The 115,343-nt window shown below is 46.9% G+C and carries 94 protein-coding genes, 11 tRNA genes, 3 rRNA genes and 2 other annotated features (2 of these 110 running past the window's edge); of the genes, 8 read left to right on the top strand and 100 right to left on the bottom strand.

Translation table 11 applies throughout. The features are described from left to right. The 11 genes from ACETMN_RS26385 to ACETMN_RS26435 form a co-directional block, all read right to left on the bottom strand. A protein-coding gene (locus ACETMN_RS26385) for an ABC transporter ATP-binding protein (protein WP_411735349.1) crosses the window boundary here: on the bottom strand, positions 1 to 1,245 show its 5' portion. It extends 555 nt beyond the left edge of the window; the window shows 1,245 of its 1,800 coding nt (coding positions 1-1,245); it begins with the start codon at positions 1,243 to 1,245; the stop codon falls past the left edge of the window. A gap of 85 nt (positions 1,246 to 1,330) precedes the next feature. Then, complete coding sequence (locus ACETMN_RS26390) at positions 1,331 to 2,629, bottom strand: NCS2 family permease (protein ID WP_091020455.1); 1,299 nt, start codon at positions 2,627 to 2,629, stop codon at positions 1,331 to 1,333. 474 nt (positions 2,630 to 3,103) lie between these two features. Then, complete coding sequence (locus ACETMN_RS26395) at positions 3,104 to 3,862, bottom strand: ThiF family adenylyltransferase (RefSeq protein WP_091020457.1); 759 nt, start codon at positions 3,860 to 3,862, stop codon at positions 3,104 to 3,106. A gap of 18 nt (positions 3,863 to 3,880) precedes the next feature. Continuing rightward, the gene (gene aspS / locus ACETMN_RS26400) at positions 3,881 to 5,659 is read right to left on the bottom strand and encodes an aspartate--tRNA ligase (protein ID WP_036616911.1); all 1,779 of its coding nucleotides are present in this window, start codon (positions 5,657 to 5,659) and stop codon (positions 3,881 to 3,883) included. A gap of 213 nt (positions 5,660 to 5,872) precedes the next feature. Beyond that, positions 5,873 to 7,126 (bottom strand): histidine--tRNA ligase, encoded by a 1,254-nt coding sequence (gene hisS, locus ACETMN_RS26405; RefSeq protein ID WP_017686789.1) that lies wholly within the window; start codon positions 7,124 to 7,126, stop codon positions 5,873 to 5,875. 783 nt (positions 7,127 to 7,909) lie between these two features. Then, complete coding sequence (locus tag ACETMN_RS26410) at positions 7,910 to 9,178, bottom strand: SEC-C metal-binding domain-containing protein (protein ID WP_411735350.1); 1,269 nt, start codon at positions 9,176 to 9,178, stop codon at positions 7,910 to 7,912. Positions 9,179 to 9,810: 632 nt separating this feature from the next. Continuing rightward, on the bottom strand, positions 9,811 to 10,257 hold the full coding sequence (locus tag ACETMN_RS26415) for a hypothetical protein (protein ID WP_411735351.1): 447 nt from the start codon (positions 10,255 to 10,257) through the stop codon (positions 9,811 to 9,813). Positions 10,258 to 10,361: 104 nt separating this feature from the next. After that, complete coding sequence (locus ACETMN_RS26420) at positions 10,362 to 10,868, bottom strand: type 1 glutamine amidotransferase domain-containing protein (RefSeq protein ID WP_091020462.1); 507 nt, start codon at positions 10,866 to 10,868, stop codon at positions 10,362 to 10,364. A 265-nt stretch (positions 10,869 to 11,133) separates the two neighbouring features. Continuing rightward, positions 11,134 to 11,301 (bottom strand): hypothetical protein, encoded by a 168-nt coding sequence (locus ACETMN_RS26425; protein WP_017686784.1) that lies wholly within the window; start codon positions 11,299 to 11,301, stop codon positions 11,134 to 11,136. Positions 11,302 to 11,377: 76 nt separating this feature from the next. Continuing rightward, a complete protein-coding gene (gene dtd / locus ACETMN_RS26430; protein ID WP_192133249.1) occupies positions 11,378 to 11,839 on the bottom strand; it encodes a D-aminoacyl-tRNA deacylase in 462 nt (153 codons plus the stop codon). 12 nt (positions 11,840 to 11,851) lie between these two features. Next, positions 11,852 to 14,029, bottom strand: a complete 2,178-nt coding sequence (locus ACETMN_RS26435) for a RelA/SpoT family protein (protein WP_091020468.1) — start codon at positions 14,027 to 14,029, stop codon at positions 11,852 to 11,854. Between the two features lie 374 nt (positions 14,030 to 14,403). Here ACETMN_RS26435 and uraA point away from each other — a divergent pair, with 374 nt between their 5' ends. Further along, positions 14,404 to 15,720, top strand: coding sequence for a uracil permease (gene uraA, locus ACETMN_RS26440; RefSeq protein WP_411735352.1), 1,317 nt, complete (start codon positions 14,404 to 14,406; stop codon positions 15,718 to 15,720). A gap of 160 nt (positions 15,721 to 15,880) precedes the next feature. Here uraA and ACETMN_RS26445 read toward each other — a convergent pair whose 3' ends face one another. From ACETMN_RS26445 to ACETMN_RS26470, 6 genes are all read right to left on the bottom strand, one after another. Further along, on the bottom strand, positions 15,881 to 16,396 hold the full coding sequence (locus ACETMN_RS26445) for an adenine phosphoribosyltransferase (protein ID WP_192133247.1): 516 nt from the start codon (positions 16,394 to 16,396) through the stop codon (positions 15,881 to 15,883). A gap of 37 nt (positions 16,397 to 16,433) precedes the next feature. Then, the gene (recJ, locus tag ACETMN_RS26450) at positions 16,434 to 18,842 is read right to left on the bottom strand and encodes a single-stranded-DNA-specific exonuclease RecJ (RefSeq protein ID WP_105601832.1); all 2,409 of its coding nucleotides are present in this window, start codon (positions 18,840 to 18,842) and stop codon (positions 16,434 to 16,436) included. Between the two features lie 40 nt (positions 18,843 to 18,882). Beyond that, a complete protein-coding gene (locus ACETMN_RS26455; protein ID WP_091020475.1) occupies positions 18,883 to 19,842 on the bottom strand; it encodes a cation diffusion facilitator family transporter in 960 nt (319 codons plus the stop codon). Positions 19,843 to 19,915: 73 nt separating this feature from the next. Next, complete coding sequence (gene secF / locus ACETMN_RS26460) at positions 19,916 to 20,824, bottom strand: protein translocase subunit SecF (protein WP_091020476.1); 909 nt, start codon at positions 20,822 to 20,824, stop codon at positions 19,916 to 19,918. Continuing rightward, entirely contained in the window at positions 20,814 to 22,064 is a 1,251-nt protein-coding gene (gene secD / locus ACETMN_RS26465; protein ID WP_091020478.1) for a protein translocase subunit SecD, read from the bottom strand. Before secD ends, secF begins: the two co-directional genes overlap by 11 nt. A gap of 91 nt (positions 22,065 to 22,155) precedes the next feature. After that, the gene (locus ACETMN_RS26470) at positions 22,156 to 22,395 is read right to left on the bottom strand and encodes a post-transcriptional regulator (protein ID WP_036617497.1); all 240 of its coding nucleotides are present in this window, start codon (positions 22,393 to 22,395) and stop codon (positions 22,156 to 22,158) included. 227 nt (positions 22,396 to 22,622) lie between these two features. On the opposite strand from ACETMN_RS26470, the gene spoVB reads away from it, so the two are divergent. Further along, entirely contained in the window at positions 22,623 to 24,245 is a 1,623-nt protein-coding gene (gene spoVB, locus ACETMN_RS26475; protein ID WP_192133245.1) for a stage V sporulation protein B, read from the top strand. Between the two features lie 3 nt (positions 24,246 to 24,248). Here spoVB and ACETMN_RS26480 read toward each other — a convergent pair whose 3' ends face one another. Beyond that, positions 24,249 to 24,977 carry a DUF421 domain-containing protein gene (locus ACETMN_RS26480; protein WP_210109171.1) on the bottom strand — a complete coding sequence of 243 codons (729 nt, stop codon included), beginning with the start codon at positions 24,975 to 24,977 and terminating at the stop codon, positions 24,249 to 24,251. A gap of 228 nt (positions 24,978 to 25,205) precedes the next feature. On the opposite strand from ACETMN_RS26480, the gene ACETMN_RS26485 reads away from it, so the two are divergent. Next, the gene (locus ACETMN_RS26485) at positions 25,206 to 25,598 is read left to right on the top strand and encodes a TIGR04086 family membrane protein (protein ID WP_411735353.1); all 393 of its coding nucleotides are present in this window, start codon (positions 25,206 to 25,208) and stop codon (positions 25,596 to 25,598) included. Between the two features lie 124 nt (positions 25,599 to 25,722). Here the strand turns inward: ACETMN_RS26485 and yajC are convergent, their stop codons facing one another. The 66 genes from yajC to ACETMN_RS26815 all read right to left on the bottom strand — a co-directional run bounded on the left by yajC (position 25,723) and on the right by ACETMN_RS26815 (position 91,949). Beyond that, the gene (gene yajC, locus ACETMN_RS26490; protein ID WP_036616875.1) at positions 25,723 to 26,034 is read right to left on the bottom strand and encodes a preprotein translocase subunit YajC; all 312 of its coding nucleotides are present in this window, start codon (positions 26,032 to 26,034) and stop codon (positions 25,723 to 25,725) included. A gap of 68 nt (positions 26,035 to 26,102) precedes the next feature. Next, a complete protein-coding gene (gene tgt, locus ACETMN_RS26495; protein ID WP_036616872.1) occupies positions 26,103 to 27,239 on the bottom strand; it encodes a tRNA guanosine(34) transglycosylase Tgt in 1,137 nt (378 codons plus the stop codon). Between the two features lie 43 nt (positions 27,240 to 27,282). After that, positions 27,283 to 28,311 (bottom strand): tRNA preQ1(34) S-adenosylmethionine ribosyltransferase-isomerase QueA, encoded by a 1,029-nt coding sequence (gene queA, locus ACETMN_RS26500; RefSeq protein ID WP_091027605.1) that lies wholly within the window; start codon positions 28,309 to 28,311, stop codon positions 27,283 to 27,285. Between the two features lie 6 nt (positions 28,312 to 28,317). Further along, positions 28,318 to 30,405, bottom strand: a complete 2,088-nt coding sequence (locus ACETMN_RS26505) for a SpoIID/LytB domain-containing protein (protein WP_192133243.1) — start codon at positions 30,403 to 30,405, stop codon at positions 28,318 to 28,320. A gap of 122 nt (positions 30,406 to 30,527) precedes the next feature. Next, a complete protein-coding gene (ruvB, locus tag ACETMN_RS26510; protein ID WP_411735354.1) occupies positions 30,528 to 31,538 on the bottom strand; it encodes a Holliday junction branch migration DNA helicase RuvB in 1,011 nt (336 codons plus the stop codon). Positions 31,539 to 31,593: 55 nt separating this feature from the next. Then, the gene (gene ruvA / locus ACETMN_RS26515) at positions 31,594 to 32,208 is read right to left on the bottom strand and encodes a Holliday junction branch migration protein RuvA (protein WP_036616866.1); all 615 of its coding nucleotides are present in this window, start codon (positions 32,206 to 32,208) and stop codon (positions 31,594 to 31,596) included. Then, positions 32,205 to 32,708 (bottom strand): crossover junction endodeoxyribonuclease RuvC, encoded by a 504-nt coding sequence (gene ruvC / locus ACETMN_RS26520; protein WP_017686765.1) that lies wholly within the window; start codon positions 32,706 to 32,708, stop codon positions 32,205 to 32,207. The genes ruvA and ruvC overlap by 4 nt, the downstream gene beginning before the upstream one ends. Positions 32,709 to 33,024: 316 nt before the next feature. Beyond that, positions 33,025 to 33,717 (bottom strand): BofC C-terminal domain-containing protein, encoded by a 693-nt coding sequence (locus ACETMN_RS26525; RefSeq protein ID WP_210109136.1) that lies wholly within the window; start codon positions 33,715 to 33,717, stop codon positions 33,025 to 33,027. A 202-nt stretch (positions 33,718 to 33,919) separates the two neighbouring features. After that, a tRNA-Pro gene (locus tag ACETMN_RS26530) sits at positions 33,920 to 33,993 on the bottom strand. A 7-nt stretch (positions 33,994 to 34,000) separates the two neighbouring features. Beyond that, positions 34,001 to 34,079: transfer RNA gene (locus tag ACETMN_RS26535), tRNA-Leu, on the bottom strand. A gap of 16 nt (positions 34,080 to 34,095) precedes the next feature. After that, positions 34,096 to 34,172 (bottom strand) — tRNA-Arg (locus ACETMN_RS26540). Positions 34,173 to 34,178: 6 nt separating this feature from the next. Further along, positions 34,179 to 34,253: transfer RNA gene (locus tag ACETMN_RS26545), tRNA-Gly, on the bottom strand. Between the two features lie 24 nt (positions 34,254 to 34,277). Further along, positions 34,278 to 34,355, bottom strand: a tRNA-Asp gene (locus tag ACETMN_RS26550). Between the two features lie 27 nt (positions 34,356 to 34,382). Continuing rightward, positions 34,383 to 34,456, bottom strand: a tRNA-Met gene (locus ACETMN_RS26555). Positions 34,457 to 34,473: 17 nt separating this feature from the next. Then, positions 34,474 to 34,549, bottom strand: a tRNA-Val gene (locus ACETMN_RS26560). An 8-nt stretch (positions 34,550 to 34,557) separates the two neighbouring features. Then, positions 34,558 to 34,629, bottom strand: a tRNA-Glu gene (locus ACETMN_RS26565). A gap of 4 nt (positions 34,630 to 34,633) precedes the next feature. Further along, positions 34,634 to 34,709, bottom strand: a tRNA-Asn gene (locus ACETMN_RS26570). 83 nt (positions 34,710 to 34,792) lie between these two features. Further along, a 5S ribosomal RNA gene (rrf, locus tag ACETMN_RS26575) occupies positions 34,793 to 34,909 on the bottom strand. Positions 34,910 to 34,988: 79 nt separating this feature from the next. Next, positions 34,989 to 37,916: ribosomal RNA gene (locus ACETMN_RS26580) — 23S ribosomal RNA — on the bottom strand. Between the two features lie 371 nt (positions 37,917 to 38,287). Next, positions 38,288 to 39,840 (bottom strand): 16S ribosomal RNA (locus ACETMN_RS26585). Together the 16S, 23S and 5S rRNA genes with 9 tRNA genes alongside form the textbook arrangement of a ribosomal RNA operon. Before the next feature lie 545 nt (positions 39,841 to 40,385). After that, a complete protein-coding gene (locus tag ACETMN_RS26590) occupies positions 40,386 to 42,008 on the bottom strand; it encodes a LysM peptidoglycan-binding domain-containing protein (RefSeq protein ID WP_192136246.1) in 1,623 nt (540 codons plus the stop codon). Positions 42,009 to 42,203: 195 nt separating this feature from the next. Beyond that, positions 42,204 to 43,088: a branched-chain-amino-acid transaminase gene (gene ilvE, locus ACETMN_RS26595; RefSeq protein WP_017692630.1), complete on the bottom strand. Its 885-nt coding sequence runs from the start codon at positions 43,086 to 43,088 to the stop codon at positions 42,204 to 42,206. Positions 43,089 to 43,235: 147 nt separating this feature from the next. Then, positions 43,236 to 44,108 carry a prephenate dehydratase gene (gene pheA / locus ACETMN_RS26600; RefSeq protein ID WP_074096239.1) on the bottom strand — a complete coding sequence of 291 codons (873 nt, stop codon included), beginning with the start codon at positions 44,106 to 44,108 and terminating at the stop codon, positions 43,236 to 43,238. Then, a complete protein-coding gene (gene thrB / locus ACETMN_RS26605) occupies positions 44,105 to 45,073 on the bottom strand; it encodes a homoserine kinase (RefSeq protein ID WP_411735355.1) in 969 nt (322 codons plus the stop codon). Before thrB ends, pheA begins: the two co-directional genes overlap by 4 nt. After that, the gene (gene thrC / locus ACETMN_RS26610; RefSeq protein ID WP_091011905.1) at positions 45,070 to 46,140 is read right to left on the bottom strand and encodes a threonine synthase; all 1,071 of its coding nucleotides are present in this window, start codon (positions 46,138 to 46,140) and stop codon (positions 45,070 to 45,072) included. Before thrC ends, thrB begins: the two co-directional genes overlap by 4 nt. A gap of 115 nt (positions 46,141 to 46,255) precedes the next feature. Beyond that, entirely contained in the window at positions 46,256 to 47,542 is a 1,287-nt protein-coding gene (locus tag ACETMN_RS26615) for a homoserine dehydrogenase (RefSeq protein ID WP_017692626.1), read from the bottom strand. A 58-nt stretch (positions 47,543 to 47,600) separates the two neighbouring features. Further along, positions 47,601 to 48,038: an ACT domain-containing protein gene (locus ACETMN_RS26620; protein ID WP_017692625.1), complete on the bottom strand. Its 438-nt coding sequence runs from the start codon at positions 48,036 to 48,038 to the stop codon at positions 47,601 to 47,603. Positions 48,039 to 48,266: 228 nt separating this feature from the next. After that, positions 48,267 to 49,577: a GTPase ObgE gene (gene obgE / locus ACETMN_RS26625; protein ID WP_076216952.1), complete on the bottom strand. Its 1,311-nt coding sequence runs from the start codon at positions 49,575 to 49,577 to the stop codon at positions 48,267 to 48,269. Between the two features lie 17 nt (positions 49,578 to 49,594). Beyond that, positions 49,595 to 50,392, bottom strand: a complete 798-nt coding sequence (locus ACETMN_RS26630) for a Spo0B domain-containing protein (protein ID WP_223199765.1) — start codon at positions 50,390 to 50,392, stop codon at positions 49,595 to 49,597. A 90-nt stretch (positions 50,393 to 50,482) separates the two neighbouring features. Further along, on the bottom strand, positions 50,483 to 50,794 hold the full coding sequence (gene rpmA, locus ACETMN_RS26635; RefSeq protein ID WP_017692622.1) for a 50S ribosomal protein L27: 312 nt from the start codon (positions 50,792 to 50,794) through the stop codon (positions 50,483 to 50,485). 23 nt (positions 50,795 to 50,817) lie between these two features. Next, positions 50,818 to 51,147, bottom strand: a complete 330-nt coding sequence (locus ACETMN_RS26640; protein ID WP_036605912.1) for a ribosomal-processing cysteine protease Prp — start codon at positions 51,145 to 51,147, stop codon at positions 50,818 to 50,820. Positions 51,148 to 51,161: 14 nt separating this feature from the next. Then, complete coding sequence (gene rplU / locus ACETMN_RS26645; RefSeq protein ID WP_017692620.1) at positions 51,162 to 51,473, bottom strand: 50S ribosomal protein L21; 312 nt, start codon at positions 51,471 to 51,473, stop codon at positions 51,162 to 51,164. A gap of 14 nt (positions 51,474 to 51,487) precedes the next feature. Further along, positions 51,488 to 51,572: a sequence feature (ribosomal protein L21 leader region), on the bottom strand. 56 nt (positions 51,573 to 51,628) lie between these two features. Beyond that, the gene (locus tag ACETMN_RS26650; RefSeq protein WP_036605911.1) at positions 51,629 to 52,879 is read right to left on the bottom strand and encodes an Rne/Rng family ribonuclease; all 1,251 of its coding nucleotides are present in this window, start codon (positions 52,877 to 52,879) and stop codon (positions 51,629 to 51,631) included. 106 nt (positions 52,880 to 52,985) lie between these two features. Continuing rightward, positions 52,986 to 53,846, bottom strand: coding sequence for a M50 family metallopeptidase (locus ACETMN_RS26655; protein ID WP_411735356.1), 861 nt, complete (start codon positions 53,844 to 53,846; stop codon positions 52,986 to 52,988). Beyond that, entirely contained in the window at positions 53,839 to 54,687 is an 849-nt protein-coding gene (locus ACETMN_RS26660; protein WP_411735357.1) for a peptidoglycan DD-metalloendopeptidase family protein, read from the bottom strand. Before ACETMN_RS26660 ends, ACETMN_RS26655 begins: the two co-directional genes overlap by 8 nt. A 148-nt stretch (positions 54,688 to 54,835) precedes the next feature. Further along, positions 54,836 to 55,630, bottom strand: coding sequence for a septum site-determining protein MinD (minD, locus tag ACETMN_RS26665; RefSeq protein WP_053783092.1), 795 nt, complete (start codon positions 55,628 to 55,630; stop codon positions 54,836 to 54,838). 3 nt (positions 55,631 to 55,633) lie between these two features. Beyond that, positions 55,634 to 56,296 carry a septum site-determining protein MinC gene (minC, locus tag ACETMN_RS26670; protein ID WP_017692615.1) on the bottom strand — a complete coding sequence of 221 codons (663 nt, stop codon included), beginning with the start codon at positions 56,294 to 56,296 and terminating at the stop codon, positions 55,634 to 55,636. Positions 56,297 to 56,370: 74 nt separating this feature from the next. Continuing rightward, the gene (gene mreD, locus ACETMN_RS26675; protein WP_036605906.1) at positions 56,371 to 56,904 is read right to left on the bottom strand and encodes a rod shape-determining protein MreD; all 534 of its coding nucleotides are present in this window, start codon (positions 56,902 to 56,904) and stop codon (positions 56,371 to 56,373) included. Beyond that, positions 56,904 to 57,776, bottom strand: a complete 873-nt coding sequence (gene mreC / locus ACETMN_RS26680) for a rod shape-determining protein MreC (RefSeq protein ID WP_091011898.1) — start codon at positions 57,774 to 57,776, stop codon at positions 56,904 to 56,906. The genes mreD and mreC overlap by 1 nt, the downstream gene beginning before the upstream one ends. Positions 57,777 to 57,961: 185 nt before the next feature. After that, the gene (locus ACETMN_RS26685) at positions 57,962 to 58,996 is read right to left on the bottom strand and encodes a rod shape-determining protein (protein WP_017692612.1); all 1,035 of its coding nucleotides are present in this window, start codon (positions 58,994 to 58,996) and stop codon (positions 57,962 to 57,964) included. 183 nt (positions 58,997 to 59,179) lie between these two features. After that, on the bottom strand, positions 59,180 to 59,869 hold the full coding sequence (gene radC / locus ACETMN_RS26690; RefSeq protein WP_091011896.1) for a RadC family protein: 690 nt from the start codon (positions 59,867 to 59,869) through the stop codon (positions 59,180 to 59,182). A gap of 37 nt (positions 59,870 to 59,906) precedes the next feature. Continuing rightward, the gene (locus tag ACETMN_RS26695) at positions 59,907 to 60,518 is read right to left on the bottom strand and encodes a Maf family protein (RefSeq protein ID WP_036673538.1); all 612 of its coding nucleotides are present in this window, start codon (positions 60,516 to 60,518) and stop codon (positions 59,907 to 59,909) included. Positions 60,519 to 60,612: 94 nt separating this feature from the next. Next, complete coding sequence (locus ACETMN_RS26700) at positions 60,613 to 60,855, bottom strand: DUF4321 domain-containing protein (RefSeq protein WP_036605903.1); 243 nt, start codon at positions 60,853 to 60,855, stop codon at positions 60,613 to 60,615. Between the two features lie 145 nt (positions 60,856 to 61,000). Then, complete coding sequence (locus ACETMN_RS26705; RefSeq protein WP_179198363.1) at positions 61,001 to 62,230, bottom strand: SPOR domain-containing protein; 1,230 nt, start codon at positions 62,228 to 62,230, stop codon at positions 61,001 to 61,003. 118 nt (positions 62,231 to 62,348) lie between these two features. Continuing rightward, positions 62,349 to 63,668, bottom strand: coding sequence for a UDP-N-acetylmuramate--L-alanine ligase (gene murC / locus ACETMN_RS26710; protein WP_244661167.1), 1,320 nt, complete (start codon positions 63,666 to 63,668; stop codon positions 62,349 to 62,351). A gap of 56 nt (positions 63,669 to 63,724) precedes the next feature. After that, positions 63,725 to 65,101, bottom strand: a complete 1,377-nt coding sequence (locus ACETMN_RS26715) for a bifunctional folylpolyglutamate synthase/dihydrofolate synthase (protein WP_091011917.1) — start codon at positions 65,099 to 65,101, stop codon at positions 63,725 to 63,727. Positions 65,102 to 65,179: 78 nt separating this feature from the next. Beyond that, positions 65,180 to 67,846, bottom strand: coding sequence for a valine--tRNA ligase (locus tag ACETMN_RS26720; protein WP_411735358.1), 2,667 nt, complete (start codon positions 67,844 to 67,846; stop codon positions 65,180 to 65,182). Positions 67,847 to 67,913: 67 nt separating this feature from the next. Further along, positions 67,914 to 68,195, bottom strand: a binding site (T-box leader). Between the two features lie 155 nt (positions 68,196 to 68,350). Next, on the bottom strand, positions 68,351 to 69,883 hold the full coding sequence (locus tag ACETMN_RS26725) for a LysM peptidoglycan-binding domain-containing protein (RefSeq protein WP_256974849.1): 1,533 nt from the start codon (positions 69,881 to 69,883) through the stop codon (positions 68,351 to 68,353). Between the two features lie 305 nt (positions 69,884 to 70,188). Beyond that, positions 70,189 to 71,097 (bottom strand): RluA family pseudouridine synthase, encoded by a 909-nt coding sequence (locus ACETMN_RS26730; RefSeq protein ID WP_411735359.1) that lies wholly within the window; start codon positions 71,095 to 71,097, stop codon positions 70,189 to 70,191. After that, entirely contained in the window at positions 71,094 to 72,398 is a 1,305-nt protein-coding gene (gene hemL, locus ACETMN_RS26735; protein WP_411735360.1) for a glutamate-1-semialdehyde 2,1-aminomutase, read from the bottom strand. Before hemL ends, ACETMN_RS26730 begins: the two co-directional genes overlap by 4 nt. 26 nt (positions 72,399 to 72,424) lie before the next feature. Then, a complete protein-coding gene (gene hemB, locus ACETMN_RS26740) occupies positions 72,425 to 73,426 on the bottom strand; it encodes a porphobilinogen synthase (RefSeq protein WP_017692601.1) in 1,002 nt (333 codons plus the stop codon). Positions 73,427 to 73,530: 104 nt separating this feature from the next. Next, on the bottom strand, positions 73,531 to 75,093 hold the full coding sequence (gene cobA / locus ACETMN_RS26745) for a uroporphyrinogen-III C-methyltransferase (protein WP_047841188.1): 1,563 nt from the start codon (positions 75,091 to 75,093) through the stop codon (positions 73,531 to 73,533). Positions 75,094 to 75,097: 4 nt separating this feature from the next. Beyond that, positions 75,098 to 76,054 (bottom strand): hydroxymethylbilane synthase, encoded by a 957-nt coding sequence (gene hemC / locus ACETMN_RS26750; RefSeq protein ID WP_036605896.1) that lies wholly within the window; start codon positions 76,052 to 76,054, stop codon positions 75,098 to 75,100. 2 nt (positions 76,055 to 76,056) lie between these two features. Next, on the bottom strand, positions 76,057 to 76,707 hold the full coding sequence (locus ACETMN_RS26755; RefSeq protein WP_411735361.1) for a bifunctional precorrin-2 dehydrogenase/sirohydrochlorin ferrochelatase: 651 nt from the start codon (positions 76,705 to 76,707) through the stop codon (positions 76,057 to 76,059). 5 nt (positions 76,708 to 76,712) lie between these two features. Then, entirely contained in the window at positions 76,713 to 77,540 is an 828-nt protein-coding gene (ccsA, locus tag ACETMN_RS26760; protein ID WP_036605894.1) for a cytochrome c biogenesis protein CcsA, read from the bottom strand. A gap of 14 nt (positions 77,541 to 77,554) precedes the next feature. After that, positions 77,555 to 78,940 carry a glutamyl-tRNA reductase gene (gene hemA, locus ACETMN_RS26765; protein WP_036605893.1) on the bottom strand — a complete coding sequence of 462 codons (1,386 nt, stop codon included), beginning with the start codon at positions 78,938 to 78,940 and terminating at the stop codon, positions 77,555 to 77,557. A gap of 342 nt (positions 78,941 to 79,282) precedes the next feature. Continuing rightward, the gene (gene speD / locus ACETMN_RS26770; RefSeq protein WP_127548249.1) at positions 79,283 to 79,684 is read right to left on the bottom strand and encodes an adenosylmethionine decarboxylase; all 402 of its coding nucleotides are present in this window, start codon (positions 79,682 to 79,684) and stop codon (positions 79,283 to 79,285) included. Positions 79,685 to 80,019: 335 nt separating this feature from the next. Further along, complete coding sequence (locus ACETMN_RS26775; protein WP_411735362.1) at positions 80,020 to 80,607, bottom strand: non-ribosomal peptide synthetase module; 588 nt, start codon at positions 80,605 to 80,607, stop codon at positions 80,020 to 80,022. A 267-nt stretch (positions 80,608 to 80,874) separates the two neighbouring features. Beyond that, positions 80,875 to 81,531, bottom strand: coding sequence for a ribosome biogenesis GTP-binding protein YihA/YsxC (gene yihA, locus ACETMN_RS26780; RefSeq protein WP_213016945.1), 657 nt, complete (start codon positions 81,529 to 81,531; stop codon positions 80,875 to 80,877). A gap of 157 nt (positions 81,532 to 81,688) precedes the next feature. Next, positions 81,689 to 84,028 carry an endopeptidase La gene (gene lon, locus ACETMN_RS26785; RefSeq protein WP_091011872.1) on the bottom strand — a complete coding sequence of 780 codons (2,340 nt, stop codon included), beginning with the start codon at positions 84,026 to 84,028 and terminating at the stop codon, positions 81,689 to 81,691. Between the two features lie 86 nt (positions 84,029 to 84,114). Beyond that, entirely contained in the window at positions 84,115 to 85,869 is a 1,755-nt protein-coding gene (gene lonB, locus ACETMN_RS26790; protein WP_411735363.1) for an ATP-dependent protease LonB, read from the bottom strand. A gap of 167 nt (positions 85,870 to 86,036) precedes the next feature. Further along, positions 86,037 to 87,134, bottom strand: a complete 1,098-nt coding sequence (gene ispG / locus ACETMN_RS26795; protein ID WP_091011869.1) for a flavodoxin-dependent (E)-4-hydroxy-3-methylbut-2-enyl-diphosphate synthase — start codon at positions 87,132 to 87,134, stop codon at positions 86,037 to 86,039. A 120-nt stretch (positions 87,135 to 87,254) separates the two neighbouring features. Beyond that, complete coding sequence (clpX, locus tag ACETMN_RS26800) at positions 87,255 to 88,508, bottom strand: ATP-dependent protease ATP-binding subunit ClpX (RefSeq protein ID WP_036605887.1); 1,254 nt, start codon at positions 88,506 to 88,508, stop codon at positions 87,255 to 87,257. A 12-nt stretch (positions 88,509 to 88,520) separates the two neighbouring features. Next, complete coding sequence (gene clpP / locus ACETMN_RS26805) at positions 88,521 to 89,111, bottom strand: ATP-dependent Clp endopeptidase proteolytic subunit ClpP (protein ID WP_036605886.1); 591 nt, start codon at positions 89,109 to 89,111, stop codon at positions 88,521 to 88,523. A gap of 378 nt (positions 89,112 to 89,489) precedes the next feature. Next, positions 89,490 to 90,830, bottom strand: coding sequence for a trigger factor (gene tig / locus ACETMN_RS26810; protein WP_091011867.1), 1,341 nt, complete (start codon positions 90,828 to 90,830; stop codon positions 89,490 to 89,492). 138 nt (positions 90,831 to 90,968) lie between these two features. Continuing rightward, positions 90,969 to 91,949: a hypothetical protein gene (locus ACETMN_RS26815; RefSeq protein ID WP_411735364.1), complete on the bottom strand. Its 981-nt coding sequence runs from the start codon at positions 91,947 to 91,949 to the stop codon at positions 90,969 to 90,971. Between the two features lie 189 nt (positions 91,950 to 92,138). On the opposite strand from ACETMN_RS26815, the gene ACETMN_RS26820 reads away from it, so the two are divergent. Continuing rightward, positions 92,139 to 92,212, top strand: a tRNA-Arg gene (locus ACETMN_RS26820). A gap of 631 nt (positions 92,213 to 92,843) precedes the next feature. After that, the gene (locus ACETMN_RS26825) at positions 92,844 to 94,073 is read left to right on the top strand and encodes a CynX/NimT family MFS transporter (protein ID WP_091011865.1); all 1,230 of its coding nucleotides are present in this window, start codon (positions 92,844 to 92,846) and stop codon (positions 94,071 to 94,073) included. 127 nt (positions 94,074 to 94,200) lie between these two features. Here the strand turns inward: ACETMN_RS26825 and ACETMN_RS26830 are convergent, their stop codons facing one another. From ACETMN_RS26830 to ACETMN_RS26840, 3 genes are all read right to left on the bottom strand, one after another. Next, entirely contained in the window at positions 94,201 to 98,160 is a 3,960-nt protein-coding gene (locus ACETMN_RS26830) for a S8 family serine peptidase (RefSeq protein ID WP_411735365.1), read from the bottom strand. Positions 98,161 to 98,553: 393 nt separating this feature from the next. Then, positions 98,554 to 99,324: a class I SAM-dependent methyltransferase gene (locus ACETMN_RS26835; protein WP_411735366.1), complete on the bottom strand. Its 771-nt coding sequence runs from the start codon at positions 99,322 to 99,324 to the stop codon at positions 98,554 to 98,556. Positions 99,325 to 99,744: 420 nt separating this feature from the next. Beyond that, a tRNA-Arg gene (locus ACETMN_RS26840) sits at positions 99,745 to 99,818 on the bottom strand. 292 nt (positions 99,819 to 100,110) lie between these two features. On the opposite strand from ACETMN_RS26840, the gene ACETMN_RS26845 reads away from it, so the two are divergent. After that, a complete protein-coding gene (locus tag ACETMN_RS26845) occupies positions 100,111 to 100,404 on the top strand; it encodes a DUF4870 domain-containing protein (protein ID WP_017692583.1) in 294 nt (97 codons plus the stop codon). A gap of 177 nt (positions 100,405 to 100,581) precedes the next feature. Here ACETMN_RS26845 and ACETMN_RS26850 read toward each other — a convergent pair whose 3' ends face one another. Both ACETMN_RS26850 and ACETMN_RS26855 read right to left on the bottom strand, forming a co-directional pair. Continuing rightward, positions 100,582 to 100,938 (bottom strand): hypothetical protein, encoded by a 357-nt coding sequence (locus ACETMN_RS26850; protein WP_091011857.1) that lies wholly within the window; start codon positions 100,936 to 100,938, stop codon positions 100,582 to 100,584. 31 nt (positions 100,939 to 100,969) lie between these two features. After that, entirely contained in the window at positions 100,970 to 101,269 is a 300-nt protein-coding gene (locus ACETMN_RS26855) for a hypothetical protein (RefSeq protein WP_017692581.1), read from the bottom strand. A 192-nt stretch (positions 101,270 to 101,461) separates the two neighbouring features. On the opposite strand from ACETMN_RS26855, the gene asnB reads away from it, so the two are divergent. Continuing rightward, complete coding sequence (asnB, locus tag ACETMN_RS26860) at positions 101,462 to 103,306, top strand: asparagine synthase (glutamine-hydrolyzing) (RefSeq protein WP_091011855.1); 1,845 nt, start codon at positions 101,462 to 101,464, stop codon at positions 103,304 to 103,306. Positions 103,307 to 103,451: 145 nt separating this feature from the next. Here the strand turns inward: asnB and ACETMN_RS26865 are convergent, their stop codons facing one another. The 9 genes from ACETMN_RS26865 to ACETMN_RS26905 all read right to left on the bottom strand — a co-directional run bounded on the left by ACETMN_RS26865 (position 103,452) and on the right by ACETMN_RS26905 (position 113,682). Beyond that, complete coding sequence (locus tag ACETMN_RS26865) at positions 103,452 to 105,149, bottom strand: methyl-accepting chemotaxis protein (protein ID WP_411735367.1); 1,698 nt, start codon at positions 105,147 to 105,149, stop codon at positions 103,452 to 103,454. 410 nt (positions 105,150 to 105,559) lie between these two features. After that, positions 105,560 to 106,420 (bottom strand): radical SAM protein, encoded by an 861-nt coding sequence (locus tag ACETMN_RS26870; protein WP_210109908.1) that lies wholly within the window; start codon positions 106,418 to 106,420, stop codon positions 105,560 to 105,562. Further along, a complete protein-coding gene (locus tag ACETMN_RS26875; protein WP_411735368.1) occupies positions 106,417 to 107,808 on the bottom strand; it encodes an STM4012 family radical SAM protein in 1,392 nt (463 codons plus the stop codon). The genes ACETMN_RS26870 and ACETMN_RS26875 overlap by 4 nt, the downstream gene beginning before the upstream one ends. 65 nt (positions 107,809 to 107,873) lie before the next feature. Further along, on the bottom strand, positions 107,874 to 108,659 hold the full coding sequence (locus ACETMN_RS26880) for an STM4013/SEN3800 family hydrolase (RefSeq protein ID WP_091011849.1): 786 nt from the start codon (positions 108,657 to 108,659) through the stop codon (positions 107,874 to 107,876). After that, complete coding sequence (locus ACETMN_RS26885; protein WP_411735369.1) at positions 108,652 to 109,923, bottom strand: STM4014 family protein; 1,272 nt, start codon at positions 109,921 to 109,923, stop codon at positions 108,652 to 108,654. Before ACETMN_RS26885 ends, ACETMN_RS26880 begins: the two co-directional genes overlap by 8 nt. Before the next feature lie 3 nt (positions 109,924 to 109,926). After that, entirely contained in the window at positions 109,927 to 110,769 is an 843-nt protein-coding gene (locus ACETMN_RS26890; protein ID WP_091011848.1) for an STM4015 family protein, read from the bottom strand. 358 nt (positions 110,770 to 111,127) lie between these two features. Next, positions 111,128 to 111,751 carry an XTP/dITP diphosphatase gene (locus ACETMN_RS26895; protein ID WP_091011846.1) on the bottom strand — a complete coding sequence of 208 codons (624 nt, stop codon included), beginning with the start codon at positions 111,749 to 111,751 and terminating at the stop codon, positions 111,128 to 111,130. A 1-nt stretch (position 111,752) separates the two neighbouring features. Continuing rightward, positions 111,753 to 112,508, bottom strand: coding sequence for a ribonuclease PH (gene rph, locus ACETMN_RS26900; protein WP_017692572.1), 756 nt, complete (start codon positions 112,506 to 112,508; stop codon positions 111,753 to 111,755). A 118-nt stretch (positions 112,509 to 112,626) separates the two neighbouring features. Beyond that, a complete protein-coding gene (locus tag ACETMN_RS26905; protein WP_091011844.1) occupies positions 112,627 to 113,682 on the bottom strand; it encodes a GerMN domain-containing protein in 1,056 nt (351 codons plus the stop codon). A gap of 192 nt (positions 113,683 to 113,874) precedes the next feature. Between ACETMN_RS26905 and ACETMN_RS26910 the strand changes: the two genes are divergently transcribed. Then, positions 113,875 to 114,441, top strand: coding sequence for a phosphatidylglycerophosphatase A (locus ACETMN_RS26910; RefSeq protein ID WP_091011842.1), 567 nt, complete (start codon positions 113,875 to 113,877; stop codon positions 114,439 to 114,441). 158 nt (positions 114,442 to 114,599) lie between these two features. On the opposite strand, the gene ACETMN_RS26915 is transcribed toward ACETMN_RS26910, so the two are convergent. Beyond that, positions 114,600 to 115,253, bottom strand: coding sequence for a ferric reductase-like transmembrane domain-containing protein (locus ACETMN_RS26915; protein WP_411735370.1), 654 nt, complete (start codon positions 115,251 to 115,253; stop codon positions 114,600 to 114,602). A gap of 31 nt (positions 115,254 to 115,284) precedes the next feature. Continuing rightward, positions 115,285 to 115,343, bottom strand: partial view of an FAD:protein FMN transferase gene (locus ACETMN_RS26920; protein WP_411735371.1) — the 3' end only. 985 nt of this gene lie beyond the right edge of the window; the window shows 59 of its 1,044 coding nt (coding positions 986-1,044); the start codon falls outside the window, past its right edge; the stop codon is at positions 115,285 to 115,287.

Consider the following 115,343-nt stretch of genomic DNA (forward strand, 5'->3'; position numbering starts at 1 on the left):
ATACTCCGTTATGGCTTGTCCCCCATACGAAATGTGGCCTGAATCGGGCATATAAAACTGCTCCATCAAGGAGAACAGTGTTGATTTGCCACTACCGCTTGGGCCGACAATCGCTGTCACTTTTTGTGTAGGTACCGTCAGATTGATTCCGTGCAGCACTTCCTCACCTGTGACATAGGAAAAGTGTACATCATGGAATGCAATCGTCTCATTTCCTTTTGGAGCTACCTTGGTGCTGTGATGTGGCTCTTCCTCATCGGCAAGGATCGCTTGTATGCGCTCTGTTGCACCTACAACTTTCTGTAAACGGGAGTATAACGTCGTGAATTGTCCCATTGGCATAATGACCTGGAACAACAGCAATATGAACGCGACCAGTTCACCCGGTGACAGCATGCCAGACGCTACGCGCATTCCCCCCACACCCAGAATAACGACCAACACGGCAGTCATGACAAATGTAAACAAGGGACCGATGAGAGCAAGGATACGTGCTTCCTGCAAACCAAAAGCGAACATTTTACGAATCCGGGAATCCCCTGCTTCCACTTCCTGTTTCTCCGTGCCGTAGGCTTTGACCAAGCGAATCTCGCCAATAACCTGACTGAGCACGGACGTAAGACCTGCCATCTCGTCCTGCTGCTTCTTGGAGATCTTGTACATTTTCTTCCCGACCGGCAACAGAATCAACAGCGTAAGTGGCACCAGACTCAGAATAATGAGCGACATCACCCAATCCAAGTAAAATAGTAATGCCACGCCACCCACAACAGCAACGATGTTGGATACAAAAGACACCAGATAATCTGCGATCAACGTCATGATCTGGCTTGTATCATTGGTAATCCGGCTCATCGTATCGCCTGTCCGATTTCGGTCGAAATACGGCATTCTCAGCGACAAGACCTTGTTCCACAGCTTAGTGCGTAGCGTTGCGACCACGCGTTGTCCTGCGTAATTTAACATATAAATGCTAATACCTGAGGCAATCGCCTGAATCACAAATGCCCCAAGCAATAACAAAATCACAGATTTGTTCAATGCCGAAGTGGTAAGTCCATCAATCAGACCTTTGGTCATCAATGGCACGATCAGTCCGGCTGTTGTTTGAATCAGGGTTAAGATGAGGGCAAGAATCAAAATCAATTTTGGCGGATTCGTGGAAGCGATAAGCTTGACGAAATCCTTAAATCCCTTTTTTCCTACCTTCGGTTCATTCTGCCCTGTTTGTTGCTGCTCTTCCATTTCCGTTCCTCCCGTTCTCCATCTGCTCACCAGAGATCATACGTACGAATTTACATGACGTTGCCTTTTGTTGTTTAACACAGCTTTACAAGATACCATGTAACACAAAATTGGCTAAAAAGAGGATGGAAATGCCATACATGACCACAGGTACCTGTTTACCTTGACCTGCTGCCAGCTTCGCTAATGGATAGGCAATAAATCCAAACGCCATACCGTCCACGATGCTATATGTAAATGGAATCATGACCATGATCAGAAATGCTGGGAATGCCTCTGTAAAGTCACCAAAATCCATATCTTTCACACCTTGCACCATCAGGCCACCAATAATGATCAAGATGGGTGCAATTGCACTGTCCGGAATGTAACCAAGCAACGGGATGAAGAAAAAAGTAGCCCCGAATAACACGGCTGTAACGAGTGGAGTCAAACCTGTGCGACCGCCTGCCGCAATTCCGGCTGTAGTCTCGGCTGCAGCAACTGGAGGACTACTTCCGAATACGCCTGCCAATACGGTACTAATGGATAGTGCGCGCAGACTTCCTTTGAACCGCTCTGGACGACCAATCATCTGTGTCTGAGCGGTAATTAATCCTATATTTTCGAATACCACAATTAGCAGTAGCAAAAATACCGCGATCCAGAACGCGACATCAGCCAGCTTCATTAGAGACAATTCGCCAAACAATCCACCGTATTGACGCAGCGCATCCATCGCTGATACGGATTCACCCGGGTTCACTGCTCCAAGTACATAGGCAAGGCCTGTCCCGACCAGAATACTGATGAGAAGTCCACCCTGTACGTTACGTATAAATAAAATCAAGGCAATCACCAGCGTAACGCAGGCTGTAATGACATTCGGATCATTGAAATGCCCAATCGCGACAAATGTGGTCTGGTGCGCGATAACGATTCCACTTTTTTGCAAACCGATAAATGTCAGAAACAAACCAATCCCGACCGTAATGCCATGCTGCAGATTTTTCGGGATCGCTTCGCTGATCATTTTGTATAGTGACGTAAACGCAACAATGGCAAACAGTATACCTGTAACGGTTACAACTGCCAGCGCTTCTTGCCAGCTTAATTTCATGGAATGTACAAGTGTATACGTGAAAAATGCATTAATCCCCATTCCGGGTACCACGATAATCGGTGATTTTCCGCCAAATGCCATGAGCAAACAGCCTGCAATGGACGTCAGCAGGGTTCCAACCATAGCTGCCTGCAAAGGCATCCCGGCATCGGAAAGAATTGTAGCATTGACCATAACGATATAGACCACGGCAAAATAGGATATGGCTCCCGCCACAACTTCCTTTTTCCACTGGTCTCCTGGCTCCATGCCAAGACGTCTGGTCATCCATCCGTGTTTCATTTCGTTCTATTCCCCTCTCTATATAAATTCAACTAAAAAATGTTTACACTTGCCACTCCGATGACAGAATAATCTTCCGATCGCTGTTATCCCCAGATTTTTTTAGCATTTCCTTCTCCAGTGGGAAAATCCGGTGATAGCGTATGCTTCCGATGTAGCTTTCTTTCCGAAAGCTTTTAGGCGAACGCTTCGCTTCTCCAGCTTTTTTCTGTCCTCTCCGTTCTTGTGTAAAAAGTTAAGTTGAACCTATATGCCGCAAATTCGTTTATGTATGTATCATCATTTCGCGCAGCAGTGAATATCATACACGGTTTTGACTTTGAAGTACATGACGTAACTCTGACATTTATCTAGGAATACAGTTCGGCTATCATAGACGATTGACGTCCCATCCGCTCCGTATTGCGAAGTATAACCTACACAAAAAAGCGTGGATGCCTTATCGGCATCCACGCTTCTTCCGTTGGCAGCAAGTTACTGCTGCTTGTTCTCTGCAATTTCTAACAAATCCTTAATCGCAACACTGACCATAATCAGTCCGGCTACCGGAGGCACAAATGAGTTACTCGCAGGTGGCTGTTTAGCCTTACGAATTTCCGGAGCATTCTCGGGAACGATTTTCTGTGTTACGTCCTCACGCGGTTTCATCGGCTTTTCAGTCGAGAAAACCACTTTCACACCTTTTTTAATGCCATCTTTACGAAGTGTAGTCCGCACAACACGGGCAATCGGGTCCATGGTCGTTTTCGAAATATCCGCAACCTGGAATTTCGTTGGATCCATTTTATTCGCCGCACCCATGCTGGAAATCATCGGAATTTTACGTTTCAGGCACTCTTTAATGAGATGGATTTTGTAGATAATCGTGTCGGATGCATCCAGCACATAATCCAGTTCATATTTGAACAGTTCCTCATACGTTTCTTCCGTGTAAAACATATTCAATGCAATGGCATCACATTCCGGATTGATCAGTTTCACACGTTCCACCATCAGGTCCGCTTTTTTCTGTCCCACTGTCGTGGTCAGCGCATGAATCTGGCGGTTGATGTTGGTGATGTCCACGACGTCTTTGTCAATCAGGATGATGCGTCCCACACCACTACGGGCAAGAGCTTCTACAGCAATACCACCTACGCCGCCAATACCGAGCACAGCGACTGTACTATTTTTCAATGCGTCCAGACCTTCAGGTCCGATCGCAAGTTCTGTTCTTGAAAATTGATGGAGCATTGAGAATCGATGCCTCCTTTATTTCTTTTCCGCTACCGGTTTACGGGCTACACGGATATGAAGTTGTTCCAATTGCGAGTCATCCACTTCGGAAGGTGCATTCATCAGCAGATCCGTTGCACTTGCCGTTTTCGGGAAGGCAATCGTTTCACGCAGATTTGTGCGGCCCGCCAGCAACATCACCAAACGGTCAAGACCAAAAGCAATTCCGCCATGTGGTGGTGTTCCATATTCAAATGCTTCCAGCAGGTAGCCGAATTTCTCATTCGCTACTTCTGTAGAGAGTCCCAGGGCAGCAAACATTTTCTCCTGAACGTCACGTTTGTAGATACGCATCGAACCGCCACCTACTTCATAGCCATTGAGAACAAGGTCATAGGCTTGGGCACGAATAGCACCCGGATCTGTGTCGAACAGATGTACATCTTCGTCTTTTGGACGTGTGAACGGATGGTGTTCTGCCACATAACGTTTTGCATCTTCATCATATCCGAGGAGTGGGAAGTCCACAACCCAAGCGAATTTGAATTTGCTGTCATCGATCAGTCCGAGTTGACGGCCGATTTTCAGACGCAATGCACCCAGCACGTCAGCAACCACTTTTTTCGTGTCAGCAGAGAAGAGCAACAAGTCGCCATCCTCAGCACCTGTGCGTTCTTTGACAGCTTCGATTTCTTCAGGCGTGAAGAACTTCACGATTGGCCCTTTGAACTCGCCGTCTTTTACTTGAATCCAAGCCAGACCTTTCGCACCGTAACGTGCAGCAAATGGTCCGAGATCATCGATCTCTTTACGGCTCCATGTCCCACACCCTTTAGCGTTCAGCACTTTCACTTCTCCACCTTTTTCGATGACGGAAGCAAACACTTTCACACCACTGTTGGCTACAATATCGTTCATTTCAACCAGTTCCATACCGAAGCGCAGATCTGGTTTGTCTGAACCATATTTACCCATTGCATCTGCATACGTAATCCGTTGGAAAGGCAGTTCCAGCTCAATACCTTTCGTTTCACGCAGCAATTTGGCCATCAGTTCTTCCATCATTGGCAGCAGGTCATCCTGTTGCAGGAAAGAAGTCTCGATGTCGACTTGAGTGAATTCTGGTTGACGGTCTGCACGCAGATCCTCATCCCGGAAACAACGAGCGATCTGATAATAACGCTCAACGCCACCGACCATCAGCAATTGTTTGTAGATTTGTGGGGATTGTGGCAAGGCGAAGAATTCACCTTCATGCACACGGCTCGGTACGAGATAATCACGCGCACCTTCCGGGGAACTCTTGGTCAGGATTGGTGTTTCCACTTCAACGAACTCTTCTCCATCCAGGTAGTCACGGAACACTTTGGATGCTTTGGAACGCAGTTTCAATGTTTCGAACATTTCCGGACGACGCAGGTCCAGGTAACGATATTTCAAACGAAGGGATTCATCAACTTCAACACCATCTTCAATGAAGAATGGAGGTGTTTTGGCTGCATTGAGCACTTCGATTTCTGTGATTTGAACTTCAATTTCGCCAGTAGGCAGGTTTTTGTTAACTGTTTCTGCATCACGTTTAACAACTTTACCCGTTACTGCGATAACATACTCGCTACGTACGCGATCTGCGATTTGCAAAGCTTCACCGGAATAAGCCGGGTTAAAGACAACTTGTACAATTCCGCTACGATCACGCAGATCGATGAAAAGTACGCCCCCCAAGTCACGGCGGGTTTGAACCCAACCGTTCAATGTTACTGTTTCACCGATGTGTGCGGGTGTTAATGCGCCGCAATGATGACTTCTTTTCATAACCAAACTCCTCATTATGTGAATTTCCGTTCTGTATGGGCAATTATTACCTGCTCTTCAACAGTCCGGTTACGTGTAGACCATGTATTCAAAAAGGCATGTTACCTCTGGCCCGCCAACTTCCGCTTAATTGGAATCGTCGGTGAACCTCAGTAATTTTGCCGGATCAATTGTTTAACTTGAATGTTTAAGACTTAATGTAACACTTCGTGCTTATTTACCTTCGCGAATTGCCGCTACCAGATCATCAAGCTTCACGGTTTGTTGCTCACCCGTATCCATCGACTTGAGGGCGATCTCACCACGCTCTAGCTCGTCATCACCAAGGATGGCGGTATAGCGGGATTTGAAACGGTCAGCTGACTTCATCTGTGCTTTCATCTTGCGACCCAGATAATCACGTTCACCAGACAGTCCAGACTGGCGAAGTTTGAACAACAGTCGGTTCACTTCACGATCAGCGGCCTCTCCCAGAGCAACAAAGTACACATCCAGTGGAGCGAGCGTAGTCACCTCAATGTTTTGGTGCTCCAGAATCAGTTGAATACGCTCCAAACCAATACCGAAGCCGATGCCCGGCTGATCAGGTCCGCCGATATCTCCAACGAGACCATTGTACCGGCCACCGCCGCCAACCGTATCAATTGCTCCAATCCCTTGGGCTTTTAATTCAAACGCAGTCAGCGTGTAATAATCCAAGCCCCGTACCAGACGATTGTTCACAGCATAATCTACTCCGAAATCATCCAGGTATGCCTGTAGCTTGGCAAAGTGATTCAAAGACTCTTCATCCAGGCTATCCAATATGGACGGTGCCCCTACGAATTTGTCCTGATCGACTTTACAGTCGAGTACACGCAGCGGATTACGCTCCATGCGGGACTGACAGTCCTTGCACAGGCTGTCTTTCATCGGTCTGAGGAACCCAAGTAATGTCTCGCGGTATTCTGCACGGCTAGTCGAGTTACCAACGGAGTTGATCTCCACTTTAACATCCTTCAAGCCGAGCTCAACACACAACTGGTAGCCCAGTGCGATGACTTCGGCATCAATCGCCGGGTCCAGTGCACCGATGGCTTCTACACCAAACTGGTGGAACTGACGCTGACGGCCTGCCTGCGGACGCTCATACCGGAACATCGGACCGATGTAATACAACTTGCTCACATCCGGTTCGCCGTAGATTTTATTCTCTACATACGCACGGACAACACCGGCTGTTCCCTCTGGACGAAGAGTCATGCTGCGATTGCCTTTGTCATCAAAGGTATACATTTCTTTCTCAACGATATCGGTAGTCTCTCCTACACCGCGTACAAATAAAGAAGTCTGTTCGAAGATCGGTGTACGAATCTCACGGTAATTAAACCGTCGACACAGATCTCGTGCTTTTTCTTCTACGTACTGCCATTTCTCGACAACTCCAGGCAGTAAGTCCTGCGTTCCAGTCGGTTTTTGAAAAGCCATCTTGATCCCTCCAGCATTGATTTTTTTCTCTACAGTTAAAAATTCTACACGTGATCACTGCGCTGGCAGATCAACCTTACAATCGCTGTTATCCCCAGATTTTTTAAATTTTCATTCTAAATGTGTAAATCCGGTGATAAAGGCGAACGCTTCGCTTTTACAGTTTTTTTCTGCCCTCTCCGTTTTCGTGTATTTCTTTTAAATCAACTAATATAACAAAAAAATCCCTCGCCCTGTCGCTGTATATACAGCAAACAAAGGGACGAGAGATTGTGTAATATACATTCACCCGTGGTACCACCCACATTCCGGAAACCTGACACTTTAGCCGTTCAGGTGATCTCTGGTGATTCAGGGTTGCCTAAGGCATTCTGATCAAGCAGATATTCCGCTCTACGTGTAACGCACGTCCTGCGCAGGCCGGCTACTGGTCAACAGATCATGTCTGTTATGTTCGCCGTCTGTTCTCGGGGAAGTCATTCGTCCGCTCATCAAGAGAATCCTTACAGCCTTGGGATTCCTCTCTGGTCATGTGGGTACGGAGTACTTGGTCCCGTCATCAAATCAGTAATATAGTTCAAAAATCGACTTGTATTGACTGTAGTCAACGTATTATTTTCTGATTGTAATGAACCGCAGTGCTAAAGTCAAGGGTTAACACGAAAAGATAGCTCTAAAAAATTTTACTCACACGCAGCATGGTATGAGGAGTCCACAGAAAATATGGCTAGTAGAAGCTGGATTCATCATATGAATTCCAACTTCTATTCGCTTCTTATTCCTCTATTGTTGCAGCATCCACTTCAACAGATCCGGCGCGCTCGCCCATAAACGGGAATGCATAATGACATATTCAATCGCTTCGTCGGAGTCGCCCATCCCGACAAAATCAGGGAGGTTATGCGGCAACCGCTTCAAACCCAACAGGTAATCAGGCACATGTTTGTTCACACCCCGCGCCACACGGTACAGCATTTTGAGCTGGGAGGTGATTCCGTTTTTCTTATACTCCAGAATAATCTTGTCATAGGCAAAGGCCGCTGCGGCGTCACCTCTTCCATACTCCTCCAGCAATTGCTCTGCCTGATCCAATTGATTACTGTACAAATACACAGCAACGAGCAAGTAACGTGCTCCGGTATTGTCTTCCGTATTAAGCTCTAGAATATGCTCCAGGACTTGTGCTGCTTCTTTCGTATCTCCGCCAAACCAGCAGGATTCGGCATAACTTTTGCATATCCGGATATAGGGACGAGTCTCATGAAGCCCCCAGAAGTCCCCTTTGTTCTCCTCAAAGAACAGTTCGCCCAGTTCACGTTTGCCAGCAGCGATTCCTTCCTTGAGGTAAGATCGTGCATCTTGCTCATCGTCCGATTCCTCAGCTAGAATGAGATACGCATCAGAACTGTCAGGATACATCTCCAGCGCTGTTTCCGCCATATGTACTCTCCGTTTGGAAGAGCTCGATTCCCTTGCCTTAGACAGCAGAGCCTGTGCTTTGTCTTTCGATGTGCCTGGACCGTTCAGCATCAATAGCTCGTCCGTTTCCCCGCCCATGCCGTATTCTTCGATGTAACTACTCATCTCCTTAACCTTCCGGGAGATCGTGCCTGTCGTTACCTCATATTTATCAGCCAGCTCAGCCTTTGAGACATTGAAGCCGTATTCCTCGGACAGCAAATACTCAATTGCAGCAGAGAACGAGCCTGTCTTCTTCACAGTAGGACGGGTCTGACGGGAGTAGCCGTTCCATAACACCAGAGCTTCCAAAATCACCTCTGGCTCGTATTGTTTCCTCATGTTCTCAATAGTCTGCAGGGCCAGCTGTTCGTGAGCCGGATGCTCCCATTTCAAATCGCTTGCCACCATCTTTTTCAGCTTGGTCAAGGTCAGTTTGCTCTCAGGCTGAATAGAAGCTTCCCGAACCGGTTGCTCCGTTGATATTATCCCCAGTATGGATTCTACTGCAGAGGACTCCTTGTTGAGACAACATTTCTTATATTTTTTCCCACTACCGCATGGGCATAAATCATTTCTTCCAACCTTACTCAAAACTAATTCCCCCTTAAATCTGTCTCTAGCCATTCGCATGAGAACTCTGTTGCTTTAGCATTGTAGGTGTCATTTCTCTAACGAGGCATTCTATATAACTTTCAAATTCCATCGATCAAGCAGAAACGGCTGCCCCGTACTTATATAAAAAAGGTGGGGCCGTTTCAGCGAGTATGTGTTCATCTGGAATATGACGGATCACTCTGGCGATGAGTTCCTCATACTCACTGTCATAGGATTGGATTCGCCTGAACCCAATCGCTGGAGCTAAATTTACCGTCCAATGTAACCCAACTATGAAAACAATTCGCTGTAGAATATATAAACCCATCTCTCTATTCTAGCAAAAATTGAATAAAGGGGTAAGCTCTGCCCAAAACATACACATTCTCAGCTCAAAAAAAAATAGCCTGCACACGGTGTGCAGGCTCAAAGGATATATAAAAAAAGGGGGTCATGTGTGTTATTATAAGCCCACTATGTTAAAGGCTTATGTATCTAATATTACAGTAATATTACAAAAATGATAGCGCTTTATAAATTAACTTTTTAATATCCTCCTGATTAAAAAGCCCTTGCACATCACTCGACTGTGTGGTCGAGCAGTGCAAGGGCCATGAAGTATCTACACGTTAATTCAAATCTTCCACATAGGCATGGTTGGAACGAAGCTTATGAACAATCTCGTCATAATCCTCATCCCTTACTTTGGCAGACAGAACATAATGCAGATCATCATAATCGGCCGAAGAAACATCCGCCGCTTGCAGCAGGTCTCCATCCTCATTCACTCTGTCACGAGTATCCAGTTCTGCATCACGGTCCACATTGGCTACCACAGGGATCACATTTTCGCTGGCTGGAACACCAGGGGCTGCACCTACACCCATTGCTCCGTTGGTACCTACGCCACCTGCTGTATTATAAGGCACCAGTGGCACCATAACACGCGTGTCTCTACCTATCGCACTATCAAGTTGACCTACTTCCAAATGCTCTGTACGGAACGTCTGAAGTGAAGTTCTTGCTCCCTCTGCCTCGTCCTCGGTTCGAAAATACGCCTGAATATGTTTTGTCATGTCAAACCCTCCTTTTTCGGAATGAAATGCAACGTGAAGTTTGTAAACGTCACGATGTAACGTAGTTAAGATACATCAATATATGTCAGTTTCACTAGCTGAAGTTATATTACTTTTAGCAGTTCACGTACAAACGCTGGCTCATCTTCAGGTGTTCGGGATGTAATATAGTTTCCATCCACAACGGCCTCATGATCCTTGAACTCTGCTCCTGCGTTTACCATGTCATCCTTAAGTGGTGGATAGGATGTAATGGTGCGGCCTTTCAACAGACCGGCACTAGCCAAAATTTGCGGGCCATGACATATCGCTGCGATTGGTTTCTTCGCACTGTTGATCTCAGTGACAAACTTCAAGATGTGCGCATCAGATCGCAAATTCTCAGGGGATGATCCACCAGGAATCACGACTGCATCATACTCTGAAGCGGATGCGTCAGCAATCGCCTTATCTGTCGTATAGGAGGCCTTTCCTCCTTTACCTTTAAGGGTCTCACCGGCTTTTAATCCGATAATCTCCACTTCGTGTCCAGCTTTTTTTACTTCGTCATACGGAACCTGCATCTCCGAATCTTCAAAGTCATTCGCCAATAAAAAAGCAACTTTACTCATAATGTATGTTCTCCTTTCCGTGTTCGAACTTTCTTTATGAATCGGGCCTTGCAGTACAATGGCACTTCGTTGTGCCTCGTTTTGTTATTACCCTCACCAGAGCAATTTATAACAATTCAATGTAATTTCATTTTGTAACGAAGTCATCAAACGAACATTTAAAAAGATCATCTCATGACAAAAAGTCCTGATTCGGTAAGGAATCAGGACTTTTTCAGAATCTGTATGATCCAAATATCGGATAATTATATACCTGTGTAAACATTCAAGATCGCGGAAGATGACTCTGCTTCCCTTTGTCCGAATCCTGAAGTGCCCAGATCGTTGCAACATACTCAGCAGCCGAACGGGCAAGGTGCAATGATTCATACAGGTTGCCAGGGAGTAACAGAGGTTCTGAACGGGTACGTGTTTCTTTCGCAGATTGGCGCATAATTGGATGGATGCTCCTTTGATCATGAAATAGTCATCAACGAATTATCCCTCATTATGGCCTGAACCCTATGAAATTATGCACGTAGTTCCTGACGAACCGGACTTTCAAGCATCAAAGTCACGGGTCCCCAGTTGGTAAATGTTACATCCATCATCGCTCCGAAACGCCCGGTTTCCACCTGAATACCTTTATCCCGTAGCAGTTGATTAAACGTTTCATATAACAGTTCTGCCGCTTCAGGTCGGGCCGCAGCCGCAAAGCTCGGGCGCTTTCCTTTGCGACAATCTCCGTACAGGGTAAACTGGGAAACAGACAATACAGCACCGCCTACATCAAGCAGGCTGAGATTCATCTTCTCCTGATCATCCTCAAATATCCGCAACCCACTAACTTTGTCAGCCAGATACTGGGCATCCTTCCCGGTGTCCTCATGGGTAATGCCTACGAGCAGCATTAATCCGGATTCGATCTTACCTGTCAGCTCGTCTCCCACAGTCACCTGAGCCTCTTTACAGCGTTGTACAAGCACCCTCATCTTACAGGCTCCTTACTGCATAATCCGATGCACTGAATAGACATCTTTCACACGTTTGATCCGTTCTACAACGGATTGCAGATGATCCGTATTACGAATCAGAATTGTGACGTGCACCAATGCTAATTTATTTTTATCTGTCCGTCCTGTAACGGCAGATATATTGGTTTTACTTTCAGATACAGCCTGAAGTACCTCATTGAGCAAGCCATTCCGATCATGGCCTGTAATCTCAATATCCACACTGTAACTTGCTTCGATATTCTCTTCCCACTCGACCTCTATAACACGTGCTGCTTCTTCACCGTCTGCACTTGTAGGAATATTCGGACAGTCACTACGGTGTACGGAAACGCCGCGTCCACGTGTAACGTATCCGATAATGTCATCTCCAGGTACAGGATTACAGCATCGTGCGAATCGAACAAGCAGATTATCGATGCCTTTGACACGAATACCGTTGGTTGGTCGATTTCTGCGCTCAGGCGCAGGTTTCAGCTCGCGCATCTCAGAATTTAATTCCAGCAAACTGGATTCTTCCTGCTCTTTACGCAGTTTTTCGGTTGCTTTGGTTACAATCTGTGCAGCAGTAATCCCACCGAATCCAACAGCCGCAAGCATGTCCTCAATATCATTAAATGCATATTTTTTGGCAGCTTCCATCAACTTGTCATCCGTCATCCACGCAGAAGGATCAAGCCCCATACGTTTCAGTTCACGCTCACAGCTTTCCCGACCTTTTTCAACGTTTTCTTCACGGCGTTCCTTCTTGAACCATTGTTTGATCTTCGCTCGTGCATGAGAAGATTTCGCAATTTTCATCCAGTCCTGGCTCGGTCCGTAAGAATGTTTGGACGTCAAAATTTCGATGATATCACCTGTCTTCAGATGATAATCAAGCGGAACAATCCGACCGTTTACTTTGGCACCAATGGTCCGATTACCAACCTCCGTATGAATTCGATAAGCAAAATCCAAAGGAACAGAGCCGATCGGCAATTCAATGACTTCTCCTTTTGGCGTAAATACAAATACCAGATCCGAGAAGAAATCCATTTTGAGCGATTCTACGAATTCTGACGCGTCCTGTGCTTCATTTTGGAGTTCAAGAATTTCGCGGAAGAACGTAATTTTATCTTCGAATTGCGGACCTGCCGCTGCGCCTTCCTTATATGCCCAGTGAGCAGCGATACCAAATTCAGCAGTCCGGTGCATATCCCATGTCCGGATCTGTACTTCCGTTGGTTCGCCATTGGGACCAACTACGGTTGTATGCAGCGATTGGTACATATTCGCCTTTGGCATCGCAATATAGTCTTTAAAACGTCCAGGCATCGGTTTCCATAAGGTGTGTATAATTCCCAGGGTAGCATAACAATCCTTGATATTATCCACAATAATACGAATGGCAAGCAGATCATAAATTTCGTTAAACTGCTTGTTTTTGGTGGTCATTTTCTTGAACACGCTGTAGATATGTTTCGGGCGGCCCGAAAGGTCTGCCTGAATGCCCATCTCATCGAGTTTGTTCGTAATTCCGTCCATAACCGTATCAATATATTGCTCACGTTCGGCACGCTTTTTGTGCATCAGGTTCGCAATACGGTAATATTGCTGCGGATTCAAATAACGGAGGGCGATGTCCTCCATTTCCCATTTGATCGCAGAGATCCCCAGACGGTTCGCAATCGGACAGAAAATTTCCAGCGTCTCATATGAAATTCGGCGCTGGCTTTCTTCCGACTGAAACTTGAGTGTCCGCATATTATGCAGACGGTCAGCCAATTTAATCACGATGACACGGATGTCCTGCGCCATGGCGATGAACATTTTGCGGTAGTTCTCGTTCTGCTGTTCTTCCTTGGAGCGGAACTTAATACGTTCCAGCTTCGTCAAGCCGTCAACAAGCATGGCACACGTATTGCCGAAATGATTGCGGATCTCTTCAAGTGAGACCGTAGTATCCTCTACTACATCATGAAGAAGCGCTGCTATTATGGAGATGGTGTCCATCTGCATGTTCACAACAATGTCGGCAACCGCAAGCGGATGCAGAATATACGGTTCTCCCGATTTTCGCGTCTGTCCATGGTGGGCCTGATCAGCAAATTCGTAAGCTTCTCGTATGCGCACCAGATCGGGTTCTTTGATATATGCCCCGGCCTTCTCGAGTAATTGCTCTATGCCCATTCTGATCTGTTCCGTGTCCTTTCTATACCAAATGGAACCCGTGACAGTGCTGCAACACAGGTTCCCCGTAAAAGTAATTTCCTATAATTATGACGCTTCGCCCGTTTCCCGTCAACTGCTGACGAATAAGAGCGCTTATCCAATTTTTATATTGGTGATCTGTATTACTGTTAACCCGTTTCCCTATGCTTCACAGGGGATTGAATGTATTTCTTTAATTCTTATGTATTATTGCCGTTATTTGCTGAAATAGAAGGAAAATTCATGAAAATATAAATTCCATCGCTCTGCTACGTCAAAAATGTTATTGCTTAATTAAGAGAAACTCTGTAATCTATTGAAAGTTTGTGTTTCGGAAAAGGAGATGAAATTCATTGCAACGCGAAATTCAGGTTAATCAAAAGATGCCACTTGGCTCAGGTTCACTGCTTAGCCTTCAGCATTTGTTCGCCATGTTTGGCAGCACGGTGCTTGTACCTAACCTGTTCGGTGTCGATCCAAGTATGATCCTGCTGATGAACGGGATTGGAACACTGTTGTACATACTGATGTGTAAAGGTAAGATTCCAGCATATCTCGGATCAAGCTTTGCCTTTATTGCACCTGTCACAATGGTATTAAAAGAAAATCCAGGTAACGGTTACTCCATGGCACTGGGCGCCTTTATCATTACAGGTATTGTGTTCTGCCTCGTAGCCCTCATTATTAAATATGCTGGTACCGGATGGATTAACGTAGTCTTTCCCCCAGCAGTTATGGGTGCCATTGTTGCCCTGATCGGTCTGGAACTCGTACCCGTTGCAGCTGGTATGGCCGGATTAATTAATTCGGATCCTGTAGCTAACCCCAACTGGTTTCCTCAGGCAAAACCCATTATTCTCTCTATGGTCACGCTCGGAATCACTGTCATTGGAGCCGTGACGTTCCGTGGTTTCCCCAAAATCATTCATATTTTAATCGGAATTGTATCCGGTTATGTATTGGGTAGTTTAATGGGTCTCGTAGACAAACAAGCTATTGGACAAGCTGATTTCATCTCACTACCGACTATAACCACACCTACATTTGACTGGTCCGTCATTTTCACCATTTTACCTGTAGCGCTTGTCGTTATCGTAGAACATATTGGACATTTACTTGTAACCAGCAGCATTGTGGGCAAAGATCTTTCGAAAGACCCAGGCCTCCATCGTTCCCTGCTTGGTAACGGGGTATCCACCATTCTTTCCGGGTTTGTAGGATCTACTCCCAATACAACCTATGGTGAGAACATCGGTGTTATGGCACTGACCCGCGTATACTCTACATACGTCATTGGTGGGGCAGCGGTTATTGCAATCGTGCTCTCCTTCTCAGGGACGTTCTCAGCACTTGTAGCTAACATTCCTGTGCCTGTTATGGGTGGGGTATCCCTGCTTCTGTTCGGAGTTATTGCAGCATCGGGTCTGCGTATTCTGGTTGAACAGAAAGTCGACTTTGCCAAGCCGACCAATTTACTGCTTACTACACTTGTACTGGTCATTGGACTGAGTGGTACTGAGGTTGTCTTCTACGGCGTTCATCTGAAAGGGATGGCACTGGCAACCATCGTCGGAATCCTGATGAGCTTGTTGTTCAAACTGTTTGAAGTAATGGGTTGGTTGAATGACGATTCGCAAAAACAGCCTATCACTGAAAAAACGCCTGATTAATCTCACTGTACCGTATATAATCAAAAAAAGCCTGTTCTATCCAACCTTAACGGTTGGATAGAACAGGCTTTTTTATAATCATTAATGCTGTATATTATTTCCCGGGAAACGGAAAAGCAATTCAGGTTTTAATCACAACACTCCAAGTGGAGATTTAAACTTAGTAGTTCATCAATGTGAATACATCGATTTTTCCAGGCAACTTAGCACGACCATTCAGATCAGACAGCTCGATCAGGAATGCAGCACCAACAACGTTCCCACCCAATTGTTCAATCAAGTTGATGGAAGTTGCAATCGTTCCACCCGTTGCGAGCAGATCATCTGCGATCAGGACATTTTGACCTTTTTCAATCGCATCTGTGTGCATCGCGAGTGTATCCTTGCCATACTCGAGATCATAACCAACTTCAATCGTCTCTCCAGGCAGTTTTCCACTTTTGCGAATCGGAGCAAAACCGACACCAAGAGCGTATGCCAGAGGGGCGCCCACAACGAAACCACGTGCTTCAGGTCCAGCAATAACGTCAATTTTGAGATCAGAAACCATCACTTTCAGTTCATTGATCGCATTGCGGTACATTTCTCCATCCTTCAACAATGTTGTAATGTCCTTAAAGCTGATTCCCGGTTGTGGAAAGTCAGGGATGACACGAATATAATCTTTAAAATCCAAAATAATCTCCTCCTAAAATAAATACACAAACTTCCATCTAAGATACGCCCTTCATCCGGGATATCATCCATTGTGTCAGTTGCGGTGTGGCTGCATCCAGCATCACCTGTTCTATCTCGGCCATATTTTCGAGCGCCTGATAGTGACGTGAAGCGGTTAGTTCACGCTTAGGCGGGTTATCCACAAACGTAATTTTGCCGTTATCACGGGTAATGAAGGATAACTCTTCGAATACATCCAACATCATCGTAATCATGCGCGGCGAACAACTACACTGACGACTGAGCACAGGAGTAATCTCTTGTTCCTCCACGGGTTCAGCTTTCCATTTCAACACCTGCATATAAATACGCTTAAAGAGTTCTCTGGAAGGCATCTGAAGGCGATCTCGGCGGTTGCCTGATCCGTGCAGAAGGATGATATTCTCAGCTCCACTGAACAAAGCCAGCATGGCATTAAGTTGTTCCGGGGTTTCCGGCGTATCAAACACAAATAACGTCCGGACTTGTTCCTGTCCATAATGCTGTGCAGCAGCATTACACGGAAATAACCCGACCTTTCTATCATATACCCAAAGGCAAGGTTCATACAATGAATTTCCCTCGGAAACGTCTGTTTCTTTCCGAACAATTGCACCAACAGAACCAGATTTATATCGCAGATGCACCTCAAGTGAGCTCAAGAAATGTTTCATCGCATTTAATGGCTCGGCATTTCCGCGCAAATCAAACACTTGAACCTGAGGAACATGAATGTCCTGAAGCATCAATTGAGGTTTTCTCATTCCATTCCATTCATTGATGGACAGTTCTCCCATCACATCAATAACGGAACCTGGGAGAAGAAATTCTGCTAACGCTCCCTTGCCAAAAGCGACGGTTTCCAGTTGCTGACCATCCTGTTCCAGAACCAGTTTCAGATGGCGTTTCTCTCGTCCCATCGTTCTGGTTTCCTTCACAGTCACACTTCTCAATACAAACCGTGGCGAAGGATTGCTCATTCCAAAAGGCTGCAATCTGTCGATCTCCTGGATCACTTTCAGCGGAACATCACTGATTCTGCATTCATCATCCGCAAGACGTTGAGGTACAAAGTCCTCTTCAGTTAATACAGATGCAGCAAACTCATTCAAACCAGCCTCAAGTTCTTCCAGCTGTTCCCGATGCAAGGTCATACCTGCTGCAGCAGGGTGTCCCCCGTAATGGTCCATAGTGTGTTTATTGACTGTGAGTGCCTGATAGATATCCAAGCCCTCAATGGAGCGCGCAGAGCCCTTGCAGACACCGCTCTCTGGATCGATCCCAAGGATAAGTGTAGGTCGGTAATAACGCTCCAGCAATTTGGACGCCACAATACCAACCACTCCAACGTTCCAGCCCTCACCAGCCAATACGATTACATCTGGAACGGATCCTGAACGTAGCTGTATCTTTTGTTCCAGCTGTGCAGTTGCTTCTTGTAATATGCCCTCTACGACTTGCTGCCGCTCCCGATTCAATAGATCTAGTTGGCCCGCAAGCGTATGAGCTTCATCCAGATTCTCGGTGGTGAGAAGTGATACCGCTCTCCCGGCATGATCCAAACGTCCACTGGCATTAATACGAGGTGCCATGGCAAAGGCAATATTAATTGAAGTCACCTGACTCTGATCCACTCCACTGATTTCCAGCAATGCACTCACACCGGGTAGACGTGAACCACGCATCGATTCTATTCCATAACTGACGATAACCCGGTTCTCCCCTTCCAAAGGCATCAGATCGGCTACGGTACCGATGGCGGCAATCTCCATCCATTCACCGGGTACCTCCCCGATTAGTGCCTGAGCAAGTTTCAGGGCTACTCCCGCTCCGGCCAAACCTTTAAAAGGATACGGACATCCTGGAAGTTTTGGATTAATAAGAGTAAAGGCTTCTGGCAAAATTTCAGGTGGCTCGTGGTGGTCTGTCACAATGACTTCAATTCCCAGTGTTGCCGCATAGGCAATCTGTTCAACAGCACTGATTCCGGTATCCACGGTAATAATCAATGAAACGCCTTGTTGATGGGCCCAATCCAACGCATGGTTGTGCAACCCATACCCTTCATTCGAGCGATGAGGGATATAGATATCGTACGAAGCCCCAAGATGACGCATCAAATGGATCATAAGCGATGTGCTGGATACGCCATCAGCGTCATAATCCCCGTAGATCAAAATATGTTCTTCCCGCTCCAATGCCAGTTTGATACGTGGCACAGCTTCATTCATGCCGAGGAGCAGATAGGGATCATGCATCTGATTAAGGTCAGGATGCAAAAAACGTTCGGCCTCCTTCTCATTGTGCACTCCTCGACTCACAAGCAAACGTCCAACAAGGGGTGAAACGGAAAGCGCCTGCGAGAGTCCCGCAGCCGCCTCCAAATCGATATTCGGTGTATTCCACCGGTATTGCGAATAAAGCAATGATAACGCTCCTTTCCTGATCTACTGGACCCGCGCTTCACTACTGAATTAATGTCGCTTCGTGATCGGGCAGTTCATGATTGGATTTATAGGGATAACCTGGATCATAAGGTATCGCTTGAATCTGTACTTCTTTCACATGACTGAAACGGGTGAGCAGTAATGTCTTGGCACGATTTGCAATCTCCTGTGCTTCCAGTATCGAGATCCTCGGATTCACACTAATGACCAGCTCAATCGTAACGTCATGTTCCTGTTCACGTGCAACCAAATGCTCAATGGTAATGATGCCATATACCCGCTGTACGGTCTCTTTGAAATCTGACGCTTCTTCCTGCTCCAACTCCTGAACGAGTGAACCATAGACTGTGTCCACAATCATTCGGTAACCCTTGTGAAGCACAAAACAGGAAGCAATCAACGCAGCTGTGGGGTCCAGGTAGAGCAGCATGCTCAAACCCGTTTCTTCACCAGCCATCGATCCTATAATGCCGATTAACACGGTGAGCGAACAATAGAGTGCACGGCGATGTTGCTGTGCATAGGCCAGCGCCTGAGACTGGTTTCGTTTACGGAAATATCTGTACTGAAATTGAAAAATCGCTTCTTTCACAGCCAAAGCTGCAACAGCCACCAAAAGTACCGACTTGCCGGGTGCTTCCGGTTCACTTCCGGAGAGACTGCCCAATGCGGAGATGGCAAGCTGTAATCCACCCATGAGAATCAGCACAGATAACAATACTGAGATTCCGGGTCTAGCAACACTTGAATGTTCTTTAAACCGTCCCCTGCGAGCCTTGCTCTTATCACGTACAGACTTGGAGGGAAAGAGACCTGCCAGGGCAGAACCAGCTTCAGAAGCAGAATACAAGCCGTCAGCGAGCAATGATTTGCTGTTTGCCATATAACCGACTCCCGCCTTGATCACCGCAAGTCCCATATTACCAGCAATACCGCTCCATGTGGCAGCCTGGGCAGATGGGATATGTTCTCTGGTCATGAATATTCCCCCTTAATTCTGTACATAAAGTTGCAAAACCGCGCCTGGCAGACGCGGCTTCACAATAAAATGTTTAGTTAGATTCTTTAGCTACTGTCTTAGGTTTGTTCGTTTGTTTACCTTTGAGCGTAAACCATAATGGAGCTGCAATAAAGATTGAAGAATAGGCACCGAAGAATGTTCCGATCACCATCGCCAGAGAGAACATACGAATCGACTCTCCGCCAAAAATAAACAAACAGAGTGAAGCAACAAATACAGTAAATGTTGTATTCAGCGAGCGCGTCATCGTTTGGGCTAAACTATGATTCACCACTTCACGCAAATCAGCTTTCGTTGATTTTTTGGCGAAACGCAGATTCTCCCGAATCCGGTCAAAGATAACGATCGTATCGTTGATCGAGAATCCGACAATGGTTAACACTGCCGTAATAAAGGTCAGATTCACTTCAAGACGGAATATAGAAAATACACTTATAACTACGAAGGCATCATGGAATATGGAAACAACTGCTGCCAAAGCGAATCGCCATTCGAATCGAATCGCAACATAGATCATGATTCCGATACTGGCAATCAGCACCGCATAGATTGCATTACGCTCAAGCTCTTTGGCCATTTCTGGATCAACGGTATTCACTTCATAAGAAGCAGTCTCATCCAGTTTGCTAAATTCTTGCTTGAATTTGCTTTCTTGGTTTTCATCCAGTACGTTCGAGAATCGAATATTAACCCGATCAGATCCAGTTGTAATCTGGACTTCCTTTGTGTCAACACCCAGTTCATTCACGATTGGATTGATTTGCTCCGTTGTAACTGCTTTGGATACGGTAATATCCACATTTGATCCTGAACGGAAGTCAACGGCGTAGTTTAATCCAAGTGAGAGCAAACTGATAATCCCTACCACAGTTAAAATGATCGAGAATGTATAGGCAATTTTACTTCCTTTAATATAATCAAAATTCCAATTAAAGCGCACGAATTTCACTCTCCTTCACTCCGAAGTACTTAGGCTTCTTCAACACGTTAGCCCGTACGAGCAGGGTCAACAGGAAGCGGGAGAAGAAAATATTCGTGATGATACTGGTGACAATATCAAAGATCAGCACGAGTGCAAAACCTTTAACCGCACCTGTACCCAGGAAGAACATAACAGCGGCCGCAATAATGGTAGTGACATTGGAGTCAATGATTGTCCGGAAGGAATGTTTACCACCCGCTTTAACCGAAGACAAGATCGACTTACCACTGCGCATCTCTTCTTTAATCCGTTCGTACGTGATGATATTGGCATCCACCGCCATCCCTATACCCAGGATAAACGCCGCAATACCTGGAAGGGTAAGCACGAATTCTCCTAAATAGAAGATTGCAAGTACCAGCCACGTATGTGTAATCAAGGCAAAACTCGCAATAATACCAGGAATGCGATAAAGCCCAATCATGAACACTAGAATAATAACGGAACCAATCAATCCCGCTTTAATAGTCTGATCCAAAGAAAGCTTACCAAGTGTTGCACCAACACTTTGTGAATACTTCTCTGTAAGTTTCAGTGGCAATGCACCCAGGTTAATGGTGTCACGAAGCTGGTTTGCTTCGTCACGTGTGTAAGCACCCGAAATCTGAGCGGAACCATCTGTCAACTGTTGTCTAACGGTTGGAGCAGATAGAAGCTCATCGTCCAAATAAATAGCGAGAGGTTGTCCGATCAAACGTTTGGTAATCTCGGAAAATTTGGCTTTGTCTTTCACTTGAATGTCAATCATCGGCTCATTCAATTGAGTGAACACAACTTTGGCTGCATTCTCAACAAATTCATTTCCGCGAAGCTCAATTTTGGTGTATTCGCCTTCCTTGTCGTTCTCTGCTTTACTACGGAAGGTCAAAACAGCAGGTTCTTTCATTTTGGCTCTAACTTCAGCCTCATCCGTAACCCCTGCCAACTTCAATCGAATCCGGTTGCTTCCTTCAGTGGTTACCTCCGGTTCGCTTGTTCCAAGCGCATTGGCGCGGCTTTCAAGGCTTTTGGCCGTTTGCACCAAAGATGCTTTCGTTACTTGTTGACCTGCTTCGAGCGGCTCTGCTTCATATAAAATCTCGTAGCCTCCCTTTAAATCAAGGCCCAAGCGTATATTTTTGAGCAGTTCCGGGCTTGTTCCCACCATTACCCCTGTGGTGACAAGCACGACCAGAATGAAACTGATAATTCTTTTCATGCCGTTCCTAGATCCCCTTTCGTTCTCAATATTCCTATTATAGCGATGCCGTAAAAAGCAGTCAATTTTCAACAAAAAAGATCCCTTTCGTCTAGAAAGAGGACCCCCGGTATGCAGACACGGTCATAAAGTTCATAAAGCTTGTTGCTTTCAGTGACAAAATGTCGTTCACCAGCTGGTGAAGCGGTGGAATGCCCTGTTTTTCATATTTATGACTGACGCAATTCCAGACATCTTTGCTGGTGACATATTCGTAACCGACAAGCCTTAATTCCTCCGCCTTGCTACGGCAGAGCATCTCTATTGACTGTTCCAACTCCACATCATTCATTTCTTCCAACGGGGAGCCTCCCTTCGTACATCCAAGCCTTTATGCGGCATCAATATTACATGATTCGACTTCACCTAATCATATTCCTTCTTGCTGATTATGGTTCTTTTTGTTAATCGTGTCCAAGTTGTCATGAGAAGATAAAGGACTGGCATAGGATGAAGAACAACGGCTTTGTCCCGTTTATGTTGATAGCCTGTACTTTCAACCGGGAAAGAGGGGTAGTCTTGAAGAAACAGACATTTATTCAGGGGGCCATGATCCTGCTCGCGGCAGGCATAATTAATCGAATACTTGGTTTCATACCGCGCATTGCGCTGCCACGAGTCATCGGTGCAGAAGGTGTTGGCATCTACCAATTGAGCTATCCCTTTTTTATCGTACTGGTGACATTAATTACGGGTGGTATTCCGCTCGCCGTAGCCAAGCTCGTTGCCGAAGCTGATACCGGTGCCAATCGTTATTCTCCCCAGCGAATCCTGCAAGTAAGCTTAAGTTTTACGTTGACCCTTGGTGTTGTATTCATGTTTTTGTGCATCCTGTTTGCACCCTGGGTTACCAAGTACGTGCTCACTGATGAGCGGGTGTACCATACGTTCGTTAGTATGAGCCCCATGATTGCCATTATCGCCGTATCTGCTGTCTACAGAGGGTACTTCCAAGGCAAGCAAAATATGATGCCTACTGCCATTTCATCCATTGTTGAAACCATCATTCGTATCGTCTGTGTCATTTGGTTTGCCTGGCTTCTCCTCCCCCACGGTATTGCCCAAGCTGCTGCTGGTGCCATGCTGGGCGCGCTCGTTGGAGAATTCGGCGGTATGCTTGTACTCTTGTGGAAGTATAACAGGCAGAAGAAAGAGTTACCGCTCGCTATGCAACAGAACATGTCCAATCTCACAGCCAAACCTTTAAACCCAATACCTTCAGTTCTGAAAGAAACGGGTACTCCACAGCCGGGATTAATCCGGCGTTTGCTTGCAATCTCTATTCCTGTTACAGCAGGCCGATTGGTTGGCTCCTTATCCTATCTGGCCGAAACCATCGTTACTGCCCAGAGTCTGGCTCTGGCAGGCATATCCAAAGGGCTCGCTACAGCACAATATGGTGCATTACAAGGTATGATTATTCCTTTGCTGCTGCTGCCGGGGGCACTAACCTCATCGCTCGCGACATCACTTGTGCCTTCACTGTCCGAAGCTTCTGCTCAGGGAGATCGCGCACTGATTCACAAAAGAATGCATCAGGCCTTACGTTTGGCACTTGTGACAGGTGCTCCGTTTTCCGTGTTTATGTATGTGCTTGCCGAACCGATGTGTCTTGTTCTGTATAATGATGCATCGATCGGAAGCATGCTGAAGCTAATGGCTCCTTTTGCTTTGTTCATTTATATTCAAGCTCCTCTTCAAGCTGCATTACAAGCTCTTGACCGTCCAGGTAAAGCATTGCTAAATACGTTTATCGGTGCTGTTATCAAAATCACGATGATTTTAACGCTTGCTTCCCAGCCTGAATATGGCATCTTCGGTGCAGTCATCGCCATCTGTGTGAATTCTACGGTAGTTACCCTGTTGCATGCCCAAAGCGTACGTAGCCTGCTACAGTTCCGCTTCAAAATGATGGATTGGGTCAAGACGGGTGCAGGAATGTTTATCATGGGAGCAGCGACCCTACTTGTATACGAAGAGACTGCCATGATATTGCCTTTTTGGGTAAGGATGCTTCTCGCTCCTTTTGTCGGGCTTATCGTGTATTTCATCGTCATGGGCTGGACCAAAATGATTGACTTTCATGATCTGTCCCGTGTTCCTTTGATTGGTTCATGGTTCAAGCGCCGGTCAGGCAAATGATTTTCATTTTTTATCATCTTTTGGACTGACATATATCTTCCCATTGTGGTCAATGGAACATATAAATACATCCTTGAAATCCAGAATTCCGTTATATTGAATTTGATTTTTCAGCCAAAATCTCGTTTTCTGAATGATCTCAAGATTCTGATCCTGAACCTTTCCGTCCATAATTAAGGGTAGTGGCAGACCTTCATATTTAATATTTGGAAATTTGATATTTGGAGATCCGTCAATCTGGTTTTTTCCTATTTTGGATTTACTGGAAGAAGAATCTTCTGAGTCAGAACCGGAAGAATTGCTGTCGTTAGAAGTATTCTCATCCTTGGGAAACACGGTCAGCTTGCCTGTGGTCTCCAAAATAGCGAAATCAACCTCACCGATACTGTCTACATTCTGTTCACGGAGTTGTTGCAATAGATCATCCAGATTATAGCGTTGCTTCCGCATCTCATCCCGGTGAAGGACGCCTTTGGAGATCAAAACAGTAGGTTTGCCATCAATTATCAGGCGAAGACGCCGACTTTTAAGACCTATAAAGGCCATTCCGATCTGTACAATGATCAAGGTAAGCATGGGGGCAATCCCGTGAGAGAGCGGTTTATCAATATCTTCAATGACAAAAGCAGCCATTTCAGCAAGCATAATGGACACGACAAGATCAAACATGGATAGCTTACCAATCTCACGTTTACCCATAACCCTCATTGCACAATACACCAAAAAGTACATGAGAATGGTTCGAAAGATATGTGATCCGACATCTGGGAAGTTCACAACAGGGGTCCTCCTTCGAAACTGAGTTTTTAACAGTTAGCTGGGTAGTGCAATCCCTATTTTGACCTGAACCTTACATGCTCATGCAGAAATAATCCGTTCATTTAATGGAAAACAGTTCATAAGTCCGAAGGCTTGACCATACACTGTATTAACTTATAACTTGTACAAGGGGGTTGCTTCATGCAATTGATCCGCCGCTTGGTTTCGTTTCGAGTGTCCAATCCGATTCTGTCAGGCCTCTGTCAGGCTTTTGTATGGATGTTTATCGGGGCATTTATTCTCTCCTTGTTTCTCTGGATGAGCGGAATGCGGGAACAGGACCTCTCGTTGTATACCTATGTTGTTCATGGCTTGTCATTATTGGTTGGTGGTTTTGTGGCAGGCAAACGTTCTGGTGAAAAAGGATGGTACTACGGAGGGATTACCGGAATCGTATATGGACTCCTTGTGCTGTTGATCGGATTTCTCGCACTGGATGCTTCGTTTAATTGGAAGGACAGTTTACAAATGCTTAGCGCGTTCTTCATTTCAGCTCTCGGTGGCATATTCGGTGTTAATACGCATCGCTCCTAACTGACTGGTAAAGAACATCGACCTTCCCTCATAAATCAAAAAAGAGAACCGGGTCTCCAGGGAGATCCGGTTCTCTACTAGGGATACGCCACAAACGCACCCTCATTATTCTATGTTACAGTAACTATTCAACAGCCGTATCACGAGCTACGGCCGTGCTGATTGCATTACGGTCAAATGTAAGCTTAGTTACATCGTTTACACGCAATACAACCACATCGTCCGTAATCTCAGCGATCGTTCCGTGAAGGCCACCAATCGTTACAATTTTATCGCCTTTTTTCAACTGGCTCAGCATGGAATTCCGTTGCTTTTGCTTTTTGTTCTGTGGACGAATCATTAAGAAGTAGAAAATCGCAACCATGAGTACTAAAGGTACAATCAAAGATACGATTCCACCGCCTTGCGCTCCTGCTAGAGGCATTCCTTGAAACATTCAAAACTCCCCCTTATCGACTATACGTACAGATATTACTTGTTACGCCGGCTTCCACAAAACTTGAATCAGAAACCTTTGTCATTGTCATGAAGACCATATTGATCGAAAAATTCATCCCGGAAATCAAGCAAACGATCTTCCATAATGGCTTTACGTACGTTACGCATCAAATTCTGCAAGAAATGAAGATTATGGATCGTTGTCAAACGCAGGCCAAATGTTTCATCTGCTTTGATCAAATGACGCAGATAAGCTCTGGAATAGTTGCGACAAGTGTAGCAATCACATTCAGGATCTAATGGTCCAAAATCTGTTGCAAACTTGGCATTGCGAACTACCAGACGTCCTTGGCTGGTCATTGTTGTTCCGTTACGGGCAATCCGGGTTGGCAGAACACAATCGAACATGTCCACTCCACGAATTGACCCCTCAATCAACGCATCGGGCGAACCTACCCCCATCAAATAACGTGGTTTATTGGATGGCAACAAAGGTAACGTATAATCCAATACACCATACATCAAATGTTTCGGTTCTCCAACACTCAGTCCACCAATAGCATACCCCGGGAAATCCATGGAAGTCAAATCTGCGGCGCTCTGACGGCGAAGATCCTCATGCATGCCTCCCTGTACGATGGCAAACAGACCTTGGTCATGCGGACGAGCGTGACTTTCGAGACAACGTTCCGCCCAGCGGCTTGTTCTTTCGAGTGATTTTTTTACATATTCATATTCAGCCGGATACGGTGGGCATTCGTCAAACGCCATCATAATATCGGAGCCAAGTGCGTTCTGGATTTCCATCGCTACTTCAGGAGAAAGGAACTTCTTGTCTCCATTTAGATGAGAACGGAAGTTAACGCCTTCTTCCGTAATTTTGCGCATCTCGCTGAGAGAAAACACTTGGAATCCGCCGCTGTCCGTCAGAATTGGACGATCCCAGTTCATGAATTTGTGCAATCCGCCAGCTTCACGGATGATTTCATGTCCTGGTCTTAGAAACAGGTGATAGGTATTACTCAAAATAATCTGAGCATCCATTTCTTTCAACTCTTCAGGGCTCATTGTTTTGACAGTCGCCTGTGTCCCTACAGGCATAAAGGTTGGTGTCTCAATAATACCGTGAGGTGTATGTACACGTCCCAGACGTGCACCGGATTGTTTGCAAGTTTTGATATGTTCATACGTAATTGCTGCCATTGGTTTTAATCATCCTCTAAAAGTTAATCGTTATACCGTTATACTAATATATCAACATGGCATCGCCGAAGCTGAAGAACCGGTATTTCTCTTGGATGGCTTCCTCATATGCCTGCATAATATGTTCCCTGCCTGCTAGTGCACTAACCAACATAACCAACGTGGATTTCGGGAGATGAAAATTCGTAAGCATCCCATCGATCACTTTGAAGGAATAGCCTGGGTAGATGAAAATGCTGGTCCATCCGCTGCTCGCTTGCAGTATTCCATTTTCAAATTTGCTGCCTACCGTTTCCAGAGTCCGGCAACTGGTTGTACCAACCGCAAAAACACGGTGTCCATTCTCTTTGGTCTGGTTAATCAGGTCTGCTGTTTCTTGTGACAAGGAGTAATACTCCTCATGCATGACATGATCTTCTACAACGTCTACCGACATTGGTCTGAACGTTCCCAGTCCTACATGCAGCGTAATGAAGGCAACATTAACGCCCTTGGCACGAATCTGATCCAACAATTCATCCGTAAAATGGAGTCCCGCTGTAGGTGCAGCAGCCGATCCTTCATGCTTGGCATACACGGTCTGATACCGTTCGCGGTCATCCAATGTCTCCTTGATATAAGGTGGCAACGGCATCTCACCCAAACGGTCCAGAATCTCTTGAAAGATTCCATCATACGTAAACGTAAGCGTACGTGCCCCCATCTCGCCCTCTTCTTCAATGATTGCCTTCAGTTCCTCACCGAATACGATGACCGATCCGGCTTTCAGTTTTTTACCCGGCTTAACCAGTGCTTCCCACTTGTCGCCTTCCACATTTTTAAGCAATAACACTTCTGCCTTTGCTCCTGTATCTTCTTTTGTACCAAACAGACGAGCTGGAAGAACACGTGTATCATTCAGAATCAATGTATCACCGGGATTCAGAAAATCGATAATATCAGGAAACGTTTGATGATTAATCTCACCACTATCTTTGTTCAAGGTAAGCAAACGGGATGCCGTGCGATCAAGCAACGGCGTCTGTGCTATCAATTGCTCTGGTAATTCAAAATCATATAAGTTCACATTCATTTAGTTTCATTCCTTAACAATAGTCGCATTTTGATAATAGTGTTTCAATATTGCCTGGTAATCATACCCCTCATCTGCCATGCCTTTGGCTCCCCATTGGGACAAGCCCAATCCGTGGCCATTGCCCTGACCGATGAACATGAAGGTCTGACCCTGCGTTACCGCTCTCGCTTGACCATCACCACTCATCACCACAAGGGCATTACCGGATGATGAGCCTGTACCAGAGGCAGACATTACAGCAGCACCATTAGAACCGGTTTTGCTGGCTGTTTTGCCGTCAGCGCCTAATACAGTATAACTTCCGGTCCCTGCAATATCAAATAAAGTGCTCGGTAATCCACCAAGCGCAGAGCGGTATGTATCGGCATATTTCACCGTCATAGCCTGTCCGTTGGCAGTGACTTCAAGTGCTCTTCCGGAAGGTCCACGCTTGGTCACTTCCAAGGTTGAGATTGAAGCAGGAACAGACGCTGTTGTTTTACCCTGAAGGGATTTAACCAACTGTGCAGACGTGAAAGGTCCTCTCACCCAAGCATAATCATTGGATTGAGCCACTTTTGCCAGTACAACAGCTTCGTTGCCTGGATTCATTTTGGCTACAGGTTCAACGGTGGATTGAATTAACGGAATGGCACGTACATTGGTGTTCTGAGCCGTTACCGTCACTTTTGCCAGTCCCGCATTGGTCTTGGTCGTTAATTCTTTGATGTTATCCTCACGAATGTACCCGCTAACGCCTGAACTCAGCAGCACATGGTACCACGTATGTAATCCTGCCTGGGCTGATGTATCCCCTGAGCTAACCACATTGGTGAACACACCTGCTCCGCCGTTCCATACCTCAGAAGGATGAGCGGTCTGTCCGCCCGCATTGGAGGAGAACACCGCTTCGATAATTTTCCCACCGCTCTTGACTACTTCTCCAGCAGTTGCATCTACTGCGCTGGTTACTTTATCGTTCTCCGAACCAATCCCGTTATAGGCTTGGCTGAGCGTTGTATCCACAACATTGGCAATTTTGAAACGTTCACCCTGTTGAAGCGCGTAGGATCGGGCAGCTACGGCTTGAACTTTCAGAGCTTCAGCAGGCCAGGAGGAATACACCTCTGCCCCTACGACAGAGTACAGATATTGCTCCAGTGGAACGACATTGACCAACGCCAGATCACCACTTACGATGCTGATTTCCATATCTCCACGATACGTTCGCTGGGAACGTTCCACTACTTTGATACCATTGCCATTCCCTTGTACCAATGCTTTGGATTCAGTACCTGCAATGGTGTAATGCGGAGCTGTTTTGAGTGCATCCGTACTTAATCCTGCATCCTGGCGGATGATGAGCCCTGCACTATTGTTGACAGGTGAAAGGCTTACCCCCGGAGCTTTGGCTTCCACACTGTTCTTTAATGCAGTTAATTCCGCATCCGTTGAAGCTTCACCCACCCATACTGCATATGCTTGGCTTCCTCCACTCAGTTGAAGGACCGGATAAGCACTACTAACTCCTGTTGATAAAAGGTTGGCTTGCGCTGCCTCTGCTTCCTGAAGTGAACCATACGTTCCAGCAGACAGGCGCTTACTTCCGGTCACAGTTGGCTTTTGACCAGCCAATTGAGCTGCTGCTGCCTTTTGTACCCGTGTAACAGCTTGTCCAGCCAGTGCCTCCGTTGCATAATTGCCTGTGTAGAGCTGGTAAATGGCATTTCCATTCACAGACGTTGTGAACAACAACGGCTTATCCGCGGTTGCCTGCAACAATTTTGCTGCAGCAGATGCTGCCTTGAAATCCGCTGTTTCCAACACTTTCACTCTGAAACCATCTGCACTGAAACGAACTTGCCCTGCCGGAAGGCTTACATTTGCGCCACTCTCCGATTGGATGCTCCATTGTCCGGTCGATTCAAGCGTAATGAGTGATGTAGTTGATTTATACGTACTGCCCAGATTCGCAAACAAGGCTACCCGGATCGTCTGTCCATCATTTCCTGCTGCATATGCAGGCACTTGCAGACAACCCACTGTCAAAAGAGCTGCCGCCAGTACCTTCAATCGACGACTCCACTTCTTCGTTCGTATTGCTTTTCCCACAATCAGACTCCTCTCCATGCATTGCCTTCACTTTATATCGGATTAACACACGTAATATTTCAATGTTTATGGTGAACCTTCAATTGGTAAACGTTCGAATCGTGGACTTTCACCAGGCTCTATTATTTTCCGTCTCTTGGTGGAACAGGTATACCCAAATGATGATAGGCTAGATCTGTTACGATCCTGCCCCTTGGTGTACGCTGAATCATACCAATCTGAAGCAGATACGGTTCATAAACATCCTCGATCGTCTGACTTTCTTCACCAATTGTAGCAGCAATGGTATCCAACCCTACCGGACCTCCCCGGAAGCTGTTGATCATCGATTTGAGCATCTTATGATCGATCTCATCCAGGCCACGCGGATCAATCTGGAGACGTTGCAGCGCTTCTTCAGCCAGTGTCTGTGTTATAATCCCGTCACCACGCACCTGTGCAAAGTCACGTACTCGTTTTAACAAACGGTTCGCTATCCTCGGTGTCCCACGTGAGCGCAATGCAATCTCTTGCGCAGCATCCCCCACAATTTCCACACCCAAAATTTCGGTAGAGCGTGAGACGATATAAGCCAGCTCATCAACTGTGTAGAATTCCAATCGACTGATAACACCAAATCGGTCTCGAAGTGGAGCAGACAGCAAGCCAGCACGCGTTGTAGCCCCAATCAGAGTGAATGGCGGCAGATCCAGCCGAACGGAACGTGCACTTGGACCTTTACCAATCATAATGTCCAATGCGGAATCTTCCATAGCGGGGTACATGACTTCTTCAACTGTACGATGCAAACGATGAATCTCATCAATAAACAGGACATCGCCTTCCTGCAGATTGGTTAACAATGCTGCAAGATCACCCGGGCGTTCAATAGCCGGTCCTGACGTAGTTCGTAAATTAACACCCAGTTCGTTGGCAATAATGTTGGCAAGTGTTGTTTTACCCAGTCCAGGTGGGCCATATAACAAAACGTGATCCAATGCCTCATTACGGAATTTGGCAGCTTCAATATATATCTTTAAATTTTCCTTCACCTGATTCTGCCCGATATATTCATTCAGATACCGGGGACGAAGACTCAACTCAACATTTTGGTCCTCCATCATCAGGTTCGCGGAAATAATCCGATCATCCATGTTCATCCCTACCTTTTTTTGCAGGCTACAGCTATATTATAATATGCAATTTGTATTATCCCGTAAACAGCATTTGCAGCGCCTTTTTCATCAACACATCAACGGAATCTGCTGTAGTAACATCCTTTTTCAATTTGAGCCATACTTTATCAAGCTCACTGTCAGTATACCCAAGTGCCTTGAGACCTTCACGTGCCTCATCCCAGGCTGAACCACTTCCCGACTCTTCCGATGGAGGAGCGAACAAACCTGTTGCATACGCTGCCGCACCAAAGCTATCCAGCTTATCCTTGAGATCCAGAATCATGCGTTGTGCAGTCTTCTTGCCGATGCCTGGCAATTTGGTCAAGAACGTAAGATTCTCCTGATAAATCGCCGTAACCACATGTTCTGGTGTACCTCCAGCGAGTATGCCCAGAGCTACTTTTGGACCGATACCGGATACTTCAATCAGTTTACGGAACAAACGCTGCTCGTCCCGGGTAACAAATCCAAACAGCAACATCGCATCCTCACGCACATGATGGTGAGTGTACACCGTAATTTCGCCTTCTTGCTTGGCAAACGCAAATGGATTCGGACAGAATACGCGATACCCTACACCATGAACATCCAGAACAATATAATCATTCTCTACATGAATGAACTGTCCTCTTAGAAAATCAATCATTTTCGCAATACCTCATTCAACTTGGAATTTAATGTATAAGAGTGTGCGTGGCACACGGCTACAGCTAATGCATCCGCTACGTCATCCGGCTTAGGAACGACCTGAAGACGCAAGAACATTTTGACCATCTCCTGTACTTGCTTCTTCTCCGCTTTACCGTACCCCACAACAGCCTGCTTGATCTGCATTGGCGTATACTCTGCAATAGGTAAACCCTTCTGCGCGGCAGCGAGTACCATAACGCCTCTCGCCTGACTGACAGACATTGCTGTTGTAACGTTCCGGTTGAAAAAAAGTTTCTCTAGCGCTACTGCGTCAGGTTTGTATTTATCAATCAATTGCACCATACCTTCATATACGTGAAGCAACCGTTCCTCTTCAGGGGTATGAGCTTCCGTCTGAATACATCCATATTGTACGGGTACCACCTTACTGCCGATTTTATCCACAAAACCAAAACCAACAATCGCAATACCCGGGTCAATTCCCAAAAAACGCAAAACCATCTCTCCCTCACAAAAGCGAACATATGTATCGTTCATTTCATTATAACAAAAGATAGACCCTGCGGCAGGAAAAACTTTGTCTAACTGATTACTCGTCTTTATTCGCGGAATTTTTACATGTTTATTCGTATTTTCAACTATTTCAGTATAAACGACAAAAGGACATCTCTTCGATGTCCTTCATCATATTCCACATATATTTGGGTGTAACGCTTGGTTCCCTAAACCATCAATGTTATTGCTATTGCCACTCATTTCACCATCGTTTCAGTACTTCACAATCTTAGTACTGTAGGTGAGGACGTTTGGATTACCCGCCATTACGGATTAAATGATGATCTTCATCCACGGCGTAGTCACTGAACGTAGAAATCACGCTATCATACTCATCCTTGTCCTGAATCCGAATCCCCTGCTGCAATTGATCCAGCACCCCTTCAGGCAAAGAACTTTCCAACGTCCCAACATCCAATTGAAAGAACGTACGAATAACCTTCTCTTTTGCTGGCTTACCCTCGTACAAATTAAGGTTCCCTACAGCATCTATGCTGATATACGCCTGCTGTTTACAAAGCGGTGAAAGATCATCTACACGTTGCTTCAAATGCAACTCATCTGATGTTCCGACGGTAGCATCCCATTCCGGATGTTGAGCAAGGAGCATCTTCAACTGCGGTCTAGCCATCTTGCCTAACTGCTCTGTCTCCACTCCGCAGATGTACTGTGTTTCCAAAACCACACTTGTCAAATGATCCGGATCAGAATCAAGTTGCTCTACTAACGCCTGAATCTCCTGTTCAGATCTTGTTTCCTGCGTAACAGGCCCCATCACACTGGTTGCCTCACTAAAATTAGTTGTCAGCAAACGCTCAATCGCCGATGAGATGGACAACCCGCTATAAGCCAATATCGTAACTGCAAGCAGAGCCGCCGTCATCCATACTGTTCGTTTCCACCGTCGCCAGCGTCTCTTGAATTGTTTTCTGAAGTTAAACGTGTTCACATGAACCCCTTCTATCACTTTTTAAACCTATTGTGACCTAAAGACTGAGGCTTTATGCACAACTAACTTATCGCTGAAGAAGGAACACACATGTGTTAGGTTAGAGAACTTGTCATAGTGAATACCGGAACCTGCATTTATAGAATCTTATATAGATAAATATAAAAAAACACTATCTAATTATAGATAGTGTTTTTAGAGATCGGGATGACACGATTTGAACATGCGACCCCCTGGTCCCAAACCAGGTGCTCTACCAAGCTGAGCTACATCCCGTTATATATACCGGCGAGAGGACTCGAACCTCCACGGTTTCCCACTCGATTTTGAGTCGAGCGCGTCTGCCATTCCGCCACGCCGGCAAATTTGAAGTTATAATGGCGCGCCCTGAGAGATTCGAACTCCCGGCCTTTTGATTCGTAGTCAAACGCTCTATCCAGCTGAGCTAAGGGCGCAAATATTGGAGCGGAAGACGGGAATCGAACCCGCGACCCTCGCCTTGGCAAGGCGATGCTCTACCGCTGAGCCACTTCCGCATACGGTATTAATAAATATAAAAATGGCGGAACCGACGGGATTCGAACCCGCGATCTCCTGCGTGACAGGCAGGCATGTTAGGCCAACTACACCACGGTTCCAGATCACTTTCTCAAAGGAAAGTATAATTGCGGGGGCAGGATTTGAACCTGCGGCCTTCGGGTTATGAGCCCGACGAGCTACCGGGCTGCTCCACCCCGCGTCGTTATAAAGTTTATATGGTGGAGGCTGAGGGGATCGAACCCCCGACCCTCTGCTTGTAAGGCAGATGCTCTCCCAGCTGAGCTAAGCCTCCAACTTATATGACCCGTAGGGGATTCGAACCCCTGTTACCTCCGTGAAAGGGAGGTGTCTTAACCCCTTGACCAACGGGCCTTAATGGCTCCCCGAACAGGGCTCGAACCTGTGACAACTCGATTAACAGTCGAGTGCTCTACCAACTGAGCTATCAGGGAATATATGCATTTGCAGTGCAAATGCAATTCATCGTACAACGTCCACATGCAGAGCCTGTTTTCTATGTATGATGAAAGAGTTCGCTTGGCGGCGTCCTACTCTCCCAGGACCCTGCGGTCCAAGTACCATCGGCGCTAGAGGGCTTAACGGTCGTGTTCGGGATGGGTACGTGTGGAACCCCTCCGCCATCGCCACCAAACGCATAGCTGTGCTTACATTTCAGAGATCGTTCTCTGAAAACTAGATTCGAAACGAAACATGCGAATTATCACTTGCTATTGGATAAGCCCTCGACCGATTAGTACTGGTCAGCTCCATGCATTGCTGCACTTCCACCCCCAGCCTATCTACCTCGTCGTCTTCAAGGGGTCTTACATACTGGGAAATCTCATCTTGAGGGGGGCTTCACGCTTAGATGCTTTCAGCGTTTATCCCGTCCGTACATAGCTACCCAGCGGTGCTCCTGGCGGAACAACTGGTACACCAGCGGTACGTCCATCCCGGTCCTCTCGTACTAAGGACAGCTCCTCTCAAATTTCCTACGCCCACGACAGATAGGGACCGAACTGTCTCACGACGTTCTGAACCCAGCTCGCGTACCGCTTTAATGGGCGAACAGCCCAACCCTTGGGACCTACTTCAGCCCCAGGATGCGATGAGCCGACATCGAGGTGCCAAACCTCCCCGTCGATGTGGACTCTTGGGGGAGATAAGCCTGTTATCCCCAGGGTAGCTTTTATCCGTTGAGCGATGGCCCTTCCATGCGGTACCACCGGATCACTAAGCCCGACTTTCGTCCCTGCTCGACTTGTAGGTCTCGCAGTCAAGCTCCCTTATGCCTTTGCACTCTTCGAATGATTTCCAACCATTCTGAGGGAACCTTTGGGCGCCTCCGTTACTCTTTAGGAGGCGACCGCCCCAGTCAAACTGCCCACCTGACACTGTCCCCGCACCGGATTACGGTACCAGGTTAGAACCTAGATACGATCAGGGTGGTATCCCAACGTTGCCTCCACACAAGCTGGCGCTCATGCTTCAAAGGCTCCCACCTATCCTGTACAGATCGTACCCAAATTCAATATCAAGCTGCAGTAAAGCTCCATGGGGTCTTTCCGTCTTGTCGCGGGTAACCTGCATCTTCACAGGTATTAAAATTTCACCGGATCTCTCGTTGAGACAGCGCCCAAGTCGTTACGCCATTCGTGCGGGTCAGAATTTACCTGACAAGGAATTTCGCTACCTTAGGACCGTTATAGTTACGGCCGCCGTTTACTGGGGCTTCGGTTCACAGCTTCGGGATTACTCCCTAACCACTCCCCTTAACCTTCCAGCACCGGGCAGGCGTCAGCCCGTATACTTCGCCTTACGGCTTCGCACAGACCTGTGTTTTTGCTAAACAGTCGCTTGGGCCTTTTCACTGCGGCCCCCTCGTGCTATTCACACTACCGGGGCACCCCTTCTCCCGAAGTTACGGGGTCATTTTGCCGAGTTCCTTAACGAGAGTTCTTCCGCGCGCCTTAGAATACTCTTCTCGCCTACCTGTGTCGGTTTGCGGTACGGGCACCTTCACCTGGCTAGAGGCTTTTCTTGGCAGTGTGAGATCATGACCTTCGCTACTATAATTTTCGCTCCCCATCACAGCTCAGCCTTACAATGTGCGGATTTGCCTACACATCAGCCTTACTGCTTAGACGGACATCCATCAGTCCGCGTCACTACCCTACTGCGTCCCCCCATTGCTCATAACGGCTTACGGTGGTACAGGAATTTCGACCTGTTGTCCTTCGACTACGCCTTTCGGCCTCGCCTTAGGTCCCGACTTACCCTGAGCGGACGAGCCTTCCTCAGGAACCCTTAGGCTTTCGGCGGATCAGATTCTCACTGATCTTTTCGTTACTCATACCGGCATTCTCACTTGTATAATGTCCAGCGCTCCTTACGGTACACCTTCAACCCTTATACAACGCTCCCCTACCCCTGATGCAAAGCATCAAGCCATAGCTTCGGTGGTGTGTTTAGCCCCGTTACATTTTCGGCGCAGAGTCACTCGACCAGTGAGCTATTACGCACTCTTTCAATGGTGGCTGCTTCTAAGCCAACATCCTGGTTGTCTGTGCAACTCCACATCCTTTCCCACTTAACACACACTTGGGGACCTTAGCTGATGGTCTGGGCTGTTTCCCTTTTGACAATGGATCTTAGCACTCACTGTCTGACTCCCGGAAGTAAGTCTATGGCATTCGGAGTTTGACTGAGCTTGGTAACCCTTGCGGGCCCCGCACCCAATCAGTGCTCTACCTCCACGACTCTGTTTTCCGAGGCTAGCCCTAAAGCTATTTCGGGGAGAACCAGCTATCTCCGAGTTCGATTGGAATTTCTCCGCTACCCCCACCTCATCCCCGCATTTTTCAACATGCGTGGGTTCGGGCCTCCAGTGCGTGTTACCGCACCTTCACCCTGGACAGGGGTAGATCACCCGGTTTCGGGTCTACGTCCACGTACTATGTCGCCCTATTCAGACTCGCTTTCGCTGCGGCTCCGGCTCTTCACCTTAACCTTGCACGGGAACGTAACTCGCCGGTTCATTCTACAAAAGGCACGCCATCACCCCTAAAACGGGCTCTGACTTTTTGTAAGCACACGGTTTCAGGTTCTATTTCACTCCCCTTCCGGGGTGCTTTTCACCTTTCCCTCACGGTACTGCTTCACTATCGGTCGCTAGGAAGTATTTAGCCTTGGCAGATGGTCCTGCCGGATTCATACGGGGTTTCACGTGCCCCGCACTACTCGGGATCCGTCTCGGAGGGAACAGACTTTCAACTACAGGGCTTTTACCTTCTTTGGCGGGCCTTTCCAGACCTCTTCGCTTAACCGGTTCCTTTGTAACTCCATGTGAGACGTCCCACAACCCCAAAGAGCAAGCTCTCTGGTTTGGGCTTCTCCGCGTTCGCTCGCCGCTACTGACGGAATCACTATTGTTTTCTCTTCCTCAGGGTACTTAGATGTTTCAGTTCCCCTGGTATGCCTCTACACAACCTATGTATTCAGTTGTGAGTAACTGGAAATTACCCCAGCTGGGTTTCCCCATTCGGACACCCCCGGATCAAAGCTTGCTTACAGCTCCCCGAGGCAGTTTCGTTGTTCGCCACGTCCTTCATCGGCTCCTAGCGCCTAGGCATCCTCCGTGTGCTCTTAGTAGCTTAACCAGTTTGCTCCGGTTTTGGCTGCTCGCTTCCCTTGTTTTGGACTACTTCCAAAGCCAAAAGTCACTCCCATTCAATACCATCGCAACAGCAATTTAACTACCGTTTTTATTGAAACTTGTTTACACAAGTTCAGCTAAAAAGGAATGTTCTAATTCGCGTTTGTTTCGTTTCGATATCTAGTTTTCAAAGAACAAGCTCCATGCAAAAGCAAGCTGTTTGAGAGTTTGAGCTCTCAAAACTGAGCAACGAGTGAGTTGCTTGTGCTCTTCATTTCATCCACACCGAAGTGATGGACCAAAATGAATCGCTGTCGCAGGTTCTAAGAACCTGCTTATTTGAATGTTTCCGTTGCAGGAAACGATTCTCCATAGAAAGGAGGTGATCCAGCCGCACCTTCCGATACGGCTACCTTGTTACGACTTCACCCCAATCATCTATCCCACCTTCGGCGGCTGGCTCCTTGCGGTTACCCCACCGACTTCGGGTGTTATAAACTCTCGTGGTGTGACGGGCGGTGTGTACAAGACCCGGGAACGTATTCACCGCGGCATGCTGATCCGCGATTACTAGCAATTCCGACTTCATGCAGGCGAGTTGCAGCCTGCAATCCGAACTGAGACCGGCTTTGTTGGGATTGGCTCCATCTCGCGATTTCGCAGCCCGTTGTACCGGCCATTGTAGTACGTGTGTAGCCCAGGTCATAAGGGGCATGATGATTTGACGTCATCCCCACCTTCCTCCGGTTTGTCACCGGCAGTCTATCTAGAGTGCCCACCCGAAGTGCTGGCAACTAAATATAAGGGTTGCGCTCGTTGCGGGACTTAACCCAACATCTCACGACACGAGCTGACGACAACCATGCACCACCTGTCTCCTCTGTCCCGAAGGAAAGGTACATCTCTGTACCGATCAGAGGGATGTCAAGACCTGGTAAGGTTCTTCGCGTTGCTTCGAATTAAACCACATACTCCACTGCTTGTGCGGGTCCCCGTCAATTCCTTTGAGTTTCAGTCTTGCGACCGTACTCCCCAGGCGGAGTGCTTAATGTGTTAACTTCGGCACCAAGGGTATCGAAACCCCTAACACCTAGCACTCATCGTTTACGGCGTGGACTACCAGGGTATCTAATCCTGTTTGCTCCCCACGCTTTCGCGCCTCAGCGTCAGTTACAGCCCAGAGAGTCGCCTTCGCCACTGGTGTTCCTCCACATATCTACGCATTTCACCGCTACACGTGGAATTCCACTCTCCTCTTCTGCACTCAAGTCACCCAGTTTCCAGTGCGATCCGGGGTTGAGCCCCGGGATTAAACACCAGACTTAAATGACCGCCTGCGCGCGCTTTACGCCCAATAATTCCGGACAACGCTTGCCCCCTACGTATTACCGCGGCTGCTGGCACGTAGTTAGCCGGGGCTTTCTTCTCAGGTACCGTCACCTTGAGAGCAGTTACTCTCCCAAGCGTTCTTCCCTGGCAACAGAGCTTTACGATCCGAAAACCTTCATCACTCACGCGGCATTGCTCCGTCAGGCTTTCGCCCATTGCGGAAGATTCCCTACTGCTGCCTCCCGTAGGAGTCTGGGCCGTGTCTCAGTCCCAGTGTGGCCGATCACCCTCTCAGGTCGGCTACGCATCGTCGCCTTGGTGAGCCGTTACCTCACCAACTAGCTAATGCGCCGCAGGCCCATCCCCAAGTGACAGATTGCTCCGTCTTTCCAGTTTCCTTCAGGCGAAGAAAACAATTATTCGGTATTAGCTACCGTTTCCGGTAGTTGTCCCAAACTTGAGGGCAGGTTGCCTACGTGTTACTCACCCGTCCGCCGCTAACCATCAGAGAAGCAAGCTTCTCTTCAAGTCCGCTCGACTTGCATGTATTAGGCATGCCGCCAGCGTTCGTCCTGAGCCAGGATCAAACTCTCCAATAAAGTATTGAAAAGAGCGATAAGCTCATTTTGAATCTGACGAGATTAAAAATCTCATTTGTGCTCCAGTCGATTCAAGCCAAGGCTTGTCTCAACTTTCGCGTTCATTCTGCAAGCAGAATGTTTACTCACTCGTTGTTCAGTTTTCAAAGATCAAACTTATTTCATTATCTCTTGTGTTTCCCGTGTCAGCACTGTGTTTCAGCGGCGACTTAAATAATATATCATACGGCTGAATGTAATGCAACAGTTTTTTTCATTTCTTTTCTTTAGTAGTTTTACATTAGCCAAAGCTATCATATCCGTACCCTATCTTGTCCTTCCATATTAGGTCATGCTAATAGTATACAAATATTTTAACACATTTATGAAAGGGTTTACAATAACTTCTTAATAAAATGCTTTCTATCATTTCCTGGGCAACTAAATCTCCGTTATGCGCACCTCAATGTTCACTCAGGTAAGCGGGAAGCCAGCTCTCTATTACAGAGCTGGCTTCCCGCTTATATAACAGCTACCTCACTTATTGTTCAATCGCAATCCCAAGGTTAGTTTTGTATCCAAGGATTACGACGCTTTTTATCAGATTTTCGTTGGTTGGAAGGAGCTGCACCCTCTCTGGATGTTTTCCCGGACACGGATACCTTGGATTTATTCTTCAGAGGAGCCTTGCTTGTTCTGCGTTTTGCAGCTGTCGGTTTATTCCCTGCTTGCTTGGACTTCCCTTCCGAATCTGATCCAACCTCTTCAATTGCTACCTGACTTAAGTTAGCGTCTTCACGCCCCCCTTTTTTACCACCCTTGCCTTGCCCTTGAGGAGGGTACATTTCACCAAATGCTCCAAGAGGGGACGGCGGAACCATGCTCTGAGTAGGATACGGATTCTGATAAGCATACTCAATAGGCTGGTTTGGCATCGTTGATGTGGACATTTCAGGCGGCATACCGTACGAAGGACCGTACATATTCCATGCCGGATCCTGATAACCATGAGAAGGATAAGTATACTGCGGCATATGTGTATGTGAGCCACATCCGCATGGAGGGTACGGAAGCATTGAGTATGGAGACATGAAAGGCGGCTGATGATTCATATGACTAGGTGCTACATACGTTGGGAATGGACTATTCACTTCGCCAGCTGGTGCAATCGGAAATGAGTTGTTTTGCATGTCTGCGGACAGATTCGGCATAACGTTATTGTGGTTATAACCCTGCTCCGCGCCAGTCCACGGACTGTTAGGCAGATCACTGCCACTATAAGGACTAACTTCCGGAATCCCTGGAAACCCCGCATTGTTACTCGCTCCTGCCGTGTACATGTCTTGCTGAGCACCATACACCTCTTGTACAGGAACCGGGATTTGAACATAAGGGTGCTCGGCTGGCGCATGATGCAACTTATTACCACAACCACAAGGCTTTTTCGTTGCTGGTGCAACCTCAGTTGGAGACTTTGTATTAGGCATTACAGGCAAAGGCATAATTTCAGGCGATAGATTAGGCATTGTGTATTTCTTGGATTCTGCTACCGGTTTTACCTCAACTTCGGGTTTAACCTCTTCTTTTTTGTGCGTTTCCTTTTCGGGTTTCACTTCAGGAAGCTCTGGTAACTGCGGCAGTACCTCCAGTTCAGGCTTCACATTCGGCTTCTCCGTATTGGCTGGTGGTGGAGCAGGGACCGGAACAGGAACCTCTGCTACTGGAGCAGGAGGAGTTGGCATAACTGGCGCCGGTGGTTCCGGTTCTTTGACTCCCGTGTATTCCTTACCTTCAGGTGACAACTTTTCATGAGCAGCAATATTGCTGGCACCCGAATTAGATGTGCTGTTTCCTTGTGCGTGCATAGATGGAATATAAACTGTCTCCCCCACCAACAGAGCGTTCGGGTTTTTCAACTGTGGATTGGCATTGACCATATCTTTCAAAGGAACTCCCCAGGCTTGTGCCAACTTCCATAACGAATCTCCTTGCTGCACCTTGTGACTGTGGAGCACACCCTCCGGTTTCGGTGTTACTGGCTCAGCAGGGATTTTGACCTTCATGCCAATATCCAACTTGTCGGGATTTGTGATTTGCGGATTAGCCGCGATCAATTTGTCCAGCGCTACATTGTATTTTTGGGACAGCAGATATAATGTGTCGCCTTTTTTCACCATGTGTATTTTCACAGGGAACTAACCTCCTAGACGTCATACTTGGGCAGTACATTCGCCCATACCGTTACTACATCCTATGCAGAAACCGGGCTAATGACATCAACTAAACAAAAAAAATCCTCCTGTCTCCAAAATCCCCATACACCAGGTATGCAGAATTTTATCGGACAAGGAGGATTCCTGTTCCCTATGTTATGCAATTCTAACTTAAGATTCCCACACTTTATATCCATCTTTGTCAACAATCTGACGGAATGCTTCCAGCAATCTCAGCGTTACCGGACCTGCTACCCCAGTGCCAATTGTTCTTCCATCCACTTCATATGCAGCGATAACTTCTGCAGCTGTCCCGGTGAAAAAGACTTCGTCTGCGATATACACATCATGCAGGGTGAATGGCACTTCTTTTAATTCAAGCTCCAGTTCGCCACATAGATCGATAATCGCTTGACGTGTAATACCTTCAAGTGCTCCGAGATAACAAGGGGGCGTGTACACTACACCATTTTTGATGATGAAGATGTTATCACTTGAACCCTCAGTAACGTAACCTTGGGAGTTCAGCATAATCGCTTCACCAGCACCTGAATAGTTAGACTGGATTTTAACCAGGATGTTATTCAGATAGTTTAACGATTTAATTTTTGGATTCAATGCGTCCGGAATGTTCCGGCGTTGAGATACAGACACAGCTTTCAATCCAGTAAGATAAGCTTCCTCCGGATAGATCGCCAATTGCTCCACGATGATGATTACGGATGCCTTAGGGCAACGTAATGGGTCCAACCCCAGATTACCAGGGCCACGCGATACAATAAGACGAATATAACCATTACGCATATCATTGCGGCGCACCGTTTCAGCCATGACTTCCAGCATCTCATCAATGGACAGCGGAATGTTCAAACTAATGGATTTTGCCGAATCATACAAACGATCCAAGTGGGCCTTACATCTGAAAATATTTCCGTTATAGATCCGAATACCTTCGAAAATCCCGTCTCCATACAAAAATCCATGATCATATACCGAAACGGTTGCGTTCTCCTTGGTCACATACTGACCATCCAAATAGATCCATTGTTCTGCCACTGATGACTGCACCTCCATAAAATATCCATTCCCTGTACTCCGAAACGTTATTAACCCGTCCATTGTACACCAAATGACAAGCCATTACTCGCTCATTCTACCCGACTTACGACAACCTTCTAACATTCCCAAACACCATCAGGTCAATTATCTCGAAGGATATGTATAACAAGGATAGCTACCCAGAACGCGCACCTGACAATTCAATGCTTCAATCTCTGCCATGGCTGCGGTAAGCAATACCGAATCGACCGTTTCCACAACATCAATGTAAAAATAGTAACTGCCCAATCGTTTCTTCGTTGGACGAGATTCGAGACGGGTCAAGTTCAGCTTCCGCCATGCAAAAGCTGACAATACCTGATGCAACGCACCCGGTGCATCTTCTGGCAACGTCACCAGCAAGCTGGTTTTTACATGATCCGGTTCACGTGGAATGTTCACAGGTTCATGGCCAATGAGCACAAAACGGGTGTAGTTGTTGTCATGATCTGTAACCCGTTCAGCCATAATGTCCAAGCCATGCTTCTGAGCAGCAAGCTTGGTACCGATCGCCACCCAGCCCTTACCTGGATTTTTTTTCACAATTTCTACAGCTTCGGCTGTACTGTTCACACCTTCAAGGTCGGCCCCAGGCGAATGTAGCCGAATAAAATTCTGACACTGTGGAATAGCCACTGGATGGGACATGATCTTGGTAATTCTACCGAAATCATACTCGCCACTCTCTGTCTTAAATTCCGAGCCATGTCCGATAACATTCTGGATGGATGGGTATACCCACTCTGCTTGCATCGGAATGTCTACTTCATTCACAAGCCAGTCCATATGGAGACTAACGGAACCCTCAATGGTATTTTCGATCGGAATGACACTGTATTGTGCATTCCCGCTATCCGTTGCTCTAAACACATCCGAAATGAGCTTGGAGTGAAGCAAATCTAATGGTTCTCCGTTGAAAAGGAAATCAATTGCCTCATGAGAGACTGAGCCTTCAGGTAATACTGCAATTCGTTTCATGCATTAACTTCCCCTTTGATTCTGTCCAGAAAAGGACGTTCGTCTTGATCAGGCAGCACGGTTACACCGTCCAAATCCGGATCGAGCCACAGTGCAGAAGCAGATATGCCCTCCCGCTCCATAGTGTCCAGCAAATATTGTTCCAATCCCGCTTTCCGGGTGTCATGACGATCTACCAAAGTCAATACGGTCGGGCCAGCTCCGCTCAGGGCAGCTCCCAACGCTCCATGATCAACAGCATGTTCCAATATCTCAGCCATGCCTGGCACCAATGATGCCCGATATGGTTGGTGAATTCGATCTGACATCGCCTTCTGAATTATATCCAGTCGTCCACTCGCCAAAGCGGCAACGAGCAGTGAAGATCTGCTAATGTTATGCACCACATCAGACATGCCAAATTGCTCTGGAATTACATTCCTTGCTTTTGAAGTAGACAGCTGGAATTCAGGTATAATAACCAACGCCTGCAGATCCTGGTGTGGTTCAATACGTATATGATCTACCTGTTGACCATTCCATGCAGCCGTAATAATACCGCCATACAGAGATGCTCCCACATTATCAGGATGCTTCTCGAGGGATGTGGCCATATCCAGAAGCTTCGCATCGGATAAAGGAGCACCAATTAATGCATTCGCTGCTGCCAATGCACCAACGATGGCTGATGCACTGCTCCCGAGTCCCCGCGTAAGCGGAATATCGGAATACATGGAAATCTCCAATTCAGGGATGGATACCCCAGCTTCATTGAATACCATCTGTGCAACTTCGTAAATCAAATTCGATTTATCTGTTGGCAGACCTGTCAAATGATTGCCGTAAAGATGAAATGACGTCTGTTCGGCAGGTTTCATTTCCAACCAGGCATACAAAGACAATGCCATGCCCAGGGTATCAAACCCCGGACCGAGATTGGCTGTGCTTGCAGGTATTTTTACAGTTACCTTTTCACGCAAACTCATACAGATTGCTGCTCCAGTTGTGCAATAGCCGCCATTACTGCTTCTTCCGTATCTTCAACAACAAGTGGCTCAGTCGCTACTGTTTTGATCGCAATATTAGGATCTTTCAGGCCATTACCTGTCAGTACACAAACGACAGTCTCTCCGCCTTTAAAGTACCCTTCACTCTTCAGTTTGTATACACCGGCAAGGGAAGCCGCAGAAGCAGGTTCAGCAAAAATCCCTTCCCGAGAAGCAAGTGTACGGTACGCTGTCAGGATTTGTTCATCCGTTACATAGTTGATCTGTCCACCAGATTCCTCAGCTGCAGCTACTGCCGTTTTCCAGCTCGCTGGATTACCGATTCGAATCGCTGTTGCTACTGTTTCAGGTTCAAGGATCGGCTCACCTTTGACAATGGCCATCGCACCTTCTGCTTCGAAACCAACCATACGTGGAAGTGTGCTGGACTTGCCTGCCTCTTTATATTCTTTGAAACCTTTCCAATAAGCCGAAATATTACCCGCATTACCGACTGGAATAGCCAGAACGTCAGGCGCTTCGCCAAGTTGTTCAATGACTTCAAACGCTGCTGTCTTCTGTCCTTCGATCCGGAACGGATTCACAGAGTTTACAAGCGTGATCGGATGTTTGGCTGTGATCTCACGCACAATCTCCAGTGCACGGTCAAAGTTACCATTAATCGCAATTACCTTAGCTCCATAGATCATGGCTTGGGCCAGTTTACCCAGTGCAATGTTGTTATTCGGGATCAGTACGATACAATTGAGGCCACCACGTGCGGCGTAGGCCGCAGCAGCTGCTGACGTATTACCTGTGGATGCACACATAATCGTACGGCTGCCCTCTTCCATAGCTTTGGCAACTGCCATAACCATACCGCGGTCTTTGAAAGATCCCGTAGGGTTCAAACCTTCATACTTGAAATAAACATTCAAACCGAGTTCCTCAGACAGATTCTCTGCATGAATCAACGGTGTATTTCCTTCCTGAAGCGTAAGCAGGGGTGTATTTTCATTAACTGGAAGGTGGTCTCTGTACGTTTGCAAAAGTCCTTGATATCTCATTGTGGGTAAACTCCTTTATGTTTTAATAATCTGAAATGATGACCTGTTAAACCAGATATGATTAACTTGTACGTTATAACTGAAATAATTGAGATGCCGTATGGGATATGGATAATTATCCTTCGACCCGGTAGACACTCTTAATGCGGCGAATGACGCTGAGTGATTCAAAATGTTTTAACACTTTATCCATGCTTGCCTTACTCGCATTATGTGTAACGATAATGATCTCGGCATCCGGGTTGTGCTCATTCGGCTGTTGAACAACCGACGCCAGACTGACATCATATTCTGCGAAAATTTGTGTGATCTGTGCCAATACACCGGCTTTATCGTCTACGTGTAGTAAAATAAAGTTTTTTGACACGATCTGCTCGTCGCTTTGCAGTCGCTTAATCTTATAAGGCACAATTGCTTTGAGACCGTTCACGCCAAGTTTAAGGTTTTTGGTAACCGCCACAATGTCAGCTACAACCGAAGTTGCCGTTGGGAGTTCTCCCGCACCCGCACCGTAGAACATCGTCTCCCCTACAGCTTCACCGTGTACATATACTGCGTTGAACACACCGTTGACTGAAGCAATCGGATGATTCTGTCTAACCATTGTCGGCTGAACGCTGATCGTGATCTCATCGCCAATACGGTCCGCAATACCAAGTAACTTCATCTCATAGCCCAATCTTTTGGCATACATAATGTCTTCTCGAGTTACGGAGGATATTCCTTTAACAGTTACATCCTTCAGCTCCACATTGGTGCGGAAACCGAGTGTACTCAAAATCGCCATTTTGCGAGCTGCGTCAAGTCCCTCCACATCGGAAGTTGGATCCGATTCGGCATATCCCAGAGCCTGTGCTTCAGCCAGTACTTCTTCATAGGATGCACCTTCCTGACTCATTTTGGTCAGAATAAAGTTCGTTGTTCCGTTCACAATCCCCATAATGCGGGTAATCCGATCAGAAGAGAAACCTTCAATCAGCGTACGAATGATCGGAATCCCTCCAGCAACACTCGCCTCATAGAACACGTCACATTGTTTTTCCTGTGCCTTCGCCAAAATCTCTGTACCATGCAGTGCCATGAGATCTTTGTTTGCTGTTACGATATGTTTCCCACGTTCCAACGCTTCAAGAATATACTCCTTCGTCTGATCAATGCCGCCCATGACTTCAACGATGACATCAATATCCGGATGCCGAATGACTTCCCAAGGATCTTCCGTAAGCTTGGCACGGTCTACAGCAATAACACGTTCTTTCTCTGTATTTTTCACTGCGATCTTCTCAATGACAATCGGCGATCCAACCTGACTGCTCAGATCCTCCTGATTCCCTTCCACAATGCGAACGACTCCCGTTCCGACAGTTCCCAGACCCAACAATCCGACTTTTACTGGTTTCACTAACGATCTACCCCCTAATGTCTATTCTTGTCCGTCAGTCCTGTATGTTAAAGCCTAATTACCCTTGGCCTACAATACGTGTACGTCTTACGCCAGGCATATCTTGCATTCGATCCAGCATTTCACCAATTTCGCCATGAAGATGTGTCGTTTCCACCGAAATGACAACATTGGCTCTTCCTTGAAGCGGGATACTCTGATTAATCGTGAGTACATTAGCTCCATAACCAGCTACATGTCCAAGCACACGAGACAAAATACCCGACTGATGCTCCAGATCAATGGAGATCGTTACAATTCTCTCGCGCTCAAGCTGGTTGATCAGATGAATTCCATCTTTGTACTTGTAAAAGGCACTCCGGCTTAATCCGACCTGTTCAACCGCCTCATGCACTGTTTTAACATCACCAGAAGCAAGTAGTTCTTTTACCTGCATGGTCTTCACCACTGCCTCTGGTAAGATATCTTCCCGTACTAAGTAATAGCGTTCGTTCACAGAACGTCCTCTCCTCAAAGACTCATGTATTCATATAGTGGACATTATATAGGATCTATGGCAAAAGGGCAATACATGACACGCCTATTTTTTGAAATACGTTCCTCACAGTATACAAGTTTATCCCTCTCCCATGTCAGGAAAAAACAAAAAAACGCAGAGTTGCGGGTCAACTTCCCACTTCTCTGCGTTCCTATATCGATCTGTCTCTCCACGGAAGACGGCTACTTAGTAGTAACTGCTACCTTCCACGAATTCGAATTCAAAGTCTCCAATACGCACGATGGTACCTTCTACAGCTCCGCGCTTACGCAACTCAGCGTCGACACCCATATAACGCAGTGTACGTGCGAGTTTCAGTATGGCTTCATGTGAGTTCAATTGCATCCGTTTCATCATGCGGTCAATCTTGGCACTTTCGACAACGAACATTTCGTTCTCACGCACAATTTTGAAACCATCGTCTTCTTTTTTGTCCAGACTGTATACTTTACGTTCAGATACATCTGCTACCTCTTCAACCACTCGCTCGTCTGGAACCTGATCCAGCAGATCAGCTGCACGATACAGAAGTTCTTGAATCCCTTTCCGGGTCAAGGATGAAATTGGCATCACTTCAATATCAGGTTGAACTTCACGAACTTGCTGTAAAAATTGCTCCAGGTTCGCTTCAGAGTCTGGCATATCCATCTTGTTAGCTGCTACAATTTGTGTTCTCTCGGCGAGAAGCGGATTGTACAACTTCAATTCGTCATTGATTTTCTGCCAGTCTTCAAAAGGATCGCGTCCTTCTGAACCCGACATATCTACGACATGAACAATAATACGAGTACGCTCGACATGACGTAAGAACTCATGTCCCAGTCCAACCCCTTCATGCGCACCTTCAATCAGTCCAGGCAAATCGGCCATGACGAAGCTTCGGCCTTCTCCTACACCGACTACACCCAGATTCGGTGTAATGGTTGTGAAATGGTATGCACCGATCTTTGGCTTGGCTGACGAAACGACAGAAAGCAATGTGGATTTCCCGACACTCGGGAAACCAACCAGACCAACATCTGCCATAACTTTCAGTTCGAGTACGATGTAACGCTCTTGTCCTTCTTCACCGTTCTCAGCAAGTTCAGGTGCAGGATTGTTCGGTGTAGCAAATCGGATGTTACCCCGTCCGCCCCGTCCACCACGTGCAATGACAACCTGTTGACCGTGACGTGTCATATCCGCCAGTACTTCTCCACTGTCTTCATCCAAAATGATAGTTCCTGGTGGAATGCGAACAATCATGTTCTCCGCGTTTGCACCATGCTGACTTTTATTACGTCCCTTCTCACCACGTGGGGCTTTGAAGTGACGCTGGTAACGGAAATCCATCAACGTACGCAAACCTTCATCCACGCGGAAAATGATGTCAGCTCCTCTGCCTCCATCGCCCCCGGCAGGTCCGCCGTTTGGTACATACTTCTCACGACGGAACGAAATTATTCCGTCCCCTCCGTCTCCGGCTTTTACATAAATCTTCGCTTTATCTACAAACATTGGTTAACCCCTTCTTCCTATATTCCACACGGCATTCTGAATTGTATAAACGTATCCTCAGACGGAAACTGCTCCGTTCTGACTTTTTTTCCTTTGAGTACGGCAGTAAGCTGCCGTAGTGTTTCCGGATCGGGTGTTTGATCCCCGTCCAGTCGGACAACCACATCTCCATGATCCTGTCCGAAGTTCAAGGTCAGTTTGCGAACCTCTCCCCAAGAAGACCGGCCGCCGCCATATTGATAGGCCCTGATTGCATCCGCAATCGCCCCGGTAAGTGACTCGCCATCCTCGGGAGAGACCAGAGCACTAAGCTGCAACTCATCTTCTATTTCCACATGCAAGTCCAGCGCAATTCCACTGGCGCGAAAAGACTGAAGATAAAATACGAGGGAAGGAATACCTAATCTGGAGATTCGGCTTTCTTCTGTAACCCGCTCTTTTATTCTTTCCACACATTGCAAGGATTTATCAAGTTTGCCCAGCCGAAGATATCCATATAACACCTGAAGGTCGTTCATCCAGTCGTGTCGATGATGATTTAATGAAGCAATTGCTGTTTTTTCCATGGATTGTATGATGGCTCTGCGTTCCGCCTCCGCCTGTTTCTTCATCGCATTCACAGAAATAAGCAATACTGCGACGGACCACAATGCGCACACGGCGCTTGAGATTATCGCCGGATACAACATAACGAAAACCAAAGGAATCAGAAGTGAACATGCCGCAATCCACGGCACTCTTTTCCAAGATTTCATGGCTTCTCCCCGTTCTACAAAACTCGGTTGGTCTACACCCACCGTAACCAAGTATAACATGTCTTTTCTGCCAGTTCATTATCGAATAACCGTTGAATACAAAAAACCTTCGGCAAAAATGCCGAAGGCTCCTTAGGCGGAATGCCGATATTACGCTTCTACTGCTGCTGCTACAGGAGCAACATTAACAGGGTAGATGCTTACTTTTTTGCGATCGCGTCCCCAACGTTCGAATTTTACAACGCCGTCGATTTTCGCGAACAAAGTGTCATCTTTACCGATGCCAACGTTAGTTCCCGGGTGAATTTTCGTTCCGCGTTGGCGAACGAGAATGCTACCACCAGTTACAGTTTGACCATCAGCACGTTTAACACCCAGACGTTGAGCATTACTGTCACGTCCGTTCTTCGTGGAACCTACACCTTTTTTCGATGCGAATAACTGAAGATTTAATTTCAACATGATTGGTTGTCCTCCTTCTTTGCTTATTTGAATTGCTGTATTTTAATATACTTCCCGTATGACTCTGCAATATTAGAGAGCATAACCACCATGGATTCGAGTAACAATTGTACCTGGGACCAGGTTTCCCCTCTCTCTAACAAAGGTAAAGAACCGCTTAAAAAGCCATTCTTCATCTTGGCATCCATTTCAACGCCGGTCAATGTTTCAATCGAGTTCACCGTACCCACTGTAACAGCGGATACCCCGGCACATACGATGTCTTCTCCCCGCTTGGCAAAATTAGCATGCCCTTCAATGGAAAAACGTTCGATGTTCCCGTCCTCATCACGAAAGATTTGAACGATAATCACTTATCGCACCTTCTTTACGCTTTGATTGTTTCGATAGTTACTTTAGTGTACGGTTGACGGTGACCTTGCTTCACATGGTAGTTCTTTTTAGGTTTGTATTTGTATACGATAACCTTTTGTCCTTTGCCATGTTTCTCCACTTTAGCCGTTACAGTAGCTCCGGAAATCAATGGTGTACCTGCTGTCAAACCTTGATCGTTAGATACAGCCAGGACACGGTCGAACGTTACGCTTTCGCCATCGTTCGCAGTCAATTTCTCGATGAACAGAACATCGCCCTCTTGGACTTTGTACTGTTTGCCGCCTGTTTCAATAATTGCGTACATTTGCCTTGCACCTCCTCATGTCTCAGACTCGCCCGTTCTCAGGTGACAGTGTCCTTGCGGAACTGTTCTTATACCCGGCCAGTGCGGTTACAGCATGTGCAAGACCATTAGGCTAAACACATACTTGAAGATTATATCACGCAATATATCAAAAATCAATGCAAAGGTGAAATATATCTTTTTCCCGTACCATGGCAAGAAGAACACGGCTCCACATAGGGCAACGTACTTTCTTCCCGCACTTTCTTACGGGTAAGTTCGAGCAAGCCCAGCTTGGTCCAACCCATTACAAACGCTTTGGTCCGATCCTTCTTGAGCTCACCCTCCAAGGTTGCTGCGACTTCATGCCGATTCGAGGCTTCCTCCATATCAATGAAGTCGACAATAATCATGCCACCGATATCACGCAGGCGCATTAGACGGGCAATCTCCACTGCTGCCTGTATGTTGGTCTCTGTCACGGTCTCTTCCAGACTATCACCGCCAGCTCCCGTATATTTACCCGTGTTCACATCCACTACAGTCAGAGCTTCAGTATGATCAATAACAATGTATCCGCCTCCGGGCAACCACACCTTCCGGGCAAAATCCTTATTCAACTGTTCCTGCACACCATAGGCAGCAAAGATGGATTCTGTTCCCCGATACACCTGTACTTTGGGTTGATGACCAGGACTAATCTCTTCGAGCAATGCTTTTACTTCACGGGCTTGTCCCTCACTATCAGTGATGACTTCGTCACTCCCTGGCGTATACACATCTCTGATGATTCGCTGTACCATGCTATGATCCCGATGCAAGAGGCTTGGTGAAGGCAAACTGTCCGCTTTTTCACGAATCAGATACCACTGCGCGCGTAATGTTTCCAAGTCCGACTTAATGGCCTCATGCTGTTCTTCTCCAGATACGGTCCGAATAATAAGTCCTTCTTCATCCCGCCTCAGTTGCTCCCCAAGTGCCTTAAGACGGGAACGATCCCCTTCACGGGCAATTTTCTTGGATACCGCTACATAGTCAGCAACAGGCATGTAGACAAGCCAACGGCCCGGGAGTGAATAATGAGTCGTCACCCGGGCTCCCTTGCCTCCTACCGGTTCTTTCAGAACCTGAACAATGACTTCCTGACCCGGACGAAGCAACTCCGAGATGGAAGGCTTCACCTTGGGCTGTTTCTCCAGATGGGGATGCAACACATCGTCCACATAAAGGAAAGCATTCTTTTTCTGACCAATATCCACAAAAGCAGCCTGCATACCTGGTAACACATTCACGACCCGTCCCTTGAAAAAGGAACCCAGCAGTCCACGATCGCGTGTACGTTCTGCCGTAAATTCCACAGCTTTGCCTTCTTCCAGAAGCGCCATTTGCATGAGGTTATGTTCATTATGTACTATCATTTGTTTCATGGCTTCACCTCTAGAAGACAATTCAATTCATCCACATCCATTTCAGTATCTTTTCAATTCTCATTGTACATATATTAACCCATTTCAGAACAGGTCCACCAGAACACTACAATTTATCACCATTTTGTTGAAAATAGGAACCGATAATCCGTTGCTCAGGCAATACGGCCATAATTCGACCCTGTCTGTTCATCACGTATACCATATGGTATCTTTCTCTCTTTAATAGACGCAAAATAGTGTCCAAAGGTTTCGCCGGGAATGAGATTATTGGCTGCGCCAAACTGCCAGTAGTCGCGTGACGAGCAAACGCACCCTCTCGATTCATAAGAAAACGAATAAAGCGATAGGGCACATTTCGGTAATCCGTTACGTTGGAATAGAACAAAAAAAGGCCGATTAACAGAATGTTGAGCGGTAGGCCGTAGTCTCCAGTAAACCATCGGCTGATCGCATATAATATCACCCCTACGCTACACAGAATGCTAATTCTGTAAGTCCACATTAATGTTGTATAGTAGGGTGCCCACAGACTGACAAGTGCCTGAACAATTTTACCTCCGTCGAGAGGAAGTACAGGCAGCAGATTAAAGAGAGCAATGAGCAGATTCCCCTGAATGATATAGTTTAGAAATACCGGATCGCCCAGATTGCCATACTGCAACAGCATAACCACGCCAACCATCAGCATGTTTTGTAATGGACCAGCCAGAGCAATCATGATTTCCCGGTAGGCCGTGATCGTACCTCCATCTTCGATAACCGCTACTCCTCCAAAAGGGAGCATCTGGATCGACAAGACACGATAGCCCAGAAGTGCCGCCGCCGCAGCATGTCCACATTCATGAATGAATACGATGGCAAACAACGTAATAAGTTCAATAAAATGTCCAGTAAGAAGGGAGGCCATCATGATAATTACAAAAAACGGATGAAACGTAATACGGACTCCCCACACCCTAATCAAGGGCAACAACTTCCGCCGGGTCTACGTACTCCTCGCCCTCTTTGACTGCAAAATAGAGCGTGGCCGGTTGTTCACCACCCGTAGCCTTGAGACTCCCCACTGGATTCCCCGCTTCCACCCAATCGTTCACGCTCACTTCACTTTCGTTCAGCCGACCATATATTGCCGTGACATTGCCTGTATGTTGGATGACAACTGTGAATCCACTTGCTGCATCGCCGATAACCTCCATGACACGCCCAGCATCAGAACTTGCGACCTGTATACGTTCTGCACCTGCGGCATCCGGAACGATCTCAATTCCCTTCATGCTCAGCGCGAATGGCTGAACCACTGTGCCTGAGATCGGTTTGCCCAGTAACTGCCTTACTTTCAATCCGTTCACGGCATCCGTCGTATGTCCGAGGACCGGAAGAAACGAAGGTGTTCCTCCAAAATGCCGTTCATACCAAGCCGCTGCTGAGGCAAAATCCATATCCCGATGGAGTGCATCCGCAATGACTGTTTTGGGTGATGTCGTCCACGATGTATCCAACTGAAATAGACCCCATACTCCGCCAAATATCAAAGCGCTAATGACCGTCCGTTTGAGAAGTGACTTGAACAGGTTAAATCTCGAATGCCCCCCTGGAACGAAATGACCATTCTCTTTTTTCCACAACCATTCCGGATCTCTTTCCTGCATACCTTCACTAGGCGTAAATGGTTTCGGGTGTATGATCTCATTCTTGTCCAATAGCGAACCTACTTTTTGCTCCTGTAAGACCTCCACAGTGGCACCATCCATCAGTCGCCGGATGCGTTCTTCTCGTCTCTGCTTGATTCTGAGTTTCGTGTTCATGAAATGTCCTCCCGCCGAGGCTTGTTTACTACATCCTATGAAGAGGTGGTTGATAATATGAACAAGCCTGCCCGCAGGTAACAAAAAAAGCCGGGCTATAAGCCACGGCTGTCATGTAATTGCTTTATGAATAAGTTCGTTTAACGAGTTAACCCATTCCAAAGAACTTTTTGAAACGAGTAAAAGCGCCCTTTTTCTGCTCCAGCTGCATCAATGGAACCGTATCTCCCAGAATGCGTCGTGCGATATTCCGATACGCAATCGCCGCAAGTGAATCCGGATTCATGACCGTAGGTTCTCCTGAATTGGCAGCTTTGATGACCAGTTCATCATCAGGCACGATGCCAATCAGGTCAATATTAAGTACTTGTAAAATACCATCGATATCTAACATGTCACCCGATTTGACCATATTATTGCGAATTCGATTCACCACCAGCTTTGGTGATTGAATGTGTGAACTCTCCAGCAGGCCGATGACACGATCCGCATCACGTACTGCAGCATTTTCCGGTGTAGTGACCACGATGGCCTGATCTGCTCCTGCTACCGCATTTTTGAAACCCTGCTCTATGCCGGCTGGGCAATCAATAATAACGTATTCAAAATCTTTTTTCAATTCAAGGATAATATCCTTGACCTGTTCTGGCGACACTGAGTTTTTGTCTCTCGTCTGCGCCGCAGGCAACATGTATAATTCTTCGAAACGCTTGTCTTTGACCAAAGCCTGATTCAGACGGCAGCGGCCGTCCGCAACGTCGCACAGATCGTAAATAATACGGTTTTCGAGTCCCATCACGACATCCAAATTACGAAGGCCGATATCGGTATCTACCAGACAAACCTTTTTGCCGAGCAGCGCCAGCGCTGTCCCGATGTTTGCCGAGGTGGTTGTTTTACCCACGCCGCCTTTACCCGAAGTGATCACGATCGCCTCTCCCATGAGCTACACTCCTTTAAACACATTAAAATCTCGGCGTAACCGAACGATATTGCTCATTTTGTCTATCTGCATCTGATTGTCCTGTAAGTAAGCAAATTCCATTCCGGTCTCTCGGCTCTCCCATTCATCGGGAGGACGACTGATGATATCCGCAATCCGTAGCTGCGTCGGTGCAAATACCGAAGCGGCAATGATCGCTTCCTCGTCCCCGCCAATTCCGGCATGAGCCATACCTCTGAGTGAACCCAACACATATATATCTCCGGTACACGTCACTGTGCCCCCCGGATTGATATCCCCAAGAAACAGGAGATTTCCTTCATGATGAAGCACCTGACCTGAACGCACCATACCACACATGGTTACAATCGGCGGTGGTCCTTTAACCTCCGGTTGGAGTGCAGGTGAGTCGATGGATCGAATAAGCAGATTCCCTTTTTGCTTCAATATATCGAGGATTGCTTCTTTCTGGTCCTCTGTCACTTCGCGGGCACCCAACTTGATATCCACATGAACAATCGGTCCGGTCAAAATATTTTGATGGCTGTGTTCCAGCTTATAGCGGAGCTCATAGAGCAATTCCTCGAATTCACATTGATCGTCCAACAGGAAAACCAGGCCGTCTCGGATGCCTTTAATCGTTACGTGATTCGATTTTACCGTCATAAGCCTGTCCCTCCCATCTCATTACATTTCGTGCCCGGGGCCCCAAGTTCCTGCTTTGCGCTCCATAAATGTATTTAGGAAGCTTCTTCTGTCTTGCTCCGTCTCTTGCCGATCCGCTCCAGTTGTTTCCGAAGCGGGACATATATGATCAAGGCAAACACAAAATGAATGAACAAATTAGGAATCATGTATTCAATCAACGCCCAGTCAAAGGTCACGTGGTTAAGTTGGAAGAGCTTGTACAGGAAAAATAGCATGGTGTCATTAAGCAGACTTCCCAAAATGACAACCGATACCATAACCGGCAGTGGTGCACGTGGTGCTTGAAAAATGAGTCCCATCATATATGCCGATAATCCCATTGAGAATCCATAAGGTCCAATCATCTCGCCGTAGAATACAACGTCATGCAATAGTCCAAAAAATATACCGAGCACTAGTGCCGTGTGTCGATGATGATATACAGCAATAAACAAAATGACGATATAGACCAGATTGGCAGAAATACGCATCTGCCAGCCAGAAGGGATGAGCAGCGGCAAAATTGTGCCTTCCGCAATGAATAAAACGAATAGTAACAGGAACAAAACTTGCTTACGTGTTACCATTATTCTTTTACCTCAGGCGGGATAATGACAATCAGCTCTTTCCAATCAAGGAAGCTTGCGTATGGTTTGATAATCGCAGTCCGCGTTAAACCGTACTCCCCAACTTCAACCTTTTCCACTTCACCAATCCGCATATACTTGGGAAAGTTATTGATGATTCCCGAAGAGATGATCTCATCACCCTTTTTGATATTTGAATCCTCCGAAATTTTTGTCATCTTGAGCATGCCCGTCTTCGGATCGTAGCTCTCAATCATACCAAACACTTTCTCTTTACCTACTGCGGTTGCTGCAATGGCATTGGATGTCGGATCATTGGCATCCATGGACGTTAACAGATTAACCGTTGATGTATATGAGCTGACATGACTGATCACGCCGACCAGCCCTTCCTGGGAGGTAACGGCCATCCCCGGCTTAATTCCCGCATTTTCACCGATGTCAATGTTAATGGTTCTGCTGTTTGGATCGGAATTGGCACTGATAACCTGAGCAATTCGTGAACCGTAATTATATCGATTTTTCTGTTCTTCTGTGAAATTGAGCGCTTTCTGAAGTTGCTCATTCACTTGCTCCATATCATTGTACTTCAGCCGATCCCGGGTATAGTGACCCATCGCGATGCGAAGCTCTTCATTCTCATCATATACCGTACGCATGTTCGCTACATCTTTGAAAAAGCCCGCTACATAGGAAGCGGGCTTGTAAAATACGTATTGTACAAATCCAACTGAATCCTTCAGGAATTTCTCCGGCCAGGATAGAGTGGTTCGCGGACTGAGCGTAAAGCCCATTAACGCGATAAATGTAACAAGGCCCACCAGCAAAACAAAAAGTCTTTTGTTGCCTAGCAGTTTAAACAGTTCGAACACCCTCTAACATCCATATTCTCTTCCGAGCCATGCCCGGCGGGGAGACTGTCAGACCTGTAGTCCCTGCGAGAATATCAGCCGATCCTCCCCTGTTAAGCGGGTAATAGCTCATCCCCGGGGTTAACCGGGTCCTCTATAAAGATATCTTACCACTTGGTCGCTATGCCAAGTTAGGCAAATACCAATTAACGTTTGGAACGAACTGCCGAACTGCTTCTGCTTTTGAACAAATGAATATTCTCTAGCGCTTTACCTGTTCCGATCGCTACACAATCCAGCGGGTTCTCAGCCACGATGACAGGCATTCCTGTCTCACCAGCGAGAAGCTTGTCCAGGTTGCGAAGCAACGCCCCACCACCTGTAAGAACGATACCCCGATCCATGATATCGGCAGCAAGTTCAGGCGGGCATTTTTCCAGTGTTACTTTTACCGCTTCAACAATTGCATTCACGGTATCAGCCAGCGCTTCACTGATCTCGTCCGAAGTAATCGTAATTGTCTTCGGCAGACCTGTTACAAGGTCACGTCCACGAATTTCCATCGTTTCTACTTGTTCCAATGGCATAGCTGATCCGATGTCCATCTTCAATTGCTCCGATGTACGCTCACCGATCATCAGATTGTATTGGCGTTTGATGTACTGGATAACGGATTCATCCATCTCGTCACCTGCTACACGAACCGAACGGCTCGTTACAATACCACCAAGAGAGATAACAGCCACTTCCGTTGTGCCGCCACCAATATCGACAACCATACTACCCGTTGGTTCCCATACAGGCAGATCTGCACCGATTGCAGCAGCAAAAGGCTCTTCAATCGTATAGGCTTCACGTGCTCCAGCCTGTTTGGTTGCATCTTCAACCGCACGTTGTTCTACTGCCGTGATCCCGGATGGTACACATACCATCACGTTTGGATGACGCTGGAACATGGAGCGCTGTTTCTGCGCCTCACGGATGAAATATTTGATCATCGTTGCCGTTGTATCGAAATCGGCAATAACGCCATCTTTCATTGGACGAATGGCACGAATGTTACCTGGTGTACGTCCAATCATTTTTTTGGCGGCTTCACCTACTGCCTCAATGCTATTTGTATCTGTCCGTATAGCGACAACCGAAGGTTCTCGCACCACAATTCCTTTTCCTCGTACATAAACCAACGTATTTGCTGTCCCCAAGTCAATACCCAAATCTTTCGTAAAACCACCAAACATAACATAATCTCCTTTTCTGCCTCATATAGCCGCTCCATTCTGATCCAGAGCGTAATAATTTTATTCCCACGCAATACGTGGAGCTAATATTCGCATTTGTTTTTTTGCATTTGTAAAGTGAACCTATCTTTTACGGACAACGCCGTTAACATTCATAGGAAAACATCAACGCCAACCATTATATTATACTAAGCCCTTCTCCTTCAAACTTACGTACGTTCCATCTCCGATAATAATATGATCAAGCACGTCAATGCCAACAATAGCGCCTGCTTCAATCAGTCTCTTGGTTATTTGGATATCCTCCGGACTGGGCGTAGGATCACCACTGGGATGGTTGTGTGCGCACACAATCGATGCGCTGCTGCATTTGATGGCAGCCCGGAACACTTCACGTGGATGTACAATCGAAGCGTTAAGGCTGCCCATGGAGAGTGTTTCCTGGGCAATAATATGATTTTTGCTATTCAGAAAAAGACACACAAAATGTTCTTTTTGCAAGTAACGCAATTGTTCCATCAGGATATCAGCTGCATCACGCGGTGTACGAATTGAAGTCGACTGTATGAGTCTGCTCTTGGCAATCCGATGACCCAGCTCAATGCCAGCTTTCAATTGCACAGCCTTGGCATTGCCAATCCCTTTCATCGTGGTCAGTTCTTCCAAACTCAAATCCATCAACGAGCGAATGCCACCCGCTTCGGCCAAAATCCGCTGTGCCATATGCACCGCGGATTCCTGTCTTGTGCCTGTTCGAAGTAAAATTGCCAGCAATTCAGCATGGCTTAAGGCGCCCGCCCCGTATTCCATCATGCGTTCTCTCGGGCGTTCTTCCTGGGGGATGTCGCGCATCATGTATTGAGGCGACTCCATATGTTCCCTCTTTTCATTTCACAACATTTGGCTTCATTCATGTTCGTGGCAGCACATGTACGCCGAACCCGTCCAACATATCACTTAACAAAGATAGCGGCAAGCCAACCACATTAAAGTAACATCCTTCAATGCGGTCGATCAGTGAAGCACCAATGCCCTGAATGGCATATGATCCTGCCTTATCTGAAGGCTCACCTGTCTGCACATAAGCACGGATGGTCGCATCCGACAGCTCTTTCATCGTTACATCGGTCTGGCGGTAATGAACTAACGACTGTCCATTGCCCGCATCAATACAAGCGACGCCCGTGAACACCCGATGTACGCGGCCCTGCAGCCTTGATAACATACGTTCAGCATCCGCTTCGTCTAAGGGTTTGCCTAGAATCTCACCATCCAGAACAACAACGGTGTCACTACCAACAATAATGGCTTCCTGCTCGCGGCCTTCAAGCCCGCGATACACGGCAAGCGCCTTGCGCAAAGCAAGTTCCTGTACCGTCTGTTCAGGTGTCCACTCTGGTGGTGTATCTTCATTGGCATGACTTGGTATTACATCAAACGCTAGGTGGAGTGATGCGATCAGTTCTTTGCGCCGAGGCGATGTGGAGGCCAGAATAATAGGGCGCTGTTGTGTGTTATCCAAAATGAACGGCTCCTTATGCCACGGCAACATCCTGTCCGGATCACGATAATAGATGTCACTGGTTTAATTTTTTTCGTCATAACTCGTCATTCTCCTACAGTCTGCGATACAGCCACACAGCGGCAATCATACCGATCAGACTCAGAAGGCTCATTTGAAATTGAAGTGAAATATTATAACTGATAATATCCAGATCAGCCTGTGGCGACCAACGTATGGTCGTGGCTTTCGTAAGAAAGGCTACTGCCTTTACAGGCTGCAGTGCCTTGGCGATCCACGCTCCGGCCATCCAGCCGAGCAGCAGAAACAGCAATAACATGCCGAAGTTTTTTTTCATCGGTAATCTTCCCTCGCCATTTTTTGACACCCACATTATTATACGGGGTTTTGTACGCCAATACAAACACAAATCCGGCAAGGGGAACTATTTCCAGTTCCTTGCCGGATGAGTATTTCCAAGCGTTGTTATGGGAAAGAGCATGTTACTGCTTAATCGCTTCGAGCCATTTTTTCTGCTGCAGTACATATTCCATCAGATCGGACTGCACAGACCACATGTGCACATCATCCGGGTTCTTGTTGTACTCTGCAATAGCCGTTATTGCATCGTTCATTGATTTCTCCATTCCACCAACAATAGGTTGTACCTCCGCAGTCAGGCCGGGTGAGAGGCTATTCAAACCGGTTAACCACGACTGGTGCTTATTCTGAATCGCGGTCATCGTTTCTGCAGAGACTGCTGTCGGTGCGGATTGTCCCAACTGCTGAATGGACAAGGTAGACAATTGTTCGACCAGTGCAGAACTGTTTGTGAAGAAAAGCTGCACATCCTCTTGCTTGCCACCGAATATAGCCGGATTGATCTCAGGGTTCACGATCTCCTTGACATACAGTTCGACTCCCTGAGCTTTTAGCCTGGAGCTAAGTAGCTTGGCCTCTTCACGATCAGCCGAAATGCCTGCATATACTCGATTGCCATCTTCAGGATCAGACCCTGCGGCTATACCAGCCTGAGCCAGCTCAAGCTTGGCCTGCTCAGCTCGTTCAGGAGAACTGAACACGCCGTATTGAAGTGCATAATACGTGCTGCCAGTAGCCGCTGTCTGTACCTGCTGTTCTGTACCTGCTGCCCCCTCCTGACCCGTCACAGTGGAAACTGCCTGATTGACGGGAAGAAGATTGCCTGGCTTTAGGGCTCCTTCTTTATTAAAAAATGAAAGAATAACCATGCCAAAAAGCGCTCCGGTAACAAGTGCCCCAGTGACAGAACCAATCATTTTCCAGCCCCTTGGAGGGCGATTGCGCTTATAGGAATAGTTCTCCGAATCTACAAGCCAGTCGTGGCCTTGATCATCATGGGTATTGGACAGATCATGACGCTCTTCCTCCGGATTATCGGTGTGACTAACATAACCGTAACCGGAACGGTTTCCAAAATAATGAGCCTCATCCAAGTTCAAGTTCGAATCAGGGCTCACCCGCTCGTCAGGTTCAGGTACAGTAGAGCTTGTCAGCACCGTCTCTCCCCAGTCTCCGGGGATATCCTCAGGCGTCCATGATGGGGTTGTATCCATCTGCTTAGGCGTTAGCGGTTGATTATGCGGTAACTCTTCACTTAACGTCACCAATGGACTGGACGCGGAACTCCTCTTATTTTCAGGCTTGTCCGACTCATGATCCCCGAAGCGAAACGTCATTCTAGCATTGCTCACCCGTACCCTCTCCTTTGTCCCATTTATATCAGCTATATGTAGAGACTGGAGAATACATTCCATATAACGCAAAAAAAACGCCTGCTTCGTATCGAAGACAGGCGTTTTCTCAATTGATTTATTTCAAACTTTTGGCAAGTGTATCGCCGACTTTCCAAATATCACCTGCACCCATCGTAATCACAAGATCTCCTGGCTGCAAACGATGCTGCAGATCAGCTACAACTTCTTCTTTTGTAGGGAGGTAACGTGCAGAAGCATTACTGTTTTGAACAATCAGTTCAACCAGTTTGGCTGAGGTTACCCCTTCGATCTGTTTTTCGCCCGCAGGAGAATAGATATCCGTAATAAGCACTTCATCCGCTTCCGCAAAAGCACGACTGAACGCATCCAGCAGGAAGAACGTACGCGTATAACGCTGTGGCTGGAATACCGCGATAATACGTTTGCCCGTTGCTTTGGCTGCACTAATGGTAGCTTCAATCTCAGTTGGGTGATGAGCATAATCATCGATGATCAGCATATCGCGCGCCTCGCCCAATACCTGGAATCTGCGTTTGGCTCCGTGGAACTGGATGATAGCTGCCACAATCTTCTCAAATGGAATGCCTGCTTCCAGACAGGTAATCACAGTAGCCATCGCATTATAAACGTTATGCTTACCCGGCACCGATAATTCCACCGTGCCCATAGCAGCACCCTGATGATTCATCGTAAAGGAGATACGGCGATCGCCCAATACAATATCCGTTGCCGTATAATCTGCAGCACGATCAATACCATAGGTTGTAATCCGTGACTTGAGTTCTGGCAAAATCGCTTGAACATTCTCGTCGTCAGAACACACAATCGCTGTTCCTTCCGGACGAATCTGGCTCAGGAACTGCACATAAGCCCTTTTGAGCTCCTCAAAATCACTGTTGTAATTCTCCAAATGATCTGCCTCAATATTGGTTACAATACCGAGCCATGGATGATACTGCAAAAACGAACCATCGCTCTCGTCCGCTTCAGCGACTACCCAGTCGCCTTGACCGGCCTTCGCGTTGGTACCCACATTCATGATTTCTCCGCCAATGATATATGTCGGATCCGTATCACATTTATCCATAACAAGTGCAATCATGGATGAGGTGGTTGTTTTACCGTGAGCTCCGGCTACAGCCACACCTTTACGTTCGTTCAACAAACGTGCAAGCATCTGGGAACGATGCAGAATCGGAATGTTCAGCTCTGCAGCTGCTACCCGTTCCACATTATCAGCAGGCGCTGCCGTAGAGTAGACAACCAGATCTGCCCCAGTGACGTGCTCTGCCGTATGTCCGATATATATTTTCGCTCCCTTGGCTGCCAACTTCTCGGTCAACTCCTGTGAAGCGACATCCGATCCGGTAACGGTGTATCCCATTTCCAACATAACTCTTGCGATGGCACTCATGCCATATCCGCCAATCCCTATAAAATGAACGTGTTCCGATGTATTTAACAAAACTTTCACCAACCTTTTTCAGAATCGGTTTGATGCAAAAGGGCTGCCCGCACATCCGCAATCAGGTACAGTGTGCCGGAGACCACCCCCAGATCTTCCGCTTCCGTCCGTGACTTCAATAGATCAAGTGCCTTCGCCCATTCGGGCTCGACGATGATTTCCAGTTCCTGCTTCGCAATGGCGGGACGTACCCGTTCGACAATCTGCAGCAATTCGGCTGCATCCATTTTGCGTCGGAAATCTGGCTCGGTCAGGATCAGCGTATCCACTAGTGGCAGTATATGCTGCAAATACGCTTCGTGATGCTTATTTGCCAACATACCCATCATCAAAATTAACTTGTTGTGCGGATAGACATCCACAATGCTCTTGGCCAGTGACTCTGCCCCTTCCGGATTATGTGCTCCATCAAGCACAATTCGGGGTTCATCGACGACTTTTTCGAATCTTCCTGCCCAGAAAGCATTCTCCAGTCCAAGTGCAATATCGTTGTCATCCAGCATAAATGCCATGTATTGTCTAAGCAATTCAAGCACCATCAGTGCGGCCGCAGCATTGTCACATTGATGTGAGCCTTGCATGCGTATGCGAACGTCCAGATCACGAAACGGGCCGGTAAAATGAAAAGATTGTCCGTTCTCATTACTCTCCAGTCGATGATAAGAGAATTGATCTCCAGCCAAATACAGGCTTGATTGAAGCTGCTGTGCTTTCTCCTGAATCACTTTCACAGCTTCAGGTTGCGTCGCGCAGGTCACAACGGGTACTCCCGGCTTGATAATGCCTGCCTTTTCTCCAGCAATCTGCTCAATCGTATCTCCAAGCACATCCGTGTGATCCATACCAATGTTGGTGATGACGGACACAACAGGCGAAACAATATTCGTTACGTCCATCCTTCCCCCCAGCCCCGTCTCCCATACCACAACATCAGGGTAGCACTCTTCTGCATAATACAGAAGCGCGAGAGCCGTGGACACCTCAAACATCGTTGGGGAACCAAGTGGAGTAGATGCCATTTCCATAACCAACGGGCGCAGACGGTTAGAGATCTTCAACAAAGTCTCTTCCGGAATATCCTCGCCGTTGTATTGAAAACGGTTCGTAAACTTGGTGATATAAGGCGACGTAAAGGTACCCACATCATATCCAGCCTGAAGAAGTACTGACGTCAAAAAAGCGCAAGTCGAACCTTTGCCGTTCGTTCCCGCGACGTGAATAAATTTGAGACGTTGGTGAGGATTGCCTAACATAGACATCAGACTCTCGATTCGTTCCAATCCAGGTCGAATGCCAAAAGGAATAAGGCCATTGATCCAGTCCACGGCCTCGTTATACGTAAGTAAAGGAGCTGCTGCATCTGTCCCGTCTAATTCCGTCATCTGATTCACCTTCGGTCCCGAGTTTGAGTGAAAAAAGCGGCCGGATGGCATAATGGCTCTCCATCCGACCCAAGTATATTAACCTTTCAGTTCCTTGATTCGTGCAATCACTTTATCCCGTTTATCGGAATAGTCTGCTTGCTTGGCGCGCTCTTCCTCAATAACCTTGGCAGGCGCTTTGGCAACAAAGCCTTGATTCGACAGCTTTTTCTCCACACGGAGTACTTCGCCCTCAAGGTTCTGTAACTCTTTCTCCAGGCGAGCCACTTCCTGTTCGATATCAATAAGACCAGCCAGCGGCAAGTATAGTTCTGCCCCTGTGATGATTGCAGTCATCGCCTTATCCGGGGAGCTTAGATCCAGCCCACTATCGAACTCGGACGTGTTACAGAAACGTTTGATGTAATGACTGTTACGTTCGATGATGCTGGACGCTTCAGGGCTATTTGCTTTTACCATCAATTCGATCTTTTTGCTCATAGGCACATTCACTTCTGCACGAATGTTCCGAACTGCACGAATGGTATCCATGAGCAGGTTCATCTCGGCAACAGCCTCCGGGTTCTCCAGAGCAGGATCATATACCGGCCATGCTGCCAACGTAATCGTCTCACCTTCATGTGGCAGATGCTGCCAGATCTCTTCGGAGATGTATGGCATAAACGGATGAATCAGGCGCATGGTCTGATCCAGCACATAAGCCAGCACGGATTGTGTTTTCTTCTTGGCAACCGGATCTTCCCCATAGAAGGACAGCTTAGCAAACTCAATGTACCAGTCACACAGGTCATCCCAGATAAAGTTATACAACACACGACCCGTTTCCCCAAACTCATACGCTTCGATTAGACGCGTAATATCGCGGGAAGTTTCGTTCAGACGGTGCAAAATCCAATAATCCGCTGTACCAAGCTCTCCGCTAATGTCACGTTCCTCATAAGTGAATCCTTCCAGATTCATCAATGCAAAGCGCGAAGCGTTCCAGATCTTGTTGGCAAAATTACGAGCCTGCTCCACCCGTTCCCAACGGAAACGGAGATCCTGGCCTGGCGTGCTGCTGGTTGAGATCATGTAACGCATTGCGTCTGCGCCATATTTCTCGATCACATCCAGCGGATCTACACCGTTGCCCAATGATTTGGACATTTTGCGTCCATCTGCATCACGAACAAGACCATGCATCAGCACATCCTTGAACGGAATCTCATCCGTGAATTCCAATGCAGTGAAAATCATACGTGCAACCCAGAAATATATGATGTCATACCCTGTCACAAGTACACTTGTCGGATAATAACGTTTCAGATCTTCCGTATCTTCCGGCCAGCCTAGCGTGGAGAACGGCCATAAGCCGGAGCTAAACCAAGTATCGAGTACATCTTCGTCCTGTCTGAGCTTGCGTCCAGCATACTCTGGCAGCGTTGTCGGATCTTCAGCAGATACAATGATTTCACCCGTTTCCTCATCATACCAGGCCGGAATACGATGTCCCCACCACAGTTGACGGGAAATACACCAGTCACGAACGTTCTCGATCCAGTTCAGATAGGTTTTCTCAAAACGATCTGGAACAAAATTAACCCCTTCGCCGCTCTGTTGCTTCTTAATCGCTCTCTCTGCAAGTGGCTTCATCTCAACGAACCACTGTGTAGACAGATACGGCTCAACAACAGCTCCCGTACGTTCACTGTGTCCAACCTGATGCGTGTGATCCTCAATGTTGATCAATACGCCCTGCTCTTTCAAGTCAGCAACAATCTGCTTGCGGCAGTCACTGCGATCCAGTCCCTGATACTTGCCTGCCTCAGCATTCATTGTGCCGCTCTCATCCATTACCGTAATCTGAGGCAGGTCATGACGAAGACCTACTTCAAAGTCATTTGGATCATGCGCAGGCGTGATTTTAACAGCACCACTTCCAAATTCTTTATCCACGTAATCATCAGCGATAATTGAAATTTCTCGTCCAATGATAGGCAGTACAAGCACTTTACCAATCATATCTGCATAGCGCTCATCCTTCGGATGAACAGCAACTGCTGTATCACCCAGCATCGTTTCTGGACGCGTTGTTGCCACGGTAACGTAGCCACTTCCATCTTTGAGCGGGTACCGCAGATGGTACAAATGACCCTGAACCTCTTTATATTCAACCTCAATGTCGGACAGAGCTGTCCGGTTCACCGGGTCCCAGTTAATGATGCGTTTGCCTCGGTAAATAAGGCCTTTTTCATACAGTTGAACAAATACTTTACGAACCGCTTGGGACAGACCTTCATCCAGCGTAAAACGTTCACGTGAGTAATCAAGCGACAATCCCATTTTGCCCCATTGCTGACGGATGGTAGTTGCATATTGATCTTTCCAGTCCCATACTTTCTCCAGAAACTTCTCACGTCCCAGATCATAACGGGTCAGACCTTCTTCACGCAGCTTCTGCTCCACTTTGGTTTGGGTAGCAATACCTGCATGGTCGGAACCCGGAAGCCACAGTGCATCATAACCCTGCATCCGTTTGGTGCGGATCAGAATATCCTGTAGTGTAAAGTCGAGCGCATGCCCGATGTGCAGCATCCCGGTCACATTTGGGGGTGGAATTACAATCGTATACGGTTCGGCATCTTTACGTTGACCGGCTTTGAAATATCCGCGCTCCATCCAGGTGGAGTACCATTTGTCCTCTGCCGCTTTAGGATCGTAAGTGGTCGGCATTTCTGTTGCAGCTGATTTTTTTTCCTCAGACATGTGTCATTCCTCCGTTACTTCATCTTCATCATCTTCGCCAAAAAAAACAAAAAAAACCTTTCATCCATCAAAGGACGAAAGGTTAGCTTTCGCGGTACCACCTTTGTTTCACGCCAACAGCAAGATAGACTTCACCCTCTGTACATGACGTGACACTTCAAGCAGATAACGGCTGCTACCGGCCCATCCTACCTCAGAAATAAATGACGATAAATCTCATTTATCCCTTGTATTCAAACAGGCAACTCCCGGGCGACTTCGATCAGTTGGTTCCTGCGGAATCTCACAGCGTTGCAATTCCACTCTCTGAAAGGTCATACTGTCTACTACTCCCGTTCCACGTTGTTCTTCAAAAAACCTACACACATCATACCTTGCTCGTGCGCGATAGTCAACCTGACAACAGCGGATAAAGAGCGCTGGAATGCAGGTTTAGGACGAAACATGCAAAAACCCGCAATCCTCAAGGGGATCACGGGTCGTAACGAAGGCTTTAACTACGGATTAAGGGATGTACAATATCTGACCTTCTTCCACAACTTGTTCAGATAATCGGTTATACAACTGAAGTTCCCTCGTGCTCAATTGGTATCGATCTGCAATGGCATCCAGTGTATCTTCCCGCTGGACGATACACAGTTTCACCTTACGGAATGGCGTCTGGTCCACGATCGTTCCCAGGAACAGATTCTTCCATTCCACATCCTCAGGTGCATACGTTTCTTCCTGTATCACACCGGCTGGAACCTCTTCGCCTCTCTCCACTTCAGCATCGCGTGCTGATCTGCCAGAGGATAACAAGGAAGAGATACCTACACCCTCCTCTTGTCGTGGTGCGGATTCCTTTTTGCTGCCAAAAGCAACCTTCAACTCCGGCTTGTCTTCCGTCTCAGCAACAGGTTCAGGAACAAATGCTTCGTTCTGCACAAACTCATCTACCCCAGTCGCTTCAAAAGACGGACGTTCTTCCTCTGCATTGCCTGCTTCGGACGAACCGAATACACCTTGCCAGTTCTCCGCCTGTGGTTCAACCGGAACATCAACTGCCTGATTCTCCTGCTGAGGTACAGATCTCGCTGATTCGAAATGCCATACATCTGGTGCGTCCGGTACATCTGGTGCTGCAAACTCATTAGATGATTGAGCAGTAGGCTCTGGGACTACTTGATCTGAATTTCTAGGCTCCTCAGGCAATGCATCCCCAGAAGGCTCGGACCACGCTAAAGACTCTTCTTCCAGAGGCAGCACCGGTTCCGACTCAGGGTAAGAAGCTAACCGATCAGCGGTCTCAGCCATAAATGACGAGATCGGAGAAGGTTCGCTGTATTGCTCATGGGATGCCAATTCATCTCCATTCTCTGTCAGAGATGCGGGATCTTCGTCTGCATCAGGTTGTCTGTTTTCGTTAGCATACTCCGCACTTTGCTCCTCAGATTGAAGTGACTCGGCCGATGATAAGTTCGCATATTCCTGATGATATTCCGGGGCACCATATGCAAGTTCTGCTGCATTCGCAAGTCTCTCTTCCTCACTCCGCTGGAGCAGATACTCTTGTGCAAATGTGTTGGGGTCGCTACCTGTCTGTTCTGCTTCATCGGAACGGTTGGATTGCTGAGCATCCGGTGAGTGGACTACCGTAAATTCATCTGCTGACCAAACTTGTGGCTCTTCAACAGGAAAGCCCTCGATGCCTCGCAGCGACAACACGCCAGTAATATTCAGACTACGATTGGATAACAGATCCACGTCAAAATTTTCGATCTCGATGGAAATATCCTCAATCGATCTGACCCGGTTCAGAGGCACTGTGATCTCCACGGGAATGAAATGTTTGAGCTCCTCTGAAGCCTCATTTTCTCCTCTGTACGCACCTGTAAGCAAAAGATGCCCTCTTAACGTGGCATGATCATCCTGCCCTATGACTTGAATGCGCGGGTATAGTTCAATTTCCTCCAATTCCTCAATCGCAGGGACTCCCTCAGACAAATGAACGCGCTCATAAATATCGAACCGCAAACCATAAGGTTGATTCAACAAAGGTGGCGTCCTCCTTTCGGCATATGTTCACCATGATCCTTCTCATGGGACTGATCCATGGTCCAAATCCTTCGTTACCCCATCTATATGCCTTGAATGAGATGAGCATGCCACCTTTTGAAAAACCTTGTATCCCCAGATTTTTTTTGATTCCCTTCTTCAAAGAGCAGATCCGGGGATAACGGCGAAGCATATGCTTCCGATGCAGCTTTCTTTCAGAAAGCTTTTAGGCGAACGCTCCGCTTCTTCACGTTATTTCTGTCCTCTCCGTTCTCGTGTAACTATTAAAGTTCGCTCTATATCATTTATGAATACACCTTTTCACGTTCTGCCAATTGTGTGAAATCGGATGGCCAACGGTCGTTCACTTCAATCATCGCTCCGGTTAACGGATGACTAAACTTAAGCATCTCTCCATGAAGTGCTTGTCGCCCAATGGCATCCGCTCTACCACCATACAACGAATCACCAATGAGCGGGTGTCCCGCGTAACTCAGGTGTACACGAATTTGGTGTGTTCGTCCTGTATCCAGCTTTAATCGTACAAGGGTTGCTCGTTCCCACACTTCGACGGTCTCCACATGAGTAACAGCTTCCTGTCCACCTTCCGAGACACGTCTGCGCTGCTTGTGATGTCTATCCTTGCCAATCGGAGCATCAATTTTGTGGAGTTCAAGGGGAATTTGTCCACCTGCAATAGCTACATAATGGCGACCAATCTCTTTACGACGCATCGCTTCATCCAGTTTGGCGAGGGCAAAAGCATTTTTGGCATATAGGACAGGTCCCGTTGTATCCTCATCCAGTCGATGAACATGGCGTACGCTTGCCTGAATTCCGTTCATTTCATAATAGGAGGCAACCACATGATCCAGCGTGATGGCCTGATCGGCACGGCTTCCATCTGGATGCAGTTTCATGCCTGCCGGTTTGTGCATAACCAGACAGAAATCATCCTCATATAATACATTCACATCAGCCCAGCGTGGCTCAACATCGATTGGCTGGGACGCAAAAAGGGCCAGCCGAAGCCGGTCCCCTGCAAGTTGTATTCCTTGGTTTGCTTTTAACTGACGGAGCAGTTTCTCCGGAAACTGAAGTTCAGACAATAACCATTGCTCTGCAGCCATCGGTTTGTCCGAGCTGCCTGTTACGGCTTTCCCTGGCATCAGCTCAAGCCATTCCCCGCGGCGTTTCCAACTTTTGATGGTCATAGCGATTGAAGAGCTTTACGATTCGCCTCAATCGTATCGTCAATATCCTGCTCCGTGTGCACACCAGAGACAAACATACCTTCGTATTGCGAAGGCGCAACACTCACACCTTGATCAATCATGGCCGCAAAATAACGACGGAATTGATCCAGATTGCTTTCTTTGGCAATATCATAATTGGTTACTGGAACGGCACTGAAGAATGGACAAACCATGGAACCCACACGGTTAATGGTTATCGCAATACCCGTCTCAGCTGCATTTTTCTCGAATCCGGCTTGCAGACGTGCAGACAATGTCTCCAGACGGTCATAGACCTCTGGTGTTAACAATTTGAGCGTTGTATACCCTGCTGCCATAGCCAGCGGATTCCCGCTCAATGTACCTGCCTGATAGATTGGTCCTGTTGGAGCAATCTGTTCCATCAGATCCCGACGGCCACCATAAGCACCAACCGGGAGTCCGCCACCGATAACTTTACCCAGACAAGTCAGGTCAGGTGTAACCCCATATCGTCCCTGAGCACAGTTCAACCCTACGCGGAAACCGGTCATGACTTCGTCAAAAATAAGCAGGCTGCCATATTGGGTCGTCAAACTCCGCAGGCCTTCAAGGAAACCGGAAGCCGGAGGAACAACCCCCATGTTACCCGCCACAGGTTCCACAATAACAGCGGCCAGTTCTTCACCATAACGTTCAAAAGCAAGTCTCACGGACTCCAGATCGTTATAAGGCACCGTAATGGTATTCACAGCTACGCCTTCAGGCACGCCTGGACTATCTGGAAGACCCAGCGTTGCAACACCTGAGCCAGCCTTGATCAGCAAGCTGTCTGCATGTCCATGATATGATCCTTCAAACTTCAGAATTTTACTGCGTCCGGTTACCCCGCGTGCCAGTCGAATGGCACTCATCGTTGCTTCAGTTCCAGAATTAACCATCCGCACGATATCGATAGAAGGTACACGCTCACAGACCAGTTTTGCCATCTCGGTCTCCAGCAAGGTAGGCGCACCAAAGCTTGTTCCTTTGAGGGCTGTCTCACGCAAAGCTTCTACAACGTCAGGGTGTGCATGTCCCATAATGAGTGGGCCCCACGAACCCACATAGTCAATAAAAACATTGCCATCAATATCGTAGATTTTGGACCCTTCACCACGTTCTGCATAGATCGGAGTAAGTCCCACCGATTTGAATGCGCGTACAGGGCTGTTCACACCCCCGGGTATGTACTGCTTCGCTTCCTCAAACGCGCTGCGTGAGCGCTCATCCTTGCGACGATTACCTTGTTGTGCAGTCATGAATATCCTCCTCAATGTAATTTATTTTATTTCTCAGCCAACCAGCGTGAAGCGTCTTTTCCGTAGTAGGTAATGATCATATCTGCACCTGCGCGTTTCATGCTGAGCAGGATTTCCATGGCAACCTTTTTCTCATCGATCCAGCCTTGAATCGCCGCCGCCTTCACCATGGCATACTCGCCACTTACATTATAGGCAACAAGCGGAAGATCAAATTGATCCTTAATCGTACGCATGACATCAAGATAGGACAGCGAAGGTTTAACCATTAGCATATCCGCTCCTTCGAGCACATCCGTCTCTGCTTCACGCAAGGCTTCACGCGCGTTCGCCGGGTCCATCTGATATGACTTGCGGTCTCCGAATTGTGGTGTGGAATCCGCAGCTTCACGGAATGGACCATAGAATGCGGATGCATATTTAACAGAGTAAGACATGATCGGAATGTGACTGAATCCATTCTCATCCAGCCCCGCGCGGATCGCTTGTACAAATCCATCCATCATGTTGGATGGTGCAATAATGTCCGCTCCTGCTTTGGCTTGAGACACTGCCGTTTGCACGAGTAGATCCAGTGATTCGTCATTTAACACATCTCCGCAGATGTGACCGTCAATCTCCACGGTGTGTACCATACCGCAGTGACCGTGATCCGTGAATTCACACAGACAAGTATCCGCAACAACCAGCAGTTCCGGGTACCAGGATTTGATCAATCTCGTCGCTTCCTGCACAATGCCATCTTCAGCAAAGCCAGATGAACCCACACTGTCCTTCGTCTCGGGAATACCAAACAATAACACGGCTGGAATTCCCAGCTCGGCAATTTCCGTTACTTCCTCCTGAAGACGATCCAGCGAGAAGCGGAATACGCCAGGCATGGATTTAATTTCAGATTTTACATTTTCTCCATACGTAACATAGATTGGTTGAATAAAATCATCCACGGTTAGATGGGTCTCTCTGACCATATTGCGAATACCTGTGGATTGACGTAAACGGCGATGCCGTACAATTGGAAAACTCATACGAGTAAAACCTCCTTGAAAAAGTTAAATAGAGCAAAAAGGGAAGCGCGCTGGTATCCTATCGAATTCAGCACGCTTCATATGTTGACATGATTACATGTGTATTAATTTCGAAGAGCGCCTTCTTTGGTTCCTGTCCGTTTCCAGTCGCATAGCACTGTGATCAAGCTATCCATCGTTGCTTCCTCTGCCATCAGTGTAACCTTTAGTCCAGCGGCTTCTGCCGTTTTCGCTGTAACAGGCCCGATACACGCAACCTCCACATCTTTCAATAAAGGCAGTGGATCTTGCAACCCCATACGTTTCAACATACTCATGAAGTTGGTAACCGTCGATGAACTTGTAAAGGTCACCGCATGAATACCACCTTCTTCAAGTAGCTTGAGTAGTTCGTCATCATCCTCACCAGCGAGGATCGTATCGTAGGTGATGGCTTCGGTGACCTGAAGCCCTCTTTCTCTCAACTGGTCACGTAACCATGTACGTGCAAGATCACCATGCGGAAGCAGTACTCTCTGGCCTTCCTTCAGCTCGCTTTCAAAAGCCTCAAGCATGCCTTCGGCCTGGAAAGGACCTTTGACAACTTCAGCTACGATGCCATGTTTGCGCAAAGCGTCCGCTGTGGAAGGTCCTACGGCAGTAATTCTCGCTTGATGAATCGAGCGAATATCCTTGCCTTCCTGTTCCAGATGGCGGAAGAAAAACTCCACGCCGTTCACACTTGTGAAAAACACCCAGTCATAGGTATTTAAAGCACTGAAGGCGTCTTTGACACTTTGCTTGGCAGATTCACTGGATGGCATGACCGTCTCAATAACCGGAAACTCATACGGTTCGCCGCCGAGTTCCTCAATGCGATTCACCAGTTCACTCGCCTGACTGCGAGCACGGGTTACCAGAATTCGTTTGCCAAATAGCGGCAGCGCTTCTGCCCATTTCAATTGTTCCCGCTGATTGACAACATCTCCCACCACAATAACAGCTGGTGGTTGGAAATTGGCTGCGATCACTTTCGCTTCTATATCTTCAAGGGTACCTGTAAGGGTATCCTGTTCCGCTCGTGTTCCCCAACGAATCAGAGCTACCGGTGTTTGCGCTGGACGACCATGACGTATCAATTGTTCGCTGATATATCCAATTTTGGCAACCCCCATCATAAATACAAGTGTGCCCGTTGCATTCGTCACTTTATCCCAATGGATACTGCGATCAAGCTTGTCCGGACTCTCGTGCCCCGTAATAATAGAGATGGAAGATGCATAGTCACGGTGAGTCACAGGAATTCCGGCATACGCAGGCACACTTATTGCAGCGGTAACCCCAGGTACAATCTCAAACGGAATTCCGTTTTTGTGCAGCAAACCCGCCTCTTCGCCCACACGTCCAAAGATAGTTGGATCGCCGCCTTTAAGCCGAACCACAACCTTGCCTTCAAGAGCCAGATCAACCAACAGTTGATTGATCTCTTCCTGTTTCATCGTATGCCGATCCGGGCGCTTGCCCACGTAAATCTTGACTGCGCCGGGTTTCATTTGTTTCAACAATCTCGGACTTGCCAAACGATCATAGACTACAGCATCGGCTTTCCCGATGGATTCCCACCCTTTTACCGTAATCAGCTTTGCATCCCCAGGACCTGCCCCTACCAAAAAGACCTTTCCCACCATGTCTTCATCCCCTAACTTCTGCCAGTATCTGCTCTGCTCCCCGTTCGATCAATCTCCACGCCACTTCTTCACCCAGACGAACCGGGTCCTTGCCGATCATAGCTTCCTTAAGAATCAGTCCACCATCCGGCGTGCCGACCATACCTGTTAATTGTAACGTGTTTTCACCATTCAGGGAATCTGCATCTTGCTGAGGCACCCACACCGCATGAGCACCGATCGGAACCTGACAGCCCCCATTCAATACACTGAGAAAACGGCGTTCCGCCTGTACAGGAAATGCTGTCTCGGGATCGTTATACAGCTGTAGCAAGTGCAATAGTTCCTCATCGTCTTCACGACATTCGATACCAAGCGCGCCTTGACCCACTGCCGGAAGGCAAGCTGTTTCCGTCAAGTACTCTGTGATTCGGTCTTCCCAGCCCATACGGTACAATCCTGCAGCTGCCAGAATAATCGCATCGAATCCTTCGGTCTCCAGCTTCCGCAGACGGGAATCAATATTGCCGCGAATCGATTCCAATTGCAAATCTGGACGATAGGCCTTTAATTGACTCGATCGGCGCAGACTGCTTGTTCCGACTCTAGCTCCTTCTGGCAGTTGATCCAGAGTTAGTCCACCATTAGATATCAGCGCATCCCGTGGATCTGCACGACGGGGAATAGCACCATTGATTAATCCTTCGGGTAACTCGGAGGGCATATCTTTCATGCTATGCACAGCCATATCAATCGTACGATCAAGCATCGCCTGTTCAATCTCTTTGACAAACAGACCTTTGCCTCCCACTTTTGACAACGTTACATCCAGAATGAGATCTCCCTTGGTAACAATCTTATGTACTTCAAAGTCAAAAGCTAATCCTTCCCGCTCACAAATATCGCGTAAATCCTGAATGACATGACCTGTCTGGGTTAGCGCAAGCGCGCTCTGTCTACTTCCAACTTTAATTGTACGCATATCTACACTTCCTCCTGATTACGGGATATCCAGTCCCCGATTTCTTCTTCGGTCCACCACCGAAAATGGCCTGTACGAATATCCTCTAATATGTGCATTTCAGTTAATTGCCGAAGCAACGTACTCCTGAGACTTGAAGAAGATACGCGTGACTTCACCTCAGTCCTCATCTGGTGCAAAAACTCAAGGTACGTCTCATATTCATCACCGAACTGTCGTTCGAGTGTGGCACGTATCTCCGCAGCTGCTGCCGGTCCCGCTCCTGCTGTGGATATCGCTATGCTTAATCTCCCACGCCTTACCACACTTGGCGTAATAAAGCTGCTGTGCTCCGAAGACATCGCGTTATTCCCCAGTATGCCCGCAGCCTCAGCATCCCGAACCACAGTTGAATTGACCTCTGAACGGTCAGTCGCTGCATATACGAGAAAGGCCCCCCGCAAATCTCCATTGCGGTAGGACCGGTCTATCCATTGAATTCGGGATTCATGATGCAGTTGTTTTAATACAGGAGTAAGCTCCGGACTAATGACCGTAATCTGTGCCTCAGCATGCAGTAATCCCTTAATTTTACGTTCGGCAACACGTCCACCACCAACCACGCAGCACTTCTTGCCTGAAGTATTCACAAATATCGGCGTGTAACGGTCCATCCCCTTCACTCTCCCGTCCAACGATGAAACGCTGAATACGCATTGGATAAAAAACTTATAATGACAAATCCGTACCCGATCAGTGTCCATCTTGCCATGATAATTGTAGAGAACTGTTTCCTTCTCTTGGATACGAAGTACCCCACATAGATGGCTATAGCAAGACCTGTCGCAATAACTTTGAGATCCAAGAGTAGAATCCAGCGTCTTTCCGCCACAATGGATAATACGGCAAGCATCACAGAAACACCAAGGAGCGGTGTACCTATGAAATTAGCACCATCCATGTATTTGCCGATCACTTCCAGGCTTGGCATCCGCCGCATCGTATCATTCCACTTTTTTTTCTTCAACTTACGGTGCAGGAACAGATATAACATGGCAAATACCGTAGCAACGGTTAACGCCGCAAAACCAAGATTCGCCAAGGTAATATGCATAATGAGTAATCCATGTACCGTTTGCCAGTTATGCAGTGATATCTCTCCGGCCGTAAACCACAGTCGGTTTAATACCGTAACGGAAAAACCTACAACATTCAGCAACAAAATCACAAATTCGGAACGCTGGATGCGAGTCATGACGAGAGACATCAGCACAATACTGAATGAAAATATAAACAAAAAATCAAAGGTGGTATAGATGGGGAAATGGCCTTCAGTCCACATGCGCAATATGACATGCGTTACCTGCAATCCCCAAACAACGACAAGAAACCCTGTGCCTGTCCGCTTCGCCCCCGCATTACGTCGAATGCAGTCCGAGAAATAGAACAGTAGGCTCAGGGCATACATATAGATTAGAGCTTCATAAACTTGTTCAGCAAGGGTCAAGCTGCCCACCCGCCTTATACGCCTGCCGGAGCATAAGCCGGCACGGGGTCTTGCCGGTTTTCGTTAAGGTGAGCGGCTGGTTTCGCCAGAGCTGTGGCATCACTCTGACTCACTTTTTCAGCGGCCATCTCTACTGCATCTTCCAGAGCGAAAATCTGAGTAAACATGCGCAGAGCTTCATCACCTTGCTTCGTGCCTGCCATTTCCTTAATCCGATTAATCGGATCTGTCGTCATTTGGTTCACAATACTCTTGGTCAAACGACGAATGACTTTACGTTGATGTTCATCCAGCTCAGGCAGTTTATTAAACAGGCTATCCATCGTTTCTTCATGAATGGAGACACCTTTTTCCTGCAAAGCCCGAATAACGGGACGAACACCCAACGTTTTGAGCCAATGGTAATAATCCTCCATCTCAAGCTCAATCATTCTCTCAATTTTGGCAGCTTCCACCTTACGCATCTCCAGGTTGCTCTCCACGATTCCTTCCAGATCATCAATGTCATAGAGAAATACGTTGGATAATTCACCAATCGCCGGATCAATATCGCGTGGAACCGCAATATCAATCAGGAACAATGGACGAGATTGACGACGCTTCATGCTCTCCCGTACCACTGCTGCATCCATCACATAACGTTCAGCTCCAGTCGAACTAATCACAATATCAACTTCATTCAGTCGATCTAATGCCTGTTCCATCGTACAAGGTGTGCCCCGGAACTTGGCTGCCAATTCTTCAGCTCTTGCGAGCGTACGATTCGCCACGATGACCTCTGATGCCCCGTTGGCATAGAGATGTTTCACGGTTAGTTCACTCATCTTGCCCGCACCCAAAATGAGCACCTTCTTGTCTGTGAACATGCCAAAGATCCTCTTACCGAGTTCAACAGCAGCATAACTGACAGATACGGCGCTCTCCCCGATGGAAGTCTCCGAATGTGCTCGTTTGCCCAGCGTAACTGCCTGTTTGAACAGCATATTAAACCAGGTACCTGTTGATTTCTCTTCTTGCGCTTTAAGAAAAGCCTGTTTCACCTGTCCAAGAATCTGAGTCTCACCAATGACCATGGAATCTAGTCCGCAGATGACGCGGAACAAATGACGCATGGCTTGATCATCTTCATATATATATAAGTGTTGCGTAAATTCTTCCCGTGGTACGTTAAACCATTGTTCCATGAATGTTCGAATAAAATAACCACACATGTGAAGACGGTCCACCACAACATACAACTCGGTACGGTTACATGTGGCTACGATTACACCTTCCAATACACTCTTGGTCAGCTTGAGCTGCTGCAGCGCTTCAGACAAATCCTTTTCTGCAAATGTGAATCGTTCCCTAACCTCTACAGGCGCCGTGCGATAATTCAAACCAACGACAACGATGTGCATTGCAAGTTCACCTGCCTAATAAATTTCCAATCAAAGTGCTTACTGCATATGTCTATCCATTTATGATTGACAAGGTTAATTATATCACACATCATAGCCATGACCGGGTCATTTTTATGAAATGTTTATGAAATCACCATGTTCATCATCATATGCACTGTCATTTATTGTAGTGTCTCACCAAAGTTCACCGTTATGCGTTAAAAAGTGTCCATTATGAATATTCATAACGATACGCATATTAAAACAAATAGCCATGGAATTATTCCATGACTATTAGAGTTTGGGAGGTTATGTGTCCATCCCGATATGTGAACATTGTGTATGCAATATACTTTTTATTTAAACCCGTTCAATCTGGTTGTTCATGTCTGGTGTTTCAACCTGCAATTCGCCCAAACCACGTACCAACTTCTTTGCATACGTTGTTTCAGGCTTTAATACGGATACCAGGTAGTCAATAGCAAGCTGTGGATCTACAGTCTCCCCACAAGTGTAACAATCAATCGCTGCAAAACCTCTCTCAGGATACGTATGAATGGAGAGATGGCTCTCAGACAATAGTACAAGTACGGTCGCTCCCTGTGGATCAAACTGCTTGGATTGTACGGACATCACTGTCGCGCCACATGCCTCTGCTGCTTCAATCATTTGGGCTTCCAGATACTCTGCATTGTTCAGTAGATTAAAGTCAACACCCCAAGTATCAACAGCAACGTGTCTTCCGAAAGTTGAATATTCCATCCTTCGGTTCCCCCTTCCTAGGAATAAAATGTTTGAAAAATTTCATCCGCTAGGACCTACGTCATTCACTTCCCGAGGGAAAAATCTCTCGCAACATATAATGTCCTGAGTGAATCCTGGTTCCTATTTTGTTTTCAACGAGATTAAAAATAACATTGAATCAGAGTGAAATCAACCCTTTTCCAGAAGATTGTAAAATAAATATTTTCAATTCGGAATATTCCATCTCACATCAAAAAATCCCCCTGAAACCTCCACATTGGCGAGTGCCACTGCCCGGAAGATACAAGGGAATTCATTATATACATATACGTTTATAAACATAAGATTTTAAGCTAATAAGCTTCAAGCTCAAACAACCGTTTTTGATGGCGAGCAAGGGTCTCGTCAATCTGATGGAGCTGATCAGCAGTCGCATCTTTTCTAGTGTCCAGCAGTGAATCGATCTCGGCATACACACGGTTGATTTCGCGTTCTACATCTCTGGCCTGGAACAGATGTTGCAATTCAAGCAACGTATTTTTGTATTCATAGATCACTCGGGTGTTCTCCCCGGTCTTCTCCACAATTTTGCGGACAGTGCCTTGAGCATAAACATACGTCATAGTGAACCCTTTATAAATCCGATGAACGACCCCGTCACCTCTAAAAGTCACAAAGAGCTTCCGGACAACGTTGGTCAGATGCAGATTCACCAGGCGGCAAGATAACTCACAGATATAAAACCCTTCTATGCGGTCAAAAGGGAAATGCACTTCTTCTCCACTTACATCTCCCAGCACAACCTCCTGACAACCATTGTCCAACACCTTAACCCGGTGATGAAGCCTGCCGTCTTCTGTCATGCGCAAAAACTGATGCATCTGGGGTTCTGACAATTTTATAGTGGCCTTCACATACTCTGTGGCTAACCGCTGAGCCATACAAATCCCTCAATTCTTCCCCGATTGTTTTGCCTTCCTGCACATGTAGCAGTTATCTCAAAATTCTTCAGGCCGGCATGGCCGGTAATTTTGGTACTGTTGGCAATATGCACCTATGCTCATTATACACTACCCTAACGTTATTTTTCTCCAGACCCAGATGATGAATTCTCACGAAATCCCTTAAAAAACCGGATTAATCTGGATCTCATCAAAGATTCATTTAGCATACTCACTTTCCTGCACTAAAACGGTATACTATCTCGGTTATCCGTTAATTTCGTTGCTTTCTTCCTCATCAGAAGCACCCTCTGCATCCAGCACTGGTGCATACTTATCTATCTGAGCATGCCGGGTTATGATGTCCCATAACTCTTCTTTCCCCAATCCCTCTTCGGATGAAAACGGTACAAACAAATCCCCTGAACGAAGACCCAGTGACTCCTTAATGACTTTGATATGTTTGGCTCTGCGTGTTTTTGGAATCTTGTCCATCTTGGTCGCTACGACAACCAAAGGCAATCCGTTATGACGAAGCCACTCATTCATCATCTTGTCATCCTTGGATGGCTCATGTCTCATATCCACCATCTGCATGACCAGTTTCAATTCCTCGCGTCCGAGCAGGTATTTCTCCATCATTTTACCCCAGGCAAAACGCTGCTCTTTGGAAACTTTGGCGTAGCCATATCCCGGGAAATCGACGAAGTAGAGATCTTGATTAATTTTATAATAGTTGAGTTGCTGTGTCTTACCCGGAGTTGAGCTCGTCCGAGCCAAATTTTTACGATTGATCAAACGGTTGATCAGGGAAGATTTCCCAACATTGGAGCGTCCAGCCAAAGCAATCTCTGGCAGACCGTCCTCAGGGTATTGTTCAGGCCGAACGGCACTGATAATAAATTCAGATTGATTTACTTTCATATTGTATCTTTCCTCTCTTGAACGCCTGTGCTTATGCATCACCTGTTGAAGGTATTATGCCATGGATTGTTCTATCATACCAAAAAAACCGTTCCAGCGGACGCCGAAGCCTCCGCAGAACGGTCTAATCTTCATACGAACCTTTCGGATACGTGGATTACAGGTGAATTCCTGTCTGCTCAACAAGTGCATGCTGCAATACCTGATCCATATGGGCTACAGGGACAAACTCCACATCTTCCTTGATGCTGTCTGGAATGTCACGCAGGTCCCGTTCGTTATCCTTAGGCAATAATATTTTTTTATAGCCGGCACGATGGGCTGCCAGTGATTTCTCTTTCAGACCACCAATCGGCAGCACACGTCCACGCAGTGTTATTTCACCAGTCATCGCGATATCCTTGGACACATGTTTGTTCGTCAAGGCTGAGATTAACGCTGTTGCCATCGTAATCCCGGCAGATGGACCATCCTTCGGAATCGCTCCTTCCGGAACGTGGATATGGATATCGTTCTTCTCATGGAAGTCAGGCGAAATTCCAAGCTGTGTAGCTTTGGAACGGGTGTAACTGAATGCGGCTTGTGCCGATTCCTTCATGACATCTCCCAGTTTACCTGTGAGAGTCAATTTACCTGTTCCAGGCACAACAGTCACTTCAATGATAAGGGTATCCCCACCCACTTCAGTCCACGCCAGACCCGTTACGGTACCAATCTGATCTTCCAGTTCGGCCATACCATAACGGAACTTGCCAGGTCCAAGGTAGTCTTTGATCTCATCGGATGAGATGTTAATCTGACCTTCCACACCCGATACGATGTTCTTGGCAGCTTTCCGGCACAACGAAGCCATTTGCTGTTCCAGATTACGCACACCTGACTCCCGTGTATATTCACGAATTACACGCAACAACGCGTCATCCGGGATTTCCAACTGCTCTTCTTCCAGACCATGGTCCTGCTTCTGTTTGGGCAACAAATAGTTTTTCGCAATTTGCAGCTTCTCCAGTTCCGTATAACCAGGGATGTTGAGCATTTCCATCCGATCCAGCAATGGACGCGGAATATTGTGCACCGTGTTGGCAGTTGTTATAAACATAACGTTGGATAAGTCAAACGGCAATTCGACAAAATGATCACTAAACGTATTATTTTGTTCCGGATCAAGTACCTCAAGTAATGCTGCAGAAGGATCTCCGCGGAAATCTGAAGCCATCTTATCAATCTCGTCCAGCAGGAATACCGGGTTAAGTGAACCTGCCGTTTTCATCCCCTGGATGATACGCCCAGGCATAGCCCCTACATAGGTGCGTCGGTGACCACGAATCTCGGCTTCATCCCGCACGCCGCCAAGAGATATTCTTACAAACTCCCGACCCAGCGATCTGGCGATCGAACGAGCAAGTGATGTTTTACCGACCCCTGGAGGTCCAACCAGACAGAGAATTGGCCCTTTGAGTTTCTTGACGAGCTTCTGGACCGCCAGATATTCAAGCACACGTTCTTTCGGCTTTTCCAGTCCGTAATGATCTGCATTGAGCACATCTTCGGCTTTTTGGATATCCAGATCATCCGCTGTCATCTGACTCCAAGGAAGGCCAAGCAGCCAATCCACGTAGTTGCGAATGACTCCGCCCTCGGCTGAACTTGCAGGCATTTTCTCCAGTCGATCAATTTCTTTCTCGACCTTTTCTTTCACCTTGTCCGGCAAGCCGAGTTCTTCCATCTGAGTGCGAAGTTCCTCGACCTCACCCGCACGGCCTTCTTTTTCACCCAGTTCTTTCTGGATCGCTTTCATCTGCTCGCGCAAATAATATTCCTTCTGCGTTTTCTCCATCTGTTTCTTCACACGTTGGCTGATCTTGCGTTCAAGCTCCAGCACTTCGCGCTCATTGTTCAGGATATCCAGCAATTTCTCCAGACGTTCCCGAACGTCGATGGTCTCCAGAATTTCCTGTTTATCCTTGATCTTCAAGGACAGGTGACTTGTGATGACATCGGCCAGACGCCCTGGTTCTTCGATGTCAGACACCGCTGCGAGTGTCTCTGGTGTCACTTTTTTGGACAGATTAATATAATTCTCGAACTGGTTCAGAACGGTACGCATCAAGGCATCCGTCTCCGGATGGGTATTCTCCTCTTCAGGCAGCTCTTTAGCCAGTACTTCATAATATTCCTCGTTGTCCGTATATTCAATAATTTCAGCCCGTTCCAAGCCTTCAACGAGTACACGAATCGTACCGTTCGGAAGCTTCAGCATCTGTCTGACCTTGGCCACGGTTCCGATTCTGAAAATGTCCTCTTGTGTTGGTTCTTCAATATTTACTTCGGCTTGGGAACATAGGAGAATCAGATGTTCTTCTACCATCGCTTTTTCTAAAGCCTTGACCGATTTCTCCCGGCCCACATCGAGATGCAGTACCATACTCGGGTAGACGAGAAGTCCTCTTAAAGGCAGTAAAGGAAAACGACGACCTTTCGCTTTGCTCGGTCCCATCGCTTTCGCACCTCCAATGGCTCTCAGGTTGTAGTCATTCATTATTCTATCAAATGTTCACATAAAAAACCAATGAAGGGAAGCGCTTAGCAGCTTCCCGAATCTGTAACCTGTCCTGGACGAGGCACGTCCGCACGCAAATAGGAAGCGGATGCCGGTGGAAAAATCTCCGGTGAAGGTGCAACTGTCTCCTCTGCAAGCTTCGTTTGTTCCATCTGTTGTGATTCCGGAACCCAAGCGAACACTTCACGGAATACGTCCTGTACCGTATCTACCGGGATAACGCGCAAGCCATCCAGATTCTCAAAAATGGACTGCCAGTTCTCCGCGGGAATAATAACGGTCTTCGCTCCTGCCTGAAAGGCAGCCTCCACCTTGGCTAGCACGCCACCGATAGGCTTAACCCGACCATGAATACTGATCTCGCCAGTCATCGCTGTCTCATGATCCACAGGACGCCTCTGAATGGCTGATGTAATGGCAGTCGCCATGGCAATCCCGGCGGATGGACCATCAATAGGCGTCCCACCTGGGAAATTCACGTGTAAATCGTAATCATTCGGACGAATACCCATGGCTTTTAATACGGTTAACACATTTTCAACCGAGCCTTTGGCCATACTTTTTCGCCGGAGTGTACGCGAACCGCCTCCAATCTCTTCTTCATCCACAACGCCTGTAATGTTGATTCGGCCTTGATCTTTAAGAGCCGGAACAGCAGACACTTCAATCTCCAAAAGGGTTCCCATATTCGGTCCGTATACCGCCAAGCCGTTAACAAAACCCACCTGCGGCTGTGTAGGGACCTTCCGATCAGGCCGTGGCTGAATCTGACTGCTACCCGCCACCCACTCCACATCAGACGCCTGAAGCGTCTCACGCTTCTCTGTCAGCGCAAGTCCAGCAGCCAGCTGGATGATATTGACCGCTTCACGTCCATTGGTTGCATATCGCTTGACCACATCAACGGCATCCGGACATGGACTGAACCCTATTTTCTGAACAGCATCCTCTGCAATTCGCCCAATCTCCTCAGGCAACAGAGGACGGAAATAAACTTCCATGCAGCGGGAACGCAAAGCTGGTGGCAGTTCATGAGGCGAACGTGTCGTCGCTCCAACAAGGCGGAAATCGGCTGGTAGGCCATTTTGAAAAATATCGTGGATATAAGCAGGAGTATGCGTGTCTTCCGAGTTATAGTACGCACTCTCCAAAAACACCTTGCGATCCTCCAACACTTTCAACAGCTTATTCATCTGAATCGAATGTAATTCACCAATCTCATCAATAAAAAGCATTCCCCCGTGCGCTTTCGTCACAGCGCCCGGTTTTGGTTGGGGAATACCAGCAACGCCCATGGCTCCTGCTCCCTGATATATCGGATCATGAACCGAACCAATTAAGGGGTCCGCAATACCACGTTCATCAAAACGGGCTGTTGTTGCATCCAGCTCCGTGAATTTGGCGTCCGGTTTGAAAGGAGAAGATGGATTCTTCTTAGCCTCTTCCAATACAACCCTTGCGGCAGCTGTCTTCCCGACTCCGGGAGGGCCATAAATGATAACATGTTGCGGATTCGCACTGCATAATGCAGCTTTAAGGGCACGCAACCCATCTTTTTGCCCAACAATATCGTTAATGGTAGCTGGACGCGTCTTCTCCGACAGCGGCTTGGTGAGTGAGATCGAACGCAGCTTGCGCAGCTTCTCCAGTTCCTTGCGAGATTCACGCTCCACGGCACTGCGGTTCGTTTTCTGGCCACGCAACAGGTTCCAGAAATACAAACCAATCACCACTCCAAAAAATAACTGAATCAACATGATGACCATACCAAATTCCATGTCTTCACATCCTCCTATTTTGTCGCTATTCTCATATGAGATCATGCTAATACTTGGTAGTATAGCCTTTTCAACGCGACGTAAACGGGCGATGCGGAATTTGTATCCGAGAAAATAAAAAGCCCGCCATCGCTGGCGAGCTTTTGTTGTAACAAGATATGAATCAATCAGTGCGAACGACCAGGAATAACACCTGTCTCTTCGTAGGCTTCGACGATTTTGTCGATCTCTTTTTTTAATTCCTCAACCATGATTTCTTCAGGCACTTTACGGATCATCTTGCCGTGACGGAACAAGAGACCTTCTCCACGAGCACCGGCAATCCCGATATCCGCTTCTTTGGCCTCACCTGGACCATTAACCGCACAACCCAACACCGATACTTTAATCGGCACCTTCAGTTTGGAGATATACTCTTCCACTTCGTTGGCAATGGAGAACAGGTCGATATCCAAACGTCCACACGTTGGGCAGGAGATCAATGTGGCTGCATTTGTAATGAGTCCAAATGTTTTGAGCAGATCACGAGCGACTTTGATTTCTTCTACCGGGTCCGCACTCAGTGAGATCCGCATCGTTGAACCAATACCCATGGAGAGCAAGGCTCCCATACCTGCGGAGCTTTTGATCGTACCGGAGAACAATGTACCCGCTTCGGTAATCCCGAGATGCAACGGATACGGAATGATTTGAGCTGCTTTGGTATATGCCTCAATTGCCATCGGCACATCCGATGCTTTGAGAGACACGATGATATCATGGAAATCAAGCTCTTCCAAAATACCAATGTGATACAATGCACTTTCTACCATAGCGTCTGCCGTAGGATACCCATACTTCTCAAGAAGATGGTTTTCCAGAGAGCCTGCATTTACTCCGATCCGGATCGGAATACCGCGGTCTTTACAAGCCTTAACCACTTCTTCCACTTTAGCACGTTTACCGATGTTCCCTGGGTTAATCCGTACTTTATCAATGCCGTTCTCAATCGCAAGTAAAGCCAGCTTATAGTTGAAATGAATGTCCGCTACGAGCGGTATATTAATGCGTTTTTTGATTTCCTTGATGGCTGCGGCAGCTTCCTCATTATTCACCGTAACACGTACAATTTGACAACCCGCTTCTTCCAGTCGCAGAATCTCTGCAACCGTTGCTTCAACGTCTGCCGTTTTGGTTGTACACATACTTTGGATAATGACTTCGTTACTGCCACCGATCGTTACGTTTCCCACTTTCACGGGACGTGTATCCTGTCTTAAATACATGAGTGATTTCTCTCCCCACAACGTCAAAGCTCCACCCTGACAGAGACATGAATTCGCCTTCTGCCAAAGTGGAGAACTGACAAGTCTATATTTCAGAGTTCAACGGGATTCAGGCCTTTATTAGGCGCTCTCTTCCTGCTTATCGTCCTTCGATTGGCTTAGTTCAGGCACGACTCTTTTCTCAACAACTTCTTCGGTAATGACACAGTTCGTAACATCTTCACGTGAAGGCACTTCATACATGATTTCCAGCATGATACCTTCAATGATGGCACGCAATCCACGTGCACCTGTGTTACGTTTAATTGCTTCTTTTGCAATCGCAAGCAATGCAGCTGGTTCAAAGACCAGATTCACATTATCCAGCTCAAGCAGTTTTTGGTACTGTTTGGTAAGCGCGTTTTTTGGTTCGGAAAGGATCCGTACCAGCGTATCTTCATCCAGCGGCTCCAAAGTGGAGATGACTGGCAGACGGCCTACAAATTCCGGAATCAGACCAAATTTCAGCAAATCTTCCGGCAATACCATACCCAGGTATTCACCTGGTTTCAGATCTTTTTGTTCAGAAACGGTATTAAAGCCAATGACTTTTTTACCAATTCGGCGTTTGATCATTTGCTCCAGACCATCAAAGGCACCGCCGCAAATGAACAGGATGTTCGTTGTATCGATCTGAATGAATTCTTGATGAGGGTGTTTACGACCACCTTGTGGTGGTACAGAAGCCACAGTTCCTTCAAGAATTTTCAAGAGAGCCTGTTGCACACCTTCGCCCGATACATCACGAGTAATGGATGGGTTTTCGGATTTACGCGCTACTTTATCAATCTCATCGATATAAATAATGCCACGCTCTGCTTTTTCCACATCATAATCAGCAGCTTGAATCAGTTTGAGCAGGATGTTCTCTACATCCTCACCCACATAACCAGCTTCAGTTAATGACGTAGCATCAGCAATAGCAAAAGGAACATTCAAAATTTTTGCCATCGTTTGCGCAAGCAACGTTTTACCAGAACCTGTTGGTCCTAACAGCAAAATGTTACTCTTTGACAATTCAACGTCTTCAATTTTGCTCTGTGTGTTGATCCGTTTGTAGTGATTATACACTGCAACAGACAATGATTTTTTCGCTTGTTCCTGTCCAATAACATATTGATCCAGAATATTACGAATTTCTTTTGGTTTCGGAATATCTTTCAGGTCTACTTCTTCATCATGACCAAGTTCTTCCTCAACGATTTCGGTGCAAAGTTCGATACATTCATCACAAATGTACACGCCTGGTCCAGCGACCAACTTGCGTACCTGCTCCTGAGATTTACCGCAAAAAGAGCATTTCAGTTGCCCTTTCTCATCGTTAAATTTAAACATGAAACCACCCCTTTAGGAATTGATCGGTCTACTGAGCACCTGGTCAATAATGCCGTACGTCTTGGCTTCTTCAGCGCTCATGAAGAAGTCACGGTCTGTATCCCGCTCAATTTTCTCAAGAGGCTGACCCGTACGATCGACGTATATTTGATTCAGTTTCTGACGTGTTTTAATAATCCATTCTGCGTGTATCTTAATATCCGCAGCCTGTCCTTGAATGCCGCCAAGCGGCTGATGAATCATTACTTCGCTGTTTGTCAGCGCATATCTCTTGCCAGGTGCACCGGCTGTCAGCAATAACGAGCCCATGCTTGCTGCCATCCCTACGCAAATGGTAGATACATCCGGCTTGATAAATTGCATCGTATCGTATATACCCATCCCTGCGGTGACAGAACCACCAGGTGAGTTAATGTACAAGCTGATATCCTTCTCAGGATCGTCGGCTGCCAAAAACAAAAGCTGTGCTATGACAAGATTGGCTACATCGTCATCAATCGCACTGGTTAGAAAGATAATGCGATCTTTCAGCAAACGTGAATATATATCGTAAGACCGCTCGCCTCGATTGGTTTGTTCTATAACCATTGGCACCAGACTCATGAGACCAACCTCTTTTCTACATGTAATTAGACATAGGCCACCTGTAAAGCAAACCCAAATTCATTCTAACACTTTCCTGTGACAATGTCATTTTTCACAAGAGGGGTCAGACATCGTTTGTTTACTTTTTTAGCCTGATCATATTTAACCATGTTTTCTATGTATGTGCAAATTGAAGCCATCCTATGCCGTCTTGCCGGTTTTTATTTGCATGAAGTACATAGGTATGTAAAAAGTGTACGTGGATCAATAAAATTAGTGTTCATCCATATACTTACTTCATTTTCTATAAAATGGATGTAACAATTTAAAAATAAGGCACGCAATAATTCACGTGCCTTATCGTTTATTCAACTGACAAGTTGATAACAGCTTGTCTTATTTTTCGTCAGCTTCTGCAACAACTTCTTCAGCTGGAGCTTCAACAGGTTCAACAACTGTGCTGTTCTCAACAAGAACGTCAATCGTTTTACGCAGTTTCACTTCATCGCGAAGGCTGTCCAGGGAACCATTACCCTCGAGGATGCCACGGATCTCATCAGCAGGACGCTTGTAAGATTCAGCCATTTTTTCGAGTTCTTGATTCACTTCTTCGTCAGACACTTCAATGTTTTCCGCTTTACCTACAGCTTCAAGCACCAGGTTGTTGCGAACACGTTTGGAAGCATCTTCTTGCATTTGTCCTCTCAGGTCAGCTTGAGTCTGGCCAGAGAAGCTCAGGAACATTTCAAGGTTCATTCCTTGATTTTTCAGACGGTTGTCGAAATCACGCATCATGTTCTGTACTTCGCTGTCAACCATTGCAGCAGGAATGTCCACTTCAGCGTTCTCAGCCACTTTTTCCACAACTGCATTTTCAGTAGCAGCTTTGGCTTCGTCAGCTTTACGGGATTCCAATTGTGTTTTCAGGTCAGCTTTGTACTCTTCAAGTGTGTCGAATTCGCTAACATCTTTAGCAAACTCATCATCCAATGCAGGAAGTTGTTTGCGTTTGATTTCGTGAATTTTCACTTTGAATACCGCTTGTTTGCCAGCAAGTTCTGCTGCATGGTAGCTCTCTGGGAAAGTCACTTCTACGTCTTTGAAGTCACCTGTGGACAGACCCACAACTTGTTCTTCAAATCCAGGAATGAATGTGTTGGAACCCAGTTCCAGGGAATAACGCTCAGCTTGTCCACCTTCGAAAGGTACACCATCAACGGAACCGTCGAAGTCGATTACTGCAACGTCACCGTTAGCAGCGGAACCTTCGTCAATTACAACGAGTTCAGCGTGACGTTGTTGAAGACGCTCAAGTTCTTCAGTCACTTCTGCGTCAGTTACTTCACCTTTTGCTACAGCAACTTCGATTCCTTTGTACTCACCAAGAGTAACTTCAGGTTTCACAGTTACTTTTGCTTTGAATTTGAACGTTTCGCCTTTAGCGAATTGTTCAACATCTACGTCAGGACGATCAACCGGGAAGATATCCGTTTGGTCGATTGCTTCTGTATAGGCTTCAGGAAGCAAAATGTCGATTGCTTCTTGATAAAGGCTCTCTACACCAAAACGCGCTTCGAAGATGGAACGTGGTACTTTACCTTTACGGAATCCAGGTACGTTTGCTTGTTTAACCACTTTATTAAAAGCTTTGTCGAGTGCTGCAGTTACACGATCTGCATCCACTTCAACCTCAAGAACCCCAAGGTTCTTCTCTATCTTTTCCCAAGTTGCTTTCATTGTATACTTTCCCCTCCAAAATTCACATGTTCACGTAGGCAATCACGTACAAAATAACCATTTTAGTATAAACAAGATTAGATTCTTTTTCAAGGGGAATCCCTTGATACAGTTTAAGGAAAACGTTTCCGGCCTCGATTAACCATCCAAACCGGCAGATACAAATTGTTTCATGGAACGATAAGCCTGTTCCAGTCGAAAGCGCATCGCGCCTGTCACAGCATACATTGAGCGGGTATTTTCCTCATCATGAGAACCACCCAGACTGTCTGCAACGGTCATATGTAGAGCTGCTGCCCATATATCTGTCATGGAATCATTTTCTTCCAGCATCGATACATAATCACGGGTTCCATACACCGCCATGACATATTGTATCCACAGTTCCTGGGCAAAATAAAAGAGCGTAGGTTCATGAACCTCCGTCTGATCTGCCACTCGTTCCAGAATCTGAACGATTTGGATTGGGAATTCCTCTGGTCTAAGAGGCACGGTGTCGATCTCGACTTCAACCTGCTCTTCGCCTCTCGTAAACAGGATCATACCTTGAACACCTCGGCGACGCAAGGTTTGCAGCACCCGGAATTGAAGCAGAGGGTGAAGCGACTTATCTTTTAACCAACTCGTAAGTGCCTCGTCAATCTTCGGCAGATCAAGATAGGCCAGCTGCTCCAAAGCCAGCATCGTCTGTTCAGACAGAGGCTCCTCCATCACTGTGCGAAGCATCTTATCTGCATAGCCATCATCCTGTTCAAGCTTCATTCGGGCATGATGCCGTGCCATGTCTTCCTCACTAATCTCTTCTTCCTCTTCTCGTTCATCAAGAACGGCAGGCAAGGTTTCTTCATATTGAGGAAACGCAGCCTGAAGCCATTCGAGCAGGGCCCGCCATTCATCATAGTGGCGCTCTTCCTGTCCCTGACATTGCAGCAAAAAGTGAAGCAATTTCATCGCTTCACCATACCGTTCATTTTCAAGCATAACTGTCAATTGAATCTGGTAATAGTCCAGCGTCTTAGGAAACAGCACAATATTGTTGTTATGCTCGGTTTCCGGGGTCGTGGATTCCTTAATGGGAGCACCTCCTCTATATCCTGAATCTCCAGTCGGAATCAACATAAATAGATGTATATATTAAAACGATTGTTGATCTATTTTCTGAGTTCTCCTGATATTCTAACATAACCTTAAATATAATGAAAAAAACGTTACTGCCGCCAAATATCATATACGAAAAATAGTTTAAAATAAAATGCTTGATATTCCTGTATGCATATGATAAAATCAATTTTGCTTGAAAAAAATCATGTCTCAGTAGCTCAGCTGGATAGAGCAACGCCCTTCTAAGGCGTCGGTCGGGGGTTCGAATCCCTCCTGGGACGTATTAAAAGAAGCTTCCTTCGGGAAGCTTTTTTTGCGTTCTGGGGATGAGAACCCCTATGGTTCGTCGAAGCATCCGCTTCGTTAGCACCACTTCGCAGTCTCGACTGCAAGGAGAGTATCCCTCCTGGGACGTATTAAAAGAAGTTTCCTTCGGGAAGCTTTTTTTGCGTTCTGGGGATGAGAACCCCTATGGTTCGTCGAAGCATTCGCTTCGTTACATGTCTATGTCGCTTCATCAAAATGTTTGCATTAGCTCATTTCATGGGTGACCATGTCTCAGTATCGATGTTCTAACGAACATCGGACACTTTATTTGACCCAAATTCAGCATTGTGGAATTCTAACGAATCTCAGAGAGCTTATTTCACCATTCCGGGGTGTTAACTCACTTATTTGCGCTTCATAGCCAGATTAACATCGCTGAGGTTCGTTAGAATCTGAAAATAGCGATTTTACCCATTATAAGACCTCGTGGATTCGTTAGAGTTCATAGGCTAGTCAAGGCACCCACGGTCCATTGGGTGTTTTTTCATTTCATTGCTCAATATTGACATAGAATGTTATGCTTACGGAGTGGATTATGTACCAATCCATACATATTAACTTCTTAGGAAACAGGAGATTTTATCAATGTCATCTTCATTACAGCAGCACTCATCTATCCATACCGAGGAAGAACATTCTTCGACATCCAAAAGATTCGGCCTGTTGTTAGCAGGCATTATCGTCATCGCCGCTACCATGAGATCACCGATTACAGCAACCGGACCTGTAGTGGAGATGATCCGCTCAGATACAGGTATCGGCCATACAATGGTCGGGCTTCTGACCTCACTTCCTTTGCTTGCCTTTGCAGCTGTCTCTCCTTTTGCACCACGCCTAGCCAAGCGTTTAGGACTCGAATCTGCTCTGCTATTGGCTGTTATGATTGTAACCATTGGGGTGGCCTTACGCTTGTTGCCTTCCGTTCTCTCCTTATATGCAGGAACTGCAATTTTGGGGTGCGGCATTGCATTTAGCAACGTGCTTTTGCCAAGTTTGATCAAACGTGATTTTCCATTGCGGATAGGTATCGTCACCGGATTATACTCTGTATCCATGAATATATTTGGCGCCATCGCCTCAGGTGTGAGTGTACCCGTAGCAGGAGCCACTTCTATGGGTTGGCGTGCTTCGTTAGGCATGTGGGCCTTGTTGTCCATATTGGCGCTTCTCTTGTGGCTCCCCCAGATCGCCGCAGGACGTCAGCGAATGTTATTCATAGCCACCCAGAGTGCAGGGACGCCTGTACGTCTACGGACCTCTTCCCTGGCCTGGTTCATTACTTTATTTATGGGTCTGCAATCTCTAATATTCTATACAACGATTACCTGGCTTCCCGAGATTCTCGCTGAGCAAGGATTCAGCCCCACCTCAGCAGGGTGGATGCTCTCACTAATGCAGTTGGTTAGTGTCCCGGCTACCTTTATCGTTCCGATCCTCGCCGGCCGAACACGAGATCAGCGTGTTCTAACCGCGATAACGTGCTCTTCTTTGATAGTCGGGTATGCATTATTGTTAAGTGGCATCGCTTCGCTCGTTACCATTGGTGTCACGTTGGCAGGAATAGGTGCTGGAGCTTCATTTGGCATGGTAACGATGTTCTTCGTCCTTCGCACAAAAGATGCCAGACAAGCTGCCAGCCTGTCCGGTATGGCCCAGTCCTTCGGATATATGCTGGCCGCAGTGGGACCTCTATTGTTTGGCATGCTTCATGACTGGACAAAAGGATGGACACTTCCATTGCTAATCCAGGTCATTCTGGCCATCGCTTTGCTAATCGCAGGGATTCAGGCCAGCAAAAATAGAATGATCGGTTAGTCACACAACTCATATATAAAAAAACAAAACGGCCTCCATCCTGAAAATCAGGATGGAGGCCGTATATGCATAGAACAATTCCTTCATTAATTTATTCAATTTTAATCAATTTCAATGAGGAATGAACTCACTTCACTTTTACCTTAATCGTGTCTGTGCTGGTAACTCCGGCAGAGTTAATTAACTCTGCCCGATACGTATACGTGCCCGATGCTTTCCCGGACAGTGTAGTCACAGCACTTTGCGCATAAGGTGTAGCCGAACGGAGTTCTTGCGTATCGATCAACTTATCATTTTCATAGAGACGATACTCTGTAGCGTTGGTCCCCCACCACAGGTTCATGGTCACCTTATAATAGCCGTCGCCATCCCAGTTATCGTGAGAGAGAACCGCTTTGCCTGGCGTTGCGTTGGTAACCCGAACAGTCAACGTTTGACTACGCGTTGTTCCCTTGTCGTTAGTCAGCTCAGCCACGTACGTATACGTGCCATTGGCTTTGCCCGTGATCTTCGTCTGAGCAAACTGCGCCCAAGGTGCGTTGTAAGTCAACTTTTGCGTATCAACCAAAACCCCGTCCTCATATAACTTGTAGCTAGTTGCGTTCTCGCCCCACCACAGGTTCATTGTAACGATATACGCGCCCTCTGGTAAGCCGTTGCCTACCCAGTTATTGTGAGACAATACAGGCGTACCTGGGGCCTTAGTTGCCGGAGTTTCTGGTTCGGTCTCCACGGCTTCCAATTTCAGTGCCGTATTGGCTGTACCCGAAAGCCCCTGTTGGTCTTTTACCGTAAGTTCAACAGCATACTCGCCTGCTTCAATTCCCTCCAAAGGAAGGCTGAAGGTACCATCAGCTTGTACTTCAAAGACTCCTTCTTTATAAACCGAACCATCCTCTTTTTTCACAACATACGTTGCTTCCAGGGAAGCGGCCGGATCAAACGTGATGTCCCACCCGCTGGCAAGCGCAGGTGCTACACGGAAGTACAAGTCTTCCACGCTACCATTAAGAACAGCAGACTCATCCTCTTTGAACTCCAACGCTTCTGGTGCAGTTACAGCCGGAGCTGTCTTTTTCACCAAAAATGGCGAAGTGTCTTCCTTATAGGTTTTGCCGTCCGTACCAATAGTAGTGATATCAACGGTGTATAAACCATCCGGAATCTCTGTCACTTCATCAGTTGTGTAATCCGCATATGTGCCGTCCCAGGCAAGATTATATCTTGCGTTAGCATTGAAATTATAATAGTTACCGAAAATGGAACCGATATAACCATCTTGATAATATCCACCTTCCGGATTAAGACCATCAAAAATCTCAATCAGGGCGAATGTCATCGGATTGTAGAATTCCATCGCTACATTAAGTGTATCCAACGTACCATCAGCCTTCAATGGATAGTGAAAAGGATTTTTTTCAGTGCCTTTTACGGTTTCAATATATTTAACTCCACTCAACGTAACGTTGAAATGAGCAACATATGGCACAGTAAATGTATTGGTTCCGTTCGAGAACTCAATGTATCCTTGTGCTTCTGTAGTCGCAGTAACCCCTCGTGGAACGGTAATTGTCACTGCAAGCTCTTCCTCACCATTCAGTGTGAAGGAACTCTTGTCTACCTCAACGGATACACCAGCAACATTACGAGTTGGATTCACATTTACGGTGTAATCCCCTCCACTGCCATTCCGCGCTTCAACTTTAATCGTTTTGGTAATCGTCTTTTCATCTGTGCTCAGGAAATTACCGTAGTTGATGCTTCCGGTGATATTTTCCTTTTCAATAACAGCGCCACTTTCGGTGTACTGAGTTACATCAAGCACCTTGACAAAAGCAACAGGGTCAATAGTATTCACAGCCTGAATACGGCCAGCACCTTGATCAAATACATCAAATTGGGTTGTATCCAACACTTTACTATTGTTCATCAGCGCAACTTTGATATCAAATGGCGTCCATTCCGGATGCTTCTCGATCAGCAGCGCAATCAAACCTGCTACATGAGGTGTAGCCATACTTGTACCTGATTTACGATCATAAGCCTGTGCGTAATCTGCGTCTGGCTCATCCTTGCCGTAGGCAGGAATCGTAGACAGAATGCTTGTACCTGGTGCAACAATATCCGGTTTGATGTCAAGTGTTACCTTGGCAGGTCCGCGGGAACTGGATGAATTCATTTCATCACCCGGCGTTTGGCTGCGTTCAAAATCACTAAAGCTTACTTCAACGGCTTGGCCTGCGTCCAACTCAGCCTTGATCACATCCCCATCTTCCTTGGACATGCTCAGTGTTGGAATGAGTTCAAAGTTATCGCCCAGACTCACACCGATTGGACCCGGAATGTTGTTATATACAATAACAGCCAAGGCTCCGGCTGCTTTAGCATTGGCGATTTTCTCTACAAATGCGATTTCACCACGCTGTATTAATGCCACTTTACCTGTAAAATCCTGACCTTCAAAATCAGTTGGCTTACCCAGTGCTGCATATTCAAGCTCATATTTCCCTGTCAAAACAGTTTCAGGGTCTGCCGACAGGCTCCATCCCATCAGATCCAGACGGTAAACCGACTCAGTAATAGCCAGTGGAGCTTCAGTCGGAGCAACTACATACTCTTCTTCCACAGGGGCAGCTTCAGGAGAAGCTGCAACGGGTGCAGAAGGTGATACAGATGGAGTATTTTCTTCCGTTGTAGCTTCTTCTACATTCGGAACTTCAGCTTCGTTAGAAACTGTGTCCTCCACAGCTGCTGCACTTTCCTCATCAACCGTTGCGGGTACACCTTGCTCTGAACCTTCAGGCTCTTCTGTTCCAGGTGCCGTACCCAGTTCAGGAGATTGTTCAACCTCTGGCACCGGTTGTTGTTCAGGTTGTGCCTCTTCGCCTTCCTCACCAATCCAGAAGTGAGTATCCGCTGTAATGAGCTGACTAGGACCTGTTGAGTTACCTACCGTAATCGCCATCGCAGACGCCCCTGGAGAACCAAGTGTATAACGGTTAGGTCCGTCATTGCCACTGGCAACTACTGCTGTCACACCAGACAGCATCGCATTATTCAGGGCTACCGAGGTAATATAACTTGGATCATTAGCGGCATTCCCCAAAGAGAGATTAATTATATCCATGCCATCTTCAACGGAACGATCAATTCCGCCGAGCACCCATGAGGTTTGACCACTACCATACGGCCCAAGTACACGGTATGCATAGATATCTGCTTCAGGAGCAACGCCAACAATCCCGTAATCCCCTGCTTCACGAGCAGCAATGGTACCGGCTACATGCGTACCGTGGGATGTGTAAAAGGCACTTCCCCTTTCGTTAAACTCAGGTTCCCCTGAACTTTTCCATTCTTGATACGTTGCTTCATACGGATCATTGTCGTTACCAACAAAGTCCCATCCGCCTTTGTAAGCTTCCTGCAAATTAGGATGCTCATAGTCAATCCCTGTATCGATGACACCCACTTTGATGCCATTTCCTTTGTAACCCAGATCCCATACTTCAGGTGCACCAATAAAAGGTGCTGTGTCTTTCATGTACGGGTTCACTTCATCTGTCTCAGGCGCTATTGTAAATTCAAGGTCAGGATATACGCTGACCACGCCAGGTATTTGAAGCAATTGTCCCACCTGGTTTCCTTTAAGCTCAATCGCTACACCATTTAGGGCATATGCATATTCTTCCAATACTTCATGTTTGATTTTCTTCTGAGTGAGGCTATGTACAAATGACTGTTGTTGTTGCTCAACTTGAGTCACAGCCTTTGTTTCCATAGAGGAGGTAAAAGATTTTCCGGAGAGGGTTGATTCACCTTGCGCTACTGCAACAGGTTTATTGGAAAGCTCAACGATCACGCGGGTGTTCTCTCCACCCAGGCCTTCCAAGCTTTTATCCAAAAATGGATCTGCGGCAAGTTTGGCTTCCCGCCCTGCAAGAATTTCTCTCCATTGTTTGGCTTCGGCTGTACTCGGTAAGTTTTCAAGCTGAATAACTGAATCTGCGGGAGCGGCTCCAGCCGCGGGGAGAATAATGGAAAAGACCATCAGAACACTTAATAAAGTGGATATCAATCGTTTACTCAAGGCTTTGCCCCTCCTTTTAAATGTGAATACGTCACCAAATGATGGGTTCCTGCTGTTTGTGCGTACTGCAATACACACTCCAATTTCACCACCTATCTGCAAGAAGTTTGACCCTTGGTAAATTATTCTATCAAAATACCACATTTTCCTTCTAAATACTTACAAATATGATATAGAAATTACTTATATGGGTCTTGAGTACGATAAAAATATCCATTTGTAATTATTTGTCGTTTGAATATTTCATTTTTAAAATAATGCATCAAAAAAAGACCAAGAGCCTCTTTAGCCGAAAGAGATTCCTGGTGTATAGGGGAAGCGTGGTTAGCATACAAAGGATCTTGATAATTCGTTTAACATCGATAAAAATTGCTGCACGTCATAAATTTTTACTTATTCTGGCTTCACGGCTTCAATACGCAGACGTTTGTAATCGGCATACAGAGCATCATCTTTCCAAAGGTGAGGCTTCACGATCTGACTGGTTTCCTTGCATATTTGTTGTATCTCTTCATGACTGAGACCTGCAAAATAGTCGCCTCCAAAATGAGCCAACCAGCCTACTATACCCTGCTCACCATCTGCCAGTCTGGTAGGACGGTCGTAGTGATATGCCTGTCTCACCACAAATCCACGTTGCTCTAAAATATGGCTATATTCTCCGATCGACGGAAAATACCAAGGATTACGTTCCGATGCACGAATGCCCGTGTTTCGCTCCATAACCTGCTCTAATGCATTCACAATGGTCTGCACGTTCCCTTTACCACCAAATTCTGCGACAAAACGCCCTCCGGGCTTCAAAGATTTCCATATACTATCCACCACTAATCGCGGACTTCGCATCCAGTGCAGGGCTGCATTGGAGAAAACGGCATCATACAGTCTTTTCGCCTCAAACTGATGACCGTCTCCTTCCACGAACTCAAGTTCAGGGAATTTCTCCCTCGCACGGCGAATCATGTCTGGCGATGCGTCCATGCCAATAACTTCAGCTTCGGTCAGAGAAATTTCATGCGTCAAATCCCCCGTCCCGCAACCCAGATCAAGGATGTATTCCCCTTTTTGGGGTTGAAGCCACGAGATCAGATTTTTGCCATATCCCGACACAAAAGCCAGTTTGTTATCATATTCGTCTGCTTGCCATTGATTTAATGATTTCATGGATACCACCGTCGCTTTCGTTATTGATATCCTCATTGTGGCATAGAATTGTTTATTCTTTAAATATATAGATTCTATATTGTTTATAGGTATAACCAATAGAACACTTCCTCTGAACGCAAAAACTTCCCGAAGGAAGCTTCTTTTAATACGTCCCAGGAGGGATACTCTCCTTCCAGTCGAGACTGCGATGTAGTGCTAACGAAGCAGATGCTCCGACGAACCATTGGGGTTCTCTTCCCCTGAACGCAAAAAAAAACTTCCCGAAGGAAGTTTTCTTTTTTTACGTCCCAGGAGGGATACTCTCCTTCCAGTCGAGACTGCGATGTAGTGCTAACGAAGCAGATGCTCCGACGAACCATTGGGGTTCTCTTCCCTTGAACGCAAAAAAAACTTCCCGAAGGAAGTTTTCTTTTTTTACGTCCCAGGAGGGATTCGAACCCCCGACCGACGCCTTAGAAGGGCGTTGCTCTATCCAGCTGAGCTACTGAGACAAATATGTATAATAAATTTTCGGCGCGGTTCTTATTATACTCTGATTTCTATATTTTTCAATAGTTTTATAAAAAAATTAATAATTATACTTCAACACCGGTTCAAACATGTACTTTACCGTATTATTCTCATACTCCAGCCCCTTTGAGAATATGATAGCTTGAACCAGGTTATATTGAGGAGATTGGGACATTTAGAGTAAGATTAACATCAGACATTTTCAATGTCAGAATTGCTGGGTAATCTTTTGCATACATACATTTCAATGATCCATTGAAGGAGAGAATCGTCATGAGACAGCTTTTATCAGCCCTATCCTATTTCAGTATTTTCTTTGCCCCGTTCCTGTTTCCGATCATTATATGGATTGTTGCCAAGGATGATTACATTGAGGGACATGCAAAACGCGCCTTATTCTCACATGTATTCCCCTTTCTCGCCGCCATTCCGTTATTTTATTTCTTCGTAACTGCGCATAGTCTGGGTTCCGCCGTCGGGTTTGTCATTCTATTCTTTGTGATCTACGGATTAAGCTTTGTGTACAATGTGGTTAAAGGGATTCAAGTACTGCGCGAGTATGCTTGATCACATCTCCACCTGATTTGACCATCGCATAACAAAACCCGCCGTTCAACAACGGCGGGTTTTTCCAGTTACAGATACAGTCAGAACAACCGGCAACAGCAACAGGTCACATCTACATATAGCTCAACATTGAACTCTATCCCGCTAACACCACATGTATTGCTGGAGCGTTACCTGTTAAGCCTGCCCGATCAGATAACGTTGAAGTGTTGGACCAAGCAAACCAAAGGAAAACAACTCACTTTGAAACCGAGCTTTATCTTCTTCTACTGTCATACCTTCGCTGTTCTCAAATGCGGCTTCTGTCGCCTCTTCAAACGCAGTATGCATATTATTGTTATACCAGTCGATCGCCGAATCGGAGTGATTGCGTACAATCCGAACAACTTCCAGCGAATTTCCGGGCTGGGTTGAAGCCACGTATACAAGTAACGACGGATCTCCGGCATTTCCAGGCTGCACTTCAACCTCTGCACAAGACAATCCATCCACCTCGGTTAATCTGCGTATTTTGGCATCTTGAATGACATACATTCGTTATCGCGCTCCTTTTCCTTTGTGCTTATCATGTACTTTGTTCAATCTGGTATCGTGTCTCTGGTGTGCCCAATCGGTAGATCTCTCGATACACCTGTTGTAATACCGTTTCATACGCTCGGTTTACGGACTCCTCCGGTGTATCTGGCCATGGGAATACCATGCCAGGAAAGGCTTCTTCCTCCTTTTCCTGCATGAGGCTCAGCAGTCCCAGTAATTGCTCCGCTTCCTGCGGCGTTGCCTGAATGATCCATTCATACGATGTTACCGACGGATCCGGAATAACGGAGCGGCCCATGACAGACACATAATACTTCATACTGTCCATTGCATGTTCTCTCCTTCACAGGCATGTTGAGGCCGTTGTCCCTAGAACTAGTTTCCGAAGAGGACAGACATTTTATGCCTGCTTTCGGCATATATTTGTTACGACCTCTGACGAAAAGACAACATTTGCTGGTTGCCAGTAACTAAGCAGCCATACGGATGAATGACTCGACCAAGAAAGGATGAACAAACCATGTGCGGTATTACCGGCTTCATACAGTGGAATCGGGATTTGACCCAGGAATCAGAGCTGCTGGTCCGTATGACGGATAGCTTGTCGAACCGGGGGCCCGACGCTTCAGGTACATGGATCTCCAATCCTTGTGCCTTTGGACATCGGCGTCTTAGTGTAATGGACCCCGAGAACGGCGCACAGCCCATGCATGCGTTACAGGGAGATACCTCCTATACCGTCGTGTATAACGGAGAACTATACAATGCACCCGAGTTGAAAAAGGAATTGCTCCAGCGGGGGCATCAGTTCCGCACGCAATGTGATACGGAAGTGTTGCTCGCCTCTTATATTGAGTGGGGACCGGCATGTGTTGACCGGTTTAACGGTATTTTTGCTTTTGCCATATGGGATGGGGGACGCGAACAGGTTTTTATCGCACGAGATCGCCTTGGCGTTAAACCTCTTTTCTACAGTAATAACAAAGACACACTCGTATTTGGTTCAGAGCCCAAAGCTCTGCTCATTCACCCGGATGTGGAAGCCGCTGTTGGCCCGGAAGGATTGGCCGAAGTGTTTATCGTAGGGCCTGCACGGACACCAGGACACGGCGTATACTCTTCACTGAGCGAACTCAAGCCTGCTCACGCGCTGATCTATAACCGAAACGGGATCCGAACCTATGCCTATTGGAAACTGGAAAGCCAGAACCACGAACATAACCTGGAAGAGACGGCAGCCGAGGTACGCTCTCTCTTGCAAGATACACTGGAGCGCCAGTTGGCTTCGGATGTTCCGGTATGCTCTCTTTTATCAGGAGGACTGGACTCCAGCGCCTTGTCTGCATTAGCCGTGGATTATTACAATCGGACCGGGCAAGGCCAAATCAGTACGTATTCTGTCGATTATGTGGATAACGCCAAGCATTTCCAGGCGCATTCCTTTCAGCCGGGTGCAGATGGACCCTGGATTAAGCGAATGGTGGATGAACTCAAGACCGATCATCACTGGATTGAGATTGAGAACGGAGAACTGGTTCATGCACTAACACAGGCCATGTTAGTAAGGGATCTGCCAGGTATGGCGGATGTAGATTCCTCGCTCTATTTGTTCTGTAAAGAAATTAAAAAAGGGGCCACCGTTGCCATCTCAGGCGAAGCAGCGGATGAAGTATTTGGCGGCTACCCCTGGTTCCATCGAGAAGATATGCTGAACTCCGGTACGTTTCCGTGGTCTGTAGCGCCTGATATGCGAGCAGCGTTGTTATCCCCGGATATTCGGGAATGGATTCGGCCACTCGATTATTTGGCAGACCGCTATTCGGATGCAGTGGCTGAAGTGCCTCTGTTGGATGGGGAAACAGGTAAAGCTGCACAAATGCGGGTGATGTCCTACCTAAACATTACCCGTTTCATGCCTACACTTCTGGATCGCAAAGACCGGATGAGCATGGGGGCAGGACTGGAAGTGCGGGTACCTTACTGTGACCATCGTCTGATCCAGTATGTGTTTAACATCCCTTGGGAAATGAAAATAACCGGCGGGCGGGAAAAAGGTATTCTGCGTAAAGCACTCGAAGGTGTCCTGCCTGACGATGTGTTATATCGCAAAAAGAGTCCGTACCCGAAAACACATAATCCGCAATATCTGGCCGCGGTCAAACAACAGGTACTTGATATCCTGGATGATCCCACATCACCTATTTTGCCTTTGATTGACAAAGCTCAGATCCGGAATCTTGCGTCTTCACCAGATGCAGCTTCCAATCTCCCCTGGTTCGGACAGTTGATGTCGGGTCCCCAGTTATTTGCTTATCTGACTCAGATCAATACCTGGTTGCGGACATATAAAGTCGCTATTCGTTAAGATCATGTATGCATTGATTCAGCATGATGAATTATTTAAGGGTGCCCAAACACTAACTACTGTGTTTGGACACCCTTTTATTACTTTTTTATAAGAATCTCTGTACGTATGCGCTCATTCTTATCCACATTCCACTCATCTCATTTTATTGCACTTTGAAACGACTGACGGTCTGTTGCAACTGTTCTGCCATCAAGGAGAGATCAGTGGCTGCGGAAGCGATCTCCTGCATCGCAGACAACTGCTCCTCTGAAGATGCACTCACTTCTTCTGTTCCGGCGGCCCCCGTTTCGGTCACTTCCATGATTGTTTTCATAGACCTATTAATCTGTTCTACACCTGTTGACATTTGCTCAATTGAAGCAGAGACTTCCTGTGTTTGCCCCGCTACGCTTCCAACCGCCTCACGAATTTCATCAAATGTGGCTCCCGCTTGGTGAACAAGTGCAATCCCCTCTTGAACCTCTGCGGATACAGCCACCATAGATTCAGCAGCATTTCGCATTCCCTTCTCAATCGATGCCACCAACGGAACAATTTGATTAGCAGAAAGCGCAGACTGCTCAGACAGCTTCCGAACCTCTGTAGCAACAACCTGAAACCCTCTTCCCTGTTCGCCAGCTCGTGCAGCCTCAATAGCGGCATTAAGGGATAGGAGATTCGTCTGTGCTGATATTTCCGAGATGCTGTCCACCATTTTCACAATATCCTGAGAGTGCCTGCTCAGTTCCTGGATCACGACCGACAGATTCGACACCGTCCCTTGTATAGAATTCATTTGACCTATCGCAGACTGAACTGACTCGCTACCCGATATTGTTTTTACGGAGACTTTGGTAGCTTCTTCAGACATATGGAGTGTGTTCTCCGTAACTTGTTGAAAGCCTGTCGTCAACTCATTCATCGTCTGGAATCCATCACTCGCCATTCGAACCTGTGTATCCATACCTGTTGCAATCTCACCCATTGTGATGGCCACTTGCTCTGTGGCGGTTGCTGTCTGTTCGGTGCTTGCCGTCAACTCCTCTGAAGAGGCAGCTACCCGTTCTGCACTGTCTCCTACCTGATGAATGAGTGTACGCAAATTGGCAGACATGATATTAAAGGCTTGGGCGAGATCACCAATCTCATCCTTGTTACGGACCACAATAGGCTCACCAGTCAGATCTCCGGCTGCAATCCGGCTCGCGGATTGGGCAACAGCAGCAACAGGCAAGGATATCATTCTGCCAATGACATACGCCACAAGTGCCCCGATGAGAAGAGAAGCCACTCCAATAATTGCAATCCACCTAAGGACTTGCACAATCTGAAGATTAGCCTCCACAACGCCTGAGTTCATGGCATCTTGTTGATGCGTTTCCATGCCTTCCACAATGCCTTCAAATTCAGAGATCAAACTTGGGGCTGTGTCCTTCAGTAATCTTGAGATTTCACTGTTATTCCCCTGTCTTGTCAATGTCATAATCTGCTGCGCAAGTTCATAATATCGGCTCATCGCTTCATCTGAGCGTGAAAGGTAATCTTTCATCTTTGAACTTGAAACTGTTGATTTTAATTCTTCATTTAACGCTATGTAATCTTCATAAGCTTTATTAAATGCCTGTTCGTTCTCTGCACTGTCTTCCAAAATATAATTTCTCAAAGCAATCTGCTGTGATTTAAGATCAATCGACATATTTTTAATGAGCAATAGTTTGCTTGTTCTATCACTAATTAATTCTGTATACGTTTTCTCAACGGCTATAAACTGCGTATATGTTATAACCGTTATAGCCACCAATAATAACAGCACAGATGAGAAACCCATAAGTAATTTACGGCTAATTGAGATTTTTTTCATGTGTACTCCCCCGAAAGTTCAGATAACGTGCATGATGCTTCCTACATCCACCCTCCTTTTAATTTAATTAAGACTTTAGACCCAATTAAAAATATAATTCGTGATTATATGTACAAATACTATTCATAACAGGGTCTTTTTTCCTATTCATACTAACCCAAAAAATATGAAATTTGAATCATAAACTTAAAATATTATTTTTCGAAATTGTCAAGTCCCTTTTAAAAATGTACACAAACACTAACTCTAGTCCGGTAAAACAAAAAAACACCTTCCAGTAGGCAAGTCCAAACCAAAGGTCTGATCTTGCCTATACTAAAAGATGCGTTTGAAGTTACGCTGATATGTGGTTTAGAAACAAATAAACATAATCCAGCTCCCCAGTGGAATAGCTAAATATGAAATGCCGGTCAACGAATCAATACCGGATTGCGTTCAAGCAGCCCGCTGCCAAACGTTTCTCTGAACGGGGAATCCTCCATATGGATATAACCGATGTAACAGCCACATTTTTTCATACGACAAGGCCGATCCGCGGCCAAAGCCTGCAGACCATCGCGATACAGATGTCCAATGATTCGACGATCCTTGTAACACCGCTTCACATGCCCTGACCCTTGTACATAAAATACTTCGGAACCGGCAGCACAACGTTTGCCCAAGCTCTCATAATCCTGCAGATTTCCTTCAAAAAGCGGATCAAGCCCACGTAAAAATTGAACCTCTTCCGGCGTGTAATACTTGGGCCGATCTTTGAAGGCATTTACCCACATATACACATCATCCGGCAAAGCCTGTCTCATGGACTCGATTGCGGGGAAAGCACTACGGAGTCCGACAGTACCGACACTAAAAGCAAGTCCCATCTGACGCAAGGTCAGACATTGTTTTACAAAAGAAGCCTCTTTTGTCTCACGAGGATGATACGTCGCCCAAAAGGCTGCTTTATTCGCATCCAGCTCTCTCGCCCAATCCAGTTTGACGGACAGGTTGGTTTGAATTGCAACTTTATCCACATGTGGCATATGTGACAGCTCAACCATCGCTTCCCGGTACCAACGACGCACCAAAGCTTCACCGTAGGGATTGAAGAATAACGAAAATTGATGCCCGGCACGCTCTTGCTCCCTGACCCAATTCACAAATTGACGCAATTGTTGTTCATCCACTTCCAACGTCTCTTTGGAATCCACGGTTTTGCTAAAAGGGCAGTATGGACAGTCGTAATTACAGGAAGACAACTTCCCCCGATAATACAAAGTCGCTCTCATGAGAAAACAAACCCTTCCATCTGTTCACGAATTTCGGCAGATATAAGCCAATCTCCAATCGCATCGGAGTAACCTAGTCCTTCTTCTGTCAGACGCAGCACCTGCTTGTCCTCATCGCTCTCCAACTCCGCCACGCCCTCTGTCAACAGTTCAGCCAACCAGACATAGTCGGACATCACATCGGTACCAAAGCGCTGTTGGTAGTCAGACAACATCAATCCCTCCCGATGCAGCAAGGCTTTCAGAATAAAGCGGCGTCTCTGTTCCTCACGGCTTAACACGATACCATAATCCGCCACATCGTAGCGCTCAGTCGCCACATAATCGGCAATGATGCTCTGTGTGGCCTTGTAACTCACGCCGTATTTGGATGCATAGTGTACTTCACTCGTATAAGAGCGTGCACCACATCCCAGACCAACCATGCCCTCCTCCTGACAGCTATAAGGCAAGAGCACTTTGGAGGACGACTGTTCCTTGGCAAATCTGCGCATCGAATATTGCACATAACCTTTGCTTTTCAATGTCTCACGTGCAGCTATATACAGCTCCATCCGAATGTCAGGTCCCTGACGGCGAATATCTTCAGGCTTCACGATTGTATTTTCCCGTGTGTACAAGGGATAGATAAAGATCTCGCCCGGTTCATAGGCCAGAACTCTTTCCAATGAATAGATCCACGATTCCACCGTTTGACTCGGCAAACCATAGATCAGATCCAGATTTAACAATGGGAAATCATACCTAGTAAGCTTCTCAAGCGCTAGTTCAACTTCCTGCGGTTTTTGTGGACGATAGATGGCAGATGCTTCAGTTTCAATGAAACTCTGGATACCCATACTAATACGATCCACACTTCGCTCCTTCATAATGGCCAGCTTGGCGTCCGTAACGGTATCCGGCGACGTTTCCACCGAAATCGATGCTTGCGAAGGGTCTAGTCCCATCACATGTTCGGCAATATCAAACAGACGATTCAACTGAACCTCATTTAATAATGTAGGCGTTCCTCCACCAATCGCAAACCGGGAATACGGTCTTCGAGATGTAATGGGTGCCCACTGCTTCGCCTGACGTTCCAGCGCATCCACATAACGTTCATGCGTATCATCCCGTCGATCCGGCAGGGTGAACAGATTACAGAATCCGCAACGTGCAGCACAAAAGGGAATGTGCATATATAAAAAATATGTATCGGTATTTTCTCGTTCCCACATTGGCCCCAGCGGCAGTGGTGGGTCAAGCTCCCGATATGCGGTCTTGTGCGGGTATGAGTACAGATACGAACGATAAGGGAATTCGAGTACTTCACGAAGACCTGTAATCGTTGTATTGGATCCGGACTGATCGGAATGGCCTGTTGTCATGGGTTGAGAATGATTGTCCATCGGTCTCCTCCTGTCTCCGGTTGTTATCATCATCATAAGATTAACACGTTTAAGAGTAATACGTTCTATACTAAAAATTCACGGTATGGCACCGTCCAGACGACATCATGTGCAAGCCGGTGTCCTTGATACCCGTCTTCACCGTAAGCTGTACCATGATCGGAAAAAGCTAAACAAAAGGCAGGCCGAGAACGTTTCCTTATCGCCTCGAACAATGGCCCAAGTGCCTCATCTACATATCGAAGTGCAGCCCGCTGAGTCTCCACAGAGTCCTCCTTGGCACCTTCTACAAAGTATTTATTGGGACCATGAATGGCCGACACGTTCAAAAACATAAATATCTTTTCATCCGGCGGCGTCTGTTCAAGCAGCTTCAATGCATGCTGTACCTGATGTTCTGTCGATTTGGGGTTGGTTACCCCAAAGTTCATTCGCCAATAGCTGTGTTGGAAATAACCGGGCAATACTTTCGCAAGCGGGTTTTTTTTCGTAAAAAAAATGACGCCACCAATACAGATGGTACGGTAACCTTCAGCTGCGAACCCGGATACGATATCCGGTGTATCAAACAGCCAGGTATGCGGATGTGTCTTGAGTCCGGTATTCCGGGAATGGAACAATCTTACATGAGATGCCTTATCCGTATTGGCAGGAGTGGGCATAAAACCACCAAAAAAGGCGTGGTGCGCTGCATATGTAAAACTACCCGGGGTATGACGCTTCTCCCATGGACCCGAACCACACAGATTGGGACAATTCGCCTCTTCCAGCTTGGCTACGTCATATCGTAACGTATCCAGCGTAATCATCAATAGATCATGGGAGCCCACAATGGTGTTCATATCAGGCATGTTGAATAGGCTCCTTTCGTAAAAGTTCCATCTCCCACTCATAGGTTCCTAGGCCATGATGCTCAACCCTATATAACAGATCTCCAAACGGATTCACATCCAGTACATAGGCATGCGGGTTCGAACCACTAGTAAGCATCACATCAATCCCGGCTGACCATGAGTTGGGAAATGCAGACATAGCTGCTTGCGCTGCCGTCCGAACCAGCGACATCCGGTGTTCATCCAGACCAGCTTCAGCAGGCAACATACGTTCATTGCGCAGATGCAGATTGGTTATAGGGGTACGACTAAGTCGCATAATCGAATGGCCTGCCTGTCCACCCGCAACCAGTTGGCGAATATCATAGGCCCGCTGATCAAGCGTGGCTTTGGGCATCCACCGTTCAATCTGTGCACCTTCTGCACATAACCAGTTCATCAGCGTAGCAATCTCTTCACCGCGGGTATACTTGCGTAGACGTCCTTCATTGAAGAAAATCGTCTTGCCCTGTATCTGTTCCATCCCCATCGTTGTTACAGCGATCTCATCACCCGTTCGGGGATTGACTTGATAGGCTACAACTCCTGAAGCCCCGGAGCCACTTGCGAGCTTTACAAATACACGGTTCATACCGGCATATTGCATAGCTGTACGCAAGTCGGTGTAACTTCGAATCGGCTGTGAAGACTGGAGCGTAGGAGGTACCTGAACCCCATGAGAAGATAGATGCTGCTGACATGTTCTCTTGTCAAACATCAATTGGATATCGGCGGGATCATTCAAGAATCGGACTTCAGGCCATATTTTCCGAGACTCACGGCCGATTCGATCCAGACATGCTTTCCAGCCACGGAACCACTGGGCAGGAGCGTATATTCTTCCCCACTGCTGTTCCAGCGCGAGTGCCTGTTCTGCGGAAAATGCTTCTGCTCCCATTTCACCCGTTAATGTTGACGGTGACGTATCGTTCATAGCTCCAAGGAACAGTAGCTCACATTCCACTTTCCAATCCTCTCCAGGAGCATCTATTCGAATCAGGGGTACGGGCAGATTGGAATCTACTGTATCAGCGATGGTTCGTCCGTGCCTCCAATTCTGGAGCAATTGAGCATAGGGCAGTACAACCGCAGGTTTCAAACCCAATCTATGCCTAGCCTCTTGCAGCCCCTGTGTTCGTCGGTTATCAGGGTTTCCGATCAATAAAAAGGGCTGATCTTGCGTTAAATCAGGTACATCTATTGGTTGATGCAGATTCTCATTCATTTCCTTTACGCCTGACATCGACTATTCTGTTAACGATGGATAGCGCCAGTCATCCTCATCACTCTGTTGCTGGTCGCTAACATCTACAGATATACCGGATTGGTTCCAGCGACTGATCATTTCATTGGTCATGTAATGGTAACTTAGATCAAGATGTTTCAGTTTCTTGATCTTGTCACTGGCAAGCAACACCTCGGCCCCTTCATCGGACAACGTCCCTTGCGATAGATCCAGTACTTCAAGTTGATCCAGAATAGGTGCTTCAGCTGCTGCTTTTGCAATCTCATCCTGAATTTCACTGTCTTTCAGACCCAAGTAAACCAGCTTTGGAAATAATCCTTTTTCTAGCAAAGGGAGTACATCTTCAAGTGATCCATTGAAACCATAATTATCCACACCCAGGTACAGTTCCAGTTTACGCAATTCAGGCAACTTGGCATGGGTGATTGAAGATAACACTTCTTTCGGCAGACCACCACAAATAATAATCAATTCTTCAAGCTTGGCATGCTGGAGTGGTTCCAGACTGAGGCCGCTACTGCCCATTACAGAGAATGATTTTAATTCTGGAAAGGCACCTAACAGCGGTGTGAGATTGGTCTGGATAATCCACGATACTTCACATTCTTCGAATCCCATATCTCCAATAAACAGTTTCTTCAATGACGGAAAACTTGGAGCCGACTCGACGAGCGTACTCATGAACTCATCAGGCGAATTTTCATAAGCCTGTCCCCAATCTCCGATGACCAGACTTTCCAATGAGCTGGCCTCCGGTTTAGCTGCCAGTTCCTTAATTAACTTTTCCATACGAATGCCGTCCTCATAATCATCGTAAGATACAACAAGCTTCACTTCTTGCATGAGTAGATCCCTCCGTTTAAGGTTCATATGTGATTCGTTAGTTTGAATGTTAACCCATACCACACAAGGCTTGCAACTTCTTCCAACTCCAGTCCCAATGAGATTCCCAATCGTGCAACGTAAACTAATTTTTATGTAGGTATAAGAACATGTGTTCTGATGTGTAGTCGCAGAAATAGCTAACTTCAATTAGGTATATGGATGGACTATCACCAAACCCGATCAAATACTTTATTTCATACAAAAAGCGTTAATGGCGGATGAACCATCCCATCGGAATGCTTCTCTCCTTCCATTAACGCTTTGATGTTCACGTATCATGAAGTTAAATCAAGAAATCAAGATGTTTTGTTTATTCTTAGCCTTCAAGTCTGGATACAAGCGCTCTCAGCGCATGACCACGGTGGCTAATCGCCTGCTTTTGCTCCAGCGTCAGCTCTGCCATTGTCATTTCGTATTCAGGTACATAGAACAGTGGGTCATATCCAAAACCGCCAGCACCCGCAGCTTCAGCTGTAATCCAGCCTTCCGCAGTGCCTTCCGATTCATATTTATCACCTGTTGTCGGGTCGTACAGTACCAATGCGCAGACGAATCGAGCCGGACTTAAGAGCGGCTGCTCGGTGTCCTCACCGGATTTCAACGATTCCAGCGTCTCCAGCAACTTCGCATTGTTCTGTGCATCCGTTGCTCCTTCGCCTGCATATCTCGCTGAATAAACTCCGGGCTCCCCGTCCAACAGATCTACGCAGAGTCCAGAATCGTCTGCCAGTACGGGCAAACCAAGCGCGTCGCCTACTGCCTTGGCTTTCTTCCAGGCATTTTCCGCAAACGTTACGCCATCTTCCACCACATCCGGCAGCTCCGGATAGTCAAACATGCTCTTGACCTCTTTGCCAAGCGGTGCGAAAGCATGAGCGAATTCACGGACTTTACCCGCATTGCGGGTAGCAACAATGAGGATTGGGCTGTCCAAACTCATCTTACGCTTCCCCTAATCCACGCGCGCCAATCTTGAGCGCAATCGGGCCGAGCACTTCTTTTTGACGCTCGATCATCTCCAGAATTCCCTGCTCACCAAGTTCCAACATCGCGTTTAGCTCCCGGCGATCAAATGGAGCTTCCTCACCTGTTCCCTGAAGCTCGACGTATTTACCGCCGCCTGTCATCACCAGGTTCATGTCTACCTTGGCTTTGGAATCTTCATCATAGTTCAAATCCAGTACAGGCTGTTCACCCACAACGCCCACACTTACTGCGGCAATGAAATCCGTAATCGGGAACACTTGCAGTTTGTGCTGTTGAGAGATCTTGTTCACGGCAAGCGCCAGCGCTACAAACGCACCGGTAATGGACGTTGTGCGTGTGCCTCCGTCAGCTTGAATAACATCACAATCCAGCGTAATCGTACGCTCACCAAGAGCCTGCAGATTAACTACCGAGCGCAGTGCCCGACCAATCAGACGCTGGATTTCCATGGTGCGTCCAGTTAATTTCCCGCGATTGGCTTCACGTTGGTTCCGAGTATGTGTTGCACGTGGCAACATGGAATATTCAGCTGTTACCCAGCCTTTTCCTTGCCCTTTCATAAAGGGAGGAACACGTTCCTCCACTGTAGCTGTACAGATCACCTTTGTATCTCCAACTTCAATCAGTACAGAGCCCTCGGCGTATTTATTCGTGTTCACTGTTAAATTCAGCGGGCGCAGCTGTTCGCTGGTTCGTCCGTTTGATCTCATATTTTCTGCCTCCTACGACTTAAGCATCCTGTAATGTTGAGCTTGTTAACATTTTTACGAATCCCTTATATTTTACCAAAGAGTTCGATTAAAAGCATCCTTAAGCATTCCTTGCTCATTAAATCGGAATTTCGTTGATATATTCAGGCTTGGAAACCGGCGCACTGTAATCCCGGTTGTCGTCACCCATGACCGTTTTTTGGCCATTCCATTCGATCTGCACTTTGGCATCCTTGCTGGCTGTGTTCTCCGCAGTAGTTAATACGACAGACTGTAACAGCTCGCTTGGCACAATATCCCCTTCGGCAAACATATCATCTTTCAAGGCAACCGTTACCGTGCCATCCTCTGCCGTTTTGACCGATTGCAGCTCTGTTCCGCCTGTCATGACCTCTTCCAATTCGCCACCTTTGTCAGGTCCCTTGATCAGTTCATTCAATGCTGCCTGCACCCGATCTTCACCAGGTGTAACCAGACGTGTCACCGGAACATAATATTGGATGCCTGCCGGCGAAGCAGCGGAGAAATAAACCGTTACCGGGCTGCTGTTCGTCACAAACGTTTCACCCAGATCCAGATTGATTCCCACAGCCCGATTCAGCGGTTCAGGCAACGGGGTGCTGTTCACCGGCATTTGCGTTAACTTTTTGCCATCTACCCAGATCTGCACATTCTCCACATCAGGCGTTCCCGTCAATGTCCACGTGACAGCTTCTAGCATTTTCCGTTCTTCCTTCGCATCATACTTGGCAAAATTACCCGAAAACTCAACAACCGCCAGCTTGTCATCCGCGTGAATCGTTACATTCTGCACAACCGTTCCCTGCGGGAGAACACCCTGGAATCCTTCAGGCAACATACCCGCATAGGCCCCGCCTGTGACAAGTGTATCCAGTGCTGTCTTTGGACTGCTGGCGTCTGTTCCAGAAGGAAGTGTCAGGGATACCGGAGCGAGCAGCCCCTGCTGGTCTTGCAGATATACCGTCGTTAACGGGAGCATTGCGAGTGCTCCATTCCCTTCGGCCGCTTGAATCATAGCTGCTTCCTGGATGGGCGGTGGTGGATCAACAGCTTCGGAAGACTGTGCTCCAAACATGCCGCAGCCTGACAATACCATAGGAATACTCAGCAGCGCTGCTGCCGATACCGTACGCAAAGACTGGATCTTTCTCATGATCACGTTCCCCCTCATCATTTTTACAGTTTGTACTACCATGTATACGAGCCTTTGTCCAAAAAATAACTAAAAGATAACAGCTTCGCTGAAAACTTATAAATTCTATGATCTTAAAGAAACGTAAAACAGGTTAATACGTATTAGGAAGCAAGAGTAGGGACATTGCTAACTTCAGAGGAGGAATCGCCCATGGAACATCCTGAGCAAGAAAAAATCCCTTACAGCCTGAATAGCCGCAAGGTGGCGGAGGCAACTAGGGAATGGCTGCATAAGCGGGGCGTCACGATCCCTGAGATCGCAGAACTGGTCATGTTATTGCAGCAAAAATATTATCCAGGTCTTACGATGGAAGAATGTATTGAAAATGTGGAGATGGTTCTCCGTAAACGTGAGGTACAGAACGCTGTTCTGACCGGGATTCAGCTCGATATTTTGGCAGAACAGGGGCAGCTCATATCTCCTTTGCAGGAGATGATTGAGAACGATGAAGGACTGTATGGCGTGGATGAGATTTTGGCATTCTCCATCGTCAATGTATATGGCAGCATTGGATTTACGAATTATGGTTATGTGGACAAGCTGAAACCAGGGGTGCTTGAACGTCTGAATGACAAGAGCCTGGGCCCTGTCCACACGTTCTTCGATGATATTGTCGGTGCGATTGCATCGGCAGCGAGCAGTCGGATCGCCCATCGCAAACAATCCGAGCTTGAAGAAGCACTGGGAGAAAAACCTGTCAGTGATGACACGGTATAATGCGTAACTCGTTTCATGTCTGATGCCATGTGGAACATTGAACATGTGTAAGGACGCTTCTTGAAATAACTGTTTAATAAAATAACTATTCATGGAAAAAGCGGCCTGATGGCCGCTTTTTTGCATGTGTAAGATACTTTTTGATGATCCACATGTTATTATTTCAGATGTTTAGGTCGTACTGTTCCCACCAAACCAAAATCTTCAACCCAATTCTGCTCGGTAGGTGAACCAGATGTAGCCCGTTTCGGTCCAATCGTGATTTCCGGGCCTTTGCGCTCTCGCAACATGCCACGCAGCACAGTGATGCCAACGATGCTGAGTCCGGTAAATACATACATCATCCGCATGATAATATTACCAGAATCTGTGCCCGTCACCATGCCGTGAACCAGCAGACCAATGAACACCGGATAGGACAACATGTGGAACATGAACCACCATTTACGGCCCAGCTTGTTCCGCAGATCACTGGATAACAGGACAATCACTAATCCGTAGAAGGCTAACGTTCCCAGACCACTGCCGATCGGATGCACGGAGGCGGTAAAAGGAATCAGAAGTTCGCCCCAGGTAAACGGGCTATAGTGATCAATATATAACGTTAATGCGTGCACGAGTCCAAGTCCGAAGGCGAGCCAGGTCGTTCGAGTATGCCATTTGAACATGTCTGCTTTTGGTTTGCCTTTGGCCATAGGCATCCCTTGCGCAATTCCCAGAAACACACCGGCAAAGAGCAGCACATAAGCAGCAATTCCACTAATTCGAATGATATTCCACGTCGGCAGGTAATCTACAATCCATTGTGCCATAACCGACTCCCCCATATCTGTTAGACTTTTCCTAGATCAGACTGAAGCGATGATCCGGATCAAAACCCGGCCAATGCTCAACGAGCGTAT

Origin of the sequence: Paenibacillus sp. M2 (assembly GCF_046713495.1) — a bacterium.
Taxonomy (GTDB): Bacteria; Bacillota; Bacilli; order Paenibacillales; family Paenibacillaceae; genus Paenibacillus; species Paenibacillus amylolyticus_B.

Coding starts and splice junctions, on each gene's coding strand:
- ACETMN_RS26390 (WP_091020455.1), bottom strand. CDS start 2,629: ATGAAACACGGATGGATGACCAGACGTCTTGGCATGGAGCCAGGAGAC.
- ACETMN_RS26395 (WP_091020457.1), bottom strand. CDS start 3,862: ATGCTCCATCAATTTTCAAGAACAGAACTTGCGATCGGACCTGAAGGT.
- aspS (WP_036616911.1), bottom strand. CDS start 5,659: ATGAAAAGAAGTCATCATTGCGGCGCATTAACACCCGCACACATCGGT.
- hisS (WP_017686789.1), bottom strand. CDS start 7,126: ATGGCTTTTCAAAAACCGACTGGAACGCAGGACTTACTGCCTGGAGTT.
- ACETMN_RS26415 (WP_411735351.1), bottom strand. CDS start 10,257: ATGACAAAACATATTCAGGCGTATTTTCGAACCGAGGACGAGGCAGAG.
- ACETMN_RS26420 (WP_091020462.1), bottom strand. CDS start 10,868: ATGAGTAAAGTTGCTTTTTTATTGGCGAATGACTTTGAAGATTCGGAG.
- ACETMN_RS26425 (WP_017686784.1), bottom strand. CDS start 11,301: ATGCGCCAATCTGCGAAAGAAACACGTACCCGTTCAGAACCTCTGTTA.
- dtd (WP_192133249.1), bottom strand. CDS start 11,839: ATGAGGGTGCTTGTACAACGCTGTAAAGAGGCTCAGGTGACTGTGGGA.
- ACETMN_RS26435 (WP_091020468.1), bottom strand. CDS start 14,029: ATGGGCATAGAGCAATTACTCGAGAAGGCCGGGGCATATATCAAAGAA.
- ACETMN_RS26455 (WP_091020475.1), bottom strand. CDS start 19,842: ATGACCAGAGAACATATCCCATCTGCCCAGGCTGCCACATGGAGCGGT.
- secD (WP_091020478.1), bottom strand. CDS start 22,064: ATGAAAAGAATTATCAGTTTCATTCTGGTCGTGCTTGTCACCACAGGG.
- ACETMN_RS26470 (WP_036617497.1), bottom strand. CDS start 22,395: ATGAATGATGTGGAGTTGGAACAGTCAATAGAGATGCTCTGCCGTAGC.
- ACETMN_RS26480 (WP_210109171.1), bottom strand. CDS start 24,977: ATGTACTTTTTGGTGTATTGTGCAATGAGGGTTATGGGTAAACGTGAG.
- ACETMN_RS26485 (WP_411735353.1), top strand. CDS start 25,206: ATGCAATTGATCCGCCGCTTGGTTTCGTTTCGAGTGTCCAATCCGATT.
- yajC (WP_036616875.1), bottom strand. CDS start 26,034: ATGTTTCAAGGAATGCCTCTAGCAGGAGCGCAAGGCGGTGGAATCGTA.
- tgt (WP_036616872.1), bottom strand. CDS start 27,239: ATGGCAGCAATTACGTATGAACATATCAAAACTTGCAAACAATCCGGT.
- queA (WP_091027605.1), bottom strand. CDS start 28,311: ATGAATGTGAACTTATATGATTTTGAATTACCAGAGCAATTGATAGCA.
- ruvB (WP_411735354.1), bottom strand. CDS start 31,538: ATGGATGATCGGATTATTTCCGCGAACCTGATGATGGAGGACCAAAAT.
- ruvA (WP_036616866.1), bottom strand. CDS start 32,208: ATGATTGATTTTCTAAGAGGACAGTTCATTCATGTAGAGAATGATTAT.
- pheA (WP_074096239.1), bottom strand. CDS start 44,108: ATGAAACGAATTGCAGTATTACCTGAAGGCTCAGTCTCTCATGAGGCA.
- thrB (WP_411735355.1), bottom strand. CDS start 45,073: ATGAGTTTGCGTGAAAAGGTAACTGTAAAAATACCTGCAAGCACAGCC.
- thrC (WP_091011905.1), bottom strand. CDS start 46,140: ATGAGATATCAAGGACTTTTGCAAACGTACAGAGACCACCTTCCAGTT.
- obgE (WP_076216952.1), bottom strand. CDS start 49,577: ATGTTTGTAGATAAAGCGAAGATTTATGTAAAAGCCGGAGACGGAGGG.
- ACETMN_RS26630 (WP_223199765.1), bottom strand. CDS start 50,392: ATGTTATACTTGGTTACGGTGGGTGTAGACCAACCGAGTTTTGTAGAA.
- rpmA (WP_017692622.1), bottom strand. CDS start 50,794: ATGTTGAAATTAAATCTTCAGTTATTCGCATCGAAAAAAGGTGTAGGT.
- rplU (WP_017692620.1), bottom strand. CDS start 51,473: ATGTACGCAATTATTGAAACAGGCGGCAAACAGTACAAAGTCCAAGAG.
- ACETMN_RS26650 (WP_036605911.1), bottom strand. CDS start 52,879: ATGAAACAAATGATAGTACATAATGAACATAACCTCATGCAAATGGCG.
- ACETMN_RS26660 (WP_411735357.1), bottom strand. CDS start 54,687: ATGAACACGAAACTCAGAATCAAGCAGAGACGAGAAGAACGCATCCGG.
- minD (WP_053783092.1), bottom strand. CDS start 55,630: ATGGGAGAGGCGATCGTGATCACTTCGGGTAAAGGCGGCGTGGGTAAA.
- minC (WP_017692615.1), bottom strand. CDS start 56,296: ATGACGGTAAAATCGAATCACGTAACGATTAAAGGCATCCGAGACGGC.
- mreD (WP_036605906.1), bottom strand. CDS start 56,904: ATGGTAACACGTAAGCAAGTTTTGTTCCTGTTACTATTCGTTTTATTC.
- ACETMN_RS26685 (WP_017692612.1), bottom strand. CDS start 58,996: ATGTTTGGTGGTTTTACGAAAGATTTGGGTATTGACTTGGGGACAGCA.
- radC (WP_091011896.1), bottom strand. CDS start 59,869: ATGGAGTCGCCTCAATACATGATGCGCGACATCCCCCAGGAAGAACGC.
- ACETMN_RS26700 (WP_036605903.1), bottom strand. CDS start 60,855: ATGAAAAAAAACTTCGGCATGTTATTGCTGTTTCTGCTGCTCGGCTGG.
- murC (WP_244661167.1), bottom strand. CDS start 63,668: ATGAGTGCCATCGCAAGAGTTATGTTGGAAATGGGATACACCGTTACC.
- ACETMN_RS26715 (WP_091011917.1), bottom strand. CDS start 65,101: ATGACGGAATTAGACGGGACAGATGCAGCAGCTCCTTTACTTACGTAT.
- ACETMN_RS26720 (WP_411735358.1), bottom strand. CDS start 67,846: ATGTCTGAGGAAAAAAAATCAGCTGCAACAGAAATGCCGACCACTTAC.
- ACETMN_RS26730 (WP_411735359.1), bottom strand. CDS start 71,097: ATGACCATCAAAAGTTGGAAACGCCGCGGGGAATGGCTTGAGCTGATG.
- hemL (WP_411735360.1), bottom strand. CDS start 72,398: ATGACTGCACAACAAGGTAATCGTCGCAAGGATGAGCGCTCACGCAGC.
- hemB (WP_017692601.1), bottom strand. CDS start 73,426: ATGAGTTTTCCAATTGTACGGCATCGCCGTTTACGTCAATCCACAGGT.
- cobA (WP_047841188.1), bottom strand. CDS start 75,093: ATGGTGGGAAAGGTCTTTTTGGTAGGGGCAGGTCCTGGGGATGCAAAG.
- hemC (WP_036605896.1), bottom strand. CDS start 76,054: ATGCGTACAATTAAAGTTGGAAGTAGACAGAGCGCGCTTGCGCTAACC.
- ACETMN_RS26755 (WP_411735361.1), bottom strand. CDS start 76,707: ATGGACCGTTACACGCCGATATTTGTGAATACTTCAGGCAAGAAGTGC.
- hemA (WP_036605893.1), bottom strand. CDS start 78,940: ATGCACATCGTTGTCGTTGGTTTGAATTATCGCACGGCGCCTGTAGAG.
- speD (WP_127548249.1), bottom strand. CDS start 79,684: ATGGAATATTCAACTTTCGGAAGACACGTTGCTGTTGATACTTGGGGT.
- ACETMN_RS26775 (WP_411735362.1), bottom strand. CDS start 80,607: ATGGCTCAGCGGTTAGCCACAGAGTATGTGAAGGCCACTATAAAATTG.
- yihA (WP_213016945.1), bottom strand. CDS start 81,531: ATGAAAGTAAATCAATCTGAATTTATTATCAGTGCCGTTCGGCCTGAA.
- lon (WP_091011872.1), bottom strand. CDS start 84,028: ATGGGACCGAGCAAAGCGAAAGGTCGTCGTTTTCCTTTACTGCCTTTA.
- lonB (WP_411735363.1), bottom strand. CDS start 85,869: ATGGAATTTGGTATGGTCATCATGTTGATTCAGTTATTTTTTGGAGTG.
- ispG (WP_091011869.1), bottom strand. CDS start 87,134: ATGTATTTAAGACAGGATACACGTCCCGTGAAAGTGGGAAACGTAACG.
- clpX (WP_036605887.1), bottom strand. CDS start 88,508: ATGTTTAAATTTAACGATGAGAAAGGGCAACTGAAATGCTCTTTTTGC.
- clpP (WP_036605886.1), bottom strand. CDS start 89,111: ATGAGTCTGGTGCCAATGGTTATAGAACAAACCAATCGAGGCGAGCGG.
- tig (WP_091011867.1), bottom strand. CDS start 90,830: ATGAAAGCAACTTGGGAAAAGATAGAGAAGAACCTTGGGGTTCTTGAG.
- ACETMN_RS26815 (WP_411735364.1), bottom strand. CDS start 91,949: ATGTTGATTCCGACTGGAGATTCAGGATATAGAGGAGGTGCTCCCATT.
- ACETMN_RS26825 (WP_091011865.1), top strand. CDS start 92,844: ATGTCATCTTCATTACAGCAGCACTCATCTATCCATACCGAGGAAGAA.
- ACETMN_RS26835 (WP_411735366.1), bottom strand. CDS start 99,324: ATGAAATCATTAAATCAATGGCAAGCAGACGAATATGATAACAAACTG.
- ACETMN_RS26845 (WP_017692583.1), top strand. CDS start 100,111: ATGAGACAGCTTTTATCAGCCCTATCCTATTTCAGTATTTTCTTTGCC.
- ACETMN_RS26850 (WP_091011857.1), bottom strand. CDS start 100,938: ATGTATGTCATTCAAGATGCCAAAATACGCAGATTAACCGAGGTGGAT.
- ACETMN_RS26855 (WP_017692581.1), bottom strand. CDS start 101,269: ATGGACAGTATGAAGTATTATGTGTCTGTCATGGGCCGCTCCGTTATT.
- asnB (WP_091011855.1), top strand. CDS start 101,462: ATGTGCGGTATTACCGGCTTCATACAGTGGAATCGGGATTTGACCCAG.
- ACETMN_RS26865 (WP_411735367.1), bottom strand. CDS start 105,149: ATGAAAAAAATCTCAATTAGCCGTAAATTACTTATGGGTTTCTCATCT.
- ACETMN_RS26870 (WP_210109908.1), bottom strand. CDS start 106,420: ATGAGAGCGACTTTGTATTATCGGGGGAAGTTGTCTTCCTGTAATTAC.
- ACETMN_RS26875 (WP_411735368.1), bottom strand. CDS start 107,808: ATGGACAATCATTCTCAACCCATGACAACAGGCCATTCCGATCAGTCC.
- ACETMN_RS26880 (WP_091011849.1), bottom strand. CDS start 108,659: ATGCCTGATATGAACACCATTGTGGGCTCCCATGATCTATTGATGATT.
- ACETMN_RS26885 (WP_411735369.1), bottom strand. CDS start 109,923: ATGTCAGGCGTAAAGGAAATGAATGAGAATCTGCATCAACCAATAGAT.
- ACETMN_RS26890 (WP_091011848.1), bottom strand. CDS start 110,769: ATGCAAGAAGTGAAGCTTGTTGTATCTTACGATGATTATGAGGACGGC.
- ACETMN_RS26895 (WP_091011846.1), bottom strand. CDS start 111,751: ATGAGTTTGGACAGCCCAATCCTCATTGTTGCTACCCGCAATGCGGGT.
- rph (WP_017692572.1), bottom strand. CDS start 112,508: ATGAGATCAAACGGACGAACCAGCGAACAGCTGCGCCCGCTGAATTTA.
- ACETMN_RS26905 (WP_091011844.1), bottom strand. CDS start 113,682: ATGAGAAAGATCCAGTCTTTGCGTACGGTATCGGCAGCAGCGCTGCTG.
- ACETMN_RS26910 (WP_091011842.1), top strand. CDS start 113,875: ATGGAACATCCTGAGCAAGAAAAAATCCCTTACAGCCTGAATAGCCGC.
- ACETMN_RS26915 (WP_411735370.1), bottom strand. CDS start 115,253: ATGGCACAATGGATTGTAGATTACCTGCCGACGTGGAATATCATTCGA.